The sequence below is a fragment of the Cystobacter fuscus DSM 2262 genome (genome assembly GCF_000335475.2).
Classification (GTDB): domain Bacteria; phylum Myxococcota; class Myxococcia; order Myxococcales; family Myxococcaceae; genus Cystobacter; species Cystobacter fuscus.
Genome location: NZ_ANAH02000007.1, coordinates 170,972 through 284,887, shown reverse-complemented (window position 1 = coordinate 284,887; position 113,916 = coordinate 170,972). Strand labels below are relative to the sequence as shown.

Here is a 113,916-nt window from a genome sequence, read left to right as displayed (position 1 = left end):
AGCAGCTTCCACCGGTCACACGGGCCGAGTCGGAGCGCCGCGCCCGTGGCGTCTCGCAGCCACATGCGCTCCTCGTTCTCCAGCACGGGGACGACGCCGCCCAGCATCGCCGCCATGCGCTCCTGGAAGGGTTGCCGGGCCAGCTCCTCGGCGAAGCGCCGCTGGAGCGCGTCGAGCGAGAGCGAGGGCAGGGCGCCCGTCCAGGGCCGGAGATCTCCCCGTCGTTCCAGGACCTTCGCCCGCTGGGGCGCCGCGCTCGGCCAGTACACGAGTTCCGCGTCGAAGGCGGTGCCCGGAATGAGCTTCTCGGAGAACTGCCCGGAGGCCCCGACCGCGAACTGGAGGACGCGGGCCGTCCGGCCCTGGGTGGTGCCGAGCAGCCACGTGCGTTGCTCGCGCACGTGCGCCGAGTCGTCCAGCTCCTGGCTGACGACGGCCCAGGTGTCCTGGAGTCGCTCGCCGCGGGCGAGCACGTCCTCGTCGCGCAGCGGGGCACCTACCCGCGCCTGGACATCCGCCGCGAGGGGCTCGGGAAGCTGCTCCAGCTTGCGCCAGGCCTCGACGACGAGGGCGATCCGCCCGAGCCGCTCCACGAGGCGCCGGGGCTCGGGACGCCCCTCCAGCTCTCCCGCGAGCAGACGCAGTTGCGCCGCGAGGCCCGGGCTCTCCGCGTCCACCAGCCGCGCCGCCTGTTCATGCACGGGCGCCGCCGTGTCGAGCCGGGCCAGTCCCCCGCGCACGAGATCCTCCATCCACAGCCCCAGGGCCTCCAGGCCCCGGGCCATGCGCTCCTGGCGCTCGGAGGCGCGCTTCGCCCGTGCCTTCGTGTCCACGGGGGCGGCGCCTTCCGCCGCGGGCGCCGCCTTCTTCGTCGCCTTGCGCTCGGCGGCCGCGGAGCGTTTGGCGAGCCACTCCTCCACCCAGGGGGGCGTCGCGGCCTGGGGCAGGCGTTCCGCGGCGAGCAGCAGCAGCAACCCGATGCAGTGCTTGCAGGGAATCTTGCGGCTGGGGCACGTGCACGACGGGGTGAGATCCGACAGATCGATGCGCACCTGGTACAGCGCGCTGCCCTGGCACTCGCCCCAGGCGGCGCGCTCGCCGTGGCCCAGGAGCTTCCACTCCCGCTCCCGCGCGAGCTTCTGGCCAGAGGCGGCCACGGAGGAGTCGGGCGCGAGCGCGAGGGCCTGTTCGGAGGTGAGGGGCGGAGCCATGGTCGTTGGAGTCGGAGAGCATAGCGGCTCGGGCCGGGCGAAGTGGAGCCGTCAATTTTTTGGACGCGCTTCGGGTGCTACAGGATCGATCAGACAAAAACAGGCTGGGAATTAGACGTAGCCGATTGTTGCGGCACATTGCCCTCCGTTCACCGACCCCCCTGACGGAGGCGAGATGTCCGCCGAAGCCGCAGCTCCTGTCCTGAAGCTTGTTCAGCCCACCCTGCGCGAGAGCCTCTACGCCAAGAGCGATGCGTACCGGCTCTACCAGGGGGACAGCCTCGCGTTGCTCGAGCAGTTCGAGCCGGGCACCTTCGACATGGTGTTCGCGGACCCGCCCTACTTCCTGTCCAACGGCGGCTTCACCTGCAAGAACGGCAAGCGCGCCGCGGTGAACAAGGGCGGCTGGGACGTGTCGCGCGGGGTGGAGGAGGACCACGCCTTCACCACCGCGTGGCTCAAGGCCTGCCAGCGCGTGCTCAAGCCCACGGGCAGCATCTGGGTGAGCGGCACCCAGCACGTCATCTTCTCGGTGGGCTTCGCGATGCAGAAGCTCGGCTACAAGCTGCTCAACACCGTCACCTGGTACAAGCCCAACGCGAGCCCCAACCTCGCCTGCCGCTACTTCACCCACTCCTCCGAGCTGCTCATCTGGGCGTCGCCCAAGCCGGCCGCCAAGCTCCAGCACACCTTCAACTATTCGAAGATGAAGGCGGACAACGGCGGCAAGCAGATGCGCGACGTGTGGGCGCTGCCGCGCTCGGGCGAGGAGGAGTTGAACGCCGACGAGTCCGGCCGCGTGTGGACGATGACGGCGCCGCGCAAGGAGGAGAAGGCGCACGGCAGCCACCCCACGCAGAAGCCGGTGTCGCTGCTCGAGCGCGTCATCGAGGCGAGCACCCCCGAGGACGCGCTGGTGTTGGATCCCTTCAACGGCAGTGGCACCACGGGCGTGGCGGCGCTCAAGCTGGGCCGGCGCTACGTGGGCATCGACATGGACGAGAAGTACCTGTCGCTGTCCAAGAAGCGCCTGACCGAGGCCGAGCGCGCCACGCGCTGAGCCCTCACTTCGTGACGAGCGGGAGGGACTCTCCCTCCGGCGCGTGCTTCATCGCCACCGAGTTCATGCAGTAGCGCAGCCCCGTGGGCGGAGGGCCATCCGGGAAGACGTGTCCCAGGTGCCCATCACACCGGCCGCATCTCACCTCGGTGCGCACCATCCCGTAGGACACGTCGCGATACTCCGTCACCGCGTCGGGCTTGAGCGGTTGGGTGAAGGAGGGCCAGCCCGTCCCGGACTCGAACTTCTCGCCCGACTGGAACAGCGGGTTGCCACAACCGGCGCAGACATACGTGCCGGGATCCTTCGTGCCCAGGAAACAGCCGCTTCCCGGCCGCTCGGTGCCGTGCTGGCGCAGCACCTGGTACTCCTGGGGGGTCAGGCGCTTCTTCCACTCCTCGTCGCTCAGGCTCAGTTTGTCACTCATGCGGGAATCCTGCTGTCCGGCCCTCCCGGGAGCAAGCCCATCGCATGCCCCCGGGCGTGGGTTCTCCCGGGCGGCCCCGTGTTCTGTTGGCTCCTCTCCAGGCGGCTGGAGGCGCCCCGGGGCTCTACCCCTCCAGGACCTTCTGGATTTGAGGCAGGGCGTAGGGCTTGGGCAGGACCACCACCCCCTGCAGGCGCGCGTCCGCGCCGGTGAGCACCGAACTGCCGTGTCCCGAGGCGATGACGATCTTCATCCCGAGCTGGAGCCGGATGACTTCCCGGGCCAGCTCCACGCCCGACCTGCCCGGCAGTGACACATCGGTGAACAGCACGTCGAAGCGCTGGCGCTTGAGCACGCGGCTGGCCTCTTCCGCGCTGCCCACCGCCACCACCTCGTGCCCCAGCAGGCCCATCAGCTCGAGCGCCGACGTGCGGATGTCCTCGTCGTCCTCCACCAGCAGCACCCGCAGGGCCGCGGGCTCCTCCGGACGCGGTGGGGGTTCGGGCGCCCGGGGCTTCTCGGGGGCGGGTGGGGGCGGGCGGGGCGTCTCCTGTCGTGGCGGGCGCTGGTTGAGCAGTTGCCGGAGCTTGCGCGCCAGATCCTCCCGGCGGTGCGGCTTGCTCAACAGGTGGACGCCCGGGTCGAGCCGCCCTCCGTGCACGATGGCGTTCTCCGTGTAGCCCGAGGTGAAGAGCACCTCGATGTTCGGCTGCAGGGCCTTGGCCTGCCGGGCCAGGTCGGTGCTCCGCACCGGACCAGGCATCACCACGTCGGTGAACAGCAGATCCACCGGGAGGCCACTCTGGATGATGGCCAGTGCGCCCTGGCCATCCGCGGCCTTGAGCACGCGGTAGCCCAGGTCCGTGAGGATCTCCACCACCGTGGCGCGCACCTCGGCGTCGTCCTCGACGACGAGGATGGTCTCGGTGCCTCCCTCCACGGGCCCCTCGGGGAGTTCCTCGAGTGGCATCTCGGCCTGGAAGGCGCGGGGCAGGTAGATCTTCAGCGTCGTGCCATGGCCCACCTCGCTGTAGATCTTCACGTGGCCGCCGCTCTGCTTGACGAAGCCGTACACCATGCTCAGGCCCAGCCCCGTGCCGCGGCCCTCGGGCTTGGTGGTGAAGAACGGCTCGAAGGCGCGCTCGATGACCTCGGGGGGCATGCCGCCTCCAGTGTCGGAGACGGCCAGCAGCACGTACGGTCCGGGCTTCACGTCCGGGTGCATCCGCGCGTAGCGCTCGTCGAGCCGGGCGTTGCTCACCTCGATGGTCAGCTTGCCCGACTTCTCCATGGCGTCCCGGGCGTTGATGGCCAGGTTGAGCAGGACGTTCTCGAGCTGGTTGGGATCGACGGCCGTGTTCCACAGCCCTCCCGAGATGATGGTCTCCACCTCCACGTCCTCTCCCAGGGCGCGGCGCAGCAGATCATCCATGCCGCGCACCAGCCGGCCCAGGTGGAGCACCACGGGGGTGAGCGGTTGCCGACGGGCGAAGGCGAGCAGTTGCGAGGCGAGCCGAGCCCCCCGTTCCACCGAGTGGATGGCGGTGCGCACGCGGCGCATCCCCCGCTCGTTGCCCACCAGGTCGCGCTGCAGCAATTGGAGGTTGCCCCCGATGACCTGCAGCAGGTTGTTGAAGTCATGGGCCACGCCACCGGTGAGCTTGCCCACCGCCTCCATCTTCTGGGACTGGCGCAGCTGCTCCTCTGTCTGCCGTTGGTCCGTGATGTCTCGCGCGGTGGAGTAGGTGATCCCCTCTTGCGCCATGGGGACCGCCTTCCAGGACAACAGCCGGTAGGTGCCGTCCTTGTGCCGAAGGCGGTTCTCGAAGCGCATGACGGGCTGGCCCTCGGACAGGTTGCGCCGTTCCGCCTGGGTCTTCTCCAGATCCTCGGGGTGCTCCAACCAGGCGGACGTCTTGCCCAACAGCTCCTCCGGCGTCCAGCCCATGAGGGTGGTCCACGCCGGGTTGACGCGCAGGAACCTGCCCTCGGCGTCGGACACCACCAGCAGATCCTGCGACACGGTCCAGACCCGGTCGCGCTCGCGCGTGCGCTCCTCGACGCGCTGCTCCAGCGTCTCGTTGGCCCGCCGCAGTTGCGCCACGGCCCGCACGCGCTCGCTCGCCGTCCGGACGCGATCGGCCACGTCCCGCAGGAAGTCGATGTCGTCCTGGCTCCACTGGCGCACCTGATCGTCGTGAAGGTAGAGGAGCGCGACGAGGCGGCCCTGCTCCAGCAAGGGCACGTTGAGCAGTGCCCGGATGCCGAGCACCCGCAGGTTGTCGGCGCCAGAACTCGTTCGCTCGTCCTGCTCGATGTCGGGGATGGCGACGGTTTCGCCCCGTTTGAGCGTCTCGATGTAGACGCCATAGTCGGCGAAGCGGTGCAGGCCTGTGACGCTGAGGGTGTCGGGACGGGAGACCCAGTCCCGCTCGATCTCCACATACTGCTGCGAGGCGTCGATCGTGCCGTACCCCGCGCGCAGGATGTCCAGCAGCCGCCCGACCCGCTCCATGGCGGTGCCCGCGATATCGGCTGTGTCGGTCAGGTCGCGCAGCCTGTCGCCGATCTCGATGACGGCCGCCTGGCGCAGCTCCGCCTGTTTGCGCTCGTCGATGTCCATCAGCAGGCCGGGAAAGCGCAGCGGCTGGCCGTCGGCGCCGAGCTCGCAGTGGCCGTTGGCTTCAATCCAGAAGTAGGGCCCCCCCTGGGTGCGGCGGACCCGGTACTCGCAGCGGTAGGGCCCACCCGTGCGCAGCGTGAGGATCGTCTGCTCCGCGACGCGGGCGCGATCCTCGGGGTGGACGAACGTCCCGTACTCCTCGATCGGCAACCCCCGCGCGGCCTGCTCCGGCGCGAGCTCGAAGGTGCGCGCGAACCGCTCGTCACCCGTGAGCAGACCGGCCGGGATGTTCCACACCCACGTGCCGAGCACCGAGCCCGCGTTGAGCGCGAGCTGGAGCCGCTCGTTGGTTTCACGCAACCTGTCCTCGGCGGCCCGGCGCTCCGTCACGTCCTGCACCACACCGAGCAGCCGCAGGGGATGGCCCTTCTCGTCCCGGATCATCTCGCTGCGCCGGGCAATCCACCGCACCTGTCCCGAGCGGGCGTGACGGATCCGGTACTCGGCCTGGGCGCTCACGCGGCCGTGAGTGCGGAACTCCACCGTCGAGGCGTGGTGGAGATCCTCGGGGAGGAGGGTCGCCTCGATGGCCGTGGCGGGGGGATGCTCCATCGGCTCGATGCCATACAGACGGCAGAACTCCGGCGTCACGGTCAACACGCCGGTGGCCAGCTCCACCGTGAACACGCCAATGCCCCCGATTTCCTGCGCGAAGCGCAGATGCCGCTCCCGCTCCCGCAGGCGCTCCTCGGCCTCGCGGCGGGCGGTGATGTCCTGGGTGACGCAGATGGCGAACTTCGGGCGGCCCCGCTCATCCCGGGCGAGCGTGACGTGGTTGTTGACCCACACCACGGAGCCGTCGGGCCGCACGTTGCGCTTGTCCACGGTGTAGGGCTCGCCCGTCTCCAACAGCTTCCGCCACTGGGCGGCATGCGCGTCGCGATCGTCCGGATGCGTCAGGATTTGTTGGGAGTGGCCAATCACGTCCTCGAGCGCACGCCCGACGATGTCGCAGAAGCGCTGGTTGGCCATGACCAGCGTGCCGTCGAGGGCCCGCTGGGTGATGCCCACGCTCGCCTGGTTGACGAGCATGTTCAGCCGCTCCCGATCGTCGTCGCGCCGTGCCTCGCCCGTCTCCGGGGAGCCCTCCTGGTGGGGGATTCCAGGGGCCGTGGGGGCTTCGTCTTCGAGCTTCAACGAGGGATCCTGACCAGGGGTAGGCTGACTCAGAGTCATAGGGACGGGTGGACTCGCGCGGGGGCGCTTCGCAGACGACAGTTGATGCTGGGATCGGCCGCGTCACGCAACGACAAGCCCCTTTCGCGCTCCTCCCCGACCTGGCGTCCGGGCTCGGAGCGGATGCCACATGGCTCGCCCAGGGAGGGGGACCATAGCACGGATTAACGTGCGCTCCCCGCCAGTTCCTCCGCTCACCACCGGACACTCACAGGGGGATCGAGCCACGTCCCTGGTTGGCGGCCTGCTCGCGGGTGCGCACCATGGACCCTACCCGTTGGTGGGGTGGCGAGGGGGTCGGTGATGGTGCGCAAGGGATGGAAGCTCGCGGGAGCATTGACGGCGTTGCTGTTGAGCACGGGCGTGGCCCAGGCGCGGGAACTCGCGGGGGTGCGGGTGCCCGAAGAAGTCACGCTGCAGGGCAAGCAGCTGTCGCTGGCCCACGTGGAATTGCAGCAGATGTTCTTCTTCAAGGTCTACGTCTGGTCGCTCTACTTCGAGCAGCCGCCGCGGGCGAAGGCCGAGGCCATCTCCTCCAACTGCATCAAGCGCCTGCAACTGCGCTTCCTGCGCCATGTCACCCGGGAGCAGCTCGTGGATGCCTTCCGCGATGGCCTGGCCCGGAATGCCGCGCTGCGCCACTCACCCCTGAGTGACGACCTGGATCGGCTGCTCGGCTCGCTGCGGGACGTGCCCAAGGGTGGCGAGCTCACGCTCACCTATGTTCCGGGAGGCGGACTGCAAGTAGAGGGCGAGGCCACCCACGGTGTCTACATCGGGGGCAAGCCGTTCGCGGACGCGCTCTTCGTGTCCTGGCTGGAGAACCACCCCATCTTCGCGAACTGAGGCAGGGCGCGCTCGCACCGCTCAGTTCCCCGAGCACCGGTGGGCCCAGGAAGTTCATCCAGTGGATGCCATTGATGCGAGTGCCCAGGTTCCAGGACAGGTGCCCGACCTCGGTCCTATCCATTCCAGGAGAGCCCCTCGTGTCCGGGAGAAAGGTGCCCAGTTCCAAGGCCAACTCATGCACACGGCCTGGGCCGTGCTCTTCCATGAACTCCGTCCCATGGCTAATGGACGCTCGGTGAAGCGTCATTCTCAAGAGTGGTCTCCACGAGTTCCTTGCTCTGCCCCTCCCGCGCACGCACGGTCCGGGGCAGGCACAGACGGAAGGTGCTGCCCAGGCCCGGCTCGCTCTCCAGTTCCAGCGTCCCGCCCTGTGCCACCGCGGCACGGAACGCGATGCTCAAGCCGAGCCCGACGCCACCGGGTTGTCCGGGCATCACGGGTCGGAAAAGCTCCCGTTGGCGCTCGGGGCTGATGCCGGGGCCGGAGTCCTCCACCTTGAACACCACCTTGTCTTCTTGCTCCTCCAGCGTGACGCGCACGAAGCCCTTTTGGGTGTACTTGATGGCGTTCTGGATGAGGTTGCCAAGAGCGTCCACCAACAGGTCCTGGTCCACCTGCATGCGCGCGGACCGGTTGGCGGAGATGTCGAGCCGCAAGCCCTTTTGGCTGGCATCGTACTCGTAATCCGCGACGAGCTGTTCGATGACCTGCGCCGGGGCGAGGACCTCCGGGTGGACAGGCAGCTCGTCGGGTTTGAAGCGCTCCAGGCGGAGGATGCCGTCGACGAGCCGGTTCAGTCGGCCCACCGTGCGGCGTAGTCGCTCCACGGCCTGGGGGTCCGGCTCGCCCTGTGCACACTTCAACTGCTGGACATAAAGGCTCAGCGTGGAGACAGGCGTGCGCAACTGGTGCGCGATGCCCGCCACGTACTCCGAGCGCTCTCGGGTCACCCGCTCCGCCTGGTACCTCGAGAACCGGCGCGCCGACTCGGCGGCGAGTTCGAAGATGGCGATGGAGAAGAACGAGTATTCCAGGACGGACACCTGCTCGCCTCGCTCGTCAAGCCAGCTGCGGACCGCCTCGATGACGTAGGCGTACTCACGCACCACCTCCTCGATGGGCACCGCATCGCGCACGCGCTGCTCGGGGTCCAACCGTCGGTGCTGCTCCCACAACTTCCGGGGAGACACAGCGGCTCCTCCCTCGCGCAGCCTCTCGCCGATGGCCCGGAGTTGGAGGGGCAGGTGGTCTTTGATGGCGGCCTCCGTCATTTCCGGGAACGCGGGCCGCTCCTGCTGCCACCGCTCGTACCATCGTTGCACGAGTTCGTCGGTATGGTCGCAGAGCTGCTCTCCGAGTGAGGCCATTCCTCACCTTCCTCCAGTGGTGCCAGTTTCCAGAGGAAGATGGCCATTTCGACCGCGATTGCCCACGCCGCCCCGGTGCCCTATCGAATGGGGAGCAGCCGAGCGAGCCGCAACGCCTGTTGGCGACGCTCCACGCGCGGCAGCGACCCGCCTCCCTCGGTGAAGTGCACGTAGCCGCGCGCCGTGTAGCCGACTGCGGCGGGTTGCTTGTCATTCCATTGGCTTGGAATGCGGAGCAGGTGGCGCGGTTGTGGTGATTCCTCCGGGCGTCCCGTGAGCGCCCCCGTACGGCGCAAGCCCGCTAGGTGTCGCCCCAGGTGAGGCCGGTGCCCAGGGTGAAGGAGATGCCGTTCGCCCAGGGTCCCAGGGACGAAGAGAAGAGCCGGTATTGGGCTTCCGCGCTGAGCGACAGCCGCGTGCCCAACTGGGTGTGCAGCCGTAGGCCCACGGGTAGCTCCGGACGGGGCGCGCCGCCGAGGAAGGACAGGCCCCCGCCCACCATGGCGCGCAGGTCGAACCCCTTCGCATAGCCCAGCCGCGCCGCCCACAGCGGCGGAGAGAGCACGGACAGCGACCAGCAGCTTCCCCCGCTCGACAGGAGGGGAGCGCTCAATGTCTGGGCATAACTGGCCGATAGGGCCATCGCCCACGGCAGGGGAAGCAGTGCCCGCGCGCCGGCCACCGGCGTGGCCCCTCGTGGGGACGCGAGGGCTCCGCCCATCACCTCCAGGGCGAGCGCGGGCGAGGGGGCCCACTGGGCGCGCATGACCTGCTGACGCTCCCGGGCCAGGGTGGTGAGCCGCTCCGTCGCCCACACCAGGAAGGCGCGCGAGTAGGCCATGGCCGCCTCCGCCCGCCCGTTCACGAAGTCCTCGTACACCGCGGGGTCCACCTTCCACGCGCGCCCGTTCCAGCGCACCCGTGCCGCCCCGAAGGCGTTGCCCACCTCGCCATAACCGCCGAACACACCGGGGTCCGCATGGACGGGCTCGGCCCAGAACGCGCTCCAGGGGATGTTGCCGTCCACCACCGGCAGCGCGCCCGTGCGCACCAGATTCAGCGTCTCCTCGGCCAGGGCGAGCTGCGCCTCGTCGCCGGACATCGGCGGGATGTCGATCCGGGGCCCATGGGCCAGGGTCTCCGGCGCGATTGACCGCTGCTCGAAGCGATCCGCCAGCCCGTGCATCACCGGCACCACGTGTGGCGGCGACGCCATGTCCTGGATGTGATGCACCAGGTGCCCCACGCGGCCGAACGCCTGCGTCAGGTCGCCGTGGCTCGCGGCCTCCTCGGCCTCCTGCCACAGCGCCCGCACCCGCGACGAGGAGTCCTTGCGAAAGGCCATGTCGAGCGTCTGGCCCGGGTGGAAGAAGTGGTTCCACCCGGTCCACTTGACGTGCAGGTTCAGGTCCTCGTCCCGGCTGCCCGCCACCACGATGGCGCGGTGCGCCGCGAGCTCGGGCAGACCGTCCGACGCGACCGCCGCGTCGATGGAGGCGCGCGTCAGTGCCTCGTGGTTCGGCACCGAGAAGGCGTTGGCGAGCGAGGGAAGCAGGACCGTGGCCAACAGGAGCGGGAGGAGTCGGGGCGCGTGCATGGGGAAGCGCCATGCTACCGCGACGGGCCCGTTCTATTTCAGGGGGGTGGCGGGAGGCGGGCGCCTGCCCGGTCACCCGGTGATGACTTCCACGTGACAGGTCCGCCCCAGGGTCCGTTCTCCAATGGGCACACCCGGATGAGGACTCCGTGAAGCGCTCGCCTCCTCTCCTGCCCATGCCTATCCGGGCGGGGGACTCCCAGGAGAACGCACTTGAACAAGAAGACCCCGGACGCAGTGAGCATCGACGCGCGCAGCAAGGACGAGGCTCTGGCCAAGGATCGCTCGAATCCCACGGGCCATCGGATGACGTCGGACCAGGGGGTTCCCATCGAGAACACCGACAACTCGCTGCGCGTGGGCGCGCGCGGCCCCACCCTGCTCGAGGACTTCCACTTCCGCGAGAAGATCATGCGCTTCGACCACGAGCGCATCCCCGAGCGCGTCGTGCATGCCCGGGGCTCGGGTGCGCACGGCTACTTCCAGCCCTATGAGTCGCTGGCCGATCTCACCAAGGCGAAGCTCTTCCAGGATCCGTCGAAGAAGACGCCCGTCTTCGTGCGCTTCTCCACCGTGGCGGGCTCACGCGGCTCCATGGACACGGCGCGGGACGTGCGGGGCTTCGCCGTGAAGTTCTACACGGAGGAGGGCAACTGGGACCTGGTGGGCAACAACATCCCCGTCTTCTTCATCCAGGATGCCATCAAGTTCCCGGACATCATCCACGCGGCCAAGCCGGAGCCGCACCACGAGATGCCCCAGGCGGCCTCCGCGCATGACTCCTTCTGGGACTTCATCTCGCTCATGCCGGAGAGCGCCCACATGCTCATGTGGGTCATGTCCGATCGCGCCCTGCCGCGCAGCTACCGCATGATGGAAGGCTTTGGCGTCCATACCTTCCGGCTGATCAACGACAAGGGCGTGTCGCGCTTCGTGAAGTTCCACTGGAAGCCGAAGCTCGGCGTGCACTCGCTCGTGTGGGACGAGTGCCAGAAGCTCGGGGGCAAGGACCCCGACTACCACCGCCGCGATCTCTGGGAGAACATCGAGAAGGGCAACTTCCCCGAGTATGAGCTGGGATTGCAGATCATCGAGGAGAAGGACGTCGCGAAGCTCGGCATCGAGATCCTCGACTCGACGAAGATCATCCCCGAGGAGCTCATCCCGGTGCGCCGCGTCGGCAAGCTCGTGCTCGATCGCAACCCGACGAACTTCTTCGCCGAGACCGAGCAGGTCGCCTTCTGCACCGCCAACGTCGTGCCGGGCATCGACTTCACGGATGATCCGCTGCTGCAGGGGCGCAATTTCTCCTACCTCGACACGCAGCTGTCCCGGCTGGGTGGGCCCAACTTCGTCGAGATCCCCATCAACCGTCCGCTCGCGCCGGTGCACAACAACCAGCAGGATGGTTTCAAGCGGCACACCATCCCCGAGGGCCGCGCCAACTACTTCCCCAACTCGCTCGGGGGCGGCTGCCCGTTCATGAGCTCCGCGGCCGAGGGCGGCTACCGGCACTTCCCGGAGAAGGTGGACGGGGAGAAGCTGCGCGCGCGCGGCGAGTCGTTCCAGGATCACTTCACCCAGGCGGGCATGTTCTTCCGCAGCATGTCCAGGCCCGAGCAGGAGCACATCATCGCGGCCATCCTGTTCGAGCTGGGCAAGGTGGAGCGCAAGGAGGTGCGCGCGCGCGTGGTGGAGCAGATCCTCGCGAAGATCGACGAGGAGCTCGTGACGCAGGTGGCCGAGGGCCTGGGCCTGCCCGTGCCCAAGCCCGCCGTGGAGAAGGGGAAGATCGACAAGTCCCCGGCGCTGAGCATCGAGTACCTGAAGAAGGACGCGAAGAAGGACGCCATCCCCACGCGGCTCGTCGGCGTGCTGGTGGCGGACGGCTTCGACGCGGAGGACCTGTCGGCCACGCGCGCGGCCATCGAGAAGGCGGGGGGCCAGATGGTGGTCATCGCCAAGCGCCTGGGCACGGTGAAGGGCTCGGATGGCCAGCCGGTGATGGTGGACAAGAGCTCGCTCACCACGGCCTCGGTCGAGTACGACGCCGTCTTCGTGCCCGGTGGCGCCGCGAGCGTGGCGGTGCTCAAGAAGGACGCGGACGCGATGCAGTTCATCCAGGAGGCCTACCGGCACTGCAAGGCGATCGGCGTCACCCGCGAGGCCAGTGAGCTGTTGGACGCGGGTGGCATCTCCTCCTCCGCGCCGGGCATCGTCGCGGACGCCAAGGGGGCCAAGCACCACCACTTCACCGCGAAGTTCATCGAGTCCATCGCCGAGCACCGGCACTGGATGCGCTTGGACCGCAACAGCGTCCCGGCCTGAGCCGGGGCCCTCCGCGTCCTGGACTGGTCTTCCGAGCATGACGGCGCTGGGGTCCACGTCCAGGGCGAGCACCACCACACCAGCCGTGCGCCGAGCAGAGGAAACTCCGGGGTTCTGCTACCCTGCTGACCCCGGAGGTTGACCACATGACCGGACTCCTGCGATCCCTTGCTGGTGTCTCCCTTGGAGGGGCAGCGTGAAGACCACGCTGGAGGACGTGGTCCAGCCGGGGGCGGTGGTGGGCGGCTACCGCATCGAGAAGAAGCTGGGCGCGGGAGGCTTCGGTAGGGTGTATCTCGCATGGCGCGACGGTGGCCCGTGCGCGCTCAAGTTCATCCACCTGGAGAGCGTTGGGGAGTGGGGTTGGCGGGAGTTGTACATCATGCTCCGCCACGAGTTCCCCAACGTGGTGCGGCTGCTGAGCCACTTCAAATGGCCGGAGGAGAAGCCGGAGTACCTGGTGCTCGTCATGGAGTACGTGCCAGGGGTGACGCTGTACCAGTGGGTCCGGGACAACAATCCGTGTGCCCGCGAGGTGGTGGAGAAACTGCTGCCGCTCACCCGTGCTCTCCAGGAGGTCCACGCGAAGGAGGTCCTGCACCGGGACTTGAAGGGCGACAACGTGCTGGTGCGCGAGTTGGACGGGGCGCCGGTGCTGGTGGACTTCGGTGCTGGCACCATGCCCGGCGTACCTCGCGTCACCCGTGGTTCGCTGGCCCCGGCCAATCTCCGTTATCGCAGCCCTGAGTCCGTGGCCTTCTTCCTGCGCGAGGATCGCAAGCAGGGGGAGCGATACGACTACGCGGTGACGGACGAGCTGTACGCCCTGGGCATCATCCTCTACGTGCTCACCACCGACGTGTACCCCTTCGACGGCCCGGACGACGAGCTACTGGGGGAGATCATCGCGGACGTCCCCACGCCTCCGAACGTGCGGAACTCTCGTGTGCCCTCGAACCTCAGCGATCTGTGCCTGCGCCTGTTGGCCAAGGAGCCACACGCCCGTGTCCAGAACGCCGAGGCGCTGTACGAGTCGCTGAAGAAGCTGCTGGAGGAGGCGAAGGTGGATCCCCGTTGGGAGACGCCCCTGTGCTACGGCTGGACGGCGGACGGACGCACCACGGAGGACGCGCCGGAGTTGGTGGGCAAGAACCCCCAAGCGTGGCTGCGCAGATGGATTCGGCAGAAGCCCAAGCGGGGCAATCCGTCCCCTCCGCCACCCGCCAGCCCCACCGCGCAACCCGCACCGTCCACCGCGCAGACAGTCTCCACGCTTCACGCTCGGATGAGACGGCTCGCTCCGGTCCTCGTGGCCGTGGTCGTGGTGGGCCTCGCCATGGGAGCGGGTCACGTTCTCGATCAGCTCCGGCAGCCACTTCTCGCACTGACTCCGCCAGCAGTGCCAGACCAGCGGGTGTGGACGCTTCTCGAATCTCGGACGCCGACGCCTCTCGTCTCCGCGGAATCCACCCTCGGAGGACTGGCGCCATGGGCCCCGCACGTTCACGAAGTGGCGCCGCCCTGGAAGCCGCCTGAAGCTGACGCAGGCGCAGCGCCCCCGAGGGTGGACACCCCTGCGCTCGTCACCAATGTGGCGCTCAGCAAGGGAACGACCGGCATGAGGAAGAAGGCCCCCGGCTCACAGGCGGACAAGAAGAAGAAGGGATGCGGCCCCACCGGCAACAACGTGCTTCTCGCCGTGGCCGCCGCCGCCAACATGGCCTGTCCCGGTGCCCAGGTTCGCAAAGAGCCTGCCTCCCAGGAGTGCCCGGCCGGTGCCATCGAGACCATGAGAAGCAAGCTCGACCTTGACGTCGGCGACCACCAAGGAACTGCCGCGATTCCAAGATGGATATCGGGCAACAACAAGCCCATTCCCGTACGGGAAGGCCCCATCACGATGACGTTGGGCGGTGGATGGGGAAAGCTGCCGAGCGAAACAGTCTTCTCCGGCCAGCTCTTCATCGGAGAGAAGCGCGTCTATGGCCGCATCACCCAGGCCGTAACTCCCTCTGGCGACACATTCACCGTGTGCATGGAGCTGTGGGACTTCGGAGAGTCCGGCCTGGAGATCGAGTCCGACAGTGAGCAGACCATCAAGGTCCGTCCTCGCGTAGAGCTCAGGACGGTGAGCCACTTCAAGTAGAGCCCTCCCGGAGAATTGCCTGGCCCCCCGGAAGTCCGGGACGGATCGCGCACGACCGGGCAGGACGGTGTGGTAGAGCCCACGCCTCCGGTCTCGTCGCTTCCTCGTGGAGGTTCCGCTCCGTGCTCGTTTTTTCCTCGGCCTCCTTTCTCGGACTGGCCCTGCTCGCGGCCCCCGTGAGCGCGGAGCAGAGTCCATTGCCCGTGTGCGAGTCGGGCACGCGCTACATCGAGTTGGACGCGACCTTGCCCAGCACGCCGCCGGAGTTGTGCATCCGGCCAGAGTTATCCCTCAACCTGTTCTTCGACGCGAAGCTGGCGCGCGTGGTGGTGGAGAGACAGGAACGGTTCCGCCGGGTGAAGGTGGCGGACGACACCCTGACGCTCGTGGCTTCGGAAGCGCTGCACGACGGAGAGCGCGTACCGGTGACGGTCTATTTTCAGGATGACGCGGTCCCCGCGAGCGCCACGTTCGTCCTGGTGCTCCACCCGACCCAGGCGGAGCGGCAGGTGGAAGTGTCGCGCCATGAGCGCACCATGGCCTCGCTCCGACAGGGCGAGCAGCAAGCGCGAGCCGAGGCCCAGCAGTGCCGGGAGGAAAAGGCGCGTCTCCAGGCCGAGTGCAGCGGACCGGTGGGGCTGACGGGCCTCATCGCCAACGGCTGGCTCGAGGAGAAGAACGTTGTCTTCCGAAAACTCTCGGCTGTGGCTGAACGCCCGGGGAATGCCCTTGAAGCGTCGCGCGTCCGCAGCTACCGGACCGTTGGACTCCAAAGGCGAGGCCGAGTGGCCGTAAAGGTGGAGCTGTTCAATCCGCCGGGGAGGCCATCCTGGACGCCTGCTGGGGCGGCCCTGCTGGGCTCCAAGCAAGAGGAGTTGTCAGGGCTGACGGTGTGGCCGCTGAAGCCCATCCCGCCTGGGAAGGCCCAGGTGGTCACCGTGGAGATGAACGCGGCAGCGGATGAGGCACAAGGCGCCTTCACGCTCAAGCTGTGGGCGAAAGAAGCCGGAGTTGGGGACGTGAACCTCGACGGCGTGACGTTCCCCTGATGTGGCACGAAGGGGAGTCCAACCCGTCTACTCCATCACGTTGACCCCCGAGGCTAACCTATCTGGTCGGCCATGACTTCCCTCCCTATCGGGCGTCATGTTACCTTTAAGGACCTCTCAACAGGACCAAGGACCTGAAAGGTTCTCTGGATCGCTCAGGAGCATGGCGCATGACCTCACCGACCACCCACGCCCCGCCCCTCCTCTCCAGGGAGCCCGGTGGGCATCTCTTCGATGGAGCGGAGTACCGGTACACGTTCGTGGCCCCCTTGCTGGACGATGAAGAATCCAACCCCGTGGCCATCGCACGGCGCACGCCCCTGGTGCGCGGCGGCAAGGCGGATCTCGTCCTGCTCAAGCAGGTGGTGTTGCCGCCCGAGGGCCAACGCCGCCAGCGCGCCGCAGAGGAACTGCGCCTGGCCACTCGGCTGCACCATCCGAACATCGCCCGGGTGTTCGACGTGGAGGAGTACCGGAACGAGCCCTACGTGGTGATGGAGTACACCCAGGGCCTCTTCCTGGAGACGGCGCTGGAGACGGCGCAGCTGCTGGGGCGCGAGCTGTCGCTGGCCTTCTGCGCGTACACGGCCGCCGAGGTGGCCGATGCGCTCCAAGCCGCCTGGACATGCGAGGACGAGGACGGCGGTCCCCTGCACATCGTCCACCGTGCGGTCTGCCCCATGAACATCCGGCTGGACTTCCAGGGAGGCGTGAAGCTCACCGACTGGGGTCTGGCCCACGCGCGCCTGCTGGGACGGCTGAAGACGGGCTCCAAGGTGCTGCGCGCGGTGCTCGACTATGCCGCGCCGGAGGTGATGAGCCGCCAGCCGCTCGATGGGCGCGCGGACCTGTACTCGCTGGGCATGGTGCTACTGGAAATGGTGTCGGGCCAGTACCCGCTCGACCCCTCGGACGTGAACCTGCCCCCGGTGGAGTCCACGGACGTGCTCCTGTACAACGCCCGGATGCGTGCCGAGCGCACGGCGTGGGCGAGTGCCGGAGAGCTGGCGGCGCGCATCCGGCGCTTCGGGCCCGAGGACGTGGAGCGAGTGCTGGGACGAGTGCCCGCGTCGCTCAAGCGCATCTTGCACAAGGCCCTGCACGCCCTGCCCCAGGATCGCTACCCGAGCGCGGGAGCGATGCGCGACGAACTGCGCGCCTGGCTCCGGGCCCAGGACAAGAGCTTTGGCCCCGAGCAGGCCGCGCGGGAACTCGGCCAGCTGATGCGGGACAAGCCGCTACCCGAGGACACGGGGGCGTTCCCGGCCGAGAAGGGCGTGTTGCTCACACCCGAGGAGCAGGCCACGGTGGGACGGAGGAACGCGCGAAGGGAGAAGCGGTGAAGAAGCACGGCGCGCGGACGAAGAAGACGCTGACCGTCCATCTGGGCGAGACCTTGAGAGCGGCGAGAGCCCAAACCGCCTGGACGCAGGCAGATGTGGCCGAGCGAGTGGGCGTGGCCACGGAGGTGTACGGACGGATGGAGCGAGGCCAGTTGCCGCCCAGCGTGCCGAACCTGCGCAAGCTGTGCGCGGTGTTGAGGATGGACGCCGGTGAGGCGTTGGGCCTCGACTCCACGGGGACGGCGGCCTGGCTGAAGGAGTCCGCTCCCGAGGCCGCGGAGTCACCGCGAATGCGCCGGCTGATGCGCACCCTGCGCCAGATGGACGACAAGAAGCTGGCGGCCATGAGCGTGATGGCGCGTACCCTGGTGTCGGCCGGGGACGAGTAGACGCTCGGGTCAAAAGAGCCCCCGGAGTACGGGCGTTCACTTGGAGAAGTGGGAGTGGGCTGTCTCCAGCAATTTGCGAGCGAGCGCCAATCGTTCTGGGGGCCAACCGCGTAGGATGTGGATGATGCGACTCAACTCCGGGTGCTCGACCGGCTCGGATGAGCGCTTGGCGGCCGACCCCTTCTCCTCCCGAGGAGCCAGGGACAGAAGCAGGTCCGAAGAGAGTCCCAGGACCGTGCAGATACGGCGTAGGGAGGGCACGCTGGGCGTCATCTTCCCGCGCTCGATCCGACCATAAACGGCGGGCTTGAGGCGAACCTGCTTGGCCACCTCGGCCTGCGTGAGTCCCAACCGCAAGCGGGCAGCCCGGGCCGCCTCCCCCAGGTGGCGTTGCATCTTCTCGTCCATGGACTGCGTCTACTCCAAGACGAGGTAGGCTGCGACAGCATCCTGTGTTGGACTCCGATCCTGCCGACATCTACGAACGGAGGTTAAGTCATGAAGGACCTGAATAAGATCGATACTTGGGATGGACTGCTGGCTCTGGTGATTAAAGGACTTACCGAAGGCCCACATCTCGACTTCAAACGGGATGCCTACTGGGATCAGCGCAAACCTCCAGACAAGAGGGATAGGGACAAAGAGGAGCTTCGACGCGATGCGACATCTTTTGCAAATAACGGCGGAGGCATTCTCTTTATCGGCGTCGATGAGGACTCACAGCAGGGCCGAGCGGTTAGCGTTCTAGGCATTGAGGAAGCGGTAAAGAACGAGTACAAGTTCACCTCCTCCTGCGGGTGGATCCTCTATGTACGCTTGGCTACTTCTTCTGGCTGCCCTCTGCTCGACGACGGCTCACGCCCAAGCTGTGGCGCCCATGCCAGACGCGCCGCCAGTGTTTCCCGCACCCGCCTACACTCCGGCCGGAGCTGGCGCCCCCGTGGTGGGCCAGCCGGGGAAGCAGGGGGCGACGACGCCTTTCCCACGCTCGCCCAACACCCGTGTGCTCCCCCCCACCGCCGAGCTGGGCCTATGGGCCGCGGACGAACTGCGCGCAGCCAAGCGGCCGACCCAGGCCCCGCCGGACGTGGACGAGCTGCTCCTGTCCCAGCCAAGCCCGGGGGCGCCCGAGCTAACCAGTTGCCGCGAGCGCGTCCGACGTGCCACGCGGGACTCGGGCCTGGAGGAGTCGCGGCGAAACCTCCCCCGCACCCCCCGGGAGTGCCTGACGGCGCGGCTGCTCCTTCACTGCCTCCACCGGGAGCGGTACGAGTTTGATTCCAGTCTCAGTCAAACGCCCCGGACGGCGGTTGTGACGCGGCTCGTCGAGCGGCTCAATCACGAGGCGATAACGGTGGCACTCTGGCAAGAAAAACTGTGCGAGGGCTTCCAAAGCCTGCCGGGCATCGAGAGTCTCCATGCGGTCATCGTCGCCTGGCTTGAGCGGCAGTTTCCCCGCCCGGTGGCGCGCTAATGACTGCGTCAGAAAAGACGGCGGCTGCCTTTGGCCTCTCTAATGTCACCCTCAGGATCGAGAAGGTCCGAGAGGAAGCGGGTCAGGACGTCGAAAAGCTAGCGGCACTCTCCGCCGAACTTGAGCGCGCGTTGCGCGAGGAATTCCCGGACGAGCCGCTCATAGCCCATTACGCGAAGACAATCCTAGCGAACTTCTGTCTGCTAGCCCGTAACGGCCTCTTCCCCGAGATTTTCCGCGAGGAGCTTTAGCCCAACTCAGCCCTTCGGCGTCCAGCCCCGGGAGCGCGCGAGGAGTTGAAGAAACAAGCACGCGAGCAACAGCCACCCGCAGTATCCAAGCCTTCACGGCGAGTACGCTCTCGTTCAAAGTAAATCGGGCGGTTGGATTTCAAGCCGCATGGAGCCGCCCGGCAACTGCTATCTAGGGGCTTCCTTGCAGTCGCCAATGTGTGTGTAAAAAATGCCAATGGCCCCCCCGATGGGAAGGCAGGACTCGGACGGACAGAAACGGACGTACCATCTGCCCCGCTCCAGAGGGAAGCCGACCCCTGCGAGCGCCCCGCCGAGCCGGGCGGTGGGGTTTCCCATCCCGGCGGAGGATGCGCGCTAGAAGCGCCGGCCGTCGACCGGCTGGGGCTTGAGGGCGGCGAGGTCCACGTCCTCCAGGCACCGCACGTTGATGGCGTACATCCTCTTGCCGTCCGGCGTGGTCCCCGTGGCGAACGACTCCACGCCGCACTCCGGGCAGAACATGTGGTGGATGACCTTCTTGTTGAACTGGTAGTCGGTGAGCGCCTTCTCCTCGCCTTTCTGGAGGACGAACTGCTCGGGGGGCACGAAGGTGAGCAGCAGGCCCCGCTTCTGGCAGATGCTGCAGTTGCAGGAGATGACGTTGTCCAGGTTCGCGCTCACCTCGTACGCGACCTTCCCGCAGTGACAGCCGCCCGTGTACTTCTTCAATCCCGACATGTGGAACTCTCCAGACGTGACGTGGGCCCGTGCCCCCCGCGTGGCGCGAGGAGCATGCCCGGCGCGCACGATGGCACACCTCATCGGGCGGGTGGCGTCGGCATGAAGGGGCTCAGGCCCGGCGCAGGGTGATGACGGCCAGCTCCGCCGGAGCGCCCAGCCGCACCGGTGGCCCGGTGGTGCCCGCGCCGCGGTTCACGTACAGCCACGAGCGGCCCTGTCGGTAGAGCCCCGCCGTCCACCGGCTGATGAACCGGGCCAGTGACAGGTCGCGCACGCCCGGTACCGCGAGCTGCCCGCCGTGGGTGTGGCCCGACAAGGTCAGCTCGATCTGGCGGGCCTGGGCCTGGGGAAACAGGTTGGGGTCATGCGCGAGCAGCACCGTGGGGACTCCGTCCGGCCGCGCCGCGAGGGCCCTCCGCAAGTCATGGCGCGAGGTCCAGGTGTCGTCCACCCCCGCGACGTACAGGCTCGCGTTGCCCCGTTTCACCACCACGCCGCGGTTGCGCAGCACGGTCAGGCCCTGCCGCTCCAGGGCCTGGACGAAGTGCTCCCCGTCCGTGAAGTAGTCGTGGTTGCCCATGCAGGCGAACACTCCATCCCGGGCCCGCAGCCCGCCGAGCGCCCGGGAGACCGCCTCGACGTGCGAGGAGCCCTGGGTGATGAGGTCCCCCGTGACGGACATCAGGTCGACGTCGAGGGCATTGAGGCGGGCGACCCAGGTGGCCACGCGGCTCTCGGGGACATAGGGGCCGCAGTGCACGTCGGAGATCTGCCCGATGCGGTAGCCGTCCAGCTCGGGGGCGAGCCCCTCCACGCGCACCTCGAGCCGCCGCAGTCGGGGCCGGCCGAGCACCGAGTGCGCCCCCACGGCGAGCGCGAAGACGCCACACCCGCCCCAGACCCAGGCGCGGGGCAGGCCCGCATGGATGGCCAGCGTGGCGGGAAGCAGGAGCACGCTGAACACCAGGCAGGCTGTCCACCAGCCCAGCGTCAGGTAGGCCATGCGCGCGGGGCTCGTGGACTGCCAGGGCGTCCGCAGGTGGCGCAGATAGGGGAGGGACACCAGCACCGCCACCAGCGCCGGTAGGGGCGAGTGGGTGAGCGCGCAGGCCCAGATCACCGTGGGCAGCTGGATCAGGGCGACGAAGAGGATCGTGAGGACCTGGAGTCGTCCCAGGGCAGGGGCGTGGCTGGACATGAGCCCCCCGTTTTTAACGCACGCGCGCGAGGTCCGCTGGAACTCAGGCGTTGGCGTGCCGCGTGCCCTCCACCCCGTGCAGCGGCAGGCTGAAGCAGAACGTGGTGCCCTCGCCGGGGGTGCTCTCCAGCCAGATGCGGCCACCATGCGCCTCGATGATGCGTGAGCTCAGGTGCAGCCCCAGTCCGGCCATGCCCGCGTAGCCTGGCGCCCCGGAGGGCAGGGGCTCGTAGAGCGGCTCGAAGACATGGGGCTGGCGCTCGAGGGGAATGCCGGGGCCATGGTCGTGGACCGACACCACGGCCTCGTTGCCCGCGCATCCCAGCCGGACCTCGATGGGACGGGCGGGCGGGGAGTAGCGCAGGGCGTTCTCCAGCAGGTGCGCCAGCACCTCGCCCATGCGCTGTCGGTCCGCCTCGATGATGGGCGTCTCCTCGGCGACGAGGTGGATGGGGTGATCCGTGCTGCGCGACAGGCTGGCGACATGCTCGGCCAGCAAGGCGCGCAGATCCACGCGGTCCCGCTCCAGCTTCGTCAGGCCCGGTGCCATCCGCAGGGCCGTGAACAGGTGCTCCACGAGCCGTCCCAGCCGCCGGGCCCCCCGGGAGATGGCGGCGAGTCCCTTGCGCTGGCGCTCGGAGCCCGGCTCCTTCCAGGTGAGGATGTCCGCCCACGTCTGGAGCGTGGTCACCGGCGTCTTCAGCTCGTGGGCCGCCGCCGACATGAACTCCTCGCGCAGCCGCAGGGCCTCGCGCACCTCCTGGAACAGCCGGGCCTTCTCGATGGCCACGGCGACGAGCTGGCCCACGGTGGTGTGGAACTCGCGCTCGCTCGCGGACAGCTCCAGCGGCTCCCGGGAGAAGCACGCCAGGACGCCCACCAATCGCCCGCGCGAGTGCAGGGGGATGAGCACCACGCTGGCGAAGCCTTCCCGCTTCGCCAGCGCGTGGCCCGGGAAGGACACGTCCGCGCTCCCCTGGGCGTCGATGAGCTGGATCGCCTCGTCCTGGACGGCCCCGGGGGACAGCTCGCACAGGGGCAGCTCCGCCATGTCCGCGTGGCTCGCCGACGAGAAGCCATGGGCGGCCACCCAGGTGAAGCGCGAGGGATCCGGGTGCGCCAGCCACAGCCCGACGGCATCCGCGCCGAGCGCCTGGCGGCACTGCTCGCTGGCCACGGAGGAGATGCGCTCGAGTTCCACCTCGCGCACCAGGGCCTGCCCGACGCGGGCCAGGGCCTGCTCTCGCGCCAGGAGCCGCGCCCGCTCCTCCTCGATCTTCTTGCGCTCGGTGATGTCGTGGAGGACGACCTCCCCGAGGATGATCCGCCCGGTGGCGTCGCGCACCGGCGCCCCGTTGACGCTCACGAGGTACTCCTCGCCCGTGAGCGAGCGCATGCGCAGCTCCAGGTCCGAGAAGGTCTCCCCCCGCAGTGCGCGCATCAGGGGCAGCTCCTCCAGCGCCAGGGGGTGGCCATCGGGATGGCGGATCCACGAGCGCTGGAGGTGAGCGCTCAGGAGCACCTCCAACTGGGAGTGATCCGTGACGCCCAGCAGCCGCAGCCCGGCGGGATTGGCGTCGAACAACCGCCCGTCCGGACTGGCCAGGAGGATGGCATCCGGCACGCTGGCGATGATGGCGGCGAGTTGTCGGGCATGATCCTCGGCCTCGGCGCGCAGGGCGTCCACTTCGCGCTGCCGCTGGGCGATGTGGGTGGCCATCTGGTTGAAGGCCTCGCCGAGCTCCTCCATCTCGTCGCCCGTCTGGATGTGGGCGCGCCGGGCCATGTCCCCCTGGCCCAGGGCGTGGGCGAGCGACTGGAGCTGACGCACCGGCCGCGTCTGGCGGCGCGACAGCACCACGGCCAGCATGCCGCTGAACAGCGTGATGCCGAGGATGGCGCCCAGCTTCAGGTACAGCCGCTGGGTGAGCGGGGCCATCGCGAGCTCGCGCGAGGCCATCACCCCCACGGCCCAGCCGTAGCGGGGCGTGGGCACGAAGGCTCCCAGGATGTTCTCCTGGGTGAGCGGGTCCGTGGCCTGGGTGATTCGCATGGCGCGGCCCTCGAGCGCTCCGAGCAGCGGGGGGAACGAGGCGAAGGCCAGGCCTCGCGCGAAGGGCAGGGTGGGGGAGTGGGTGTGGAAGGCCAGCCGGCCGGCGGGGTCCACCAGGAGGATCTCCTGCTGGGAGTGGTGCCGGGCGGAGAGATAGCGTTGGGCCAGCAGGTGGGTCTCCATCACCACGCTGACCATGCCCATGGGTTGTCCCTGGTCGTCGCGCAGCGGCACGGCGACGAGCAGCGCCGTGCGCATGGGTCGCCGCAGCTCGAGCACCTCCGAGACGACGGGCGTGTTGGTGGCCATCACCTTCTGGAAGTAGGGCCGGTCTCCAATCCAGAGCCGGGGCTCGGCGGGCATCTCCGGATCCCCCCAGCCGCGGTTGTGGCCCTGGGCGTCGTAGACCCCGACCGAGCTGAAGCGGTTGTGGTGCCCGGTGAGCTTCAGCAGGTGCGCGTCCAGCAGCTCGGGGTTGAGCGTGTGCACGAGGGGATCATTGGCCAGCGCCCAGCCCAGATCGATCGCCGCCTCGAAGGACTCGGTGACCTGCACGGCGACGGCATGGGCCGTGAGGCGCTGGGCGTCCAGGAGCGTCTTGCGCGTCATCCGCGCGTCCTCGACGAGATCCACGCTCAGCAGCACCATCACCGGCAGCAGCACCGCGGCGGAGGCGAGCAACAGCTTGCGCTGGAAGGTCAGGCGCCACGGAGCACCGGGGACGGTTCGCACCCCTTCACAACCCCATGTGTTCCCTCCCCTCGTCCCTGGCCTTTCCGGGGTGCTTCCAGGGCAGGCGGGCCGCCGGGCGCGGACCCAGTGAAACAAGAGAATCCGGGGCTCTTTTCCGGGTCAAAAAAGTCGTCTTCCGAGGGGAAAACCCATGAGTGTTCATTCGTGAACAGCCTCATTCATTTAAGTTTTCCTCGGTTTTCCAATAAGACACCTTGTGCCTGCCCTGGCAGCCAAGATGAAGCCGGGCCCGACATGTACGAGGAGTTCCAATGATCTCGAGGCTGTGGAAGTCGCTGGGAATGCGCGGGTTGCTGACGGTGGGGATGGGGGGCGTGGTGCTGGGCGCTGGGGCCTGTGGTGGCGCCGCGCAGGTGCCGGCCGACCTGATCACCGAGACCCAGACGCGTCCGCTGGCGGCGGCGCCCATCGGGCAGACGATCTGGCTCAAGGCGTGCACCACCCAGCAGTACGTGTCGGCGGACAAGAACCTCAGCGCGGACGCGCCCCTGGTGGCCAACCGCGCCGCCGCGGCCGGCTGGGAGCAGTTCCAGGTGGGTGACGCGGGCAATGGCTACATCACGCTGCGCGTGGCGGAGACGGGCCAGTACGTGTCGGCGGACACGAACCTGGGCGGGCGGCTCGTGGCCAACCGCGCGAGCGCGAGCGACTGGGAGCACTTCCAGTGGGTGGACTACGGCAACGGCACCATTGGCTTGAAGGCCCGGAGCAACGGCCAGTTCGTGTCCTCCGACGGAAACCAGGCCGGGGCGCCCCTGTTCGCCAACCGCGCGGCCTCGGGCGGGTGCTGGGAGGCCTTCTCGTGGGCGTCCGTGGGCGGTGGAGGTGGCAACCCGGGCGGCGGCTGGGTGCAGGTCTGGAACGACGAGTTCGACGGCACCAGCATCAACACGTCCAACTGGGCCTATGTCACCAACATCCACGTGAACAACGAGCAGCAGCAGTACACGACCTCGTCGGAGAACGTGCAGGTCAGCAACGGCACCCTCAAGCTCATCGCCCGCTACCAGCCGACCAACGGCTACCCGTACACCTCGGGCCGCCTGGAGAGCGCGGGCAAGCGCGAGTTCGCGCACGGCCGCATCGAGGCGCGCATCAAGCTGCCGGTGGGCCCGGGCCTCTGGCCGGCGTTCTGGCTGCTCGGCAATGACATCAATACGGTGGGCTGGCCCGCGTGCGGCGAGCTCGACATCCTGGAGAACGTTGGCTACAGCGACTGGACGTCGGGCGCGCTGCATGGTCCGGGCTACTCGGGCAACACGCCCATCAACAGCCGCTTCTACCCGAACTCCTCCGTCAGCAACTGGCACGTGTACCGCACCGAGTACTCTCCCACGGACATCAAGTGGTACATCGACGACGTGCTGGTGAAGACCACGCCGAAGTCGGAGGTCACCCGGTACGGCAACTGGGTGTACGACAAGCCGTACTACATCATCCTCAACCTGGCGGTGGGCGGCAGCTATCCGCAGGGCGTCAACGGCGCCACCTACCCGTACCCCGGCGTGCCGCAGTCCACGGCGGACCTCATCCGCAACACGCCCCAGACGATGGAAGTCGACTGGGTGCGCGCCTACCAGTGGCGGTAGCGGTTTGGAGCGTGTCTGACGCTCCTTTCCTCTCCTGAAGCGTCCTCCCTTGCCGGTCCTCCTGCTCGTGCGCATGTGCTGCACGGGCAGTGAAGGAACCGGCAAGTGTGTTTTGGAGGGGTCGGATGAGGACGCGGATCGGCCTGGTGGTGGGCGCGGGGTTGTTCCTGGCGTGTGGGGTGAAGTTGCCCGGTGCGGACCTCCCGGCGCTCCCGGGTGGGCTGAAGCCGCCCCCTCGGCCGAGCCAGCCGTCGACGCCCCCGCCGGGAGACGCCCCCAAGGACCCGCCCGAGCTGCCCACGGACCCTCCCTCCGGATCGCCTCCGGATTCGGGCGGTGGCGACACGCGCGGGAAGTGGCTGCGTGCCTCCTTCTACGCGGGGGTGTCCCCCGAGGGGCTCGCGGTCGGTGACTTCAACGGGGATGGCGCGCCAGACGTGGCCATCAACGCGGGCGGCCGCAACTACAGCAGTCAATATGTGTCCCGGACTGGGGAGTTCCTGCTGCTGCGCAACGACGGAACGGGGCGCCTCGCGCTGGCCGAGGAACCGTTCCGCCTGACGAGCTCCGGGCGCATCGTGGCGGGTGATGCCGATGGGGATGGCCACCTGGACGCGCTCGTGGGCACCCGCTACGGCCTCCGGCTCCTGCTCGGCAAGGGGGACGGCGCTTTCGTGGATCATCCGTTCCCGTGGAGGACCACCGACGGTGTCGTCTCGAGCCTGGGCCTGTGGCCCTCTTCCTCTGGTCCGTCCGTCCTCTGGTCCCTGGGCAACTACTCCGATCGGGCCACCCCCGGAGGGACGGCGGGCTTCTATCTGCTGGGCCCCTCGGCGACGGGCACCTGGAGTTCCAGCGCCCTGAAGCTGACGCTGAACGACACCGACTACCCAGTGGTGTACGGGCTCGACACGGGACGGGCGGCGGCCATCGCGGACTTCGACGAGGATGGCCTCCCGGATGTGGCCTTCAACGACGCCCAGGGCCATGGGTGGCGCTCGCATGTCCTGCTGGGCACCGCCTCGGGCCATGTCCAGCCGTCGGGTGAGCTGCCCACGTCGCGGTTCTTCCGCCACGTGTACGCCGCGGACTTCAATCGGGACGGGCATGTGGATCTGCTCGGTGCCGGGGACTCCTTCCTGGAGCTGTTCCTGGGCAACGGGCATGGGGGCTTCTCCGAGGGGCACGTCCAGGAGCTCTCCACCGGGGCGGAGGATGCCGCCGTGGTGGACTTCGACGGAGATGGCGCCCAGGACGTGGTGGCCCTGCACGGCTCGACGTCGCAGGTGTCGCTGTTCCGGGGCAAGGGCGACGGAACGCTCGTGCCTCACGGCCGCCTGACGGTGGGCCGACGTCCGAGCGCCGCCGCCGTGGCGGACCTGGACCACGATGGCGAGGTGGAACTGCTGGTGGCCGAGGCGGATGACAACACGGTGTCCGTGTACACGGTGCCTCCCGTGCCCGGGTCCCCGCCGGCTGTCGCCACCACGTGTCCCCTGGACCTTCTCGCTACTCCCATCGAGGAGCGCGTGCATCCGGTGGTTCATCTCCAGGTGGGACAGGCGACCTCGCCCGCCATGGCGGTGGGGGATTTCGACGGAGATGGCCGGAGGGATCTCGCGCTCGTGCAAGGGAGCGTCCGGCTGGTGTTGAACCAGGGCAATGGCGTGTTCACCACCCGGGAGGTGCCTGACCTCTCCGACGCGACCAGCCTGGCCGCGGGTGACTTCGACGGAGATGGACGCGTGGACCTCGCCGTCACCTCGAGCGGGTCAGCGGTGTTCGTCTTGTGGAACGATCCGGAGGGACACTTCGAGGCGCGTCAGACCCTGGGGCGCTCCGATGCGCACGGCGTGCGGGCCGGGGACTTCAACGCGGATGGGCGCGTGGATCTGGTGGCGTCCTTCTCCGGGTGTGTGGGGAAGGTGAGCCGGTTCACCAACCTGGGCTCGCGCACGTTCCGCGAGGACGAGTTGAGGGACTACAACCCCGAGCCGGATGACCGGTGCCCGGGCTCGAGCGCGGCGCTGGCGGGGGACTTCAATGGAGACGGCACGCTGGACCTGGTCCACACCACGCTGGGCATCAACCTCAACCCCACCGCGAAGGACGGCACCCCGCTGCCGGGCCATGGGTTCGATTCGGCCCAATTCTGGAATGAAGCCTGGAGCGTGGACGCGGATGGGGATGGCCGGCTGGACGTGGTGAACCGTGTGCGCCCCTCGGTGGCGGAGCTGCGGTTCTATCCGGGAGATGGGCACGGCACGCTTCGCGCCCCGTTCACCTGCGCGCTGCCTCCGCTGGGCCGGCTGTTCGCCTGGGAGGACGTGAATGGCGATGGCCGCGTCGATGTCATCGCCGAAACACAAGACGGCCAGGGGCTCTGGTTGGCGCTGGGCCAAGGCCAGGGCAAGTGGAGCACGTGGAGCTACCCGCTGGATGGCGCGGTGACGTGGGCGCGCGCGGTGGACCTGTTGGGGGATGACCGCCCCGAGCTCGTCGTGCTGATGAGCTCGGGGGAGCTGCGGGTGTTTTCGATGTCGTGACTCAGGTGCGCTGGAGGATGGACTCGACCGCCGCCCGGGCGATGGGGTGATAGCGCTCGGCGTAGTCCTGGAAGAGCTGCCGCGCGCGCACCTTGCCCTCGGGGCTCTTCACCAGCGCGCCATAGAGGGGCTTGAGGTACTTCATCCGGCCCACCTCGCCGAGGAAGGTCGCGGCGCGCTCCCAGGCGGGCTCCCAGCCCGAGCGCAGCGCCACCGTGAGCCACGCCACCAGCACCTCCGCGTTGCCGCTCCGGGTGAGGTGGAAGCGCTCGTCCAACTCGCGCAGCGTCTTGCGCGGCGCCTGCGCGGGCAGCCGTTCGATGTAGAGCTGCCACTCGGGCGGGGTCCAGTCCTTCACGTCCTCGGTGGAGGGCACCTGGCCCGTGAAGCGCGCCAGGGCCGCGAGCCGCTCGGAGTGGGCCGTGGGCGCGCCCGGAGGGATGCCCGGCCGGCTCAGGTAGGCCTCCGCGTCCACCTTCGCCAGCGCGCCCGGCAGGCGCCGCTCCACGAAGGCGGTGAACTCCTCGGTGGTGAGCGCCTGGAAGCGGTGCTCCTGGAGGTAGTCGCGCAGGAAGCCGTCGAAGGCGTCGCGGCCCACCGCGTCCTCGATGGCGCGCAGGAAGAGGTAGCCCTTCTCGTACGGCACGAGCGAGAAGGCCTCGTCCGGATCCACGCCCGTCAGGTGGGTGCGCAGGCACGTGAGCTGAGGGTGCTCCTTGAAGTGCTGGAGCGTCTCCTCCAGCGCGCCCCGGCCCAGGGTGGCGTGCAGCGCCGCCACGTCCTTGCCGTAGAGCGCCTCCACGATGCGCCGCTCGGCGAAGACGGTGAAGCCCTCGTTGAGCCAGAAGTGCTCGGCGGACGCGTTGGTGACGAGGTTGCCCGTCCAGGAATGCGCCAGCTCGTGCGCCACCACCGACACCAGGCTCTTGTCCCCGGCGAGCAGGGTGGGGGTGAGGAACGTCAGGCGCGGGTTCTCCATGCCGCCGTAGGGGAACGAGGGCGGCATCGTCAGCAGATCGAACCGCTCCCAGTCATACGGGCCGAAGAGCGCCTCGGCCGCGCGCAGCATGGCGTCCACGTCCGCGAACTCGGCCGCGGCGCGCTCGAGCACCTCGGGCTCGGCCCACACGCGCGAGCGCGGCCCCAGCTCCTTGGACGCGAGCCGCCCCACCGCGAACGCCAGCAGGTAGGGGGGAATGGGCTGGGGCATCTCGTAGCGCTCCACCGCCTCCTCGCCCTTTTCCTCGCGCCCGACGAAGCCCGCGGCCATGACCGCCCGCAGCTCGCGCGGCACGGTGAGCTCCGCCTCGTAGCGGATGCGCAGCCGCGGCGTGTCCTGCATCGGCACCACCGAGCGCGCGTGGATGGCCTGGCACTGGCTGAAGAGGTACGGCGCCTGGCCTCCCGCCGTCTGGGCGGGCGTGAGCCACTGCAGGGCGCTCGCTCCGGGCGAGGTGCGGTAGCGCACCGTCAGCTGCTTCACACCCGGACGCAGCTCCACGCGCAGGCGGCTGCCCAGGATGGGTTCGGCAGGTGACACGAGAAACGACAGGGGTCGGCCCTCTCCATCCACCACCGACTCCACCTCCAGCTCCCGGGTGTCCAGGTCCAACGGCCCCGCGGAGGCCTCCTTCAACGTGAGGGTCGCCTCGGCGTGCAGCCGCCGGGTCTGGAAGTCCACGCGCGCCTTCCAGGAGAGGCGCTCGGTCTCGGGTTGGGTGTCATCACTGTACGAGTGCGGATCGCGTCGGGCCATGGCAGCGCACCTTACCCTCCATGCCTTCACGGGGGAGCCTCAACAGGCGATTGACTTTTGAATCAACCGGCGCGATGTCTCCCGCCATTCCTTTTTCCTATCGGGAGCCTCATTCGATGACGATGCGGATCCGCAAAGTGGCAGTGCTGGGCGCGGGCGTGATGGGCAGTGGCATCGCCGCGCACCTGGCCAACTCGGGTGTTCGCGCTCTCCTCCTGGACATCGTGCCGCCCAAGGCGGCGCCCGGCGAGGACACGGCCTCCAAGGCGTTTCGCAACAAGTTCACGCTGGGCGCCCTGGCCAACCTGCGCAAGCAGAAGCCGAGCCCCATCACCAGCGAGCAGGCGATTGGGGCGCTGGAGATCGGCAACCTCGAGGACGACATCGGCCGCATCGCCGAGTGTGACTGGGTCATCGAGGTGGTGAAGGAGGAGCTGTCCGTCAAGCAGGCCCTGTTCGCCAAGGTGGAGCAGTACGCGCGCAAGGACGCCATCATCAGCTCCAACACCTCGGGCCTGTCCATCAAGGGCATGCTGGAGGGCCGCGGCCCCGAGTTCCGCAAGCGCTTCCTCGTCACGCACTTCTTCAACCCCGTGCGCTACATGAAGCTGTTGGAGCTCGTCGCGGGTCCGGAGACGTCGCCCGAGGTGATGAAGACGATCCACCAGTTCGGCGAGGAGGTGCTCGGCAAGGGCGTGGTGTACGGCAAGGACACCACCAACTTCATCGCCAACCGCATCGGCACCTACGGGATGATGCGGGTGCTCGCGGACATGCAGAAGGCGGAGCTGTCCATCGAGGAGGTGGACAAGATCTTCGGTCCCGCCATGGGCCGCCCCAAGTCGGCCGTGTTCCGCACCGCGGACATCGTGGGCCTGGACACCTTCAGCCACGTGGCCAAGAACTGCTACGACACGCTCGCCCACGATGAAGAGCGCGAGGTGTTCGCCGCCCCCGACTTCCTCAAGAAGATGGTGGAGAAGGGGATGCTGGGCGACAAGACCGGCGGCGGCTTCTACAAGAAGGACAAGTCCTCGGGCGGCAAGGACATCCTCGCGTTGGATCTGAAGACGTTCGAGTACCGGCCCCAGGGCAAGGTGCGCTACGAGTCGCTGGGCGCCGCCAAGGACGTGGAGGACGTGCGCGAGCGCGTGGCCACGGTGATGCGCGGCCAGGACAAGGCGGCGAAGTTCGCCGAGCGCGTCACGCTGGACACGCTCGCCTACGCGAGCCGCCGCATTCCGGAGATCGCCGACGACGTGGTCAACGTGGACGGCGCCATGCGCTGGGGCTTCGGCTGGGACCTGGGGCCCTTCGAGACCTGGGATGCCTTCGGCGTGAAGCAGGGCGTGGAGCGCATGAAGGAGCTGGGCCTCAAGCCCGCCGCGTGGGTGGAGGAGATGCTGGCCAAGGGCCGCACGTCCTTCTACGGCGTGGAGAACGGCAAGGACACCTACTGGGACATCCCCAGCAAGTCCGTGAAGACCGTGGCGCAGAACGCGCGCACCCTGCGCGTGGAGTACCTCAAGCGCGGCAACAAGAAGATCTCCGGCAACGACAGCGCCAGCCTGTGGGACATGGGCGATGGCGTGACGCTGCTCGAGTTCCACTCGAAGATGAACTCCATCGACGACGGCATCATCGAGATGATGAACACCGCGCTCGATGAGACGGAGAAGAACTTCCGCGGCCTGGTGGTGGGCAACGACGGCGGCAACTTCTCCGCCGGCGCCAACATCTTCTCCATGCTGTGGGCGGCCAAGGCCGGCGAGTTCGAGACGCTGCGCAAGATGGCGGGCGCGCTGCAGTCGGCCAACCAGCGCATGCGCTACAGCCCGGTGCCCGTGGTGACCGCGCCCTTCAACCTGACGCTCGGCGGCGGCGCCGAGGTGGCCCTGGGCGGCAACGCCATCCAGGCCTCGAGCGAGCTGTACATGGGCCTCGTCGAGGTGGGCGTGGGCCTCATCCCCGGTGGCGGCGGCACCATGATGTTCCTGCGCAACGTGATGGGCGCGTACGCGGGGGACAAGGACTTCGATCCCTTCCCCTTCATCAAGAAGGTGTTCCTCACCATCGGCACCGCCAAGGTGGGCACCAGCGCCGAGGAAGCGCGCGAGATGGGCTTCCTGACCGCGGCGGATGGCATCAGCGCCAACCGGGACTTCCTGCTGTCGGACGCCAAGCAGCGGGTGATTGGCATGGCCAACGCGGGCTTCCGCGCGCCGCGCCCCACGCGCTTCCGCCTGCCCGGGCCCAGCGGCTACGCCACCATCGACATGATGCTCTACGACATGGAGATCAACGGTCAGGTGTCCGCGCACGATCGGAAGATCGCCCAGAAGCTCGCCCGGGTGATCACCGGCGGAGACACCAGCCCCTCGGTCCTCCTGTCCGAGGAGCGGGTGCTGGAGCTGGAACTCGAGGCGTTCCTGAGCCTCGCGGGCGAGTCGAAGACGCAGGACCGGCTGCAGTACATGCTCGAGAAGGGCAAGCCGCTGCGCAACTGAGCCAGCGGCGTTACGGGAAGTCCCACGTCATCCAGTTTTCAAGCATTCAAGGCCCGGGGTTCGCTCCCCGGGCGAGGAGACAGACAGATGCCCGGTCGAGTCGTGATTGCCAGCGCGGTGCGTACCCCGTTCACCCGCGCGAGCAAGGGAGAGTTCAAGGATACCCGGCCCGATACGCTCGCGGCCCTCGCCATCAAGGAGGCCGTGGCGCGCGTGCCTTCCCTCAAGCCCGAGCAGGTCGAGGACGTCATCCTCGGCTGTGCCATGCCCGAGGCGGAGCAGGGGATGAACGTGGCGCGCAACGCCTCGCTCCTGGCGGGGCTGCCGGACACCGTGCCGGGGATGACCATCAACCGCTTCTGCTCGTCGGGCGTGCAGTCCATCGCCCAGGCGGCGCAGGCCATCCAGGCGGGGTCCATCCAGGTCGCCGTGGCCGGTGGCACCGAGTCCATGAGCATGGTGCCCATGGGCGGCAACAAGGTGAGCGCCAACCCGGAGATCATGGAGAAGTTCCCCGAGGTCTACACCTCCATGGGCGCCACCGCGGAGAACATCGCCTCGCGCTACAGCGTGTCGCGCGAGGACGCGGACAAGTTCGCCTACGAGAGCCAGCGCAAGGCGGCCACCGCGCGCGAGCAGGGCAAGTTCAAGGACGAGATCTTCCCCGTCACGACCACCGTGTACGACGAGGAGGGCCAGGCCAAGCAGGTGACGGTGTCCGTGGACACCATCCTGCGCCCGGAGACCACGCTGGAGGGGCTCGCCAAGCTGCGCCCCGCCTTCAACCAGAAGGGCGTGGTGACGGCCGGTAACGCCTCGCCGCTGACGGACGGCGCCGCCGCCGCGGTGGTGATGAGCGAGGAGAAGGCGAAGGAGCTGGGCGTCAAGCCGCTGGGCTACTTCGTGGACTTCCAGGTGGCAGGCGTGCCGCCGGAGATCATGGGCGTGGGCCCGGTGCCGGCGGTGAAGAAGCTCCTGGCGAAGAACAACCTCAAGATCGAGGACATCGACGTCTTCGAGCTCAACGAGGCCTTCGCGGCGCAGGCGCTGCACTGCCTGCGCGAGCTGGGCGTGCCCCTGGAGAAGGCCAACCCGAACGGCGGCGCCATCGCCCTGGGCCACCCGCTGGGTGTGTCCGGTGCGCGTATGGTCGCCACCATCCTGAGCGAGCTCAAGCGCCGTAATGGCCGCTACGGCGTGGTGACGATGTGCATCGGTGGCGGCATGGGCGCCGCCGCCCTCATCGAGCGCGCGAAGTAGTCTCCCGCATCCAGACGTCCTGTTGCTCCGCGGCCCTTCCTGGCATTCCAGGAGGGGCCGTGGTGTTTCGAGCGCCCGTCAACTTCACTTCGTCGTTCCTCAAAGAACACCTGCCATCGATCTTGGAGCGGTAGGCTGGGCCGGATGAACGGCCTGCGTTATTGGGGAGACGCTCTTGCCGTGCTCTACGTCCTGCTGGGCGCTTGCGTCACCACGCCTGTCCCTGCGCAGCGGGAGGGCTTGGCGCCCACGCCTATGGTCTCGTGGGAAGAGGCCCGAGGAGACCCGGCGTGTGTCATTCCCTCCTGCGACGAGGCGGGCTGTACTCTCTGGCGCTGTCAGACGCTGGAGGAAGAAGACTCCGCGCCCGTGGTGTTGGCACGAGGCACGGTGGGCCTTCGTCCGCCCCCGATGGCTCATCCCGGTCGCTGGTGGGGACGTACTCTGGCCGCGCCCACGGGCGTGGAACCCGTCTTCGAGATTCCCTGGCACCACTGGAACACCCGCGGCCAATTCGCGCGCAAGGCGCGTCCCCTTTCCTGCATCCCGCCTCCAGAGCCCCTCGAGAAACACCACATCTTCCCTCAGCAACCAGAGTTGGTGAACTGGTTCAAGCTCAAGCAAATCGACATCCACGCCTACACCATTCCCCTCCCCAGAAGCTTCCACGCGGGACTTCACAGTGGTGGTCCACAAGGAGGACAGTGGAATCAGGCCTGGAGGGAATTCCGAAAGGAAAATATAGGAGCAACCCAGGAGGAGATCTGGCAGTTCGCGTTCACTCTCATGTCGAGATTCGGTGTGAATGCTCAGTTCGTGCCCTATTACTGCCGTTGACGAAGGCGGCCGGAGCATCCGGAAGTGCGTTACTTCATCATCGAGGAAGACAAGGCGGCAGGCTACACGGGCTCCATCGACGGCACTCACAAGTGGGGACTCCCAGGTGTCTTTCGTTGCCCCACCTGCCAGTCTACCTGGGGCGATAACTCCAGAGCATATCCCTCGGTGGACCTCACTCCAGTGGCTTCGCTCGCCGATTTCGAGGAGGTGCGCGCCGAGCCCATCGAGGAATATGAACGCTTGTGTGCGCTGGTCCGTCCCCTGCTCCCTCCAGACGCTCTGCCGGAACCAGGAATGTCGTTAGGACCCCTCGTGGGGCGAGCAACGGGGCGCTTTGGAGCGCTTTCATCTCCTTGGCCATGGTGGCTGTTGCTTCAACGCGAGGCCCTCGAAAAGCTCCAGGCCGAGGGAGTTCGAGGGCTCAAGGGTTGTCCTCATCAACTCCACTTCCGCCAGCGCCAGCCCCCCGAGTTGCTCGAACTGGAGTTTCTCGACGCGGGCCGTCTGCATCCAGACTGCCTGCCACCCGACCGCAAGCCGCCTTGCGCTCGCTGTGGTCGTGAAAGGCGGACCTTGCCCAAGAGCCGGTTGCTGGACGCCTCCACGATTCCCGTTCACCTCGACCTGTTCAGGTTGGTGGACTTCTCCACCGTCATTGTCTGTACCGAGCGCTTCGTCGACGCCTGCCAGCGACTGCGCCTGGATGGCGTCGCCTTCCAGGCTCTCCCGGTACGATGAGTTCTCGCTCCTGCATTGCCCACCTGCGGTACATGCCTCGACATTCCAGGAGGGGCCGTGGTGTTTTCCGGCTCATGAACCTCCGCGTCTTCGTCCCTTTGGCCGCGCTGTTCCTCATGGGTCTCGCCCCGACTCCTCCGAAGGAGGACGCCGCTCCCCGGAAGCCCCGGGCGCGCGCGCTGGGCATCACCTTCGGTGGCCAGGCGGGCCCGCTCGATGCGATCACCGACGTGCCCGGGGTGGAGGTGGGCCAGACGACGCTCATCTCCGGCGAGGGCAAGCGCACGGTGGGCCAGGGCCCGGTGCGCACGGGCGTCACCGCCGTGCTGCCCCGGGGCCGCGCCCGGCTGGCCGAGTCCGTGTTCGCCGCCACCTACGCCCTCAATGGCAATGGCGAGATGACGGGCACGCATTGGGTGAACGAGTCGGGCCTGCTCACCGGCCCCGTCATGCTGACCAACACCAACAGCGTGGGGGTGGTGCGCGACGCGGTGGTGTCGTGGGGCGTCCAGCATGGCGCGGCGTGGGAGCTGGCCCTGCCGGTGGTGGCGGAGACCTATGACGGCCTCCTCAACGACATCGATGGGTTCCACGTGAAGGCGGAGCATGCCGTGCGTGCCATCGACGGGGCGCGTGGGGGACCGGTGGCCGAGGGGAACGTGGGCGGCGGCACGGGGATGATCTGCCACGGCTTCAAGGGAGGGATTGGAACGGCCTCGCGCCGGCTGCCCGCGTCGCTCGGGGGCTACACGCTCGGCGTGCTGGTGCAGTGCAACTACGGCAGCCGCTCCCTCTTCTCGGTGGAGGGGGTTCCGGTGGGCCAGGAGATCAAGGATCTCTTGCCCTGCCACACGGGGAACGAGGCGCCTTCCTCCGCGTTCACCAAGGACTTGAAGCCCTGCGCCCAGCGAGCGGAAGTCGCCCCCCGCTCCGTGTCCGAGGGCCTGGGCTCCATCATCGTGGTGGTGGCCACGGACGCCCCGTTGCTGCCGCACCAGTTGGGCCGCATCGCCCGTCGCGTGCCGCTCGCCATCGGGAAGATGGGGGGCCTGGGCGAGGACTCCTCGGGTGACATCTTCCTGGCCTTCTCCACCCAGCCGACGAAGCCGCCCGCCGGGAGCCGGGTGGCGCAGGTGGGCTTCCTGGACAACGAGCACCTCAACCCGCTCTTCGAGGCGACGGTGCAGGCCACCCAGGAGGCCATCCTCAATGCCTTGCTCGCTGCGGAGACCCAGACGGGCGCCGATGGCGTCCGAGTCTTCGCGCTGCCACATGACCGGCTCACCCAGGCCCTGCGCAAGTACGGACGGCTGCCGCCCGCGCGTTGAGGCGTGTTCTCCAAGGGTGATAGGTACAGCGGATGCTCGGCCTGCTACGACGACTCGGATTGGCGGTGATGGCGGCGAACCCTGACGCCGGGACGATGGCTCTACCCGAACCGCTTCAATCCGTGGCCTCCTGCTCGCTGCCCTTCCGTCTCGGTGAAGCCGAAAGGCAGACGGCGAAGTTCGTGGAGGTGGGCGGGGAGCGGGCCGTCCGCGTCCAGGAGGCGAGTGAGTCCTGGGGCACGACCGGGCTCGTGGCGAGCAGGGAGTGGCTCGTCATTCCTGGAACGTGCCGGCACATGGCGCTCTCCCTGTTATGTGGCGCGGGTTCGCCGGAGTGCTCGGCGCGAATCCTCCATCGCCCAGAGCAGCCGCCCACGGACACGGAGCGCGTGACACTCCGCTCCTGGTTGGGGGGTGACCCGCTCGACGCTCGGCGTCCCGAGCACCAGTCCGCCAGTGTTGGGCGGTTGGAACAACTCCCTCCGCCCTCGGAGGATACGGCCACCTCCATCACCGCGAGGGCCGTGACGCAGCCGCCCCCCAATTGGCTGCCGGGGCCCCCCGTATCACAGACACGGTCGTGGTCCGAGTCGGACACCCTCGAGGAGCCGTACGCCCTCGACGAGGGCCCGAGGGGATTCGTGGTCTCCGGCCGTGTCTACTCGCTGCACCGGGGTGACTGTTGTGTCCGCCCGAAGGAGGTCCGGACCTGGGGAAGCGCGCGGCTCCACGTCTTTTCCACGGGAGGCAAGTGGACCGTGCAGCGCACGTACGTCGTGCTCGAGCAGCCGAAGCGCGGCCGCTCCCAATGGCTCTTCACCGCGGGGCCTGGATTGCGTGTGTTGGGCGTGCACCAGGGCCGAGCGTGGCTGGAAGAGCCCGTGTTCATGGACCCGGGCTTCTCCCTGGTGGCCATCGAGCTGGACACCGGCGCGGTGTGGCATCTGGCCCTGGATGCCTCGCCCACGTTCGAGCCCGATGAGTACCGGGCGGATCGGGTGACACCGCAGGGCCTGCTGCTCAAGAGTGTCGAGGGCGGGCGGCGCGAGCCGAAACTCGTTTCCTGGGCTCCTTTGGAGCGGGCCCTCCGCGAGGCGAAGCCACCCACACGGTGACAGGATTTCCTTCGGTCATCGCTGGGTGGGTTGTCCGCTGATCCCGAGCCCTCTTTGTGTCTGATGCATCTGTCTCCTGGCGGATGCGCCTGCTTCTCCCCCTCGCTCTTCGAGCTGACGATGCAGGCCACGCATGATGCCATTCTCAAGGCGTTGCTCGCTGCGGAGACCCAGACAGGCGGCGCAGATCTTGTGCCGATTGAGTCTACGCTGTTTGAACCAAGCTGAGAGTTGATCGCATTCAGAGTTGGTTCTATTTCCTCTATCTAGGATCGCGTGAATAGCAGCGTGAGGGGCTAGTCTTTTCAACAACTCAATCTTCTTGGTGAGTCGTTGAGATTTACCCCAAAATCTGGAAACAGGCCCCACGCGAGGTGGCGCTGCGCTCATTGTAGACCAGCCCGTCCCCGCTCGTGCGGGGGGCGAGGAGCCCGTCACCAACCGCCGTAGGGGACGGTGATGGCCTCCATGAAGTGACCCGAGGGATCCTGGAAGTAGACCCCTCGGCCCCCGTCGTGGGTGTTGATCTCCCCGGGGTGCTGGCCGTGCGGGTCGGCCCAGTGCTGGATTCCGCGCTCGCGGATCTTGGAGATCAGCGCGTCGAACACGTCGTCCGAGACGAGGAATGCATAGTGCTGGCCGGGGATGTCGACGCCGGATTCGATGTAGTCGAGCGACACCCCGTCATCCAGCTTGACCGCCTGGAAGGGCCCGAAGGGTTGCGGCTCGGGCAGCCCGAGGAGCTCGGCGAGGAATCGCGCGGAGCGCACCTTGTCCTTCGCGGCGATGATCGTGTGGTTGAAACGGACGGTCATGGAGGGCTCCTTGTCGGCGCGCACCTCCATGCTACCCCGTCATGCCGAGCGGGGCGGCTCGGCGCCATACGCTGTCTTCCACTGAGCAAGCAGCGCGGAAGTGTCGTGCTCCCATGGATGGAAGCCGGGCCGGTAGTAGCTCAGGTACGGACCCAGCAGCCCGAGCATCCCTCCGGGTCGGATGAACAGGAATCGCGCGAGATCGAACCACTCGCGCACGGAGAAGAGGATGCCCTCCGCGTGCATCAGCCGGACCTGGTGCCCGAAGACGCGGCCCCAGAACGACAGCGTCGTCAGCAGCATGACGAAACACCGCGCCCGCCAGGTGCCTCCGATGGCGGTGTAGACGTCGAACGCCACGGCCTTGTGCTCGTTCTCCTCGGCGGCATGCCAGCGCCACAGCTCGGCCATCTTCGGGTGGGCCCCCTCCATCATCCGCGGATCCTTCAAGACGAGGCTCGCCAGCAGCGCCGTGAAGTGCTCCAACGCACAGGTGGCCGCGAGCTGTCTGCCGCGAGGGACGTGCGTGGAGACGTACCGCAGGTGCCGTTCCACCCGTTGCTCCATGGCCGCCACGGGGTAACCGTGGCGGGCGAGCATCTTGTTGTACCGGACGTGCTCCCGGCTGTGGTGGCCCTCCTGCTCGCAGAAGGCATCCACCTCTCGTTGGAGCCGTTCATCCTCCACCCGGTGGCGGTACGCCTTCACACTCGCCATGAAGAAGCGCTCGCCCGCGGGGAAGAACACCGACAGGTTGTCGAAGAAGAGCGTGACCGCCCGCCGTCCGCCGTGCCAGTACTTCGGCACGTCCGAGAGGTCGAAGCGAAAGTCACGCACCTCCGGGGGATCCCTTCTTGGCGCCAGGGTCGTCATCCGAGCCCCTCCCTTTCCATGCTTGGAGCCGCGGTAGGTTGGATGCGGAACTCCGTGAGCGTGGATTCTACCGCCCGGCCGCATCCACTTCCCGAGCACCCTCCGTCGCTGGCGCGTTCACCCAGGGTGGGGCCCTGTCAGGGTCTCCCGTCCCTGAACACGCCCGCGAGTGCTCGAGGGCGTGAGGTGTCGGTGACGTGGAGGCGCCGCCTGGCTCAGCGGCGCGGGCTCGTGGCGGTACTCTGTTGCGCGTTCCACTGGGCCGTCGATGCTGCCTCCTCCTCCTCGGTGACGAGCGCGCCTCCCACCGCGGCCGACACCGCGCCCGTCGAGACCTTCGTGTCCGAGTCCTTCGGCTCGCACACGCATCCGGCGGAGTTCCTGATGACGACCACCCCGGTCAACTTCATGCCCAGCTCTTCGCAGTTCGTGGCGCACTCCGTGGCGCGCTCCTTCGGTACCTTGCTGTAGGCCGCCGGCGTCGTTGTCAGACAACCCGTGGACAGCAGACAGCACAGCATCGCAAGCGTATGACGCATCGTGAGCCCCCCTGGTGACTGGTGGATGCTCTCGCTTCTGCTCGGGCGTGGACGCCCTGTCAATGCCCTTGCCTCTTGTGTCCGCTGCTCGTCAGGAGGGAGGTCCTGCGGACAGCATCATCTTCCTCCACCGCCGCCGCGCGCCCGCCACCAGCAGGCGCTGGTAGAGCGTGGGCAGCAGGCGCTGCAGCAGGTCGATGACCACGGCGTCCGAGCCGATGAGCTGGCGCCGCCGGTTCTTGAGGATGGCGGAGAGGATGTCGGACGCGGCGCGCTCGGGCGTGGTGGAGAAGAGCTTCTCGAAGTCCGCGGAGGAGTCCGGCCCCACCCAGCCCATCCGGGGGATGCTCCGGGCGCTCCGGGCGATGTTCGTCTTGATGCCGCCCGGGTGCACGCACGTGACGCCGATGGGGAGTCCCTCGACTTCCAGTTCCTGGCGCAGCGCCTCGGTGAAGCCCTTCACGGCGAACTTCGCGGCGTTGTAGGCCGCCTGGGTCGGCACGGCGATGAGCCCGAAGACGCTCGAGACGTTGACGATGTGGCCCTCTCCCGCCGCCTTGAGGTGCGGCAGGAAGGCCTTGGTGCCGTGCACCACGCCCCAGAAGTTGATGTTCATGAGCCACTCGAAGTCCTCGTACCGGGTGTCCTCGATGGTGGCGCCCAGGGCGACCCCGGCGTTGTTGATGACGAGGTGGACCGCGCCCAGCTCCCGCGCCACCTCGTCGGCCCAGGCGTGCACCGCCTCGCGATTCGCGACGTCCACCCGCGCCGTGTGCACCCGCGCGCCGTGGACCCGGCACTTCTCCGCCGTCTGCTCGAGCCCCTGCTCGTTCACGTCGGAGATGGCCACATGGCAGCCGTTGCGCGCGAGCAGCTCGGCCGTCGCGCGGCCGATTCCCGAACCCGCGCCCGTGATGGCCGCGACCCTTCCCTTCACCGACTTCATGGGTTGACTCCGCTCTGGTGGGTGTTGCCGCCTGCCTACCACCGGACGTGCAGCGAGGAGAACCCGCGGAAGGCCAGGCTGTGGTGCTTGATGGGCGTGTGCTCCTCGTCCAGGCGCAGGCCGGGCAGCCGTTGGAGCAGCAGCTCGAGGGCGATCTCCAGCTCGCGGCGGGCCAGGCCGGACCCGATGCACTGGTGCGGACCGAACCCGAAGCCCACGTGCCGCGTCTGCGTCATGTCCCGGGTGATGTCGAACCGATCCGGCTCGGAGAACACCTCGGGGTCGCGGTTGGCGGCGCCCAGGGCGAACATCACGTGCGAGCCCTTGCGGATCGTCTGCCCGCGCAGCTCGAAGTCCTCCACGGCGACGCGGCCGATGAAGGGCACCGCCGGGTTGAAGCGGATGCTCTCCTCGATGGTGGAGCCGAGCAGGCCGGCGTTGTCCCGCAGCGCCTTCAACTGATCGGGGGAGGTCAGCAGCGCATGGACGCAGTTGCTGAACTGGTCCGTGGTGGTGGTGTGCCCGGCGAACAGCAGCAGCAGCGCGTTGGAGACCACCTCCTCCGTCGTCAGCTTGCCCTCCTCCTCGGCGCTCACCATCTGGCTGATGACGTCCGGCCCGGGCGCGCTCCGGCGCTCCTCGACGATCCGCGTCAGATAGCCACTGAACGCCATCATCGCCCGGTTGACCTCTTTGCCGAGCACGCCCATGTCCGCGTCCGGCGCGGGGCTCGAGAAGTCGGCGATGGGCTTGGACCAGGCCCGGAAACGCTCGCGATCCTCCACCGGGATGCCGAGCAGCTCGGCGATGACGAGCGGGGGCAGCTCGTAGGAGATCTCCTTCACCAGATCCATCTGGCCACGCGCCTGGACGCGCTCGAGCAGCTGCTCCATCGTGTGGCGGATGGCGGGCCGCCATTTGTCGAGCGACTGGGCCGTGAAGCCCGGGTTCATGTTGCGGCGCAGCCGGATGTGCTCGGCGCCATCCTTCATGAACACCTGATTGCGGATGATCTTCATGAAGTCCTGGATGCTGGCCGGGCCGAGGCTCTGCACCTGGTGCTCGAAGAACGCCGTCCGGTTGGCGCTCAGGCGCGGGTCGCGGAAGCTGGCCACCACGTCCTCGTGGCGGGACACGAGCCAGGTATTGATGGGTTCCGCCCAGTACACGGGCGCCTGGCGCTGGAGCTCCCGGTAGAACGGAATCGGGTCCGCGAGGTTCTGGGGACTGACGGGGTTGAGATCGAACGGCACGGAGGGAGGCGTCATGCGCCCCATGTTACCGCATACGCCGCTCGGAGCTGGATTCCAGATGGTCTGGAAGCCTTCAGTGGACATGCAACTCCTCTCGTGCGGACAGCCGAGCAATCAATGGAAGACGGGTCCCATGGGGATTCCACGTCTCGTCAATATCGCGTGACGCCCCGTGCGGCTCCGCGCCATAGTCCCGCGCAGGAGGAATGGATGAATCTCGCGCGCTGTTTGGGGTTGACGCTCGTACTCGGCATGGCTGGATGTGAGCCTTTCGATCCCTGGTACGACTTCCCCGCGAATGACAACCGGTTGCAGTACGTCGGACGCGTGGATCGCACCAATCCGGAGGCGCCGATCTATGCGCACCCGGGGACCACCATCCGCTTTCGCTGTGATTGCACCGGCGTGGACGTGTCTTTCGAGGACAAGGGCAAGGGCGGCGACGAGCACACCAACTTCGTCAACATCCTCGTGGATGGCGAGCAGGCCGCCAAGGTCGAACTGCGGCCCGAGGGCGGGATGCTCCGGGGCGCACGGGCCCTGCCTGCTGGCGAACACGTCATCGAGATCGTCAAGCGGACCGAGTCCTATGCCGGCAACATCCGCTTCCTGGGGCTCAGCCTCCAGGGCAGCCTGTTGGATCCACCCCCCTGGCCCTTGCGGCGCATGGAGTTCATCGGCGACTCCATCACCTGCGGCTATGGCAACGAGGTGCGCATCTACGCCCCCACCTACACCGAGCCGAACACCGGCTACCACTCGAAGAACGAAGACATCTCCAAGGCCTATGGCTCACTGCTGGGCCGCAAGTACAACGCCGATGTGATCACCACCTGCATCTCGGGCATGGGCGTCTACCGCAACCTGAATGGCGCGACGGGAGACAAGGCCTTTCCCAACCTCTACCGGCGCATCTTCCCCGGCCAGGACAAGCCGCTCTGGGACACCGAGCTCTTCGAGCCCGAGGTCATCGTCATCAACCTGGGCAACAATGACTTCAACGTGCGCGATGAGAGCAACACGCCGAGCGCCCCGCCCGCCCAGCCCTTCCAGGACGCCTACAAGGCCTTCGTCCAGCAGCTGCGTGGGTACTACCCCGATGCGAAGATCGTCTGCACCCTCGGCCCGCTGATGAACGACAACTATCCCAAGGGCCGCAAGCACTGGACGCTCATCCAGAAGTACGTCTCCGACATGGTGGATGTCCTCCAGGAGGAGGGAGACTCGAATGTCTACTACTTCGCCTATACCCCCGTCCTGACCGACCCCTACGGCGAGGACTGGCACCCCACGGCCGAGGTCCATGCGGCGATGGCCAAGGAACTGGGCGCCTTTCTCGACGCGAACGTGTTCTGACGTCCGGCGGGAGGGCCCCGGGCGGCTCGGCCGCCGTGCGCGCGCCCGCGGAGATGATTGGGAAGCCGAGCATCGCGGGGGGGGAGGGGGTCCCTGGTCAGCGGCGGGCAAGCCATGTATGAAGCGCGCCCCGGGCGCGAGGAGGGTGCGGCGCCCGAGAGGAAGCCATGAAGGCCGCGGAGGTCATCGTCTTCGAGGGAGCCGATCCCCGGGAGTTCACACGCGTGGATGCCATCGCCCGGGAACGCGCCCTGGAGGGCCTCTCCGACTACCCCGGCTTCAAGAGCATGACCCTCTTCGAGGACTCCTCGCTCGGAACGCTCCACCTCATCTTGACGTTCGCGACGGAGTACGACCGCCTGGAGACGAACTCGGCGATCGAGCAGATCTCGCGTGTCGTGGCTCTCGCCCTGGGCGCCAGGACGGTGCGCCGCTTCGGGTGCCCCGTGTTCAAGGCCCGGAAGTGATGAGCACCAACGGATCGCGAACCCTCCCCAGGAGCCACACATGAGCGAGCCGGAGCCGGGAACGCTGGGTGAGCGTTGGCGCCGTGCGCTCGAGACGCTCTTCCGGGAGCGCGAGCCGGCGCTGCCCGCCTTCCTCTCCCTCTACGACGAGCACATCCAGTTCCAGGATCCGCTCCAGCATGTCTCCGGCCTGGCCGCCTACGCCGAGCTCAACCGGCGCTTCCTGGCCCGTGCCCGCCGGGTGGAGATCTCCGTGGAGGAGCTGGCCAAGCAGGAGGGCCGCCTCTTCGCGTCCTGGCGGATGCGCTTCGCGCCGCGCCTCGGGCCGGAGCTCACCCTGGAGGGGGTCAGCCACCTGAGGGGGCGCGAGGGGCGACCGGGTACAACTCGCTCACCGCGGGTTGTACGCGTCACCCTCTCTGTCTGCTGTTACCCCCTGCTTGCCCACTCGCAAACCTCATCTGGAGCAGGCCGGTTCACGCGCCTCAAGCACATGAAGTGCGGGAGAGCCGGTTACGTGGCTCTCCCGCAGTACTACATGAAGCCGCCGCCACAAAACCAATCGCTCGCTGCCCACGCATCATACGCCGCCGTCCGCCACCCGTTTCGGCGACTGTGGCGACAGCTCGCGGCGCGCTCCTGCAGATGCGACCGGACGGCATCGGTCCCAGTGGCAGCATGAATGTCGCCCAAGTAATGATGAATGTTGAACAGTTCCTCGGCGGCCTCGGTCGCGTATAGTCTAGCTAGCCCCAGCGTCTTGAAATGGGTGCGGACGCGCCGCTGGAGAACGACATCCCAGGTATTAGGAGCATCGACGTAGAATCGCAGTGCCGCAGGGCGCGTCTTAATTACTTCCGCGTAAAGCCAGCGCTCTTGGTCAATGTCATCAAAGTAGGGATGGAGCGGCACGTCTGTAGCCGCACGCGGGGCGATATCCAGCTTTGCCTTATTGCAGTCCGCGCAGGACGGCACGAGGTTGAGCGGCGCGACAGCCAATGCCGGATAGTGTGCCTTCGGTAGATGATGATCGAGCGTCGTAACGAGGCGCTGGGCGCACAGTGGGCACCGGCCTTGGGCCGGTGCCGAGATCAGCTTGTCGTAGATATCTCGTCCGGGTGCGCCCTTCTTCGCCATTCGCTGAGTATAAACCGCCTCCATTTCATCCTTGGTGATGACACCACCAACCAACGCCTCGCGGGCAATCTTATGAAGTTCCTGTCGCCCCGCAGCGACGTCGAACGCGAGCGAAGCATCCCCCTCCAGCGGGTAATTGAACGGGACGAAACGGGATGGGGGATGACGAACCCAAGGGGAATCAAGGCGATAGCGGGTAACAGCGCGTCCTGTTTGGGGTTTTCTATCGCCCTGCCCACGGGTTCGAATCCCATCGGGGACACACTGCCGCGCCTCAAGGGGTGGAGCGCCCGCCGATTTCCGGGAATCGCTCGTAGGCCCGCCTGAGTGCGTCCAGGTGGGCGGGGTTGTCCAGGTCGAGCGGCGCCTCGGTGAGCCGGACAACCCACCCGCCCGTCGCGGTACGCCGTGAGCGCGCGAGCATCTCCGCATCGCGGGCCGGGTCCGGGAAGCCGATGGCGTTTGCGGCCGCAGCCGACCAGTAGTTCAGCCACCCGAGGAAGTGCGGAATCTCAGGCGCGGGGATGTCCCATGGGAGTTTGAGCGAGGGCAGCCCTTCAGGCGGGACATGCGGAGCATCCCCCGGGTGGCGAAACTGCTGCGCCACTGTCTCGGCCACCCCATCCGGATCCATGTGTCCCCAGATCGCGTGAGCGCCCTCCGCTACGGCTTCCAGCGCATCCGCTGCCGCCGCAATACCTGCTTCGTCGTGTGGCAGCCTGGCGTGGACTTCAAAGTGTGGCGTCATGTCCGCGGCAAGGCCTCTCGCGTTCTCCCATCCGGTAAGCGTCACGACGCGATTCTCGTCGTCATTGCAGAGGAACGGAAACCCGTTGTCTGTCCTGTCTGTCGCGACCCACTCATCACGGTGAGGCAATGCAATGAGGTCGTCCCTTTCAGAAGTCGTCCACCCCAGCCGCAAGCCGGGAACCGCGCGCTCCATTCCATGGACGATGGCAAGAGGGCGCCCATCGTCGCCCACAAGCGCAGGTGCGTAGACGGTAAGGTGTAAGGATTTTTGCGTGGCTGCCATCTCAGCACCAATCCATGACGACAACTTTGAGGGTACGGTCTAGTTTGAACAACACGGCTTTGTGCGCGGCGCTTTTGACGCCAACGATGAAGTTATACCCACACTGTCTGGCGAGCCTGTCCTCGCGTTGTAATTCCGGCAACTTCACTCTAGCAAGAAAGTCCTGGGACCGAGACGAGTGCTTGTCGAAGTCATCCGTTTTGACGTCCCACAGCGTGAGCGTGGCCAGTTGCAGCGCGTCGAAGTTCTTCCCATTCACGAACACATCCCAACCGGAGAAGCTGTTGTTCGGCATCAGGTCGGCGCATTTGTTGTGCGGGTCATTCCCGCCCAAGTGCTTCACCGGAACGGGCTTGCATCTCGGGTCGTCTTCCTCCACGAGGACGGACGCGGGCTGCTTCTGCGGCGAGGGCGCTCGGGCCGCTGCTTTCGCCGGACGAGGCTGGGCCTCAAGTTCCACCATGAGTTGCCGCGAGGATTCCGAGACGTCCTGCAGCCGTGCCTCGAACTCCCGTTGAGCGTCGACCCAGGGCGGGCGACGGTCGATCTCCGGCCCGGTGGTGCTGGAGGGGTAGAGCAGGACGAGGACCGCAAGCAACGGGCCCACTCGGGGAGTGCTTCAGCCAACGTCCCGGCGCGTCCGGCCTGGGCGAGGCCCTCGGCTCCCCTCGCCACCTCGGCGGCTTGCCCGCTCGTCCTCGCGACGCGGGAGAAGTGCTCGAAGGCTCGTTCCGCTGCGGTGAGCTTGCGGTCCAACTGTTCCCACTGATGCGGCTCGATGTCTTTGCGTGCCCGAGACAGCAGTGCCCTGGCCTTGTCCAGGTCCGCCTTTCCAATCCACGACCGTTCCGGTGTCGGCTCCATCGGCGCGGAAACGAGCCGGATGCGCGGACCCGAAGTGGGAGTCGACGCGAAGGCGTGGGGCCGCGGCATCGACCGCGGGGTGGGCGCGCTAGCGCAGGCGGTGAGCAGCAACAGAAGCGCGCTCCAAGTGCGCAAGCACATCGTCATGTCCGTTCATCAAGCGAGGGGACAGGCTCAAGTCGGGCCCGTTGGGGAGTATGCCAGCACGCCCCGACAGCGAGGCCGTCTTTCTCTCCAACCCCTGGGTGCCGCTGGACAACAACTTGGTGGAGTGGCAACCGCGCGACAGGGGCCGCGAGAATCACTACGGCTCCAAGTCGCTGCGCGGCACCGAGGTAGCAGCCCTCTTCTACTCGCTCATTGAGACGGCCCGCCTGCGCGGTGACGACCCGGTACGCTACCTGCTGCGCGCCGCGCTCGCCGCCATCGAGACTCCCGGCACCGTCACGCTCCCGGCGAGCTCCGACTGACGTCTCCGCGCATTGCTTCGATGCCCAGCGGGCTCATCCGCGTCCCGTCCAGAGGGGGCGCGGCGAGCTGTTACCCAGGACGGTGCGCCGCTTCGGGTGCCCCGTGTTCAAGGCCCGGAAGTGAGGAGTCCCAACGGAGCGCGAACCCTCCCCAGGAGCCACACATGAGCCAGCCGGAGCCGGGAACCGCGCTCTACCGGGCGGTGCTTACCCGGGTGACGTGAGCGGCGGGGGCGAGCCGGCTCACAGGGGATGGATGTCCCGAGGGCACCCACGCTGGAGCTGTTCGCCCGCGGGCCCGGCCAGGTAGCGCATGAGCAGGTCCACGATGGTGCCCCGCCGGTTCGTGTCCACCACGTAGTAGCGCGCCTCGGAAGGAGGCGTCCCGGGGAAGATGATGGGGTAGGCGGAGGCGGGCCGGTCCGGCGCGTGGGTGACGTCCCGGACTCCCATGCGCGCCTCGAAGTCCGCCCAGTTGCCGCCCTCGGGCAGCAGGGGGAAGCCCTCGTGGCCCCTGCCGCCCGGCAGCGCGGTGGTCGTCATCCGCAGGTGGCCGGGCCGCACGCTGCCCAGCAGTGCGTGGAGCACCGGGTGGGCGAAGATGCTGGGCCGCTGCAGCACCAGCGCCTGCTCCTGCAAGGCGATGAGCAGGTTGCCCTCGTGGACGAGGTGCCGGCGGCAGGACTCGAGCACCCACTGGCGGTCACGTGGGAGTCGCGGCGCGCGCGCCAGCAGGCCCAGCAGGTGCGCCTCGCGGTAGAGCGTGAAGCCCGCCTGGAGGTAGCCCTGGGGATCCTCCAGCGCTCCGGAGGTGATGACTTCCTGGAGCGCCACCCGTCCGTCACTCCCCGCGGACTCGGCTCGCAGGAAGACGTCGAAGGCGAAGCCCACCCGGTGGTACATCTCGGTGTTGCCCTCCACCAGCCCGTGGCGCATCGCCCAGGCCATCTGTCGCCGCTCGGACAGCAGGCTCGCCAGCCGGTGGGTCTCGGCCAGCGGCGACGTTCTCGTGCGGTCGCCCTCCAGCAGCCCCAGCACGACGCTGGTGAGCGCGGGCAGCAGGCCGTCCTGGTGCGCGAGCGTGAGCAGCGAGCGGCTCAGGCGCAACCGCCGCGCGTACGTCCCCGCGCCGAGCCCCAGGTGGCCGAGGCTCAGCATCGTCTCGAGGAGGCGGATCCACGAGCCCGCCTCGCGGGCGGCGTACTTGGCGAAGGTCACCCAGGTCGACAGCTGGGGAGCGCCGAGGTAGCGCGCCATGTGGAGGTCGAGGGCCTGATAGGTGGTGACGGTGTGGGCATTGGCCTGGACCCCGCACAGGCCGCCGCGCTCCGGTGTCCACTGGCGGGCCCGCCGCAGTTCCACGATCGGGACGCCGGGGTAGCTGAAGCGCTCGTGGGACGGGCCGGGGCGGGCGCGCGCCACCTCGTGTGGCACCTCGCCCAGGCCGAGCCTCAGCAACTCGGGGAGCACCGAGAGGGGGCGGTGGACCGCGTGAGGAGAAGGGAAGTCGTCGACGACGCCCGGCCCCGCTTCCCATGCAAGGGAGGCGTGCCGGGCGCCGGGGGGAGAGCCGGGGCGTGTGTTCAAGCGAGGAGTACCTTCTCGGGGATGCCGCGTCCGCCCCTATAACGTCAAGGACCTCCTCCTGGCCAGGGGCACGTCCTCGAAGCAACCCGTCAGGAGTGCATGGCGGATTAGGGGTTGCCCACCGCTACCGGGCGGCGGCGGCGACCGAAACCTCCTGGCCTGGCGTCGAAGTGGCCCGGCACCCTCGCTCCGCGGTCCGGGCATCGGCCCTCCGCCGTGAGCCGGTATTGCGCGACTTGGAGATGTCCCAGTTCTGGCAGAAGCGGCACGCCAGGTTGCACCCCGCCGTCCCGAAGGACAGCACGCTGCTGCCCGGATGGAAGTGTGCCAGCGGCTTCTTCTCGATGGGGTCCACGCAGAACCCCGACGAGCGCCCGTGCGTCGTCAGCACCATCCTGTCGCCCGTGCGCTGGCGCACGAAGCACATGCCCCGCTGGCCCTCGTGCAGCTTGCAGTCGCGCGGACACAGGTCGCACTGGATGCGCCCGTCCTCCAGCGCATGCCACCAGCGCGCGGGATGTTCGCTCTCTTGCATGTCTCCCTCCCCGTGGGGCGGGGGCCTCCCGCCGGTCCACAGAGAGGAAACACGGGGTGGAGCGGGCACCCGTCCCGCCTTGCTCCACTCCCCCGGGGCCGGGTCGTCTGGCGGCCAGGGCTGCTCCTCCGGCTGCTCCGGCCCTCGGGCTCCGAGCAGGCCTACGGCTGCACCGGAGTCTGCTCCCAGGGGCGGGTGCGCAGCATGTCCTCGATGAAGGCCAGGTGCCGCTGCTCGTCCGCGTAGTTGCGCTCGATGATGGCGCGGGCCTCGGGGCTCCACTCCTCGTTCAGTGCGTTGCGGTAGGTGCGGTTGGTGAGGTTCTCGTTGCCCCGCATCGCCTGCAGCGCCGCCTCGGTACCCATCATCGACGTCACCGCCGTGAAGCCCTTGAGGATGAAGCCCTTCGCGTCCGGCTTCTGCCTCGGCGTGCCGCCCAGCGTCTTCACCACCTGCGACAGGTCCCGGATGTGCCGCTCATGGTCCTGCTGGAACTCTCGCAGGTTCATCCGCAGGGACTCCACGTCGATGCGGTTGATTGCCGCCTGGTAGGCCCCCACCGCGTCGATATCCAGCGCGATGAGGTCATTGAGCCGCTCGAGCATCCTGTTCAGGTCCATCGCCGCCATGCCGTCCTCCTCCTGACTCCGCGCGGGGAATTCCGCGCCGCCGAAAGATGGGGCGGAGGGCGGGGGGTCTCAAGTGGCCCTGGAGGACACTCCTCTGCGTCCCGGATGAGGCTTTTCCGGCGAGGGGGCGGGCCAGGCGTTGTCACTGGCCATTACCTGCAACTGGATGAGCGGCCCCGCGATCGTCGAGAGCGACATGCGCATCAACAAGGCCGACCACAATTGGACGGTGCATGCCAATTGGGCGCTACGCGTGCTGCGCGCCGGTGAGTTCGAGCGCCAGCTGGCGCAATTTCTGGCTGTTGAAGGGCTTCCTCAGCTCCAGCAGCAGATCCGACTCGCCGAACTCGCGGCGGATGTCCTCCCAGGTGTAGTCGCAGTAGGCCGAGCAGAGCACCACCCGCAGCGAGGGCGCCACCTGGCGCAGGTGCCGCAGCGTCTCCACACCGTTCCAACCCGGCGGCATGCGGTAGTCCAGGAAGACCAGCTCATAGGGGTGGCCAGAACTCTGGGCCTCCTTCACCTTGGCCAGTCCTTCCTGTCCTTGGAAGGCCGAGTCCACCTCGAACTCCGCCGCGGCGGTGCGTTTGCTGGAGGAAGGCATGCCGAAGAGGGCGTCTTCCAGCAGATCCAGCTCACCGCTGTCCGACTTGTGCTCCGGGCACAGGATGCGTACGACATCCTTGTGGATGGCGGATGAGTCGTCGATGACCAGGATACGTTTCTGGGGGTCCGTCATGGGTTGGGTGTCTCCTCGATGGGTTGGTAGGGAAGCTCCAGCGTGAACGTGGCGCCACGCCCGGGCCCGTCGCTGTGGGCCTTCAGGGTGCCGCCCAGCTCCTGCGCCGCCACCGCGCAGGAGTGCAAGCCGAAACCGTGCCCCTCCTCGCGGGTGGTGAAGCCGTATTGGAAGATGCGCGTCATCATTTCCTGGGCGATGCCCATGCCATTGTCGCGAACCTCGATGGTCACGCGGTCGGTGACGGGGACGTCCAGCTTCACGGTCAGCAGGCGCTGCTCCGCGGGGATATCGTCCATGGCGTACTTCGCGTTGCTGATGAGGTTGACCAGGATCATCAGCACCTTGTGCTTGTCTGTCATCACCGGTGGCAGATAGGTCAGCTGCCGCACTTCCTTCACCTGGTGCCGGCTGAGCGCGGCCGTGTTGATGCGCATCGCGTCGTCCACCAGGGTCGCGAGGGAGACGGGCTCGTGGAGCCGGGGCGTCCGGGCGTGGTTCTGCTGCACCTTGACGATGTCTCCGATGTGCTCCGTGTACCGGCACACATCCTCGAGCAGACCGATGATCTTCTGACGCTCGTCCAGCAGGTTGCCGCCCAGCTTGTGCAGGAAGGGCAGCACGTTGCGTCCGCGCTCATCCAGCCGGATGAAGGTGTTGAGCTCCTCCTGGTGCTTCTCGAGCAGGGCGGCCATCTTGCCCACGTGCTCCAGCCGCAGCTCGCGCACGCTGTCCAGCGCGAGCTGCGAGGAGGTGTAGACGCTGTTGAGGACATTGCCCACGTTGTGCAGCACGTTGGTGGCGATCTCCGCCATGCCCGCCTGCCGGGCCGTCTGCACCAGTTGCCCGTGGACCGTCTTCAGCTCCCGGGTCCGCTCCTCCACCCGCTGCTCCAGCCCATCGTTGGCCCGTCGCAGCTGCTCCTCCCGCTGCTGCACCTTGTCGGACATGGTCCGGAAGGCATTCGCCAACTGCCCCAGCTCGTCACGCCGTGAGGCGTTCAGCTCCACGTGGAAGTCACCGGACGCCACGTGATCGGCCGCCTGGGTGAGCGCCAGCAGGGGCCGGGCAATCTGCCGCTGGAGCACCCAGTACATGATGACCAACTCCAGCAGCAGCGACATCAGACCGAACAGCAGGACATAGCGCGCCGAGCGCAAGGCCGCCGCGGACACCACGTGCGAGGGGAGCACCGTGACGAAGTTCCACTCCGGCCCCTCGAGCCGGGCCACGGCCAGGTACTCGTCATGCTCCGGGAGCTCCAGGAGGCTTTCGCCGGGTGAGCGGCCGCGCACCTTCTCGAAGAGCTGCCGCAGATGGGTCCGCTGCTGCTCGGAGCCCAGCTTCGGGGGCGCCTCCCCCGGCCTCGGCGTGTTGCCCAGGATGTTGTAGCCGACGTTGGCCCCCTCGAGGTCCAGCGAGGGATGGGCGATGAGCTGGCCGTCATCGCGTACGAGCAGGTTGTAGGCGCTGTCCAGGTGATCCTCGATGGAGCGATCCATCAACTCATCCAGCAGGACGTCATGGGCGAGCGAGGCGACATGGCGGCCCTCCATGTCCAGCGGGGTGGTGACCGTGACCATCCACTGTTGGGTGACGGGGTACTGGAAGATGCCGCTCCAGACCGTGCCGCGGCTCGGGTTCTTCTCGGGCGTGCTGATGGTGTAGTACTCGTACTCGAGCGTCGGATCGTCCGCCGGCATGTCGTGGGCCCAGTTGGGAACCGAGGGCCAGTAGGTGAGGAGCGGCCCCTCCACCAGGGTGACGTAGGTGCTGTTGAAACGTGTCGAGAAGGCGGGCCCGTACTGCATGAGGACGTCGTGGGCGGCCAGGATGCGGCGGCGCAGCTCCGTGTCGAGCTTCACGCCTGGGGGGATGAAGACACCCACCATCTTCGTCGCGTCGAAGCCCTCCGCGTGGGAGCGGAGCGAGCCGTCCGGCTGCTGGGTGAACAGGCTGTCGAAGCGGGGGTTGGGGTCTTGCTGGCTCCAGGCCCGGATGCGCTCCGTCAGCGCCCTCTTGAGGAGGGCATGGTTGTCTTCCGCCAGGACGAAGATGGCCTGCTCTCGTTGACTGCGCTCCACCACGTGCCGTTCCAACTGATGACGTGCGTCCTCACGCAGCGTGTGGAACATGTGCACGTAGCTGACCAGCGTGGTCAGGAAGATGATGACGCCGATGCGCACGCCCATGTGAATGAGCGTGGATCGCGCCAGGGAGGCAGGTGGCCGGGAGTTCTGTTCTGACATTCGAGGAACGGCTCAACCCCTAGCCAGACCGGGATGTTTCCCGCGTCCTCCTGCTCTCTTCCCAAGGGAGAAGCCGTGAACAGGGTTTGTCCGGTGTCTGTCTCGGCCACGCGGCCACTGGCGATGCGGAAGTGGCGATCGCGTCCTTCCTGCTTCAGGCGCGCGGCGGGAAAGGCGGGATTCGGATCGGTCGACATGGGGAAACTATCGCCAGGGCGTCATTTCGATGAGCGCCGAAGCATCGCGCATGGGGCCCGCGCTATGTCTCCCCCATGTCCATCTCGTACCCTTCAGGCCTGCGCGAGCTGCTGGAAGAGCTCGAAACCTTCGGAGAGCGCAACGACGCGACCACCACGGAGCGCGCGTCGAGGATGCTCAACATCACGCCGGAGACGGGCGTGTTCCTCTCGGTCCTCGTGCGCTCGATGTCCGCCCGGAACATCCTGGAGATCGGGACCTCCAACGGCTACTCCACGGTGTGGCTCGCGTCGGCGGCCGCCGCGGTGGGTGGCCGGGTCACGACGCTCGACGTGGATGCCCGGAAGACGCAGCTCGCGATCCACAACCTGCGCCGGGCGGGCCTCGAGCACGTGGTGGAGCCGCTCACCGGGGACGCGGGCGTCCATCTGGCCCGCGGAGCCGCCGGGAGCTGGGACTTCATCTTCCTCGACGCGGACCGCAAGCCCTACGCCACGTGGTGGCCCGACCTGTGGCGCGGACTGCGGCCCAACGGTCTGCTCGTGGTGGACAACGCCGTCAGTCACGCGGCGGAGATGGAGCCGCTGGTGGAGCGGATCCGCCAGGAGCCGGGCGCGACGCAAGTCCTGGTCCCCGTGGGCAAGGGCGAGCTCATGGTCCTCAAGGCCACCATGCGTGAGCCAGGCGGCACTTCGCCTGGATGACGTCCGTTGGGGTCATTGTTCCTCGGTCATGGGACGTGCCACGCTTCTCGGATGGCCGACACTCCGAAGCCAGACACGACCTTTGTCGAGGTCCACATCGACCGGCGACGACTGCTCACCTGGATGGTGGCCGCGCCCACGCTGGTGATCGCGGCGCGGCTGGGGCCCGAGGCCGCCGCGGCCCAGACCGCCGCCGCCACCTTCGATCTCTTCCTCGCCCTGCATCCGGATGGCCGCATCGCGCTCACGATGCCCCGCACCGAGACCGGCCAGGGCATCTCCACCGGCATGGCCATGCTCGTGGCCGAGGAGCTCGACGCGAACCTCTCCAGCGTGGACGTGCGCTCGGCGGACGCGGACCCCCGTTGGCTCGTGCAGCTCACGGGCCTGTCCACCACGATGCGCTACCTCGCCGACCCCGCGCGCGCCGCCGCCGCGTGCGCCCGCGCCCGGCTCATCACCGCCGCCGCCCACCGCTGGCACCTGCCCGCCTCGAGTCTCACCACCGCCCAGGGCGAGGTGCTCGCTCCCGATGGGCGCCGGGCGGGCTATGGGACGCTCGCCCACGAGGCCGCCCGGATACTCATCCCCGAGGTCTCGCCCCGGCCCAAGTCTCCGAGCGCGTATACCCTCGTCGGCCAGCCCACGGGGCGGGCCGATGCGCGCGCGCTCGTCACCGGCGCCGCGCGCTTCACGCTCGACCTGCCCCACCCCGAGGCCGTCTGTACCGTGGTGGCCCGGCCTCCCACACTCCGGGGGACGGTGCGGTCCTTTGACGCCTCGGCCGCGCTCGCCCTGCCCGGCGTCGTGGGCGTGGTGCCGCTCCCCCATGGCGTGGCGGTCGCCGCGGGCAACTTCGCCCAGGCCCTGGCGGCGCGCGACGCCCTGAACATCTCCTGGCAACCGGGTCCCGCCGCGGGCCTGTCCGACGCGAACATCCGGGCCACGCTCGAGGCCCGACTCGGTCCCCGGCCCCTGCCGCCCCTGTTCACCACGCGCACGCTCGAAGCCCGCTTCGACTTCCCCTACCTCGCGCACGCGCCCCTGGAGACCCAGGACTGCGTCGCCCGCGTCGTGGGCGACAGCGCCGAGGTATGGCTCGGCGCGCAGGATCCCCAGTTCACCCAGCGCGAGGTCGCCACGGCGCTCGGCTGGGCCCTGACGCCCGGGCGCGTCCAGGTCCACCCCCAGCGCGCGGGCGGCGCCTTCGGCCGGCGGTTCTTCTCCGAGCCCGCTATCGAGGCCGCGCTCGTGTCGCGGGCGCTCGGCCGGACGGTGCGGCTGATGTGGACGCGCAACGACGACATGCGCCAGGGCCGCTACCGCCCCGCCAGCCATCACCGGCTCCTCGCCTGGGTGGGCCCCGGCGGCGGCGTGCTCGGCTACAACCACCAGGCCGTCATCCCCACCCTGGATTTCTCGCATGGCTTCGGGGACCTGGCCACGTCCCTGGGCAGCGAACTGTCTCCCGAGCTCGCCAGCGAGGCCTTCTTCCTGCTCACCCAGCAGGTGTCCTACCGCCTGGGCCTGGTGAGCCAGCAGCTGCTCCAGGTCTCGCTGCCCATCCCCACGGCCTCGTTCCGCTCCGTCTACAGCAGCCAGGTCGTGGTGGCCAACGAGGTCTTCCTGGACGAGGTGGCGCGCGAGCTCGGTGTGGACGCCGTGCAGTGGCGGCGCTCGCGGCTCACCTCGAGCCGGCTCCTGGCGGTGCTGGACACGGTGGCGCGCGAGGGCCAGTGGGGCCGTGCGCTGCCCCCCGGGGTGGCGCAGGGCGTGGCCGTGCACGAGGAGTGGAACAGCGCCGTGGCCCACCTCGTCGAGGTGGACACCCGTGGGCCCACGCCCCGCGTGACGCGCGTCACCGTGGCCGCCGATGTCGGCCTGCCCATCAATCCCCGGAGCGTCGAGGCCCAATTGCAGGGCGCCACCGTGGACGCCTTCTCCACGACGCTGAGCGCGGGGCTGCACCTGGACGCGGGCGCGGTGCGCGAGGGCAGCTATGCCGACTACAAGTGGCTGCGCATGAGGGACACGCCCGCGGACATCCGCGTCCACCTCGTGCGCTCGGATGACCGCGTGGGCGGAGTGGGCGAGCTGGGCTACCCCACCGCCGCCGCCGCCCTGTCCAACGCCCTCGCTCGGGCCACGGGCGTCATGCCCACCCGCTTTCCCATTCTCGATTCCGGAGCCTGAGCCCATGGCCCTGCACCACTTCCTCCTCAATGGCCAGACGGTGTCCCTGGAAGCCCCGGAGGACATGCCCCTCTTGTGGGTGCTGCGCGACGTGTTCGGTGTCACCGGGCCCAAGTACGGCTGCGGCGTGGGCGTGTGTGGGGCCTGCACCAGCCACCTGAACGGGCACGCCTTCCGCCCCTGCATCCAGCCCGTGGGCGGCGTCCACGGCCAGCGGGTGACCACCATCGAAGGGCTCGGCGGCGGCGAGGCGCCGCACCCCGTGCAGCAGGCGTGGATCGATGAGGACGTCGCCCAGTGTGGCTTCTGTCAGCCGGGGCAGATCATGGCCGCGGTGGCGCTGCTCCAGAGTCACCCTCAGCCCACGGACGCGGACATCGACGCGGCCATGAGCGACAACGTGTGCCGGTGCGGCACCTATGTCCGCATCCGCTCGGCCATCAAACGCGCGGCCTTGCTGTTACGCGCCTCGCCTCGGCCCTGACGTAGCCGAAGAAGGGGCGATGGCTGTCGACTCCAACGGGCGGGCCGCTTTATCTTGATTTTCTGGTAAGGCTTGTATTCCTGGTGTTTTCCGGGGTACAAGGCGGTTGTCTGGGATGTCTTCCCCCCCAACCCCATATGAATATGTACCCGACCCCAACGACCGTCTGTCCGCGTGCGCGCTCGCTCCGCGAGCGCTTCTCCTGGAGCGCGTTGCACCTGTCCTCGAACCTTGTCGTCCTCGGCCTCATGGCCACCGCTACCCCGGCGGCCCATGCCGCCGAATACTACGTCTCCCCCAATGGCTCGGATTCGAACCCTGGCACGGAGTCCTTCCCCTGGCGTCAGATCAGTCGTGCGAACGCGGCGGTGGTCGCCGGCGACACGGTGAAGGTCGCGCCCGGCGACTATGACGGCGGGTTCACAACGAGCATCAACGGCAAAGCCACGGCGCGCATCACCTATGTTTCCACCACCCGATGGGGGGCCAGGATCAACGTCGATCCCAATCCCATAAGCCAGAAAAAGGACCATGGGTGGAAGAATACCGGTGAGTATGTGACGATCGACGGCTTCGAGATCGATGGCACGGCCGAAAACACCTGGCGTTTCGGCATCTACTCCAGTGGCAATCACAGCTTGATCACGCGCAACCACGTGCACCACATCGCCGATGAATACCCGGAATGCTCCAACGCCGGAGGCGCGGGCATCGAAGGCGACAACTGGTACATACCGGGAGACGTCGTCGACAACATCGACATCACGGACAACCTCATCCATCACATCGGGCCATTCGCGAAGGCCCCCTGCAACTACTATCAAGGCATCTATCTCATTGCCGGCGGGAAGATCAAGAACAACATCGTCTACAAGGTTGTGTCCTGGGGCATGTCGAGCTGGCACGACGCTGGCAATAATGACATCGCGAACAATGTCGTCACCGACTGCGGCTCCGGCGGGATCGCCCTGGGCGCTGGCGGCTCCGGCTCGACGTCCACCTCCGGCGATTACTTCAACGTCTCGAACAACATCGTCTACAAGAACTCGAACTACGGCATCGTCGAGGGGAGCGGATCGATCCTCGGCACTCACAACACGTATACGAACAACCTGGTTCGTGACAGCGGCACCAACTGGCGGTTGCTCAAGCAGGAGTCGATCGATAGCCAGACGAAGGGAAACAACATCTCCGCCGAGCCGCTGTTCATGGGCTACATCGCTGGCGGCGGGGGAGACTACCACCTCCAGAGCGGCTCGCTCGCGCGCAACGCCGGTTCCGCCACCTATGCTCCCCCGGCGGACTTCGACGGGGTTGCCCGCCCGCAGGAAACCGCGATTGATATTGGCGCCTATGAGTTTCATGCCGCCAGTGCCTCCGGGCCCACGCTCGGGTGGAAGTTCGACGAAGGCCGTGGCAGTTCCATCAGCGACTCCAGCGGCAATGCCAATACCGGCACACTCCAGGGCGACTCCTCGTGGGTGGCCGGCCGCCTCGGCTACGCGGTAAACCTCGGGAGCACCGGGAAGGTGGTCCTGAACACGTCCACCCCCGTCGATGTCACCACCGGAGACTTCTCGCTCAGTGGCTGGGTGTACCTCAATGCCTTGCCGTCCGCCTGGTCCTCCATCATCAACAAGGGCGGCTCCGGCTCCGCCGGCTATGGTCTGGAGGTGGACTCGGCCAACCGGCTCACGGCGAGTCTGCAGGGCGCGAGCGGCACCAATCAGCATGTGATTGGCCTCACCGTGCTCGCGCCAGGCCAATGGTATCATGCCGCCGCGGTGTTCAAGCGCAACGACAAGATCTACCTCTATCTCAACGGTGAGCTCCAAACCTCGGCCACCTACGCGCCCGGCAATACCAGCAGCCTGTCCAACACCAAGGCCTTCACCCTCGGGACCTATTCCAACGCGAACACCTGGCATTTGCCGGGTCGAGTGGACGCGGTGAGAATGTACCACCGCGCGCTCACCGCCGCCGAGGTGAGCGCTCTCTACTCCAACGGGAATTGACACCCCTGCGTCGGGGGCAGCTCGGACTGGCCAAACTCGCCAGAGACGGTGTCAAAGGACTCGAAACGAGGGACTCGAGCGAGAACGGAGGACTTGGAGTTGGCCCACGGGGTGCATCTGGCCCGGCGGAGTGCACGCGGGGGCAGGGGTGGGCTGGCCGTTGAGGATGTTCCAGTAGGAGGGGCTCTATTTCGTCACGTCCAGGTGCTTCCAAGGAAGGTTGTTGCTGCGTCCCAGCGCGGAGGTGAACGAGGTGGTGGGAGGCGTGCTGGCGCGAGCCGTCCAGCAGAGCGCGGACACCGTCCGGCTGCACGCCTTCACCTTTGTTTCCAACCACTTCCACCTGCTGGTGTGGGCGCGGGGAGCCGCGCTCGCCTCCTTCATGCAGTACCTGCGCTCCAACCTGTCCAAGAAGGTGGGCAGGCTGGTGGACTGGAGTGGCGGCTTCTGGGAGAGGCGGTACTCGGCGGAGCCGGTGCTGGACGACACGGCGCTGGTGGGCCGGCTGCGCTACGTGCTGGCCCACGGGGTGAAGGAGGGGCTGGTGGAGAGGAGCGCCGAGTGGCCGGGCCTGACGTGTCTGCCGCAGTTGCTGGGGTCCGCGCGGCGGCTGTTCCGGTGGTTCAACTGGACGAAGCGCTGAGGCAAACGGGGAAGCGAGGAGTTGGCAGTGGGGGAGGGGCGCTTCGCCGAGCAATGGGCCGAGCTGGTGGAGTTGGAACTGGCGCCCCTGCCGTGCTGGAAAGGACTGGGGGAGGAGGAGAGGCAGTGTGCGGTGCGGGCACTGGTGGAGGAAGTAGAAGCCGAGGCTCGCGCACGAGACGAGCCCGTGCTCGGGGCGAGAGCCGTGAGGGCCGAGCACCCGCATACCCGCCCAGAGCGCCTCAAGCGCAGCCCGCGGCCTCTGGGGCATGCCTCCACGCGACAGGCGCTGCGGGAGTTGAGTGATCAGTACCAGACCTTCGTCGCGGCGTTCCGAGAGGCAGCGGCTTGCTGGGGGCGCGGGGATTTCTCAGCGCCCTTTCCACCTTTCTCCTTCCCGCCGCAGGTTGTGCCAGATCGCGTCGCTCAAATTCTTTGACACCGATACTGGGCTCCCTGGTGAAGGCCCAGCGCCACCTCGACCGCGCTGGCAAGCTCAAGTAGGGCGGGGACGCAGAGGCGGGCTGCGCGCCCGCCAATGCTCGGCGGGACGAGGGGAGGGGCACGGTCCGTCCACTCGAGCGGCAGCCGCATGTACCGCCCGGGTGGGTGCTCTACGTCCACGTAGCGTCGGCCATCCTGGCTGCGGATGAACCGAGCGACCGGCAGTGCCACTCCCTTGAGGGGATGGATCGGCAGTGTGACGGTCACACGCTCAGATAAAGGTGGCGGACCCGTGACAGTGTCTTGGTGCCGTCCTGACGGCCCCCAACGCAGTGCGCGCCATTCTGCATCACCTGGCACTGCCCACGTGGCCTGCTCAGCTGGCCCCGGCGCTGGGGCCACCGCAGCGGGCGTGGTGTTGAGCCCCATGCCGTCGCGCTGCCCCACAAGCCCACTCCCCTGCTACCTCCTTCCAGCAGGAGGGGCCGCTTGGGCCGGCGTGTGCCTCCAGGTGGCTGCACGCTCTGCGCACCGGTCTGGCGATCAGCCCGGGGGCTCCCGTCAACGGCCCTCGGCCCCTCTGCACCAGCCCTCCCCCCCTCAACACGGCCTCTATCCTGCCTATACGCAGGCCGGACGGTACGAGGCTGGCGGCCCAGGCCCTGGAGCGGGCGCCGCTCCCCGAGGCGCATGCGCTGTACCGGGAGGCCGAGGCGCGGCTGCGGGTGTCGCTGGCGGACTAGGTGCTGGCGCTCGACGGGCGGCTCGTCTTCGAGCCCCTGCCCCGCCCGGGCTCACGGCGGATGATTTGTATTTGTATTCGAAGCTGCGTGGCAGCCGGAGCGTGCGCGAGGTGTTGCGCAACACGGCCATGGGCGAGTTGGCGGCGTACCGGGCCCTGCGGCGGCTGATGGACGCGCGGATCGTCCGCCTGCGGCCCGCGGACGAGGCGGCACGGCCGCGCGGAGACGCGAAGACGAATCTGTATGGGATTCCAGTGGTGGCGCGCTGAGGCGGTAACCTACCGCTCTGGCGCTCCTCGGCCCGGTCGTCCAAGACAGTCGAGACTCTCGCGAAATACAGTCGTTCCGCGAGCGCCCCTCCTGGCGCAATCTCCAAGGACGAATCCACCTGATGTCTTTTTATTCCCCCGCTTCGCGGTCGGTCCCTGCCCTTGTCCTGACTTGCCTGCTGGCCGGTCTGCTTTCATCGAGCCCAGCGCAGGCCCAAAGTGTGTCCCAGTTGGTCATTCTGGGGGTGGATGTGGATTACGCGGGCACGACGCTCTACATCAATGGGGAGAACTTCACCAACGGGGCCGGCCCGGTCGTCAAACTGGCCGGAGTTCCGGCTCGCGTCCTATCCTCGAAGGACACCGAACTCGCGGTCTCCCTGCCGACGACGTTCCTGGGCGCCGTGGGCTCCTATGTCCTGACCGTGTCCACGGGGACTCTGCCGGTCCAGAACGATGTGCTCGCGGTGACCCTGGGAGCGTCAGGCCCCCGAGGACCGATCGGCCCCCAGGGAGCACAGGGGCCCAAGGGAGACACGGGCGTCGCGGGTCCGCAAGGGCCCAAGGGCGAACAGGGCCTCACCGGGGCTACGGGCGCCACGGGCCCTCAGGGCCTCAAAGGAGACACGGGCGTCGCGGGTCCGCAGGGGCTCAGGGGTGACCGGGGTCTCACCGGGGCCACGGGCGCCGCGGGTCCGCAGGGCCTCAAGGGTGACACGGGTTCCCAAGGGCCCGCTGGGTCTCCGGGCCAATCAGGGATTATTACCGCCATCTACACGGCTCAGCAGACCGGCGATGTCAATGTGACCGGACTGCAGTGGACCTCGGTCCCTGGCACGACCGTCAACTTCGTCCTCCCGAAGAGGTCAACGGTTGATCTCGATGCCAACGGTTCTGTTACTGGGCTTCCTGGAAACCAGGGCAATTTCTCCCACTGCGGCTTTCGATTTCTCGTGGATAACATCTCCTATGGAGAACCTTCCTGGGGAGATGTGGTTGTGGGATGTGGAGTGGGGGGCAAAACCGCAGGCTGGTGGTGCCCGTGGACCATTCGCCGGACGCTTCAGTTGGAAGCCGGAAATCATGCCGTCACTGTTCAACAAACGGGTTGGGCTGGAACGACCAACGGCTGTTCGAGTACCGCTGTTGATTACTCGGCTGCTCGTTTCCGTGCCGTCATTCGCTGAGTTGTATTGAGTTCTGGTGGTGGCGCGCGGAGCAGAGCCCCGGCTTGACTGTGGTCAGTCGAGGAAGCGACGCCACCACCGCCTGGCCTCGGCTTCGGTGAGTAGGAGCTTCGTGGACGAAGTCACGGAGGGAGTGGTCTTCGGCCCTCCCCAAGATGCGCGAGTGGATCGCTCAGGCGTCCCTGACTATGTCCAGCGATTTCGTGGACACTCCACTAGCGGAAGGCATCGACGACGTAGGCCGCTGCGGTGGAGCCGTCGAGGATGGCCATTCCGGGCTTCGACTCGGGCCGCTTCCGCATTTGGTCTCGACTGAGCCGAGCCACCGCGCAGATGGGGAACTTCTCGCTGTCTGGCGGGTGGGCCTCGTAGTACCGGATCACGACTTGGGCGCCGCTCGTCCAGACCTGTCCGTACAAGCGAGTCGTCGATTCGAGCGTGCCAAAATCTTCCTTCAGGACGCTCTCGATCGGCCCGTCGTAGAGCGTGACCTGCCTCGCGTCGAGCTGGTTTGCGTCGAGGTCCACCCAGGCGGCATCCCCGACGCGCAGCTTCAGTGCTCGCATCATCCGTTTGGCTTCCTCGGGGCATTCCTGTGGACCTGGAGTGCCGTCCGGGCGCAGCACCACGCCGCCGGGTGTGGTGCAGCCGGAAGCCGTAGCGAGCAGGACGATGGATCTGAGCAGCAGGGCCTTGGTCGTGGGCATGAACAGCACTTCTACTGCCGAATCAGCGTGTGATCCATCGCAACGGCCACCTGTAGTAGACCGTCCCCACGGAAGAGCTGGAGGGCCAGATCGGCGAGTTGCCCGTGGTCTGTCTGGAAGGCGCTTTTGTCCACAACGACCGCGATCTTCCCCGACTGACCGGGTGCGATTTCGTTCCGGTCCATACGAAGCGCAAAGGGCCGTGCCGTGTAGCTGGTGAGGTCGCGGGTCAGGTATGCGCCGTCGAGCCTCCAGGGCTCGCCGTAGTAGGTGTTCTTCAGGTGAATCACGACCGCCGCCTTCCCGGGGCCCTCGAAGACCTCGACCCTCGTGTCCATATCCTCGTTTTTCGAGCGCCAGAATCTCACGCGGCGAAACGGTGTCTTCTTCACCTGTCCGTTCGCGAGGAGGATCGCGTAGGCATGATCGACGGAGTTCTCTTCCTTCTTGAACCGCTCGTTCTCCTCGCGCAGATCGCGTTCGCGGTTGAGGGAATCATAGAGGGACGAGAGGACCGCGTTGTAGCTGTCGTGGTCCTTGAACACGTTGACCTGATAGTCGATCCATCCCCAGTCCTCCCGGCTCTTGGGCTTCACAAGGAACGTGAATTCCGTTCCGTCAACGAGTGTCACGATCAGGGGCAGCGCCTCGCCGTCGTCGAGGTCACGCAGCGGCTCTAGAACCACCTTCTTGCCGCCTACGAGTGGAGTCTCGAAACGCCCCTCCCATGCCAAGAACTTCGTCTTCGCTGGGTTGACCTCGTTCTCGAGGCGGAGAGTCGTCACCACCTGTCCGGAAACGTAGATGGACGGCGCCTCTTGGTCTGGATGGGCCGGCACCTTGAGGGTCCGAATCGTGAGCTTTTCTTCCATGTCCCTGGCCAGTGCCGAGGAAGCCATCAGGACGAGAAGCAGGCCACACCTGAGAAGTGGGAAAGTGCGCATGGTGAGGCCAACTTAACAAGGCGGGTCCGGAGCATCCAGTCCTCGCGCGCCCCGCCTGTGGATTGCCGGTCATCGTCCCCAGGAACCCGTCGGAGCCGACGCGGCAAGCCCCGAATATAAGGAACTCGCCCTCCGACGGCCGCCCGGCACGGGGATGGCCAAAGATGGAAAGGGAGGGGACAATCTGGACAGCCCAGTCATCTTACTCAAGCACGGCCATGGCGGGCCGTGCCGGCCTCAAGGGGTGGATCGCCCGCCGATCTCCGGGAAGCGCTCGTAGGCTCGTTTGAGCGCGTCCAGGTGGGCGGGGTTGTCCAGGTCGAGCGGCATATCGGTGAGCCGGACGACCCAACCGCCGGTCGCCGTGCGCCGCGCCCGCGAGAGCAGGTCCGCATCGCGCGCCGGGTCCGGGAACCCGATGGCGCTTGCGGCAGCGGCCGACCAGTAGTTCAGCCACCCGAGGAAATGCGGAATCTCTGGCGCGCGGTTGTACCGTGGGCGCAGGAGCCGGGGCAATCCGTGGGGTGTCGCATGTGGCTCGTCTTCCGGATCACGAAACTGTTGCGACACGATCTCATTATAGCCCCACGGCGATGCATGCCCCCAGACCGCGCGAGCACCCTCTCCTATAGCATCCAGCACATCCACTGCCGCCGCGATGCCGACTGCGTCCAGTGGCAGCGTCGCATTGACGTCAAAGCGCGGCGGGCTTCCTACGGCAAGGCCACTAGGGTTTTCCCACCCGGTAAGCGTCACGGGCCGACTTTCATCATCGTTGCAAAGGAATGGAAATCCACCGTCTGTCCTGTCTGCTGCAATTCACTCGTCGCGGTGAGTCAGTGCAATGAAACCTCCCTTTTCAGAACGCGTCCACGCCAGCCGCAATCCGGGAAGCGCACACTCCATTCCATGGACAATGGTGAGCGGTCGCTTGTCGTCGCCCACGAGAGCAGGCGCGTAGATGTTGAGGTTGAGGGATTCTTGTGCGGCTGTCATTCCAGCACCAATCCATGACAACGATTGTGAGCCGTCCGGAGATTCCATGAGGGCACGAAGGGGATGAGTGCGACCCTCGCGTCCTTCAGCGGTGTTCCGTCGGCTCCCCGCACGAGTCCCGTGAGCGGAGTGCCCGTCGAGGAGGTGGGAAGGGGACGGGGCGGAGGTCGGGCCGAGGTGCAACCCAGCCCGCAGACGAGCAGCAGGATCCACGAGGCGGTGCGCATGGGGGGACCTTTCAGATGAAGGGTCTCGTGCCGGGGGGGAGGATGTCACCGTCTCCGGCGGGGGATGGTGGGCGCCGCATGGGACGTGGAGCGTGGGCGCGCGTGCTGACGGATGTCTCGGGGCGCGCTTCGCGTCCGACTGGCCCGCGATTTGCCCTGGGGCGGTTCGCCGCGCGTCCTGACTCGTGAAGGATTCTGGAGAACCCGCGCGGCCGGAGGAGCAGCGAACATGAACCGCGTTGGTTCGAGCCGTAACGATGATGTGCTCGTGCTCGGGATGAATCCACATACCGGGACCGAAGCCGAAGCCATTCACCGCGCCAATCCCAGGGCGCGGGTGACCACCCTCCAGGACACCGTCCGGAACGATCAGGTCGTGACCTCGAGCGCGCGGGGGGGCGAGCGGGTCCACGATCTGAAGGGGGAGGCGGGCATCCAGTCCTTCGTGGCCACCCTGGAACTGTCCTGGGCCCAGTCCCAGCGGGTGGCGGCGGCCCTCGCGGGCGCGGGGGAGGACGCCCGGGACGAGCTCGCGCAACTGGCTCAGGTGTGGGCCCGGGCGGAGAAGGGCGGAGTCATTCCCTCGCGTCTCGTGCTCTCGGGACACAGCGGGGGTTCGAGCCTGTGGGGCGAGGAGCGGGGCTTCAAGAATGGCGTGCTGTCGCGCGACAACATCGCCCAGCTCGCGGCGGCCCTGCCTCGCGCGGCGGCCGGTATCGAGGACTTGTGTGTCGCGGCCTGTTACAACGGAGGGCAGACCTCGGTGGAGGCGTGGCGCGCCATCTTCCCCCAGGTGCGCACGGTGTGGGCCTATCACGGCAGCGCTCCCGGGGCCGCTTCCGGCTCCACGGCCCACCTGGCTCGTTGGGAGAAGGCCACGCGGGGCGAGGTGAACGCGCTCCAGGCGGATGCGGCCCGGGGTCTGCGCAAGGGCGAGAACCTCGCGGTGTGGTCGCGTCGTGACGGCTATCAGACCGCCACCGTGAGCGCGAACCTCGACGAGCTGCGGACGCGCTACGCCTCGGGCCAGCGTGTTTTCGAGCGCTCCTTCTCGGGCGCGGAGGCGGTTCGGGATGCCCAGCGCGGCCCGTTGCGCGAGCACTACAACACCCTCCAGGCCTTGCTGGGACGGCCCGAGGTGTCCGCCTCGGAGCGCGCGCGCCTGGAGCGGGCGAGGGATCAGACGCTGCGGGTCCTCTTCTACGGCAACGTCGCCGAGCAGTTCCAACGGACCCATCGGACGAGCCTTCAGCGAGGCTTCGCGGCGCTGGGCTGGAGCGCCCCGGATTTCTCCCGGCTGGGCCGGGGCGAGGCGTTGTCCGTCATCGAGTCCTTCGAGGCCGAGCTGTCCCGCCGTCAACCGCCGCCCCTGGAGGCGCGGCGACTGCTGCCCCTGTTGACCGAGGGCTTGCGAGACCTGCGTCGCGAGCGCGTTCCGGAGAACTGGCTATGAGCCTGTCCGCCCTGGTGTTGGGGGGGTGGCTGGTGGGCACCCTTCCTCCCGGCGCCTCAGCGGAGGCGGCGCGAGGGGAGGGGCCCGTTGCACCCGAGGTGCTCGCCCGCTGTCACGCGGACATGGAGCGGGTCCTCGGGGAGGCGGCGCGGTTTGGTTCCGTCCAGCGGCGGGCGCAGGCACTGCTGGCGGGGTTGTCCACCGCGTGCGGGGAGGTGCTCCCCGAGCGTCTTCGGGAGGGCGCGGGAGTGGCCGCTTCGGCGCGTCGGGCCGAGCGCTCCCGCCGCCTGCTCGAGGCGGCGCGGGGGTTCGTCCCCGAGGCGTGTCTGGCCTCGGAGCCGGAGCGGGCACGCGAGGTGGAGGCTCGTTGTCCACCGCCCGAGGACACCCTCTTCGTCCGTCCCCTGCCGGACTCCCTCGAGGCGGGCAGCTACGCGTTCGCGCTCGCCGTGAGGGCGCGGCTGCGAGAGCGGGGCGCGTACGATGCGAGAGCACAACGCTGGGTCGCGGAGTTCCTCCTGCGCAGTGCCCTGGATGGAGAGGCGCAGGCCCATCGAGGAGCGCGGCGCTCCGACTGAGGAGAGGACGACACGCCTCGCCTCAAGGGGGGACGGGCCCGGTTGCCGGCCCGTCCCCTTCGCCCTTCTCGCGCAGCCGCAGGATGATCCACAGCGACAGCAGGCCAAACACCGTGACGACGCCCTCGGCGGCCACGTTGCCCGCGGCTCGCGCCACCAGGACGGAGCTCAGGTTGAACAGGGTATGGAGGCCCAGGGCCAGCCAGTACCAGCGGCGTTGGTCGCGGAGGAAGCGCTGGAGGACCAGCACGCTCATCGCGATGTGAAACGCCAGGGCCCACACCCGCTCGTAGGCGCCCAGCAGGGGCTCCCACCAGCGCAGCGCGGCCACCTGGGCCTTCGCGGCACGGACCTGCTCGAGCTGCTCCGCGGGCAGTGGAAGGGTGGAGAGATCCATCCGTGAGAGCACCACCACGTTGATGAGCCCGATGATGGCCATCCCTCCCACCAGGAGGGTCGCCTCCAGCCCGCCATGGCCGATGCCGAACCCCACCGCGTCGCGCCAGCGCCGGAAGTCCTTGAGCGGGTATTTGAAGGCGATGAGCCGCGCCGTCTCCTCGAACAGCCCGGCGGTCAGGGACAGGACGACGAACCAGAGGGAGAGCAAGGTCTGGGAGTTCTTCAGCTCCTCGCGCAGGAGGTACTGAATCACCTGCACCGCGGGCACGCGTGTCAGCAGTTGTGACAGGGCGAAGGCCAGCGCTCCCACGCCGACCGTCTTCCAGGCGAAGCCCAGCCAGCGCCGTGCCCACAGCGCGACGAGCAGCGGCATCGCCAGATCGAAGGCGATGACCAGGCAGAAACTCACGATGAGCCGTACGTCGAGTCCCGACATCGTTTCACTCGAGGGCAGGGGGCCGGAGTCCAGGGCCACGTCGTGCGCGCCATCTTCTCATGCCAGACGTGAGCGCGCTTCGCTCTCTGTCCTTCAGGCGCCCTGGCGCCCGGGGAGTCCTCGGGTAGTGTGCCCTTTGAAGGAGGAGGTCACGATGATGCGGCGTCTGGTCGAGCACGCGAGGGAGGCGGTCCGGTTCGCTCCGGTGAAGCCGGCGGTGATGGCCGGGATCCGGGCGGCGATCGCGACCATCTTCCCCGTGATGGTCACCACGGCCCTGCGGCTGACCGATGGGGTGTGGCCGAGCCTGGGCGGGTTCAACGTCTCCTTCGCGGACAAGGGGGGCTCCTACCGTGCCCGCGCCACGAGCATGGCGTCCGGTTTGATCGTCGGCGCGCTCGCGGCCTTCCTGGGCGCCCTGGCCGGGGAGCACCCGGTGCTGTCCATCGGGATGGCGCTGCTGTGGGTGACGGCCTGCTCGTTCGCGGGGGTCTACGGCGCGGCGGCGAACATCGTGGGCAACACCGCGGCGAGCGCCTTCGTCGTCTCCCTGGCGTTTCCATCCTCGGGAGTGGGAGAGGCCCTGGAGCGCGGGGGACTGCTGGCCATGGGCGGCCTGTCGGCGATGTTCCTCTCGCTCGTGCTCTGGCCCATCCGTCCCTACCGGCCGTCCCGGCTCGCCGTCGCCCAGTGCTTCCGGGATCTGGCGGAGTACGTGGGCGAGGTGACCCGGGTGTTCACCGCGGAGGAGGACGGCCCGCTCTGGCAGGGGCTCATCCAACGGCACCATGGGCGGATTCGCGAGACGTTGGAGGTGGCGGGAAGCACGCTCGCCGCCACGCGCCGGGGCCGCGGCGAGAGTCAGCGCGGCGAGCAGCTCCTGGTGCTGTTGCAGATCGCCGACACGATGTTCGGCACGGTCATCGCCCTGAGCGACGTGATGGAGAGCCTGCCGCGCGAGCGCCGGGCCGAGCCCGCGTGGCGGTGGGTGGAGCGGTCGGCCACTGGCTTCCGTGAGTCGCTCCTGGCGCTCGCGCGGGGCGTGGAGACGGAAGGTGGGGCCAATCCCCTGCCTCCGCTGGAGTGGGGGCTTGAGCCCCCGGGGAGCCCCCGGCCCACTGCGGGAACCGAGGAGCGGGCGAAGTACCTGTACGCGCTGCGGCTGCTCGCCCAACTGCGCGACTTCATGGGCGCGGCGACGCGGACGGAGACGCGCCTGACGGATCCGAACGCGCTGCCCCGGACGGAGCCCCTTCCCTGGACGCAGCGGGTGCTCGGTCCGGTGCGCGACAACCTCTCGCTGGACTCCATGGTGCTGCGCCACGCGCTCCGGGTGGGGTTGACCACCACGGTCGCCGTCGGCGTGTCGCTCGCGTTCATTCCGAGCCACGGCTACTGGGTGACGATCACCGTGCTCACCATCATGCAGCCGTACACGGGCGCGACGTTCCTCCGGGGGCTGCAGCGGGTGGGCGGCACGGTGGTGGGCGGCATCCTCGCCGCGGCGGTTGCCTCCAGCATCCAACAACACCCCCAGGCGCTCCTGCCGCTGCTGTTCGTCACCGTGGCGATCAGCATCGCCGTCATCCCGCTCAACTACGGGCTCTATACCGCCTTCCTCACGCTCACCTTCGTGCTGCTGGCGGAGATGGGGACGGGTGATTGGGGGCTGGCCCGGGTGCGCATCCTCAACACGCTCATCGGAGGCGCGCTGGCGCTGGCGGGCACCTGGTTGTTGTGGGAGCGCTCCGAGCACCTGCTGCTTCCCGAGCAGATCGCCGCCGCGCTCCGGGCCAACCGCGAGCACTTCCTCCAGGTGTTCGCCAACCGGCGCGAGCCGTCGAGGGATCCCCAGGCGGGCTTCTCCGAGGCGCGGCGCAAGATGGGCCTGGCGACGCTCAACGCCGAGGCCTCCTTCCAGCGGCTGCTCTCCGAGCCACGCCGGCGCACCGAGCCGCTCGAGCCGTTGATGACCCTGCTCGCCTACCTGCGGCGGTTCGCGGCGTCGGTGGTGTCCCTGTCGGTGACCCCGCGGGAGGCGTTTCCCGACGGACGCCGGGCCCACCTGGAGCGCTTCGCGGACACCGTGAGCGGGGTGTTGGATGATCTCGCCGACGCGGTGGTGCGGGGCCGCCCGCCCTCGCCGCTGCCGGATCTGGAGGGGTGGTTGAGGGAGGCGCCGCTCGCGGCGGAGCACGCGGAGGCCGGAGCCGAGGACGAGTCGCTGCTGCGCATCCAACTGGAGCGGGTGACGCGGCGGCTCATCGTCCTGCACGGGGCCGTGTCGCGCCGGGGGACGCGCTCGCCCCTGGAGCGCACGTCGGGCGCCGTGGCGACGATCCGGTGACGGCGGGAGCGGCTCGGGGGCTCAGGGCGCGGCGTTCAGCGAGGCGCCTTCGGCTCCGGCGGTCTTGATGAAGAGGAGCGCGTTGGTGCCCATGTTCTGGACCTTCAGGGACAGGTTCAGCTCCTGTTGTCCCCGGCGGAAGACGAGGGGTTCTTCCTCCTTGTAGCCGGCGGCGAGCAGCCGCTCGCGGTACCAGGTCTCCACCTGCTCGGTCCGGGCCGCCGCCCAGAAGGAGAGGGTGCGCGCGCCCTCGAAGTTGCCTTGGAGGACGTGCTTCGCCCCGGGGTAGGTGGGCACGAGCGAGGGGGTGGAGGGCGCCGTCTTCTGGTCCATCTTCGCCTCGCCGAGCACGACGGTGGTGAGGCCCTCGGGCGAGGGGTTGAGGATGACGGTGTAGGCGGTGAGCGTGCGCGTATCCAGCGCGGTGAGGTGGGGCTGGCGCGCCAGCCGCCGCGTCTTGCGGGGGATGTAGAAGCCCGCCGCGTCGGAGGCTTTGGCGAAGGACTGCAACAGCGTCTCGACGGGTTCGCGCGAGGTGTAGACCTGGAGGCGGATGGGGATGTTGCCCACGCTCATCTCTCCGGGGACATCCAGCGTGGACACGAGCCCCGGCACCCTCCAGTGGAAGGGCGCGGGGGGCGAAGGGGGCGGGGGCGACGCGGCCAGCCACCCCGCGGCGAGCACCCCCAGCAGACCGCTCAGCATCCGGGGATGCCCAGGTAGCACGTGTTGGAGTCACGCCGCTCCGGGTCGGGTTCGTGCTCGACGCCGCCCGTGTTGTAGGGCCGATCCTTCATGTCCAGGGCCTCGCCCTCGGGCGTCTTGTTCTCGATGTACCCGTCCTCCTCGCCGCGGTAGCTCATGAAGAAGCCGTCCTCGTCGATGGGGCTGAAGCCCGCGAACTCCTCGGCGAACTCCGAGCCGGCCTTGCCGGTGGAGCCCAGGTTGCGATCGAACACGCTCATCGCCGCGTAGTAGAAGGCCCGGTTCTCCCCGCAGGGCTGGTCGGGGTTCTCGGGCTGGAGGGGGCAGTGCTCGCTGACCTCGCGGTCGGCGAAGGCCCAGTCCCCGAGCAGGATGCCGTAGCGGCCCTTGCACTCGCCGTCCTTGGCGCGGCCCACGCCGCACACCTTCATGGTGAAGCGCGTGGCCAGCGGGGTGTCGAAGAAGCCGCCGTTCTGCTGTTCCAGGAAGTGCCTGGGCAGCGAGGGCAGCGTGTCGAGCCGGGCCTCGGCGCGGCACGAGATGCCGCCCATGTTCTGGTAGACGTCCGTGAGCACGCTGTCCGTGTCGTTGCCCGTCTGTGCGCCGGGCGGAGGCTGCGCGAAGTCGCCGTCGACGGCCTCCATGAGGGCCGGGCGCCTGCCACGCACCAGGTCGAACTCCACCTCGTCCTGGCGCTCGCAGCGCACGAGCATGTCCTGGATGCGGGTGAAGACCTGGGTGACGGCGGTGTCGCCGTTGCCCGGGGTGGAGCTGCGCCCGTCGAAGTCGTGGTAGCGCCCGTTGGCGTTGGCCTCCACCGAGGTGGGGATGGCGGGGAAGGTGGAGAAGTCGCCCATGTTGGTCTTGGTGCCGTGCATCCGGTGGACGCGCAGGGCGGTGCTGTCCCAGAGCGGGGAGACGGCCGCCTCATGCACCTTGATGGGCAGATAGCCCACCTCGGCGAAGTGGATGCCGAGCATGACCACGGAGATGAAGAGCAGCAGGGCCAGGGCCAGTTCCACGATGGATTGGCCCCGGGGGGCCTTGCGCGCGGTCCGCTTCATCAGTGCGCTCCCTTGAAGCCGGCCTTGATGAGGGCGTTGTAGGCCTGGGCGGCGGGGCCCCCCACCGTGCGCTCGACGTCGGCGTTGCCCGACGCGTCGACATCCGCGGAGGCGAGGGTGGCGCGCCAGAAGGGGTTCCACAGGTTGGGGGGTTCGTTCCAGCGCCCGCGCCGGTGGTAGTAGGCCAGCCCCGTGGCGAGCGAGTACTGCACGCTGATGTCGGTTCCGCTGGCCAGGGTCAGGCCGCGGTTGTCGAACGAGCTGGTGCGCGCGGGGGAGAACTGGAAGTTGAAGCGCAAGAGCCAGGGATCGGGCGGCACGCCCGCCGCGTCGCGGACCTTGTAGTCGCGCTGGACGAGCGAGAAGAGCTTGGGCTGGGCCCAGAGGTTCTTGTCGTTGACGTCGCCGGTGTTGAAGGCCATGCCGCCGACGAAGACGTTCGGGCAGTACTCGGGTCTGTCACAGGGCAGGAGCGTGTGCCGGTACTGCTTGTCCATGCCGGGGTCCTCGCCGACCACGGCTCCGGCGCCCCAGGTGTGGTTGTCACTGGTGTCGTTCTGGTCGGTGGCGCGCACCATGGCCCGGGCCCGCACGGGCACGCCCGCGCAGCCGGCGTAGCTGGCCGTCACGGTGGCGTGGTCCTCGGCGATGAGGAAGTCGGTGGTGCCGGGACTGCCCGTGCTTCCTCCGTGGCCGTTGGCGTCCCCCGGAGGGGTATCGCCCCAGTAGGTGCTGCCCCCGCCCTCTCCGTCGGGCGTGACGGTGATCTCCAACTGCCCCATGGGGCCATCGGCGGTGGCGGTGGGCGGGGGAACCGCCCGGCGGGTGATGAACTCGTAGCCGCGGCTGGCCATGGCCATGTCGCGGAACCAGCCATAGCCCGTGGTGGCCCAGGTCAGCTCGTCCAGGGACACCTGCGTGGCGCCCCCCTGGAGTTCTCCCTCGAAGCGGGTGCCCTCGCTGGCCAGCTTCGACAGCTGGGTGGCGAAGGACTTCGGCCCTCCGTCGACGGACTCCTGCAGCTGCTTGTACAGCTTGCCCTCGAGGCCCGACAGGTGCCAGGCCATCATCTGGATGTTGAGCGCCTGCACGCCCGCGGCCGCGTCCAGCTCGTCCCACTTCTCCTGGATCTCCTCGTTCTCTTCTTCCAGGGCCTCGATCACCTCGGGCGGGGGAGCGCAGCCGGCGATGCTCGCGCGCGCGGCGACGAGGCTGGCGCGCACCATGCTGGTCCAGCTCACCAGGCTCTCCGTCGCGGTGAGGGCCACGAGCTGGCCCGTCTGCGCGCGGTTCATCAGGGCGATGCTGTTGAAGGTGCGCGCGGTGGCCACCGCGCTGCTGTAGGCGGCGAGGTCCGCGATGCTCTGCGCCTCCATCTTCTCGCGCACGCGCAGGGAGAAGGAGAGCGTGACGCAGACCATGAGGGTGAGCAGCAGCATCGTCAGGCTCATCAACACGAGAGCCTGTCCACGGGGGCGCCTCGGGTGGGGGGACCGGGTCTTCACAACCCCTCCGGGGTCGGATTGCAGTTCTGCCGGGCGAAGTTCCTGCGACGCGGGGGCGTCATCATGCGCATGGCGTAGTTGGCTTGGAGTGGGAAGACGTATTGATGGCGGCTGGCGCGATCGAGCAGCTCCTGCCCGATGAGGCCGTTGAGCCGGAAGGCCGTCTGACTGCCCCACTGTGCCCGTTGGGGGGACATGAGCGGGTTGTCGGCGGTGTAGTCGCGCAGCCCCAGGTGGGCCAGGAACATGCGGCCGAGCACCCAGTTGGCGAAGGGGATGCGCATCGGGTACCAGAAGATGAGCCGGGCCTCCAGGCGCGTCACGTCCGCCACGCTGGTGTAGCGCGCCGGATCATCGAAGGACTCCTCCTCGTTGGCGCGGATCTCCCCGAGCACGGGCCGCTCGCGCACGATCCACACGATGGCGCCGGTGTGTCCCGAGTCATGGCCGACCGTGTACTCGTTGTCCCGATGGTTGCGAAACGCCGCGCCCAGCGCCGCGGGCGAGTCCGTCCGGGCGAAGGTGGGCAGCAGCGCCGCGATGGCCGCGTGGGTCATCGCCTCGCAGTTGGCGTGCTTCACGCTGCCGGTACGCACGGCGCGAAACGCCGCGTACTCCGTCATCGTGCGCGCCTGGAGCAACAGGAAGAATTGGATCGTCGCCAGGATCAGGAAGATCGATAACGGGAGCGTAAGCGCCGCTTCCACCGCCGCCTGTCCGGACTCGCCGTCCACAGGGCGATTGTTCTTCCTCGACATGGGCGCCTACTTTCAACCATTTCCGATCCTGAATCCACCGGGTATCGTGCCGTCCACGCTTTCCTCGTTTAAAAGGAATGGAGAGAGGGCGACGATGTAGGCAGGCGTGGTTCCGCGATCAGGAGAGGCTTTCACCCGGAGTGGAACGGAGCGGGGCGGAGGGTGCGTCCTCCACGGGAACGCCGGCCATCTTCAGGACGCGCAGGGCGTTGGTGGTGTCCACGACGCCGGGGCGCAGCTGGTAGTCGAACACCATCTTCCCGTCCTCCAGGTGATCGCGGAAGTGCATGTTGACCACCCGGCCGGCGTACTCCTCGGCGAGGCTGGCCAGGGACAGGTCGTGCGTGGTGACGCCGCCGCTGGCGCCGGTGGCGAGCAGCAGGCGCAGCACCTCGCGCGAGGCGATCTGCCGCTCGCGGGTATTGGTGCCGAGCAGGATTTCATCCAGGAGGAAGAGCGCCTGGCCCCGGGCGGCGCTCGCCGCGTCCAGCACGGCCTTGATGCGCTGCACCTCGGCGTAGAAGTAGGACACGCCCCGCTCCAGGGAGTCCTTCACCCGCATGCTGGTGAGCACCTGGACGGGCGAGACGGAGAAGGCGCGCGCGCAGACGGGGGCGCCGGCCAGGGCGAGCACCGTGTTGAGCCCCAGGGCGCGCAGCAGCGTCGTCTTGCCCGACATGTTGGAGCCGGTGAGCAGCAGCGCGCACCCGGGCCCCGGCAGCTCCACGTCATTGAGCACGGGGGCGTCCAGCAGCGCGTGGCCCATGCCCTCCGCCTTCACCCGGGGACCCGTCTCCTCGAGCGTGGGCCAGATGAAGCGCGGCCGATCATACGCCAGCCCCGCGAGGCACGAGAGCGCCTCCAGCTCCGCCAGGGCCTCGAACCAGCCGCGTACCTGGGCGCCATGGCGCTGCTTCCACCGCTCCAGGGCGAACATGGCGTGCACGTCCCACAGGGTGAACAGGTGCACCAGCGGGTGGAACTGGTGCCGTTTGAGCTCCGCGAAGGAGTAGAGGAAGCTGAAGCGCTTGAGGTGCGCCGACACGGGCTCGCGCGCCTCGCGCTGCATGCCGCCCTGGATGCGGCGCAGCTCCGGGTGCTCGAAGCGCTCGCGTTCCACGCGCTCGAAGACGGGGGCATAGCGCACGAAGCCCCGCTCGCCCGCGCTCATGCGCTCCTCCATGGCCTGCAGCCGCCCCCGGGTCAGCATCACCACGCCCAGCTGGGCGAACAGCCCGAGCCACCACGCCCAGCCGGGGAGCAGCTCGAGCTGTCCCAGCACGAAGAGCGTCAGGGTGATGGGGGGCAGCAGGAGCGCCACGGGCCGGGCCCATTGAATCTCCGTGAGCATGGGGCCGCTCTCCGCCCAGGTGATGAACAGCGCCGGGTCCGCCTTCTCCCGGGCCACGGTGCGCGCCTCCACGCACACCTCCTGACGGAAGCCCAACCGGGGGATGAGCTCGCGCGCCGCCTCCTGCCGGGTGCGCACCTCGGACGCCGTCGCCGGCGCGGACAGCCACGCCGCCAGCCGCTCCTCGCCCGCGCGTGTCGCCGTCTCGTTCATGAGCTGGAAGACGCTGCCCTGGCCGAAGACGTCCAGGTCCGCCGCGTACAGGTGCGAGCCCGACAGGAAGCGCTCCCCGCGCTCGGGGAAGTCGTGCCAGCCGCGCGTCAGCCGGGCGAGACCGCGGGCGTTGAGTTGAACGAATTGTCGCTGCCGCGCCTCGCGCAGGAACACCTGGTGGTGCAACACCGCCAGGACGACATAGCCGAGCAGGGCCACCCCCACGGCCCACCACCCCGTCCGGGGCAGCCGGCCGAACATGACGGCCACCGCCACCGCGGCGCCGGCGGTGAAGACGACGGCGCGCAGGTTGGCGTAGCGGGCACTGACCGTGTCCAGCCGCCGCAGCTCCGCCTCGGCGGCGGTGCGGCGCTCGGTGTACGTGCGATCAGGGAGGGCGGAGTCGGAGAGAGCGGGAGTCGTCACGGGCCCGCGCATGCTGGGTCTCCCGGACGGAGGGAGCAAGCCCGGAGACACGCGGCGCGCGCGAAAAAGAAGAACCCCGGCGCCCACCCCGTGTGCGACGGGGGGCGGCCGGGGTCCTGGGGCTTCCCGGAGGGGAAGCGCCGGGACTACTTCTCCTTGGAGGCCAGCTTGCGCAGCGCCTTCTGGTCGCGGATGCAGAGGATGCGGCCCACGTTGCCGAGCACGCCATCGCGCTTCATCTCGTTGATGAGCGTGGAGACGAAGGAGCGCGAGGCGCCCACCAGGTCCGCCAGGTCCTGCTGGGTGATGCCGCGCAGGTCCGTCTCGCCGCCGTGCGGGCAGCGCTCGCCGTGGGCCTCGGCCAGGGTGAGCAGGGTGTCGGCCAGACGGGCCGGCACTTCCTTGAAGGTCAGTCCCAGCACGCGCTTGCGCAGCGAGCGCACGCGCTCGGCGTAGGCGCGCACCACGTCCACCGCCAGGGCCGGCCGCGCCTCGAGCTGCGCGCGGAAGTCACGTCCCTCGATGCTCCACACCTCGGCCTCGCCCGACGCGATCGCCATCTCCTCGACCGGCGTGCCCTCCGGACGGAACAGCTCGCCGAACAAGTCCCCCGCGCGCAGGATGCTCACCACCGAGCGCGAGCTGTTCTTGCCCAGCCGCATCAGGCGCACGCGCCCGCTCTTGAGCAGGTACACGCGGTCCGTCGTGTCGCCGGGGCGGTAGATGACGGAGTTGTGGGGGAAGGACTCAACCTTGAAGTAGCCCTTGAAGTCGATCGCCTCCTGACCGGGCACCAGCTTGTTGGCGGTGACGAGCATGCCGGAGCTCGTGGTCTGGATGGGGGCGACGACGTTGGAACCGATGGGACCGAGGGGGCGATTGAAACCGTGCATGGCGGGCACTCCTGCAGGCGGTTGAGGGTTTGGAAGAGGGGTTGCTGTGCTGCGAACGGAACAGTCCCTTTCCAAGCTTTGTGCCAACCCCAACGTTCTTTCCAAATCCTGAAAAAGCCTGCGATGACGCCTACTTAGCGATGCGCCGCGCCGTGACGTGGTTTCGAATGTCCGAAAGCTGAAACAGAACGTTCAAACAGTCTGATCAATTTGAACGTTTCGTTCAATCCGGCGGGGGTGGTGTTGGAGGTCCGACAGTGTCCACCCGCGAGCCTTTGCCCCTACGGCTGATGATCTTGTCGGACACCGTACTTCTGGAGCTTGCGCTCGAGCGTGGGGCGACTGATGCCGAGGATCTGGCACGTCTTGCCCTTGTGGCCCTTGGTGACGTTGAGGGTGAGCTCGATGAGCATCCGCTCCGCCTCTTCCAGGGTGGGGATGAGGTTGGGGTCGGCGATGGGGGATGCGAGGAAGTTGGGCAGGCCGTTGGCGGTGGAGGGGCCCGGGCCGTGGCCGTGCTCGGAGGGGGTGGGCTCGAGGGCGGGGAGGCTCTCGGCGAGCAGCACCTCGCCCGGGGCGAGCACCACGGCGCGCGTGAGCACGTTCTCCAACTCGCGCACGTTGCCGCGCCAGGGCAGGCGCGTGAGGTGCTCGAGCACCTCCGGGGGCACGCGGGTGACGCGCTTGTGCACCTTCTCGTTGATGCGCTCGAGCAGGTGGTGCACCAGCGGGGGGATGTCCTCGCGCCGCTCGCGCAGCGGGGGGAGCTGCAGGGTGATGACCTTGAGGCGCTGGTAGAGGTCCTCGCGGAAGCGCCCCGCGGCCACCTCGTCCGCCAGGTGGCGGTGGGTGGCGGCGATGACGCGGGCGCGCAGCTTGATCCGCTTGACGCCGCCCACGCGCTCGAACTCGCGCTCCTGGAGCACGCGCAGGAGCTTGGCCTGGAGCATCAGCGACATGTCGCCGATTTCATCCAGGAAGATGGTGCCATCCTCGGCGATCTCGAACTTGCCGGGCTTCACGGAGCTGGCGCCCGTGAAGGCGCCCTTCTCGTGGCCGAACAGCTCGCTCTCCAGGAGCGTGTCCACGATGGCCGAGCAGTTGATGCCGATGAAGGGCTTCACCTCGTCATAGGAGTAGTTGTGGATGACGCGGGCGATGAGCTCCTTGCCGGTGCCGCTCTCGCCGTGGATGAGCACGGTGGCGTGGCTGCCGGCCACCTTGCCAATCTCCTTGACGAGCTGCTGCATGAGGGGGCTCGTCCCCACGATGTCGCCCAGGCGCGCCGCGGCGCTCTCCACGTTCACCGTGGCGGCGCGGCGCGACAGCTGCCGGTACTCCAGGGCGCGCGCCACCACGATGTCCAGGGCCGCCAGGTCCGGGAAGGGCTTGTGGATGTAGTCGAAGGCGCCGGCCTTCATCGCCCGGATGGTGGTCTCCATGTCATGGAAGGCCGTCACGAGGATGATGCGCGCGTCGCCGCACAGGTCCTTCATCTCCTCGATGATGTCCAGGCCCGTGCGGTCCGGCAGCTTCATGTCGAGGATGACGACGCTCGGCTGGGCCTCCTCCGCCATCCGCAGGCCCTCGGCGGCGCGTGTGGCCGTCACCACCTGGTAGCGAGGCGCCCCGTCGTGCTCGATGTCCTCGAAGTGCATCTTCAAGGATTCGAGCAGCGACAGGTCGTCGTCGACGATGAGAAGCGTCTCCATGGCCCTCAGACCGTAAAGGTAAGGGTGAAGACCGTGCCCCCATGGGGTCCAGCCTCGGCGGACACATCGCCCCCCTGGTGCACCATCACACGGCGCAGGGCCGCGAGCGACAAGCCCGCACCTCGTGCCAGACTGCTCTCGAAGGGGACGAAAAGCGAGCCGCGCTCCTCCTCGGAGAGCGTGCCGGCCGTGTCCTCCAGCACCACGCGCACCCGCCCCGGTGGGCCCGGGTGGATGGTCACCGGCACCTGGGTGCCCGACGCCTGGCCCATGGCCACGTTGAGCAGCACCTGGGCGAGCACGGGCCGCAGCCTTCCGGGCTCCATCCGCACGCGCGGCACCTCCGCGCTCTCCGTCACGCGCACTTCCACCTGGCGCTCGGCCAGCTCCGGCGCCACCACGGCCGCGGCTTCCTCCAAGAGGGTGCGCGCGGCATGCGGCTCCAGGGTGGGGGTGCTGTCCCGGGCGTACTCGGACAAGAGCCACAGCATGCGCTCCAGGGTGCGCACCTCCCGGTTGGCGATGGTCAGCCGGCGTTGATCCCGCTCGGACAGGCCCGTGTTGCGCGCCAGCGTCTGCACCGCCATCTTCACGGAACTCAAGGGGTTGCGCAGCTCGTGGCTGAGCTGCGAGGCGAGTCCGGAGAGCTGCACCGGCGGGGCGTCCTGCAAGAGGGCCCGCAAGTCCAACACCACCGCGCTGGCCTCACCCGCTTCCAGCCCGAGCGCCAGCCGCAACGGCACCGGATCCTGGGCGCCGAACGTGCCCGGCAGGAATTCCACCGCCCGGCGGTCCTCGCGCGCCAGGGCGTCGAGTGCCCGGACCTTCTCGGCGGTGGTTCCCAGCACCACCTCGAGGGGGCGATCCACCATCTCCGAGGCGGGGCGGCGCAGCACGCTCTCGCAGTCCCCTCCGGCGCGGGTCACGCGCAGACTCGGAGACCAGGACAACTGGACGGCTTGCAGCAGCTGGACGGTCATGGGCAGGCACGAACCATTGACGAGCCGCCATGGCGGGGGGATCCTTTCATGGCGCCGCGGTTTCCCTTTAGAATTCAATACATTGGAGCGCCACCCATTGGGAAGGCGCTTGAGCGGGCCCGGGGGTGTCCACCCCTCGACAGAGCAGCGGGGGAGGGACCAGGGAGGGGGAGGAGCCCCGGAAATTCCAGGGAAGTGCGATCATCCTCCCGATGACGGATGGAGCAGCGAAGGGGAGCAAGGTAGCTTGCGCATCGTTGGTGAGGGGCACCCCCCCCAGTCGTTACTCCCCGGAGGCATCACATGACCACCCAGAAGAGCCAGAAGAAGCTGCTGCGCAAGCGCCGCGGCCAGGGAATGACCGAGTACATCATCATCGTCGCCCTCATCGCCATCGCGGCGATCGGCGTCATCACCCTCTTCGGCAACAACATCCGCAAGCTCTTCGGCGCGTCGGCCGAGGCCCTGGCGGGTAACGAGGACGTGAAGAACACCGGGCAGACGGCCAACCAGCAGCTCCAGCGCAAGAACCTGAAGAACTTCGGTTCGAACAGCGCGGACTGATCCCGTCATCAGCTGACGGCTTCGAGGGCGGTTCTCTCCATCTAAGGAGAGGCCGCCCTTCGCGTTTTGCGGGGCCAGAGCACGAGCACCCACGCGCCCAGGGCCAGCCCCGAGAGGAGCGCGCCCCAACGGAAGCTCCCCGGACGGTAGTCGAAGCGCACCGTGTGGACGCCGGCGGGCACCGGCACCGCCCGCAGGAGGGCATCGGCCCGTCGCAGGGGCACCGGGGCCCCATCCCGCGTGGCCTCCCACCCCGGGTAGAACCAGTCACCGAGCACCAGGTAGCCCGGGCCACACGCCTCCAGCGCCACCTCCACCCACGCCCGTCCTTCCCGGGTGATGCGTGCCGTCGAGCCCTGGCAGCCCGGGCCCACCAGGGGCTCCCCCTCGGCGAGCAGCGCCTCCCGCCGCAGCGGCTGGGCGGGGTCCACGAAGGCCGCCAGGGCCTCCTCGTCCGAGGCCACGCGCGCGGCATGGACCAGGAAGGCCCTCGGCAGGGCGGTGCCGGAGCGGTAGAGGGTGGGCAGTCCGGGAAGGGCCAGGACGGGTTCCAGGTCCGGGAAGGGCGGCGGACCCCGGCGCACGTAGTAGTCCACGCCCAGCAGATCGAACGCCGCCCGCGCGCCCGCGCCCGACAGGGACTCCACGTGCTGGGGCTCCGGAGCCCCATAGCCCTCGAGGACGCGCAAGCGCTCCTCCACGAAGCGGTTGGGCACCAGGGCATCCCGGCTGAGCGCGATGTAGGAGCCCCCTTCCTCCCGCCGCGGCACGGTGCGGGGGCTCGCGGCGCGCGACACGTCGGTGAGCTCGTCTCCGGACAGCTCCACGCTCACCCGACCCGAGTACCCGGTGGGTAGGGCGGCGGCGAGGCGGGACGCCCGGCTCAGGGCTTCCAGGGGCGCGCTGCCCGTGCCCCCTTGCAACAGGTGGAAGGCTCCCACTTCCACCAGGGCGAGCCCGGCGAGCAGCCCGCGCACCCGGTGGGCCCGGCGGGGACCGGCGGCGGGAAGGCACAGCGCGAGGGCACCCGCGCCCAGGGCCAGCACCACCCAGGGCAGTCCGGCTTCCACGCCGGGGCGGAAGGGCGGAAGCCGGGCCAGGGGCGGCCCGAGCAGCAGCGCCGCGAAGAGGGCGGCCACCACCCCGGCCACGCCTGGCAACGAGCGGTGCCCCCCTCGCGCCCGGCGGGCGAGGGTGTCCAGTCCGAACGCGGCGAGCACCGCGAGGCAGAACGCCGCCCCGACGAAGTACTTCACCGGGTAGCGGAAGAGGTGGAAGGGCGGCAGTTGGAGCAGGAGCGCGGCGGGGGGCAGGTGGGCTCCGAGCGAGAGCGCCGTGAGGCCCAGGGCGCCGAGCCCGAAGGGCAGCCTCCGTCCCGAGCGCCCCAGGCCCGCGAGCGCCAGGGCACACACGAGGGTGCCCAGGAAGAGCAGGAGGATGAAGAACTGATCGCCGCCCTCCCAGTAGCGCGAGCGCGGATGCTCGGCGAAGGGCCAGACCACCGACAGCAACTGGGGCCAGGACAGGGACCACTCGAGGCCATTCATCCCGCCGGAGCTCCGGGTGGAGTGCCGGGCGAACTCCAGCGCGGGCAGGGCCACGAGGGCGCCGAGCGCGAACCCCCAGGCGAGTCCACCTGCCGTGGCCCCGAGCGCGCGGCCCGTGCGCCGGGTGGAGAGCGCCACGAGGAGGGCGAGCGGGGCCTGCCACAGCCAGGTCTCGGGTGAGCCCGCGAGGAAGGACAGGCCGGCGAAGAGCGCCACCCGGGCGGCGCTCCGGGGCGAGGGGGCGCGCGCGGCCTGGCGCGAGGCGAGCAGCAGGAAGCCCGTCCACGCGGCGGCGCTGGCCACGTTCTGCTGGGTGGCGAGCTCCGTGAAGGGCGCCGAGAGCGCGAAGGCGGCCGCGCCCACCATCGCCGCGGGGCGCGAGGTGCCCAGGTGCCGCGCGAGCCGCCAGGTGCCCGCCGCGGCGAGCCCCACGTGCAGCAGGTGTTGCAGGGTGAAGCCGAGCACCGGACCCGCGAGCAGCACCGTGAAGAGCCGGGGGGGATAGAAGACCTGGGAGTACAGGGTGGCGGCGAAGGGCTGGCCGAGCCTCGGGTAGGGCGTCCACAGGGGAAGCTCTCCCGCGCGCAGCGCCTCCAGGAGGAAGGCCGAGTCCGGAAAGAAGATCCGGAAGGCATCCCGTCCGGCGAGCACCTGTCCGCGCAAGAGGGCGCGGTACACGAGCGCCATGCCCAGCAGCAACCCCACCCAGGGCAGCAGCCGCCGTGCCGCCTTCCCGCGCCAGCTCATGACGCGGACGAGGCGACGGACGGAGCGGTGGACGGGGAGGGCGCCGTGGGCATGAAGACGCGGAACGTGGTGCCCTTGCCGACCTCGCTCGACACCTCGATGCGCCCGCCCATCGACGTGACGATGCCATGGCAGATGGACAGCCCCAGCCCCGTGCCCACGCCCACGGGCTTGGTGGTGAAGAAGGGCTTGAACAGGCGCTGCAGGTTCTCGGGGGGAATGCCCACCCCCGTGTCCTGCACCGCGATCTCCACCCACCCGTCCGTCGCCTGGCCGGTGGTGAGCCGGACGCACTGCCCCTTGGCGTCCCCCTCCGGGATGGCCTGGGCGGCGTTGACGAGCAGGTTGAGGAAGAGCTGTCCGAGCCGGGACTCGTTGCCGAGCACGGGAGGAATCTGCCCGTACTCCTTCACCAACTGGGCGCGGTGGCGCAGCTCGCCCCGGGCCAGGCTCGCGCACGAGTCGAGCACCGCGTGGATGTCCACCGGCCCCTGCCGCTCGTCCTCCCGGCGCGAGAAGCTGCGCAGGTCGCGCACGATGTTGCGCATGCGCTCGCCACCCTCGAGCGACTCCTGCAGCGCCTGGAGGATCTCCCGGGCCTGCTCGTCCGACATCGGCTGGCCCTCGCCGAGCCGCTCGTTCAGCTCGTCCAGCGCGAAGCGCAGGTTGCTCAGCACGTAGGACAAGGGGTTGTTGAGCTCGTGGGCCACGCCCGCGGCGAGCGTGCCGAGCGACACCATGCGATCCGTGGAGCGCAACTTCTCCTGCACCTGCCGGCGCTCGGTGACGTCGCGGGCGATGGACACCCAGGCCGGCTCACCCTCGAAGGGGATGGAGAAGGTCACCACCTCGCCGAGCACCGCATGGCCCTGGCGGTGCCGCAGGTGCATCTCGCGCATGGCCTCCGTCAGGGGCGCCTGGGTGAGCGGATCCAGCTCTCCGGGCATGAGCAACTCGCGCACCTCGATGCCCCGCAGCGTGTCCTCCCGCTCGTGGCCCAGCAGGGCCGCGGCCGCCGGGTTGGCGAAGAGCACGCGTCGGGCCCGGTGCACGAAGATGGCGTCCGGCGCGCGCTCGATGAGGGTGCGGAAGCTCGTCTCCGAGCGCCGCAGGGCCTCTTGATCCTGGCTGATGCGCTCGGCCATCTCGTCGAACGCCTGGCCAAGCCGTCCCACCTCGTCCATGCCCCGGAGCCCCGAGCGCACGTGCAGCTCCCCCGCGGCGAGCCGGCGGGCGGCGCTCTCCAGGCGCTGCACCCGCCGCCCCAACACGAAGTGGAAGAACACGCCCATCAACCCGGCCACCGCCGCCTGCATCAGGCTCGAGCGCAGCGCGTAGCGCTCGGCCCGGTAGCGCTGCTCGGCCTTGAGCAGCGACAGATCCTGCTGGAGATAGATGAGGCCCATCCGGCGGGGCGTGTCGCCCGGCCCGAGCACCAGGGGATAGGCGCCCTCCACCCGGTGGCCATCCGCGCTCACCCACACCGCGCCCTCGCGGCGTGCCTGGACGGCGTCGCGCCGGGCGGTGACCTCCGCGCTCGTCCAGTCCGGCCAGAGGCCGCGCACCGGCCGGCCTACCCAGGAGGACTGGAGGGCGGCCAAAATCACGCCGTGCTCATCGACGAGGAACGCCGCGCTCAGCAGGGAGTTGGCCCCGAGTGTGGAGACGACCTGTCGGGTCGCGTCGAGCTGCCCGGTGCCCAGGAGGTACTCGAGCGTGCCGCGCAGGGAGATCATCTGCAGGGTCATCTCCTCGCGGGATTTGTCCTCCACCTGCTTCTCGCGCTGCCGCAAGTTGCGATGCAGGGTCGTGACACCGAAGGCACAGGCATAGGCGAGCAGCAGGAGGGGGACGAGCACACGGAGCGACAGGAGCCGGTGCCATGGCTGGAGTCTCGGCGCATTCATGAAGGATCTTCCACGAGGATACCAATCCGGCGGGAGTCCGCCTGGGAGATCCGCGCCTTGGGGCCCGCCCGGTCCGCTCCGCAATGAACATTCCGGACCGTACGGGAGTGGGGCTAAGGTCGCCGCGAGGAGGGGACCGATGGACATACTTCAAGATCTGGGCGGTGGATTCCTGCTGGGCGCGTTGGCCTGGTTCGTGGTGCGCTGCATCCTCACGGGCTTCTTCACCGTGGATCAGAGCGAGCGCGCGGTGAAGGTGCGCTTGGGCCGGGCGGTGCGGCTGGCGGGAGAGCCCACGACGCGCGAGGGGCCGGTCAGCGAGGGGCTGGCGCGCACCGACGAGGAGCGCTACGTCTACCCCCAGCTGGAGGTCATCCAGCCCGGTGGGCCGTACTTCAAGTGGCCCTGGGAGAAGGTGATCAAGGTCTCGGTGTCCACGCAGACGCTCAGCATGGCGTACGATCCGGAGTCCCCGGACGCCAACGAGGGCGGCACGGTGCTCGACGCGGTGACCAAGGATCAGCTCAACACCGGGCTCACCGGCCAGCTGCGCTACCGCATCTCCGAGCAGAACCTCTATGCGTACCTGTTCGCGGTGAAGAACCCCATCGCGCACGCCATGGGCTACTTCATCTCCATCCTGCGCGAGCGCATCGCCAGCTTCGAGGCGCCGCCCCCGCCCGCCCAGGAGGGCACGCTGGAGGCCGTGGAGGCCTCGGTCGTCTCCGGGGTCTCCATCAATGATCTGCGCAAGAACCTGCGCGACCTCAACGAGCACATGGACCGGGAGTGCCGGGGCAGTCTGTCGCGCTACGGCCTCGTCCTGGATGCCTCGCTCATCACCGGCATCGATCCGCCCGCGGAGGTGGAGTCGGCGCTCGCGGCGATCAACACCGCGCACAACCACGTCTCCTCCGACATCAGCCTCGCGCAGGCGGCGGCGGACCAGAAGATCGTCCAGTCGCGCCGGGCCGTGGAGATCGAGACCCTCAAGGCCCATGCGGAGGTGGAGCCCCTCAACGCCCTGGCCGAGCAGCTCACCGTGCTCAAGAGCAGCGGGCCGGGCGCGCTCCAGGCCTACCTGCGCAACACCCGCCTCGGCCTCTTCTCCAAGGCGAGCCAGGTGGTGCTGGGGGTGAAGCCATGAGCCTGCTCATCGGACTCATCGCCGGTTTCATCGCCATGGGCGTGGGCGTGCCCGTGGTGCTGGGCCTGTGCCGGATGTTCGGCCTCTACGCCATCGTGGAGGAGCGCACCTGCCGCGTCTACGTGTTCCTCGGCAAGGTGCTGGGGGTGCTGGACGAGCCCGGCCTGCACTTCCTGTGGGCCCGGCTCGGGTGGAAGGCGCTGCTGGTCAACTGGTTCGGGCGCTGCCATGTGATCGATCTGCGGCTGGATCAGCAGTACCTGCGCAGCCAGGCCGTCAACTCCGAGGAGGGCGCGCCCATGGGGATCGGCATCTGGTACGAGATGTACATCTCGGATCCCCTCAAGTACCTCTTCGAGAACGCGGATCCGCGCGGCTCGCTGGCGGCCAACGTGAGCAACGCCGCGGTGCGCTGCCTGTCCAACATGAAGCTGGCGGACATGCTGGAGAACCGCCACGGGATGAGCCGCACGGTGCGCGCCGAGGTGTCGCCCATGTCGCACGCCTACGGCTACCAGCTCGGCTCGGTCTACATCCGCAAGGTGCACTTCCGCGACGGGGGGATGATCCGGCAGATCGAGGAGAAGGTGGTCAACCGGCTGCGGCAGGTGACCTCCGCCATCCGCCAGGACGGCGCCAACCAGGTGAGCATCCTCACCAGCTCCGCGGACCGCCAGGCCGCCATCGCCTTCGCCAAGGCGGCTGCCCTGCGCCCTCAAATCGTGGGCGAGGCCCTGCGCCGCATCTCCCAGGATCCCGAGGTGGCCACGGCCATGTTCGAGATCCTCGAGGTGCAGCGGCTCCAGGACGGCACGGCGAAGGTGACGCTCGTGCCCGAGTCGCAGAAGAACGATCTGCTCACGCAGATGCTGGCGGCCTCCCCGGTCCCCACCCGGTGAGGCGTGAGGCATGAGGGGGGACGCTCCGCCGCCGACCTGACGTATCGGGTCGGCCACCCTACGGCGGACGTCCTACCGCCTTCCCCAGGACCGTCCTCCGAGGTAGGACGGGGCATCTGACTGGAGAAGACATGTCCACGACCGTGACCATCACGATGCAGGAGCGCCGGTACTTCGAGCGCATCCACCAGGTTGTCGAGCAGGTTCCACGAGGGCAGGTGTCCACCTACGGGGACATCGCGCTCATCGTGGGGGGCGGGTGTGATGCCCGCGTTGTCGGGCTGGCCATGGGGGACCTGGGGCCGCGCTCCGCCCAGGTGCCCTGGCAGCGCATCATCAACCGCTCGGGAGGCATTTCCACCCTGGAGGCGGTGGGCCAGCGCGAGCGGCTGAGGGCCGAGGGGGTGGAGTTCGACGAGAAGGGACGGGTGGTGCTCGAGCGCTTCCGCTGGGCCGGGCCCACCCCGGAATGGGCCGCCCAGCACGGCTTCACCCCCCTGCCCGCGCGCTCCCCGTCCAAGGACGACGAGGAGGACAAGTCCCAACTGCGGTTGTTCTAAATGCCGACCGGGCGGGAGGGGTCCGCGCATATACTCCCGCCCCCATGGAAGGCCGTCTGGTCCTCAAGAATTGCTCCATCTTTCGCGCGGACGGCCGGGGCCGTGCCGGCATGGCCGTCGTCATCGAGGGAGGTCTCATCCGCCAGGTTGGCTCCGATGAGGAGATTCCCGTGCTGCCCGGAGACTGGGAGGTGGCGTGCCGGGGTCGGCTGGTGATGCCGGGCCTGGTGGATTGCCACTCCCACCTGGTGGGGGACCTGGTCATGCCGCCCTCCAGCGAGCTGCTCCTGCATCCGCCCCACATCCGCATGGAGCACGAGCGTCTGCTGTCCTCGTTCCTCACCCCCGCGGACGTGGAGGTGCTCTCCCGCCACGCCATGGCGCGGGCGCTGCGCTCGGGCGTCACCCTGGCGGTGGATCACCTGTCCTGTCCGAGGGACGTGCTGGGCGGGCTGGAGGCCATGGCCCGCTCGGCGGAGCAGCTCGGCATGCGGCTGGTGGCGAGCCACTGCACCCACGCGCTCGATGGAGACGCCCAGGCGGTGGCCCAGGCACGCGCCAACGCGGAGTTCGTGCGCAACCAGGGCTCGCACCCCCTGGTGCGCGGCGCGCTCGGCTTCCACGCCTCGTGGACGAGTGGGGACGCGCTGCTCGGGGAACTGCGCCGCTCGCGCGAGGTCTCGGGCTCGCCCATCATCTTCCACCTCTCCGAGGGAGACCACGACCTGGCCATTACCTGGGCCAAGCACAGCCAGCGCGTGGTGCCCCGGTTGGAGTCCTTCGGGCTGCTCGGGCCGTTGTCGGTGGCCGCGTACGCGCGCTCGGTGGACGACGCCGAGTCCATCCGCCTGGCCGAGTCCGGCACCTGCGTGGCGCTCGGCCCCGGGGCGTCCCTGCTCGTGGAGCCCGGTGGGCGCTCGCTGGAGACGCTGTATGGCCGCCAGAACCTGCTGGGGCTGGGCAGCGCCGGCCACGGCAACCTCTGGGACGCGTTGTTCGTCGCGCTGGGCACCTCCCTGAGTGCCGCGCGCGGCTCGCGCCTGGTGGATCCGGACGGGGTGCTGGTGCAGCTCTTCTCGGATGGCCCCGCGGAGTTGTGCTCGCGCCTGTTCGGCATGCCCTCCGGCACGGTGGAGGAGGGGCGGCTGGCGGACCTGGTGGTGTTCGACTGCGTGCCGGCGCTGGATCCGGACAGCGGACAGACGCCGCACATGATCGGCCAGCTGCTGCGCTCCCGGGTGGCGTGGACGGTGGTGGATGGCCGGGTCACCGTGCGCGAGGGACAGGTGCTCGGCGTGGACGAGGTGGCCCTGGCGCACGACGCCTCCGTCATCCTGTCGCGGCTGTGGGCCCAGGCCCGGCTGCCGGAGCCCGCGCCTCCGCCCCTACCGGCGCGCCGGACATGAGCCCTCGGGCCGCTTCCCGGGTGGAGCTGTTGCGCCAGGCCCACGAGCGGCGGGCTGCGCTGAGGGAGCAGCCGGGCACCACCGCCTACCGGCTCGTCCACGGCGCGGCGGATGGGGTGCCCGACGTGACGGTGGATGTCTTCGAGTCGCTCCACGTGGTGAGCCTCTACCGGGACTTCACCCCGGCCGAGGAGGAGGCGTTGCTCGGGGACGTGGACGCCGCGTGGGCTCCGCCGTGCGTCTACCTCAAGCGCCGGCCCCGCGAGGCGCGCCACCTGGCGAACGTGGCCCGGGAGCAGCTCGCGCCCGAGCAGGCCGTGCGGGGGGCCTCGGTGGAGTCGGTGGTGGCGTGGGAGAACGGGTGCCGCTTCCTCATCCGCCCGGGGCAGGGCTTGTCGGTGGGGCTCTACCTGGACATGCGTGACACCCGGGCGTGGGTGGCCCGGGAGGCGCGCGGGCGCACCGTGCTCAACCTCTTCTCCTATACGTGTGCCTTTGGCGTGACGGCGACGGCGGGAGGGGCGAAGCGGGTGCTCAACATCGACGCGAGCCGGCGGGTGTTGGAGTGGGGGGAGGAGAACGCGCGCCTCAATGGCCAGCCGGTGGACCGGTACGACTACGTGGCGGGGGATGTTTTCGAGTGGTTGGAGCGCCTGGCGCGCAAGGGCGAGGCGTTCGATCTGGTGGTGGTGGATCCGCCCTCCTTCGCCACCACGCGCACCAGCCGTTTCTCCGCCGCGAAGGACTACGCCTCGCTGGCCACCCTGGCCGCGCGGGTGGTGGCCCCGGGCGGACGGTTGGTGGCGTGCTGCAACCTCGCCACGCTGGCGCCCCGCCGCTTCGAGACGATGGTGGCCGAGGGGGTGGCCCGGGCGGGCCGGCGCGCGGGGGGAGGGGTGAGCCTGGGCCCCTCGCCGGTGGACTTCCCGGCCTCCGTGGAGCACCCGGCGGCGCTCAAGGTGCGGGTGCTCGAGCTGGCGTGAGGCCGGGGGGCGGGGGTCCTCCGCAACTCCGTTGTCCGCGCGGACCCGGGAGGCGCTATCGTGCCGCTTCCGATGGCTCCCGTCGCGCCGCGCACCCTCGTGCCCTTTGGGCAGTACCAACTCCTCGAGCGCATCGCCGTGGGTGGAATGGCGGAGCTGTTCCTGGCCCACCAGTCCGGCCCGGACGGCTTCGACAAGCCCGTGGTCATCAAGCGCATCCGCTCGGAGCTGTCCAAGCAGCCGGCCTTCGTGCGCATGTTCCTCAATGAGGCCCGGCTCGCCGCCCAGCTCAACCACCCCAACATCGTGCAGATCCACGACCTGGGGAAGGTGGAGGACAGCTACTTCATCGCCATGGAGTACCTCTTCGGCCGCGACACCCGCAAGGTGGTGCCCATGGCCGAGTCGCTCGGCATCTCCTTTCCCATGGTGTACGCGCTGAAGATCGCCTCGTCCGTGTGCGAGGGCCTGCACTACGCGCACCAGAAGGTGGACCTGTACGGCTCGCCGCTCAACATCGTCCACCGGGACGTGACGCCGGAGAACATCTTCGTGTGCTTCGACGGTACGGTGAAGGTGCTCGACTTCGGCATCGCCAAGGCGACCAACCGCGCCGAGCAGACGACGCGCGCGGGGGAGCTGCGCGGCAAGCTCAGCTACCTGAGCCCCGAGCAGTGCCTGGGCAAGCCCGTGGACCACCGCAGCGACTTGTTCTCCCTGGGAGCGGTGCTCTACGAATGGCTCACCGGCTTCCAGCTCTTCTCCGGCGAGTCGGAGGTGGCGGTGATGCGCGGCATCGTCGAGGGCAAGGTGTACGCCCCCTCGTACTTCCGCGCGGACATCCCCGAGCCCGTGGAAGCCATCCTCATGAAGGCGTTGGAGCGCGACCGGGACAAGCGCTACCCGTCGGCCTGGCACTTCCAGCAGGACCTGGACCGCTTCCTCAACGCGTACGACTTCACGCCCACGCATCTGCACCTGTCCAACTTCCTCAAGCAGCTCTTCCTGCGCGAGCTGGAGGAGGAGCAGGAGCGGCTGCGCTCGGTGCCCCGCCCCACCCAGGAACAGCTCGCGGCCTCGGACTCGCCCTCCGGGAGCGAGCACGTGCTTTCCGTGCCCGTCTCCGCCGCGCAGTTGGAGCAGTTGGAGGCGATGGCCCGCCGCAACAACGTCCCCGTGACGCGCATGGTGGGCGAGCTCCTCTCCGCCTGGCTCAAGTACCGCTGACATGCCCCGCCTGAAGCTGACGGTCGAATACGACGGCACGAACTACGTGGGGTGGCAGCTCCAACCCAATGGTGTCTCCATCCAGGCGCGGCTGATGGACGCGGTGGAGAAGCTGCTCGGCGAGCGCGTGCCGGTGGAGGCCGCGGGCCGGACGGACGCGGGCGTGCATGCCACCGGGCAGGTGGTGTGCTTCACCACCGAGCGCGTGCTGCCGCTCAAGGCCTACTGGATGGGGCTCAACGGCCTGCTGCCCGAGGACATCGCCATCGTCCGGGCCGAGGAGGTCGCCGCCGAATTCGATCCCCGCCGCTGGTCGCTCGGCAAGCGCTACCGCTACCGGGTGAGCAACGCGCCCTCGCGCTCGCCGCTGCTGCGCGCCACGCACTGGGAGGTGTTCGCGCCCTTGGACGTGGAGGCGCTGCGGCGCGGCGCGGCCCATCTGGTGGGGCGGCATGACTTCTCCTCCTTCCGGGCCTCGGACTGTCAGGCCGCCCACGCCATGCGCGAGGTGCGCCGGGTGGACATCCAGGGGGAGAGCCGCGGGGTGCTGTCCTTCACCGTCGAGGGCACGGCCTTCCTCAAGCACATGGTGCGCAACCTCGTGGGCTCCCTGGTCGAGGTGGGCAAGGGCCGCCGCTCTCCGGACTGGGTGGCCGAGGTGCTCGCCGCCCGGAATCGCAAGCGCGCGGGACCCACCGCACCGGCCCACGGGCTCGTCCTGGAGGAGGTCTTCTACGGGGAGGGCCCGCCCCCTCGTTCCCCCGGCGGCACGGCGGACGGGGGTGATGAGGAGTGAACGACTCGGAATGCCTGCCCGGTCAGGCTTGCGCTAGGCTCGCTTCCCCGTGAGCTCCTCGAAGGCCATTCTCGAACCGTTGCGCGTTCGCATCCGCCGTTTCCAGTTCACCGTGGGGCTGGGGTTTCTCGGCTTGATCCTCGGCTCCATCGTGAGCGTGGCCCTCTCCCAGCGCCTCCTCGGCCGGGTCCAGGCGTTGCCCTTCGGCTACGTGCGCTTCGCCATCGGCCTGGGCGTGCAGAACCTGTGGGTGCTCGTCGTGCTGCCCGTGCTGTGCTACGGCGCCGCGCGCATCCTCGAATTGCGCCCCCTGTCCACCGCGCTCGGGGCCGCGCTCACCGGGGAGCTCTTCCTGGTCGCGCTTCAGTTCGTGCAGGAAGGCCTCGACGGGTGGGTGGAGCGCGGGTGGGTCATCCTCTCGATGGAGGCGGCCGTGTTCGCCCTGGGCGTCTGGCTCACGCATCGCGCCATCCAGCGGGGCCGGCACGACGCGGCCCTGCAGGCGGAGCGGGCCCAGCAGCGCGCCGCCGGCCGTAAGGACGAGTACGCGGAGTTCCTTCGCGAGGCCGAGCGCGCCGGGGAGAAGAGCGCGCAGCGCGACGCCCAGAAGAAAGAGGAGCCCGGCGGCGCGCCCGAGACGCCTCCCTCCGCGCCGGAGCAGCCCGCCCCGCCGCCCGAGGGGCCCTCGCCGGAGCCCATCGAGCCCACCACCGGGGAGCCCTCGAAGACTCCCGTGGTGTGAGGGGAGCCCGCGCTCAGCCCTGGAGCACGCGCTTGACGCCGCGGCGCAGCAGCAGGTCGGGCAGGGAGAAGCGGTGATCTCCCCGGAGCCGCAGCCGCTCTCCCTCCACGGTTCCGGAACACGCGAGGCCCCGCTGGAAGGCCTGCAACCAGACCTGGAGCTCCGCCGCGGGCAGGCCCAGTCCCTCCACCACGGTGAAGTCCTCGCCGCCCTTGCCGCTCTCCCGGCGCACCGTCACGCGCTCGGGCCCCTGGTCGGGTGGGGTGGTGGGGAAGTCCTCCGGACGCAGCTCGGGCTTCGTGGAGGGCAGGGCGTCGCGCAGACCCCCGAGCCTGGCGAAGGGCTGGTGGAACCCCTTGGACTTGTCGTCGTTGCTGGCCATGGCCCTCACTCCTCCTTCGCCCGGGGCATGTGCCGCCCCACGAGCCGGGAAAGCAGGGCCTGGAACGCGTCGGGACTGATGTCCAGCTGCTCGACGACATGTCCGTAGAGCTGTGCGGTGGGCACGGCGCGCCCGGGGCGCTCCTGCTCGAGCCGGTGCAGGGTGTGCAGGATGATGCGCTCGGCCCGGGTGAGGCCGTCGCGCACGTCGGGGAGATGATCGAAGGGGTGGCCGGACATGGGGGACTGGGCAGGCAGCCTATTCCAACGCTCGGGATGCCCGCCCGCCCTCCAGGCCGGATTGACAGCGCCTCCGCTCAAACGGATATTGCGCCCGTCCGCTTCTGCGGACATGATTCCGTTATCGGAGACACTCCCTCATGAATCAGGCCGCCGAAGTCATCAACCTCGAAGAGTTCCGGAAGCGGCGCGAGCCCAGGGCCTCGTCGGCCCGGACTCACATGCCCATGCACCGCTGGACGCCGGTGTGGGTGTGGGTCATGGTCTGGCCGACGTGAAATCGGTTCGAGAAAACACCCCTCCCTCGTCGGAGGAAGCCGAAGTCGCTCCGGCCAAGGGCCGGAAGCGGGAGTCGACTGCCAAGAAGGTGGCGCCGCCCGTGGCCGATGCCCCCACCTCCGAGGAGGAGTGGGCCTACGAGGTCGCGCACGCGGAGGCGTCCACCGATCTGGCGCCCATCGTCGGACGCAACCTGCGCCGGCTGCGCACCCAGCGGGGCCTGTCCCTGGAGCGGCTCGCCAAGGCCTCGGGCGTGAGCCGGGCGATGCTGGGGCAGATCGAGCTGGGACAGAGCGCGCCCACCATCAACGTCATCTGGAAGATCGCCCGGGCGTTGGGCATCCCGTTCTCGGCGCTGATCAGCACGACGGCCCAGACGGGCACCCGCCTGATGCGCTCCCAGCAGTCCAAGCGGCTGTCCTCCCATGACGGGAAGTTCGTGTCGCGGGCGCTCTTTCCGTTCGACGAGCCCCGGCGCGTGGAGTTCTACGAGCTGCGGCTGGCCGCGCAAGCGACGGAGGCGGCGGACGCCCACCCACCGGGCACCATGGAGAACCTGGTGGTGACGTCGGGCACGGTGGAGATCGACCGGGGCGAGGAGCGCCACGTGCTGACCGCGGGAGACGCCATCCTGTTCGAGGCGGACGTGGCGCATGTCTACCGGAACACCGGCAACGTGGACGCGGTGATGTACCTGGTGATGACGTACGCGGAAACGGTCGGCTGAGCGGGCCTCCCGCGGCCCCGAAAACACCGAGAGCCGGCGCGGCCCCGTGGGGCGGCACGCCGGCTCTCGTGCTTCGTGCCTGGTGGGGCGCGGACTACTTGGCGCTGCCCATCATCCCCATCATCATCGGCATGCCGTTGCACATCATCATCATCGGCATCCCCATGGCCATCATGGAGTTCATCGCCTCGCAGCACTCCTTCATCATGTCCATCTGCGACGCGTCCATGGGCATCATCCGGCACATCATGCCGTCCTTGCCCATCTCCATCGTCATCCGGCACATCATCGGCATGCGCATCATCATGGGCATCATCATGGGCATGCCGCCCATCATCGGGTTCATGCCCATCATCGGGTTCATGCCCATCATCGGGTTCATGCCCATCATCGGCATCTGACTCATGCCCATCATGGGCATCATCCCGCCCATCATCGGCATCTGGTTCATGCCGCCCATCATCGGCATGGGCATGGGCATCATGCCGCCCATCATCGGCATCTGGTTCATGCCGCCCATCATCGGGTTCATTCCAGACTGCATGGGCATGGGCATCTGAGAAGCAGGCATCATGGTGCGTCCTCGCTTGCTGGGACTGCGTGTATGACTTCGGCCCAGCAACGGTAGAGAGAGACGCCCGTCGCGACAATCCACCCGATTCTTTTCCTCCAGTGAAACGGAGGGGCCGCTTCTTGCGGCGGATGACGTGTGGGATTCAGTACGGCGAACTGGGAACTCCGTGGACTCCAGCTCGCCCTGGGGGGAGGGGGCACATCGCCCGGCGCCTGGCCGCTAGCGGCACCGGGGCTGCTCGGTGGCTCCGGTGCTGGAGGCGATGAGTCGCAGGAACTCGTCGGGCGCGGGCTCCGAGCCGTGCTCCCAGAGCGTGGCTTCCGCCCAGCACTGCACCCAGTCGGTGTTCCAGTTGGCGGGCAGGGCATTGCACGCGGAGCGGCGCGCGGCGCCTCGCACCCGGGCATCGTGCTGCACCGCCGCGAACACGTGTGGAGCGAGCCGCTCGAGGAAGGCGTTCGCGAAGGCGTGGGGGGGCGGCACGTCGAGCGGATCCGCCGAGATGCCGGCGGGACTGAAGCCCACGTGCTCCGCGTCCGAGAAGCGCAACTCCCCGGCATCCCGCACCGGCGGCGAGCCCCCCGGGGTGTTCGCGTGCAGGGTGAACTGGTAGGGCGAGCGCCAGTCGTGCGTCAGCACGGAGTAGGTGAAGGTGTCGTGGACGTCCTCGGTCACGGTCTCGGGGAGGCCGTCCAGCGCCCGGCCCGCCTCCTCCCGCTCCGCCACCTTCTGCTTGCGCTCCTCGTCGAGCCGGCGGGCCTCGTCACAGGCGGGGGTGCTCGCGGGGGGCGAGTCCGGGCAGCCCACGCACGTCGCATCGTGCGCCGGCGGGTTCTTCTTGCACTCCTTGTCCTTCTCCTCGAAGGCCCGCTCGGCCCTGCGCAGATCGCGCTCGGCGTCTCCGAGCCGATCGCGGGCCCGCTCGAACCTGGGGTTGGGCACCTGCCGCGTGCCGCTCACGTATCTCACGTGGTTCACGTCCTCGGAGATGTTCTCCACCACGCGCTGGACGACCGCGTCCACCTGGAGGACGAGCGGCGAGGGCTGGCCGGACACCGTTCCGTTCTCGGCGCACCGGCTCCCCCGGGGCAGGCCCGAGGACAAGCTCATGCACGGGGAGGACAGGGTCTGGGCGATGGGACGGTAGATGGGGCCGTCGAGCCGGGTCTCCACGGGGATGCTGCTCTGGGCGAAGAAGTCCTGCTGCGCGCGCTGGAACTCGGCGCCCGTGGTGTCCGAGGGGGCCAGGCACTGCGCCGTCGTCCACAGCGCGGCGGCGGCGCCTTGCGTTCCCCGGGAGCGCGCGGTGGTCGCGAGCGCCGTGAAGCGCGCGGAGAGCTGGCTGGCGCGCGCGGCGAGGAGATCCTGATAGGCGACCACCGGAAGCTGGTGTCCCCGGGACTGGAGGCACGCGAAGCCCGCGACGGCCGAGCCCACCGAGCCATCCTCCTTCCACTGGCTGGCGCAGCGCTCCGTGTGCAGCTGGCTCGCCTTGTCGAGCATCGCGTTGACCTCGACGTGTTCGGGCAGCAGATCCCGCGCGTCGAGCAGCGGCGGCAGGCAGCGATCCAGTTCGCCCGCGTCACACCCCGGCCGGGCGGTGGTGATGGCCTGATCCGTGGCCTTCACGGAGAAGAGGGGGACGCGGCCGCAGGCCTCCTCGTCATCGGGCGCGGCGCGGCAGGCGTCGCGGTAGGAGCGCGCCGCGGTCAGGAAGTCGCCGCGGATCGCCGCTTCCCGGGCGCGGTTGAAGGCCTCCCGATAAGCGCTGTTACAGCCTGCCAGTAGGAGGAGGGTGAAGATCGAGACGAGTCGGAGCGGAGACGAGGCGGTGTTCATGGCGGAAAAGGAGGCGGGCGAGCGGGAATGGCGCTCCGGACGAGGACCCCGCCCCTCTATTCAGCCCCATCCACCGTCAACTTCCAAACCCCCCTCCTGTCCACTGAAGTCCATTGGCTCCGCCCGGAGGGCTGGAAGTATTGACGCGATGCGGCGTGAGTCTCAAGTTGTTAGGAAAGGAGCAGGAGGTCCGCCATGGGTTCCCATCGTCGTTTCCATCCTGGGTTTCGAGAGCGGGTGATGCTCGAGGATGGGACGTGGGCGGAGGTGCGCATGGTGCGGCGCGAGGACGCGCAACTCCTGCGGGAGGGGTTCGGGCGGCTGTCTGCGCGGGCCCGCTACCAGCGCTTCATGTCCGCCAAGCCCCGGCTGACGGACGAGGAGCTGCGCTACCTCACCGAGGTGGATGGGGAGAGCCATGTCGCGCTGGGCGTGGTGACGTGGGATGACCTGGGTCGGGAAGTGGGGCTGGGCGTGGCCCGCTTCTTCCGGCTGGCGGACATGCCCGAGGTCGCCGAGGCCGCCATCACCGTGGTGGACGATGCCCAGGGCAAGGGAATCGGCCGCCTGCTGATGGACAGCCTGGTCCAGGCCGCGCGCGAGCGGGGCGTGGATCGCTTCGAATTCCGCGTGCTCCCGGGCAACCAGCCCATGAACCGGCTCATCCAGGCGCTCGCCCCGAGTGAGCCCCGGCACGAGGGCGAGGCGCTGTGCTTCAGCGTGCCGTTGCACACGTCCGCGCTCGAGGAGAGCGATCTGATCCGCCCCCTGCTGTCGCTCGCGGCCCAGGGGGCGCTGACACTCGTGGGCCCCACGTGTCGCGCCCGGCTCCTGCCGTACACGCCGCTCGCGCGGCCGGAAGTCCACGCCCCCTGAGGGAGGGGCTCAGGGAGGGGAGGGAGCCGCCGCCACTTCCTGGTAGCGGAACGAGGGCCGCGCGGGAGTGCCCGCGGCGTCGTAGTACGCGAGCATCCGCAGCTTGAAGAACCGCCCGCGGCTGCTGCGCACCACGTAGAGCAGCTCGTCGCGCGGCTGGAGGCGGTGCTTGACGAGATCGTAGACGTACCAGCCGCCCTGCGCGCCGTTGAACACCGTCTCGGAGGCGTCCTGCTGGTAGCCCTCGGCGGGCGCCTGCGTGAGCGCGTCCCAGCCCTGTCCCTGGAGCACCGCCACGCGCACCGAGCCCGCCGGGTTGCCGCCGCCTCCGTTCATCGTGATGGTGAAGCGCTGGAAGGCCAGGTCCCACTCGTTGCTCTCCAGGGCCTCGTCGGTCTTCATCTCCCGGCCCTCGTCGATGTCGAAGTAGACCTGGGCGGACTTGTTCGTCGCGTCGATGAGGGCGACGTGGCTGCCGTCCTCTTGGGGTGTCACCTCGACGAGCGGCCCGGTGTTGAGCTGGCCATCGAAGGGGTAGTCCTCGCGCAGGTCCGGCGCGCACGCCGCCAGCAGCAGCCCCATCATCGGCCCCAGCCAGGGCCGCGCTCCGTGAAGTCGCGTCAGTATTCCCATTGCACACCCCCGAGCACGCCGCGTGGCGGGCGCGGGTTGAACTGCTGATCGCCCGCGTTGAACAGGTTGTAACCGTTGACGAAGAATTCGAATCCCGCCTTGAAGTGGTACGTCACCTGGGCCTCGAGATCGAAGTAGGCGGGCACGCCCACGCGCGTCTCCTCCCCGGCGCCGATCACGTTGGCGAAGCCTCCGCCCACGCCCAGGTAGTAGGGCCGCGCGCTCACCCACGAGCCGCGCACCACGGCCTCGAGGTTGAGCGGTCGGTAGCGCGTGGACAGCTGCGCGTTGACGCGGTGCCGCGAGCGGCCTTCCAGCGGCCGGTTCCGGGTGCGGTCCCTCGCGTCCAGGAACATGTACGCCAGGTCCAGGTACGTCGAGCGCACGGGCAGCCGGAAGCGGCCGTTGAGCTCGATGCCCTGGGTATAGGCGCGCGCCACGTTCTCGTAGTTGAAGGTGACGGGGTTGTCGGGGTTCGGCTCGCCCGTGGCGGTGACGTTGATGAGGTTGCGCAGCTGGGTGTGGAAGCCGCTCGCGGAGAAGAGCCACCCGTCGATCGGCGGCCGCCAGTCCACGCCGACATTCACGCCCACGGAGCGCTCGGCCGTGAGCTCGGGGTTGCCCGAGACCACGTAGCCGATGCCCGTGTTGGAGAAGCGCAGGTAGAGTTCCTGGAACGAGGGTGGGCGGAAGCCGAGTCCCGCCGAGGCGCGCACGGTGAGGGCCGGGCTCGGATCCAGCTTGAGCGCGAGCCGGGGTGAAGGCGCTCCGCCGAACTGCGAGTCCAGATCGAAGCGGAAGCCGGGGGCGATCTTCAGCTTCGGCCCCGTGCCGGCCGCGCCCAGGGTCACGTCCCACTCGTCCTGGAGGAAGGCGGCGCCCCGGAGGCGCTGCACGGGACTCTGGTCGAGCCGCGCCGAGGTGAGCCTTTCCCCGAGCAGCTCCACACCCCCGGTGAGGGCATGGGCGCCAAGGCGATGGTCGGCCTGGACGAGGCCCTCGTAGAGCCGGGTGAGGTTCTGCGAGTAGTCATCGAGCCCGCGCGAGCCGCGCTGATCCTGCAGGAGTTGCTCGCGGAACACGCCGAAGTGTCCCCGGGCGAGCAGGGAGGGTCCGCCGGAGAACCGGTGCTGGGCGCCCAGGGACAGGTCGAACTGCTCCTGGCGCTGCCGCCGGTCGAGCACGGCCCCCGAGGGGTTGAGGTCCACGGCGTTCTCGTCGCGCCGGTTGTAGCCGCTGCGCAGCCACACCCGGGACTGGTCATCCGGCGCGTAGGCGAGCGCCACGTCCCCATCGAAGCGCTTCAACCCGGCGCCGCTCGTCGCCGCGTCCTGGGGCTCCCAGTCATAGGGATTGCGCGTGCGGTAGCCTCCGCCCACGCGCACCTCGAAGGGTCCCTGCTTCGTGCCCGCGTGGGCGCGGACATCTCCCTCCAGCAGCGTGCCGAACAGGCCCCGGGCGCTGGCCTCCAGGGGGCGCTGGACGCGGCGGGTGATGAGGTTCACCACGCCGCCCATGGCATCCGCGCCGTAGAGCGCCGCGGCCGGCCCCTTGACGATCTCCACCCGCTCCAGATCGCGCAGGCTGAAGCGTCCCAGGTCGAGCGTGGTGCCCACCCGACCGCTCACGCGCTCGCCATCCACGAGGATGAGCACGTATTCAGGATCCAACCCTTGCAGGCGCAGCCCCACGCCCCGGAAGGTGTAGACGAGCTCCACGCCCGGGTGCTGCTGGAGGAGCTGTCCCAGGTCCCTCGCCCCGGTGGCCTCCATCTGCTGACGGGTGATGACCTCGGTGGCCACCACCGCGTCCTCCAGCTTGCGCTCGGCGCGCGAGGCCGTGACGACCGTCTGCTGGCTCCGATCGGGCTCCTCGGGCCCGGACGCCTCGGGCGCGGGCAGGGGGGACTGGGACGTGAGGACCGCGGCCACCAGGGAGAAGATCACGAAGACAACTCTCTGCCTGGGATGTCACCCACCGTCAATGAAACCCAGTTGCCGCGTGAGGGTGCAGGGCTTAAACCGGGCCCACCTATGACCGACACGTCTCCAGGTTTCGATCCGACGAAGTTCCAGGAATTGGTGGCCAAGGTCCGACAAGAGCAGCAGAGCGCCGGACCGTCCACGCCCGCGGTGGAACTCCGCCCGCTGGATCCCTCCGACATCGAGGCGGTGCCCGCGCCCGGCACGCCGCTGTTCGAGGAATGTCTCCGCCTGGGCTCGGAGTCCCTGCGGCGGGGTGAGGTCGCCATGGTCATCCTCGTGGGTGGCGCGGGGACCCGCTTCGGTGGGGCGGTCAAGGCCCTGGCCCCGCTCATCGACGAGCGCACCTTCCTGGACGTGCGGCTGGAGGACGTGCGTCAGGTCGCCCAGCGCCATGGCGCCCCGGTGCCCGTGGTGCTGATGACCTCGCCGCTGACCCACGAGGGCATCGAGGCGTTCGTGCGCGCCCGGGGTCTGGGCCGGGACGTCCTGCTGTTCCAGCAGCGGATGCTGCCGCGGCTGACGCCCAACTGGGAGCTGTTCCGCGACAAGGCGGGTGAGCTGTCCCTGGCCCCGTCCGGACACGGGGACTTCTTCCGGGCCCTGCGCGAGAGCGGCACGGCGGCGGAGCTGCACCGGCGCGGCGTGCGCCACGTGTTCTTCTCCAACATCGACAACGTGGGCGCGACGCTGGATCCCATCATCGTCGGGCTGCACCTCAAGCTCGGCCGGGAGATGACGGCGGAGGTGACGCCGCGCGCGAACCAGAACGGCGCGCTCGACACGGGCGCGGCCCCGGTGCGCATCGGCAATCACCCCCAGCTCATCGAGCACATCGATCCCAAGCAGCACCGGCTCATCAACACCAACAACATCGCCTTCGCGCTGGACGCGTTGCTCAACAAGAACATCGACCTGCCCTACCGCGTGGCGCGCAAGAAGGTGGAGGGCCAGGAGGTGCTGCAGCTCGAGCAGGTCACGGGCGAGGCCAGCACCGTCGTGGGCCCCGACAACCGCCCGCTGCTCTCCGTGGCCTTCATCGAGGTGCCGCGTGACAACCCCGTCACCTCGCGCTTCGAGCCCGTGAAGGCGCCCGAGGATCTCTCCTACGTCGTTCCCCGGCTGCGCGAGCGGCTCCAGGCGGCCTCCACCCGGGTGACCGCGGGCGCGTCGGAGACGCCGCGCTTCGATCCTTCCGAGCTGGAGACCAAGCTGTCGCGCGTGCGCGCGGTGCTGGAGAAGCACGGCCTGGGCGCGGTGCGGTTGCGCGGCGTGGACTGGTTCGCCTGGGCGACCTGCGGGGGCTCCAACGTCGTCCTGCTGTCGAGCGACGTGGGCGTGGCCGAGGTGCTCATCACCCGGGACGGGGCGTGGGTGCTGACGGACGCCATCGAGGCGGCCCGCCTGGAGGAGGAAGAGGTGCCCCCGGGCCTCACGGTGTGGTCCGGTCCGTGGCAGGACAAGGGCCAGCGCGAGACGTTCGTCGCGGCGCGCGCGGGCAAGGCCCCGGTGGCGTCCGATCGCCCCACGCAGGGCGAAGTGCCGCTGCCCCAGGAGCTGCTCCATACCCGCTGGTCGCTGCTCCCCCAGGAGCTGGCGCGCTACCGGGTGCTCGGGCGTGACGCGGCGGAGGCGGTGACGGACGTGCTGCTCGCGGCCAGGCCGGAGTGGACGGGCTGGCAGCTCGCGGGCGCGGGCGCCGAGGCCCTGTGGGCTCGGGGCATCCACCCCACGCTGACCCTGGTGGGCGAGGAGCGCCGCCTGCCCCTGCACCGCCACGCCACGGCGAGCCGGGAGAAGCTGGGCGGACGCGCCATGCTCGTCTTCTGTGGCCGCCGCCACGGGCTCTTCGCCAACCTCACCCGCTTCGTCTACTTCCGCAAGCCCACCCCCACCGAGCGCCACCTCATCGCGGACGTCGCCCAGGTCGAGGCCGCGGTCTTCAAGGTCTCGCGTCCGGGCGCCACGCTCGGCGAGGGCTACGACGCACTCGTGAAGGCGTACGCGGCGCTGGATCGCAAGGGTGCCGAGGCCTTCCACCACCAGGGCGGCTCGTGCGGCTACCTGTCGCGGGACGAGGTCGCCCGGCCGGGCTCTCGGACCGTGCTCCAGCCCCACAACGCCCTGGCGTGGAACCCGTCGCTGCCCGGCGCGAAGATCGAGGACACCATCGTCACCAGCGAGGGCGGGGTGGAGATCCTCACGGTGGACCCGCGCTGGCCCACCGTGAGCATCGACGGCCGCCCCCGGCCGGACATCCTGGTGCGTTAGGCCCCGGAGGGCTGGGGCAGGAGGATCGTCGGGCGCTGGCCGGAACGGGCCGCGTAGCGCTCGGCGATCCGCCGGGCCACGGCGGTGCCGGTGCCGTCACGGGCCAGCATCACCACCGAGCCGCCGAAGCCACCGCCCGTGAGGCGCGCGCCGTACACGTCCGCGTCCTCCCGGGCCAGGTCCACGAGCAGATCGATCTCCGGCACGGACACCTCGTAGTCCAGGCGCTGGGAGTCGTGCGAGGCGTAGAAGAGCCGGCCCAGGCCGGGGAGATCTCCCTTGCGCAGCGCCTCCACGGTGGCGAGCACGCGGGCGTTCTCCGTCACGACGTGCCGCACGCGCCGGCCCAGCGGCTCGGACAGGGCCAGGGCCCGGGGGAGATCCGCCTCGGTCAGATCCCTCAACTGGCTCACACCGAGCTGCTTCGCGGCGCGCTCGCACTCCGCGCGGCGCACGCGGTAGTCACCCGCCGAGTGGTTGTGCGCGACGCCCGAGTTGATGATGACGGGATCCACGCCGGGCGGGAGGGGAACGCGCTCGAAGCGCATGGTGTGCGTGTCGAGGAAGAGCGCGACGTTCAGGCCCGCGATGCTGGCGGCCATGGGATCCATCACGCCCACCGGCGCGCCCACGAAGTCCACCTCCACGCGCTGGCCGAGCAGGGCGATCTGCACGTCATCCAGCTTCAGCGCGAACGCCTCGCGCAGCGCGCGCAGCAGGCACACGTCCAGCGACGCGCTGGAGGACAACCCGCTGCCGAGTGGCACCTCGGAGGTGATGCGCAGCTCGACGCCCGACAGGGGGAAGCCCGAGCGTTGGAGCACGTGGGTGACGCCCTGGACGTAGTCGAGCCAGCCCTTGCCCGTGGACTCCTGGCCGAGCTCGAACTCGAGGATCTCCCCCGAGGCGCTCTTGTTGGTACTGAAGGCGCGAACACGCCGGTCCCCCCGTCGACGCAGCTCCACGTGCGTCTGCTGGGGGATGGCCATCGGCAGCACGAAGCCACCGTTGTAGTCGGTGTGCTCGCCGATGAGATTCACCCGGCCGGGGGCCTGTGCGACGACCTCCGGCGGATGACCGAACAATTCCTGGAAGGTAGGGCTCACGCCCCCTTTCATCGATTATTCGGGGGTGATGCGCAACGAATCAAAACGGGCGGAGGCGCCAGGCAGCCCGCCAGCGGTGAGTCCCACGCGCACGCCCCGGTCCCACGGAGGCAGGAGGATGGGGCCGTCCTTGCGGTAGCTGATGCCGCCATCCTGCGTTCCGCCCACGTCCACCCAGGTGCCCTCCTCGCCCCGCACCGAGAACTGGAACAGGTGCCCGGCCTTCGCCTTCATCCGCAGGGTGAGCTTGCCGTCGGCCGCGGCGGGCGCGTCGACGGAGGTGACCGCCACCTGCTGGCTCTCATAGCGCCGCCAGACCTCGACCTTCTGGCCGTTGAGCACGACGCCAATCCAGTTGTCCCAATCTCCCACCGCCGCGAGTCCGGCCTGGACTCCGTCGGTGACGCTGGTGACATCCACGACGGCCTCGGCCGCGTAGGCGCCGGTCGTGGTGGCGCGGGCGAGGATGGCGCCCACGGGCCTGTCCGCCCGATCCGTGGTGGGCACGCCCAGGGTCAACAGCCCGTTGGCGAGGCTCGGGATGGGAGGGAAGGCATTCGGCCACTGCCAGCCGAGGGTGAGCGACTGGGAGGTGAACTCATCGGAGAAGGGGGCTAACTGGGTGAGCACCTTGCCGCCCGGACCCCGGCGCGAGTTGATCGTGGGCCAGCCATCCTCGCCCCATTGGATGACGTCCAGCATGCCCTGGCGGCCGACGTAGACCGTGTCCGTGGTGCGGTAGGCGTGGTACAGCAGATAATCGCGGCCCTGAGCGTCCGTCACCACGCTGCCGTGGCCCGGGCACTTGAAGGACTCGTTGTTCTTCATGATGGGGTTGAGCGGGTTCTTCTCCCAGCCCTCGAGCAGCTTGCGCGAGCGGGCCACGCCCACCGCGTAATTGCACTCGCGGCCACAGCAGCCGGCGCCGGCGTAGAACAGATAGAACCAGCCATTGCGCTTGATGAGGTGCGGCCCCTCGATGAGCTGGCCCTCCCAGGGGGTGTCGTTGAGGAGGATCTGCGTCTTGTCTCCCACGAGCTTGGGCTCGTTTCCGCTCACGTCCAGCCGCTGCGCCCAGAGGGGAGTGGGCAGGCCCCGGCTGTTGCCGTCCAGCTTCCAGACGAGGAAGAGCTCATCGTTCTCGTCGCGGATGAGCGCGCCGTCGATGGAGCCCAGCTCCTCGCAGACGAGCGGACCATGGTCGGTGTACGGCCCCTGGGGCTGGGCGGAGGTGGCCACGGCGACACACAGCGGGCCGCCCTTCTTCTTCGCCGTGTAGAAGACGTAGTAGCGGCCCTTGTCGACCGCCAGCTCGGGCGCCCAGTAATTGGCCTCGGACCAGGAGGGCTGCTGCGTGAAGATGGAGCCCACCTGCTCCCAATTCAGCAGATCCTTCGAGTGCAGCAGCGGGTACTGGGGCGCCCACTCCGAGGACGTCGCCGAGGCCCAGTAGTCCTCGCCCACCTTGATGACGGACGGGTCGGCGAAGTCACCCGAGAGCACCGGGTTGGTCACCGCGAGCGGCGGCAGGGGCGGGGGAGGCGGCTCCACAGGGGGCTGGGGCTCCACCGGCGGCGGCTTGGGAGTATCCTGCGTGCAGCCTGTCACCGCGAGCGTCAGGGACACGGACAAGGAAAGCAGGGCCGCGGAAAACGAGACACCGCGTGAACGCATCAAAGAGGATCCTCGGCGAAAAGGGGCGGCAGGCTACGGTGTGCGGATCTCCCGGTCAATCCAGCAGGACGTCAGGATTGGCGGACACGTGTCACTCACTGCATGTCTGGGTTCGCGCTGGACATGTATTTCAGCCGACATCTGGTTTTGACGCAATGCATTGTCATCGCGTCTGGTGCGGCGGATGGAGGGCGGACGAGAGGGCGGCTCGCTGTCCTTGACACCCTCCACCCGCCTGTATCTGATGCGCGGCCTCTTGCACGGTGCCCGGGACCGGGCGGCCTGAGAGCCACCAGCCGTCAAATCATCACGCGAAGGGAGCAGGGTTCATGCGGAGAGGTTTGTCCTCGTCTCGGAATTGGAGCCGGATGGGAGCCCTGCTCCCGGTACTCGCATTGCTGACCCTCACGGCCTGTCCGAGCGAGCCGACACCTCCGACGCCCCCGGAGCCTCCGGGTTCCGAGCCCCCGCCGCCTCCGGCACCCACGCCCGTGAGCCGCGTCTTCACCAATCCCCTGCGGGCCTCCGTTCCGGGCGGAGGCTTCGTGGAGACCTGTGCCGACCCGACTCTCATCCGCGGCCAGGGCAGCGATACGTCTTGGTACATGCTGTGTACCTCGGATCCCCTGAACGAGCAGGACCGGGACAGCTCGGGCCGCTACAAACACCACCTGTTGCCCATCCTCAAGTCCCAGGACCTGGTCACCTGGGCCTACGTGGGGGATGCCCTGACCAAGATCCCGGATTGGGCCAGGCCCGGCGCCGGCATCTGGGCCCCCGAGATCGCCTGGTTCAACGACAAGTTCTATCTGTATTTCACCGTCACCGACACCCCGGAGGGCGGCAGCGCCATCGGTGTCGCGACGAGCGACAGCCCGGCCGGGCCCTGGATGATCTCGAACAAGCCCGTCGTGGAGCCGCACGAGAACGTCTGCTGCGGCAACTCCAGGCGGCACGTGTACGACCCCGAGGTCCTCGTCACGCAGGGGGGGAAGCGGTACATCTATTACGGCAGCTATTACGGGGGCATCTCGGTGCGCGAACTCTCGGAGGATGGGCTCACCTCCGACAAGTACACCCAGGTGGAGGTCGCCACCCCCAACCGCTACGAGGCGCCCAACGTCATCCAGCATGGGGAGTATTACTATCTCCTGGCCTCCGCCGCGGAGTGCTGCCGGGGCGCGCTCACCGGCTACAGCGTCTTCGCCGGACGCTCCAAGCAGCCCTATGGCCCCTTCGTGGATCGTGAAGGCGTGCGCCTCACCTACAACCGCGTGGGCGGCACGCCCGTGCTGGGCGCCAATGGCAACCGCTGGGTGGGAGTGGGGCACAACAGCGTCTTCACCGACACGGGCGGCCAGGATTGGATCGTCTATCACGGCATCGACCGCCACAGCCCCTACGTGTCGAGCACCCCCGGCGGGGGGGATCTCCTCAACAAGCGTCCGGTGCTCATGGACGCGCTGGACTGGGTGGATGGTTGGCCGGTGGCGCGTGGAGGCCAGGGGCCCTCGGACTCCGAGCAGCCCGCTCCCGCCGCCCAGGCCAACGAGAAGAGCCGCTACGCGCCCGTCTTCGCGAAGCAGGATCTGCCGGGCGCCGAGCTGACCGCCTTGTCGGACGAGTTCAATGGCTCCTCGTTGGACCCGAAGTGGTCCTGGACGCGTCCTCCCGTGATGAGTGACTACGGCGTGGAGGCGGGCCAGTTCCGCTTCAACACCCGGAACAAGGACATCTACCAGGGCGACAACGCCGCCGCGGTGCTCTGGCAACCCGCTCCCACGGGGAACTTCCTCGTGGAGACGAAGATGGCGCTGAACGTTCCGCCGGTGAGCTGCTGCCACAACTTCGTCCAGGCGGGTCTGCTCATCCAGAAGGATGATGACAACTACGTGCGGCTGACCCACGTCTCGTACTACGAGACCCGGCAGATCGCCTTCTCCAAGGAGGTGTCGCTGGAGCAGGTGCCGGTGGGGGCGCCGCTCTTTGGTGATACCTATGGAGGCCCCGCCGACGAGACCGTCTGGATGCGCATCGCCCGGCGGGTCCAGGGCAGCGAGGAACTCTACACCGCGTATTCGAGCCGGGATGGCACGACCTGGACCCGGACCGCGACGTGGACCCACGCGCTGGGCGCGGCGCCCCGGCTGGGCCTGTTGTCGATTGGTGGAGAAGGCTTCGTCGCCACCTTCGATTACGTGCGGGTTTATGAGCTGAAGGAGTAGAACGGACGCCGCTGTCCGGGCAACACCGTCGCTTGTGGTGCACCGAGTGGAGCTTCGTTGATTTCAGCGGCGGACCGGTTTCGCCGCTCACCTGGAGGGACGCATGAGATGGATGATCGTGGCGGCGATGGTCGCCCTGGTGGGTTGTAAGCAGCAGGCCGCGGAGAACAAGGCGCCGACGACGGGCGCGGAGGGCGCGGGCGCCCCGGTGGTCAAGAAGCTGACCGTGGGCTTCTCCCAGGTGGGTGCCGAGAGCGCCTGGCGCACGGCGGAGACCAATTCGATCCGCGGCGAGGCGGAGAAGCGGGGCGTGGAGCTCAAGTTCGCGGACGCCCAGGGCAAGCAGGCCCAGCAGATCCAGGCCCTCACGTCCTTCATCGCGCAGAAGGTGGACGCCATCGTGCTCGCCCCGGTGGTGGAGACGGGCTGGGACGTGGTGCTGACGCGCGCCAAGGAGGCCAACATTCCGGTCATCCTCGTGGACCGCGGCATCAAGACGAGCGACGAGAGCCTCTACACCACGCTCATCGCCAGTGACTTCGTGGAGGAGGGGCGCATGGCGGCCGAGTGGCTCGCCAAGAAGACCAACGGCAAGGCCAACGTCTACGAGCTGCAGGGCACCACGGGCGCCGCCCCGGCCATTGATCGCAAGAAGGGCTTCGAGGAGGTCCTCGCGAAGTACCCGGACATGAAGATCATCAAGAGCCAGAGCGCCGACTTCACCCGCGCCAAGGGCAAGGAGGTCATGGAGGCCTTCATCAAGTCCGACCGCGAGCAGATCCAGGCCGTCTACGCCCACAACGACGACATGGCCCTGGGCGCCATCCAGGCCCTGGACGAGGCGGGCATGAACCCGGGCAAGGACGTCACCGTCATCTCGGTGGACGGGGTGAAGGGCGCCTTCGAGGCGATGGTCGCCGGCAAGCTCAACGCCACGGTCGAGTGCAACCCGCTGCTCGGGCCCCTCGTCTTCGACACCATCACCAAGGTCCGGGCGGGAGAGAAGGTCGAGAAGTTCATCAAGAGCCACGACCAGCTCTTCGAGCAGACCACCGCGGCACAGGTCATCGGCTCGCGTGAGTACTGAGCCCATCCTCATCGCTCGCGGAGTCCAGAAACGTTTTCCCGGGGTCCACGCGCTGGCGGGCGTGGACCTCGAAGTTCGTGCGGGCGAAGTCCACTCCTTGATGGGCCAGAATGGCGCCGGCAAGTCCACGCTCATCAAGATCCTCACCGGCGTCTATGCGCGAGATGGAGGCTCCCTCACCTTCGAGGGACGTGACTTCCATCCCACCTCGCCAGGTGATGCCCAGAAGAAGGGCATCAGCACCATCTACCAGGAACTCAGCCTCATCCCGACCCTCACGGTGGCGGAGAACCTGTTCCTCGGCCGCGCCCCCCGGCGCTGGTTCGGCATCGACTGGCGGGCCATGCGCCGTCAGGCCGAGGAGATCCTCGCCACCTTCGATCTGCACGTCGACGTCACCCAGCCGCTGGGCACGTTGTCGGCCGCCGTGCAGCAGCTCGTGGCGATCGCCCGCGCCGTGCAGACGCGCGCCCGGGTGCTCATCATGGACGAGCCGACCTCGAGTCTCGACAGCCACGAGACGGAGGTGCTGCTCGACACCATCGTGAAGCTGAAGCAGCGGGGACTCGGCATCATCTTCGTCACCCACTTCCTGGATCAGGTCTACCGGGTGAGCGATCGTATCACCGTGCTGCGCAACGGCGCGCACGTGGGCACGTACGAGGCCAGCCAGCTCTCGCGTCTGGATCTGGTCTCGCACATGCTGGGCAAGGTGCCCGAGGAAGTGGAGCCCGCGCTGCACGAGCATGGGCCGGCCCAGCGGCCGGTGGTCGTCGAGGCCCGGGCACTGGAGCGCCGGGGCGTGCCCGCGTTCGATCTGACGTTGCACGAGGGCGAGGTGGTGGGCTTCGCGGGGTTGTTGGGCTCGGGCCGCACGGAGGCCGCGCGTCTGTTGTTCGGCGCCGACCATGCCCGGAGCGGAACACTCAATGGTGAGCCGTCCAAGGGTCCCCGCCACGCGATTGACCAGGGGATGGCCTTCCTGCCCGAGGATCGCAAGGCGGAGGGTATCTTCCCGGAGTTGTCGGTGCGCGAGAACATCGCGCTGGTCGTCCAGCGCAAGCTGGGCTTCACCTTGTCGTACGCGCGTCAGATGCAGCTCGCCCAGGAGTTCGTGACGAAGCTGGGCATCAAGACGCCCTCGGTGGAGCAACCCATCCGCCTGCTCAGCGGCGGCAATCAGCAGAAGGTCATCCTCGCCCGGTGGCTCGCGTACGAGCCGCGCCTGCTCATCCTCGACGAGCCGACGCGCGGCATCGACGTGGGGGCCAAGGGGGAGATCGAGAAGCTCATCCAGCAACTGTCCCAGAAAGGACTCGCGGTGCTCTTCATCTCGGCGGCGCTGGAGGAAGTGCTCCGGCTGTCTCATCGCATCGCCGTGTTCCGGGATCGCAAGAAGGTGGGGGAGCTGTCGCGCACGACGCTGCCAGAGGTCATGAAGATGATCGCCAGCGAGGACACCGATGCGCGCTAGGAATTTCTGGCCCTGGGTGGCGCTCGCGGCGCTGCTCGTCTTCAACCTGCTGTTCACCCCGGGCTTCGCGCGGCTGGAGCTGCGCGACGGCCGGCTGTTCGGCACGCTCGTGGACATCTTCCAGAACGGTGCCCCCGTCATGCTCCTGTCCGTGGGGATGACGCTGGTCATCGCCCTGGGAGGAATCGATCTGTCGGTCGGCTCGGTGATGGCGCTGTCGGGCGCGGTCGCGGCGCTGCTGATGACGGAGCAGGGGCAGTCGGTGCCCGTGGCGGTGCTGGCCGCCCTGGCCCTGGCGATGGGGGTGGGCGCTTTCAACGGGGCGCTCGTCGCCTATGGCGGCATCCAGCCCATCATCGTGACGTTGGTGATGCTGGTGATGGGGCGAGGGCTCGCGCAGGCGCTCACGCATGATCAGAAGATCCGCTTCGAGGTGCCGGCCTTCGAGTTCATCGGTAACGGGACGGTGCTGGGCCTGCCGTTTCCCATCTTCCTCGTGGCGGCGCTGGCGCTGCTCGTGGGGCTGATGCTGACCAAGACCGCGGCGGGGCTCTACCTCGAGGCGATGGGGAGCAACCCGCGCGCCGCGCGGTTGTGTGGCCTGCGGGTGCATGTCATCCGGCTGGTGGCGCACATGACGTGTTCCTTGTGCGCGGGGCTCGCCGGGCTCATCGCCGCGGCGGACATCAAGGAGGCGGACGTGGCCAACGCCGGGCTCTACCTGGAGTTGGATGCCATCCTCGCCGTCGTGCTGGGCGGCACGAGCCTGACGGGAGGGCGGGCCAACCTCGTGGGCTCGCTCATCGGGGCCACCTTCATCCAGACGCTCACCACCATGCTCCAGATGCGCGGGGTCATCACCGAGCACACGCTCATCATCAAGGCCGCGGTGGCGCTGTCCGTGTGCTTCATGCAGACGCCCGCCTTCGAGCGGCTGGCGCGTCGCTTCCGGTCCGCGGAGGCCGCATGAACTTCGTGCGCAAACACATCACCGTGCTGGCGGGCTTGTTCGTCTACGTGCTGCTCTACGCGGTGGCGGCGCTCCGCTACGAGGGCTTCTTCTCGCTGCCGGTCTTCATCAACTTCCTGTCCAACAACGCGGTGCTGGGCATCGTGGCGGTGGGCATGACGTTCGTCATCCTCTCGGGTGGAATCGATCTGTCCGTGGGGGCGGTGATGTCCTTTTCCAGCGTGGTCATCGGCGTGCTGGTCATGGACCTGCACTGGAACGTGTACGCGGCCATCGCGGCGTCGGTCGTGTGTGGCACCGCGTTGGGCGCGGTGATGGGGGCCATCATCCACGCGACGGGCATCAAACCGTTCATCGTCACGCTCGCGGGGATGTTCTTCGTCCGGGGTCTCGCCTTCCTCATCCACCTGGAGTCCATCTCCATCTCGGATCCACGCCACACGGCCATCGCCCTGGCCAGCGTGGGAGCGCTGCCGGTGACGGCGGTGCTGTTCCTGGGCTTCGTGTTGGTGGGGTGGTACGTGGCGGTGCTGACGCCCTTCGGCCGTGAGGTCTACGCGCTCGGGGGAGGGGAGGAGGCCGCGCTGCTCATGGGCCTGCCGGTGCGGCGCACGAAGATCGCGGTCTACGCCGTCAGTGGCTTCTGCGCGTCGTTCGCCGGGGCGGCGCTCACCTTCTACCTGTCGAGCGGCAGCCACCTGGAAGGCGTGGGCATGGAGCTCGACGCCATCGCCACGGTGGTGATTGGCGGCACGCTGCTGGCGGGCGGGGTGGGCTCGGTGTTCGGCACGCTCATCGGCGTGTTGATGCTGGGCCTCATCCTCACGTCCATCACCACGTACGAGGGCATGATGAGCTCGGGGATGACCCGCGTGGCCATTGGCGGCCTGCTGCTGGCGTTCGTGCTCTTGCAGAAGGTGCTGACGCGGCGGGCGGGCGTGGGCCGCGCCACCTGAGCAAAGCAGAAGGCCCGTCCTTCCAGTGGCGCCTCGCGGAGCCGGGAAGAGACGGGCCTTGGGGGAGCCTCCCACGGTCAGGTGCCGTGGGAGCCTTTCCCGGGGAAGACTAGAACCACCACTCCACGCGCGTGCCCAGGTAGTGGCCGACCTTGACCGGACGGCCGTTGTCGGACACGACCTGCTGGTAGGGCGAGACGAGGCCGATCGCCGCGGCATCGTTGTAGAAGGCGGCCGTGTAGAAGAGGCGGAAGTGGGGGCGGGCCCACATGGTGCGGCCGCCGAGCGGAACGAAGGTGGGCGCGATGGTCAGCTTCAGGGCCGTGGCCAGCTCGCCGTTGGCGATACCGACCTGCTTGACGCCCTGGTAGTGGGCCTCGCCGATGAGGTGGAGGTGGTCGGTGAAGTAGTACTCGCCGCGGGCGCCCACGCCGAAGTCCATGGCGTTGCCCACGATGGTGCCGGGCGCGCCCTCGGCGTCGGTCCGGTTCCGCAGACCCTGGCCCCAGTGCAGGATGGCGTAGGCGTTGAGGCTGAAGGCATTGCCGAAGTTGTAGAGGAAGTGATCCACGGCCTGGATGCCCGCGGAGTCGTCATAGACACCCTCGGTGTTGGCCTGGCCAAACGAGTAGTACGTCTGGGCACCGCCACGCGCGCCGCTGGCGGCGCGGCTGCCATAGCGGATGGACATGTCATTGAAGGAGCCGTTGCCCAGGTCGAAGTGCGCCTTGGCGCCCAGCACCCAGCCCATGTCGGCGTTGAGGCCGACCACCTCGCCATCCGACTGTCGCGTCACCTTGGCGGCCGGCAGCAGGTGCAGTTCCGCCAGGCCATGGAAGGAGTGACCGGCCTCTAGCTTGTGCACGTACTGCGCGACGAACACGGTGCGCTGGCGCCGGATGTCTCCCGCATCCAGGCGGCCGTTGCCGTTCACGTCGAAGTTGTACTGGCCGCCGGGGCCGACCGCGGTCTGCATGATGATGGCCAGATCCAACGGGCCGTACATCACGCCACCGCCCTGTCCCGCCAGGTTGTTGAAGTAGAAGATATCCGCGATGTGCACGTCCGTGCCGCGGTAGAACCGGGCGCCGCCCCACACCCGCAGGTTGGGCAGCAGGATGTTGCCCGCCTCCACGTAGGCCTGGAAGAGCGCGATGACGAGCGGGTCGCCGTTGTTGCTGATCGCGCCGGCGAACAGGCCGTTCTGGGTGTACATGGACGGGGTGATGACGAAGTCCACGTACGGCGCGCTCGTGTCCGTGCTCGGCGCGAGCAGGTGCAGCTTGATCGCGGGCTCGAGATAGTCGCCTTCCTCGAGACGGCCGCCGATGGCGCTGCCCGTCACGTTCATGCGCTGTCCCTGGATGTAGCGGCCCGAGCTGGGATCCCAGGCGACGCCCATGCGGCCGTACATGGAGATCTCGAGACGGTCGTACAGGAGGCTCGCGTTCGCCGGTGTGGAACCCGCCGCCAGGGCGATGACGCACAGCATCAGGCAGACGCGCCAGAGGCGGGACAGGGTAGGGGTGGAGTCAAGTGTCATGAAGTCAATCTCACAAGGGGTCCGCAGGGCAGCTCATACTCTGCTGCACATACTCTGACACCGAAGTTGTTGGGTTTGTCGAGAAAATTAGGGATGCTGCTACGCGTCGTTCTTCCCACCGGAGGCAGGCGTCGAATGCGAGACAGGCGGAGAGCGCCCACGAGGGCCGCCGCTCCAGTTTTCCTGTTGGAAAGTACCGGCCTGGGCAGGGACTCGAAGGCTGAAACGTGTAAGCAAGACCATTGGTGCGAGGGAGTGATTCGGCTCGTCCCGCCAACGGCAGTCCGCGGGTCCGGCGCTCATGACTGTCTACGGGTGAGATGGTGGGGGCGCGGACCATTGGCTTTGGCTGGATTGGTTTGAAGTCCTATGGTCCGTGGCGGTGAAGGGCGGCCGCGGTGGGAACGACATGGATGAATTCTTGACTTGTAACGCATTGATGAACCACGAGGGGACGCGTTGAGTATGGCGGACAGCGGCACAAAGGCAGCAACCCATCCATCCTCCGAGGGCTCCGCGCCGAGCCCGGGCTCGATGTTGGCCCGGCAGCGCGTGCGGGCGGCGTGGCTGTTCCTGTTGCCCACGCTCGTCGTGTTGGCGGGAGTTGCGGGGTGGCCTCTCTTTCGGACCTTCTGGTTCGCCTTCACCAACGCGAACCTCGGCAGCAGCGAGCCGCCCGAGTTCGTCGGCCTGGAGAACTTCGTCGTGGTGATGGAGGATCCGGACTGGTGGC

At 68.5% G+C, this 113,916-nt stretch carries 97 protein-coding genes and 4 pseudogenes (2 of these 101 only partly in view); 53 read left to right on the top strand and 48 right to left on the bottom strand.

Features of this window, described 5'->3' with window-relative positions:
• Positions 1 to 1,211 carry the 5' portion of an SWIM zinc finger family protein gene (locus D187_RS13470; RefSeq protein WP_002621238.1) on the bottom strand. Its footprint begins 115 nt before the window's first position, so only the first 1,211 of its 1,326 coding nucleotides appear in the window; it begins with the start codon at positions 1,209 to 1,211; its stop codon lies off the left edge, out of view.
• A gap of 175 nt (positions 1,212 to 1,386) precedes the next feature.
• Between D187_RS13470 and D187_RS13465 the strand changes: the two genes are divergently transcribed.
• Entirely contained in the window at positions 1,387 to 2,271 is an 885-nt protein-coding gene (locus D187_RS13465; RefSeq protein WP_002621234.1) for a DNA-methyltransferase, read from the top strand.
• A 4-nt stretch (positions 2,272 to 2,275) separates the two neighbouring features.
• Here D187_RS13465 and msrB read toward each other — a convergent pair whose 3' ends face one another.
• The 3 genes and pseudogenes from msrB to D187_RS58715 all read right to left on the bottom strand — a co-directional run.
• Positions 2,276 to 2,698, bottom strand: a complete 423-nt coding sequence (gene msrB, locus D187_RS13460; RefSeq protein ID WP_002621232.1) for a peptide-methionine (R)-S-oxide reductase MsrB — start codon at positions 2,696 to 2,698, stop codon at positions 2,276 to 2,278.
• 124 nt (positions 2,699 to 2,822) lie between these two features.
• Positions 2,823 to 6,062 (bottom strand): PAS domain-containing protein, encoded by a 3,240-nt coding sequence (locus D187_RS13455; RefSeq protein WP_281171779.1) that lies wholly within the window; start codon positions 6,060 to 6,062, stop codon positions 2,823 to 2,825.
• Between the two features lie 9 nt (positions 6,063 to 6,071).
• Positions 6,072 to 6,557, bottom strand: a pseudogene (locus D187_RS58715) (PAS domain-containing protein); the annotation flags it as partial.
• A gap of 303 nt (positions 6,558 to 6,860) precedes the next feature.
• Between D187_RS58715 and D187_RS13450 the strand changes: the two are divergent.
• The gene (locus D187_RS13450; protein ID WP_002621226.1) at positions 6,861 to 7,403 is read left to right on the top strand and encodes a chalcone isomerase family protein; all 543 of its coding nucleotides are present in this window, start codon (positions 6,861 to 6,863) and stop codon (positions 7,401 to 7,403) included.
• Positions 7,404 to 7,422: 19 nt separating this feature from the next.
• Here D187_RS13450 and D187_RS59710 read toward each other — a convergent pair.
• From D187_RS59710 to D187_RS13440, 3 genes and pseudogenes are all read right to left on the bottom strand, one after another.
• A pseudogene (locus tag D187_RS59710) lies at positions 7,423 to 7,527 on the bottom strand (type VI immunity family protein); the annotation flags it as partial.
• A gap of 100 nt (positions 7,528 to 7,627) precedes the next feature.
• Positions 7,628 to 8,773 (bottom strand): sensor histidine kinase, encoded by a 1,146-nt coding sequence (locus tag D187_RS13445; RefSeq protein WP_002621225.1) that lies wholly within the window; start codon positions 8,771 to 8,773, stop codon positions 7,628 to 7,630.
• 301 nt (positions 8,774 to 9,074) lie between these two features.
• Positions 9,075 to 10,370: a phospholipase C/P1 nuclease family protein gene (locus D187_RS13440; RefSeq protein ID WP_020918013.1), complete on the bottom strand. Its 1,296-nt coding sequence runs from the start codon at positions 10,368 to 10,370 to the stop codon at positions 9,075 to 9,077.
• A 213-nt stretch (positions 10,371 to 10,583) separates the two neighbouring features.
• On the opposite strand from D187_RS13440, the gene D187_RS13435 reads away from it, so the two are divergent.
• From D187_RS13435 to D187_RS13415, 5 genes are all read left to right on the top strand, one after another.
• Entirely contained in the window at positions 10,584 to 12,698 is a 2,115-nt protein-coding gene (locus D187_RS13435; RefSeq protein WP_002621220.1) for a catalase, read from the top strand.
• A gap of 196 nt (positions 12,699 to 12,894) precedes the next feature.
• On the top strand, positions 12,895 to 14,844 hold the full coding sequence (locus D187_RS13430) for a serine/threonine protein kinase (protein WP_002621219.1): 1,950 nt from the start codon (positions 12,895 to 12,897) through the stop codon (positions 14,842 to 14,844).
• 122 nt (positions 14,845 to 14,966) lie between these two features.
• On the top strand, positions 14,967 to 15,893 hold the full coding sequence (locus D187_RS13425) for a DUF2381 family protein (RefSeq protein ID WP_002621218.1): 927 nt from the start codon (positions 14,967 to 14,969) through the stop codon (positions 15,891 to 15,893).
• Between the two features lie 170 nt (positions 15,894 to 16,063).
• Complete coding sequence (locus tag D187_RS13420; protein WP_002621217.1) at positions 16,064 to 17,236, top strand: serine/threonine-protein kinase; 1,173 nt, start codon at positions 16,064 to 16,066, stop codon at positions 17,234 to 17,236.
• On the top strand, positions 17,233 to 17,625 hold the full coding sequence (locus D187_RS13415) for a helix-turn-helix domain-containing protein (protein WP_002621216.1): 393 nt from the start codon (positions 17,233 to 17,235) through the stop codon (positions 17,623 to 17,625). Before D187_RS13420 ends, D187_RS13415 begins: the two co-directional genes overlap by 4 nt.
• A gap of 36 nt (positions 17,626 to 17,661) precedes the next feature.
• Here the strand turns inward: D187_RS13415 and D187_RS13410 are convergent, their stop codons facing one another.
• Complete coding sequence (locus D187_RS13410) at positions 17,662 to 18,033, bottom strand: helix-turn-helix transcriptional regulator (protein ID WP_002621215.1); 372 nt, start codon at positions 18,031 to 18,033, stop codon at positions 17,662 to 17,664.
• 90 nt (positions 18,034 to 18,123) lie between these two features.
• On the opposite strand from D187_RS13410, the gene D187_RS59200 reads away from it, so the two are divergent.
• Genes D187_RS59200 through D187_RS13400 form a run of 3 tightly spaced genes read left to right on the top strand, consistent with a single transcriptional unit; the run spans position 18,124 to position 19,350 of the window.
• Positions 18,124 to 18,903 (top strand): AlbA family DNA-binding domain-containing protein, encoded by a 780-nt coding sequence (locus D187_RS59200; protein WP_076606156.1) that lies wholly within the window; start codon positions 18,124 to 18,126, stop codon positions 18,901 to 18,903.
• Between the two features lie 34 nt (positions 18,904 to 18,937).
• The gene (locus tag D187_RS55070; RefSeq protein ID WP_002621214.1) at positions 18,938 to 19,099 is read left to right on the top strand and encodes a hypothetical protein; all 162 of its coding nucleotides are present in this window, start codon (positions 18,938 to 18,940) and stop codon (positions 19,097 to 19,099) included.
• Positions 19,099 to 19,350: a hypothetical protein gene (locus D187_RS13400; protein WP_043429629.1), complete on the top strand. Its 252-nt coding sequence runs from the start codon at positions 19,099 to 19,101 to the stop codon at positions 19,348 to 19,350. Before D187_RS55070 ends, D187_RS13400 begins: the two co-directional genes overlap by 1 nt.
• A 357-nt stretch (positions 19,351 to 19,707) precedes the next feature.
• Here D187_RS13400 and D187_RS13395 read toward each other — a convergent pair whose 3' ends face one another.
• The 3 genes from D187_RS13395 to D187_RS13385 all read right to left on the bottom strand — a co-directional run bounded on the left by D187_RS13395 (position 19,708) and on the right by D187_RS13385 (position 24,056).
• Positions 19,708 to 20,070, bottom strand: coding sequence for a GFA family protein (locus D187_RS13395; RefSeq protein WP_002621213.1), 363 nt, complete (start codon positions 20,068 to 20,070; stop codon positions 19,708 to 19,710).
• A 112-nt stretch (positions 20,071 to 20,182) separates the two neighbouring features.
• Positions 20,183 to 21,271: a metallophosphoesterase gene (locus D187_RS13390; protein WP_002621212.1), complete on the bottom strand. Its 1,089-nt coding sequence runs from the start codon at positions 21,269 to 21,271 to the stop codon at positions 20,183 to 20,185.
• A gap of 43 nt (positions 21,272 to 21,314) precedes the next feature.
• Complete coding sequence (locus D187_RS13385; RefSeq protein ID WP_002621211.1) at positions 21,315 to 24,056, bottom strand: ATP-binding protein; 2,742 nt, start codon at positions 24,054 to 24,056, stop codon at positions 21,315 to 21,317.
• Between the two features lie 272 nt (positions 24,057 to 24,328).
• On the opposite strand from D187_RS13385, the gene D187_RS13380 reads away from it, so the two are divergent.
• Together D187_RS13380 and D187_RS13375 are read left to right on the top strand one after the other, a co-directional pair.
• Positions 24,329 to 25,666, top strand: coding sequence for a family 16 glycosylhydrolase (locus tag D187_RS13380; protein WP_002621209.1), 1,338 nt, complete (start codon positions 24,329 to 24,331; stop codon positions 25,664 to 25,666).
• 125 nt (positions 25,667 to 25,791) lie between these two features.
• Complete coding sequence (locus tag D187_RS13375; RefSeq protein ID WP_002621208.1) at positions 25,792 to 28,212, top strand: FG-GAP repeat domain-containing protein; 2,421 nt, start codon at positions 25,792 to 25,794, stop codon at positions 28,210 to 28,212.
• Between the two features lies 1 nt (position 28,213).
• Here D187_RS13375 and D187_RS13370 read toward each other — a convergent pair whose 3' ends face one another.
• The gene (locus D187_RS13370) at positions 28,214 to 29,968 is read right to left on the bottom strand and encodes a M1 family metallopeptidase (RefSeq protein WP_002621207.1); all 1,755 of its coding nucleotides are present in this window, start codon (positions 29,966 to 29,968) and stop codon (positions 28,214 to 28,216) included.
• Between the two features lie 116 nt (positions 29,969 to 30,084).
• Here D187_RS13370 and D187_RS13365 point away from each other — a divergent pair, with 116 nt between their 5' ends.
• The 6 genes from D187_RS13365 (at position 30,085) to D187_RS13345 (ending at position 37,756) form a co-directional block, all read left to right on the top strand.
• Entirely contained in the window at positions 30,085 to 32,475 is a 2,391-nt protein-coding gene (locus tag D187_RS13365) for a 3-hydroxyacyl-CoA dehydrogenase/enoyl-CoA hydratase family protein (RefSeq protein ID WP_020918011.1), read from the top strand.
• A gap of 87 nt (positions 32,476 to 32,562) precedes the next feature.
• Positions 32,563 to 33,735 (top strand): thiolase family protein, encoded by a 1,173-nt coding sequence (locus D187_RS13360; protein ID WP_002621205.1) that lies wholly within the window; start codon positions 32,563 to 32,565, stop codon positions 33,733 to 33,735.
• Positions 33,736 to 33,879: 144 nt separating this feature from the next.
• On the top strand, positions 33,880 to 34,572 hold the full coding sequence (gene sitA6, locus D187_RS52250) for a SitA6 family polymorphic toxin lipoprotein (protein ID WP_076606155.1): 693 nt from the start codon (positions 33,880 to 33,882) through the stop codon (positions 34,570 to 34,572).
• A gap of 24 nt (positions 34,573 to 34,596) precedes the next feature.
• Positions 34,597 to 35,313, top strand: a complete 717-nt coding sequence (gene sitI6 / locus D187_RS13355) for a SitI6 family double-CXXCG motif immunity protein (RefSeq protein WP_043429628.1) — start codon at positions 34,597 to 34,599, stop codon at positions 35,311 to 35,313.
• Between the two features lie 74 nt (positions 35,314 to 35,387).
• A complete protein-coding gene (locus D187_RS13350; protein ID WP_002621202.1) occupies positions 35,388 to 36,641 on the top strand; it encodes a DmpA family aminopeptidase in 1,254 nt (417 codons plus the stop codon).
• Between the two features lie 68 nt (positions 36,642 to 36,709).
• Positions 36,710 to 37,756, top strand: coding sequence for a hypothetical protein (locus D187_RS13345; protein WP_155893336.1), 1,047 nt, complete (start codon positions 36,710 to 36,712; stop codon positions 37,754 to 37,756).
• A gap of 434 nt (positions 37,757 to 38,190) precedes the next feature.
• On the opposite strand, the gene D187_RS13340 is transcribed toward D187_RS13345, so the two are convergent.
• From D187_RS13340 to D187_RS13320, 5 genes are all read right to left on the bottom strand, one after another.
• On the bottom strand, positions 38,191 to 38,571 hold the full coding sequence (locus D187_RS13340) for a VOC family protein (RefSeq protein WP_043429814.1): 381 nt from the start codon (positions 38,569 to 38,571) through the stop codon (positions 38,191 to 38,193).
• 39 nt (positions 38,572 to 38,610) lie between these two features.
• A complete protein-coding gene (locus tag D187_RS13335) occupies positions 38,611 to 39,444 on the bottom strand; it encodes a metal-dependent hydrolase (RefSeq protein ID WP_002621199.1) in 834 nt (277 codons plus the stop codon).
• Positions 39,445 to 39,659: 215 nt separating this feature from the next.
• Positions 39,660 to 39,983, bottom strand: coding sequence for a hypothetical protein (locus D187_RS53815; RefSeq protein ID WP_211241506.1), 324 nt, complete (start codon positions 39,981 to 39,983; stop codon positions 39,660 to 39,662).
• A gap of 91 nt (positions 39,984 to 40,074) precedes the next feature.
• The gene (locus D187_RS13325) at positions 40,075 to 40,929 is read right to left on the bottom strand and encodes an SDR family NAD(P)-dependent oxidoreductase (RefSeq protein WP_002621196.1); all 855 of its coding nucleotides are present in this window, start codon (positions 40,927 to 40,929) and stop codon (positions 40,075 to 40,077) included.
• A 35-nt stretch (positions 40,930 to 40,964) separates the two neighbouring features.
• Positions 40,965 to 42,266 carry a cytochrome P450 gene (locus D187_RS13320; RefSeq protein ID WP_020918008.1) on the bottom strand — a complete coding sequence of 434 codons (1,302 nt, stop codon included), beginning with the start codon at positions 42,264 to 42,266 and terminating at the stop codon, positions 40,965 to 40,967.
• 126 nt (positions 42,267 to 42,392) lie between these two features.
• Between D187_RS13320 and D187_RS13315 the strand changes: the two genes are divergently transcribed.
• The 3 genes and pseudogenes from D187_RS13315 to D187_RS59195 all read left to right on the top strand — a co-directional run.
• On the top strand, positions 42,393 to 43,538 hold the full coding sequence (locus tag D187_RS13315) for an SGNH/GDSL hydrolase family protein (protein WP_002621194.1): 1,146 nt from the start codon (positions 42,393 to 42,395) through the stop codon (positions 43,536 to 43,538).
• A 167-nt stretch (positions 43,539 to 43,705) separates the two neighbouring features.
• Positions 43,706 to 44,005 (top strand): hypothetical protein, encoded by a 300-nt coding sequence (locus D187_RS13310; RefSeq protein ID WP_002621193.1) that lies wholly within the window; start codon positions 43,706 to 43,708, stop codon positions 44,003 to 44,005.
• Between the two features lie 40 nt (positions 44,006 to 44,045).
• Positions 44,046 to 44,369: pseudogene (locus D187_RS59195) on the top strand (nuclear transport factor 2 family protein); the annotation flags it as partial.
• 170 nt (positions 44,370 to 44,539) lie between these two features.
• On the opposite strand, the gene D187_RS57725 reads toward D187_RS59195, so the two are convergent.
• The 3 genes from D187_RS57725 to D187_RS57030 all read right to left on the bottom strand — a co-directional run bounded on the left by D187_RS57725 (position 44,540) and on the right by D187_RS57030 (position 46,782).
• On the bottom strand, positions 44,540 to 45,196 hold the full coding sequence (locus tag D187_RS57725) for an HNH endonuclease (protein WP_245591702.1): 657 nt from the start codon (positions 45,194 to 45,196) through the stop codon (positions 44,540 to 44,542).
• Between the two features lie 220 nt (positions 45,197 to 45,416).
• On the bottom strand, positions 45,417 to 46,175 hold the full coding sequence (locus D187_RS13300) for a DUF5953 family protein (RefSeq protein ID WP_043429623.1): 759 nt from the start codon (positions 46,173 to 46,175) through the stop codon (positions 45,417 to 45,419).
• 1 nt (position 46,176) lies between these two features.
• The gene (locus D187_RS57030; RefSeq protein ID WP_002621190.1) at positions 46,177 to 46,782 is read right to left on the bottom strand and encodes a DUF6310 domain-containing protein; all 606 of its coding nucleotides are present in this window, start codon (positions 46,780 to 46,782) and stop codon (positions 46,177 to 46,179) included.
• Positions 46,783 to 47,236: 454 nt separating this feature from the next.
• Between D187_RS57030 and D187_RS13290 the strand changes: the two genes are divergently transcribed.
• A complete protein-coding gene (locus D187_RS13290; protein ID WP_043429621.1) occupies positions 47,237 to 47,509 on the top strand; it encodes a hypothetical protein in 273 nt (90 codons plus the stop codon).
• Between the two features lie 243 nt (positions 47,510 to 47,752).
• Here D187_RS13290 and D187_RS13285 read toward each other — a convergent pair whose 3' ends face one another.
• The 5 genes from D187_RS13285 to D187_RS13265 form a co-directional block, all read right to left on the bottom strand.
• On the bottom strand, positions 47,753 to 49,096 hold the full coding sequence (locus D187_RS13285; protein WP_155893335.1) for a hypothetical protein: 1,344 nt from the start codon (positions 49,094 to 49,096) through the stop codon (positions 47,753 to 47,755).
• A gap of 124 nt (positions 49,097 to 49,220) precedes the next feature.
• Positions 49,221 to 49,631 carry a hypothetical protein gene (locus tag D187_RS13280; RefSeq protein WP_002621187.1) on the bottom strand — a complete coding sequence of 137 codons (411 nt, stop codon included), beginning with the start codon at positions 49,629 to 49,631 and terminating at the stop codon, positions 49,221 to 49,223.
• Between the two features lie 161 nt (positions 49,632 to 49,792).
• Positions 49,793 to 50,260: a ferritin-like domain-containing protein gene (locus tag D187_RS13275; RefSeq protein ID WP_002621186.1), complete on the bottom strand. Its 468-nt coding sequence runs from the start codon at positions 50,258 to 50,260 to the stop codon at positions 49,793 to 49,795.
• Positions 50,261 to 50,507: 247 nt separating this feature from the next.
• Positions 50,508 to 50,999 carry a response regulator gene (locus D187_RS13270; protein ID WP_002621184.1) on the bottom strand — a complete coding sequence of 164 codons (492 nt, stop codon included), beginning with the start codon at positions 50,997 to 50,999 and terminating at the stop codon, positions 50,508 to 50,510.
• Entirely contained in the window at positions 50,996 to 53,248 is a 2,253-nt protein-coding gene (locus tag D187_RS13265; RefSeq protein ID WP_002621183.1) for an ATP-binding protein, read from the bottom strand. Before D187_RS13265 ends, D187_RS13270 begins: the two co-directional genes overlap by 4 nt.
• 272 nt (positions 53,249 to 53,520) lie before the next feature.
• Between D187_RS13265 and D187_RS13260 the strand changes: the two genes are divergently transcribed.
• From D187_RS13260 to D187_RS57720, 5 genes are all read left to right on the top strand, one after another.
• Positions 53,521 to 54,150, top strand: a complete 630-nt coding sequence (locus tag D187_RS13260; protein ID WP_002621182.1) for an O-methyltransferase — start codon at positions 53,521 to 53,523, stop codon at positions 54,148 to 54,150.
• A 51-nt stretch (positions 54,151 to 54,201) separates the two neighbouring features.
• The gene (locus tag D187_RS13255; RefSeq protein ID WP_002621181.1) at positions 54,202 to 56,343 is read left to right on the top strand and encodes a xanthine dehydrogenase family protein molybdopterin-binding subunit; all 2,142 of its coding nucleotides are present in this window, start codon (positions 54,202 to 54,204) and stop codon (positions 56,341 to 56,343) included.
• Positions 56,344 to 56,347: 4 nt separating this feature from the next.
• Complete coding sequence (locus tag D187_RS13250) at positions 56,348 to 56,827, top strand: (2Fe-2S)-binding protein (RefSeq protein WP_002621180.1); 480 nt, start codon at positions 56,348 to 56,350, stop codon at positions 56,825 to 56,827.
• Positions 56,828 to 57,039: 212 nt separating this feature from the next.
• The gene (locus tag D187_RS49835; RefSeq protein WP_162159638.1) at positions 57,040 to 58,842 is read left to right on the top strand and encodes a LamG-like jellyroll fold domain-containing protein; all 1,803 of its coding nucleotides are present in this window, start codon (positions 57,040 to 57,042) and stop codon (positions 58,840 to 58,842) included.
• A 223-nt stretch (positions 58,843 to 59,065) separates the two neighbouring features.
• Entirely contained in the window at positions 59,066 to 59,485 is a 420-nt protein-coding gene (locus D187_RS57720; protein ID WP_002621178.1) for a transposase, read from the top strand.
• Positions 59,486 to 59,910: 425 nt separating this feature from the next.
• On the opposite strand, the gene D187_RS59705 is transcribed toward D187_RS57720, so the two are convergent.
• Positions 59,911 to 60,357 carry a DUF5372 family protein gene (locus D187_RS59705; RefSeq protein WP_497463185.1) on the bottom strand — a complete coding sequence of 149 codons (447 nt, stop codon included), beginning with the start codon at positions 60,355 to 60,357 and terminating at the stop codon, positions 59,911 to 59,913.
• Positions 60,358 to 60,742: 385 nt separating this feature from the next.
• On the opposite strand from D187_RS59705, the gene D187_RS57025 reads away from it, so the two are divergent.
• Positions 60,743 to 60,940, top strand: coding sequence for a hypothetical protein (locus tag D187_RS57025; RefSeq protein WP_002621177.1), 198 nt, complete (start codon positions 60,743 to 60,745; stop codon positions 60,938 to 60,940).
• A gap of 221 nt (positions 60,941 to 61,161) precedes the next feature.
• Positions 61,162 to 62,127: an IPT/TIG domain-containing protein gene (locus tag D187_RS58705; protein WP_076606153.1), complete on the top strand. Its 966-nt coding sequence runs from the start codon at positions 61,162 to 61,164 to the stop codon at positions 62,125 to 62,127.
• A 215-nt stretch (positions 62,128 to 62,342) separates the two neighbouring features.
• Here the strand turns inward: D187_RS58705 and D187_RS13220 are convergent, their stop codons facing one another.
• The 3 genes and pseudogenes from D187_RS13220 to D187_RS52225 form a co-directional block, all read right to left on the bottom strand.
• On the bottom strand, positions 62,343 to 62,834 hold the full coding sequence (locus tag D187_RS13220) for a hypothetical protein (protein WP_043429804.1): 492 nt from the start codon (positions 62,832 to 62,834) through the stop codon (positions 62,343 to 62,345).
• A gap of 11 nt (positions 62,835 to 62,845) precedes the next feature.
• Positions 62,846 to 63,733: a DUF2381 family protein gene (locus tag D187_RS13215; RefSeq protein WP_002621174.1), complete on the bottom strand. Its 888-nt coding sequence runs from the start codon at positions 63,731 to 63,733 to the stop codon at positions 62,846 to 62,848.
• 282 nt (positions 63,734 to 64,015) lie between these two features.
• A pseudogene (locus D187_RS52225) lies at positions 64,016 to 64,774 on the bottom strand (DUF5953 family protein).
• Between the two features lie 456 nt (positions 64,775 to 65,230).
• On the opposite strand from D187_RS52225, the gene D187_RS13205 reads away from it, so the two are divergent.
• Positions 65,231 to 66,454, top strand: a complete 1,224-nt coding sequence (locus D187_RS13205) for a hypothetical protein (RefSeq protein WP_043429616.1) — start codon at positions 65,231 to 65,233, stop codon at positions 66,452 to 66,454.
• Entirely contained in the window at positions 66,451 to 67,032 is a 582-nt protein-coding gene (locus tag D187_RS55065; protein ID WP_002621170.1) for a hypothetical protein, read from the top strand. Before D187_RS13205 ends, D187_RS55065 begins: the two co-directional genes overlap by 4 nt.
• A 22-nt stretch (positions 67,033 to 67,054) precedes the next feature.
• On the opposite strand, the gene D187_RS13195 is transcribed toward D187_RS55065, so the two are convergent.
• A complete protein-coding gene (locus D187_RS13195) occupies positions 67,055 to 67,867 on the bottom strand; it encodes a YhfC family intramembrane metalloprotease (protein ID WP_020918003.1) in 813 nt (270 codons plus the stop codon).
• A gap of 154 nt (positions 67,868 to 68,021) precedes the next feature.
• Here D187_RS13195 and D187_RS13190 point away from each other — a divergent pair, with 154 nt between their 5' ends.
• Positions 68,022 to 70,214: an FUSC family protein gene (locus tag D187_RS13190; RefSeq protein WP_002621167.1), complete on the top strand. Its 2,193-nt coding sequence runs from the start codon at positions 68,022 to 68,024 to the stop codon at positions 70,212 to 70,214.
• Between the two features lie 21 nt (positions 70,215 to 70,235).
• On the opposite strand, the gene D187_RS13185 is transcribed toward D187_RS13190, so the two are convergent.
• The 8 genes from D187_RS13185 to D187_RS13150 form a co-directional block, all read right to left on the bottom strand.
• Positions 70,236 to 70,919 carry a hypothetical protein gene (locus tag D187_RS13185; RefSeq protein ID WP_002621165.1) on the bottom strand — a complete coding sequence of 228 codons (684 nt, stop codon included), beginning with the start codon at positions 70,917 to 70,919 and terminating at the stop codon, positions 70,236 to 70,238.
• Complete coding sequence (locus tag D187_RS13180; RefSeq protein ID WP_002621163.1) at positions 70,913 to 71,983, bottom strand: TadE family protein; 1,071 nt, start codon at positions 71,981 to 71,983, stop codon at positions 70,913 to 70,915. The genes D187_RS13185 and D187_RS13180 overlap by 7 nt, the downstream gene beginning before the upstream one ends.
• Positions 71,983 to 73,440, bottom strand: coding sequence for a hypothetical protein (locus D187_RS13175; RefSeq protein ID WP_002621161.1), 1,458 nt, complete (start codon positions 73,438 to 73,440; stop codon positions 71,983 to 71,985). The genes D187_RS13180 and D187_RS13175 overlap by 1 nt, the downstream gene beginning before the upstream one ends.
• 44 nt (positions 73,441 to 73,484) lie before the next feature.
• Positions 73,485 to 74,246 carry a TadE/TadG family type IV pilus assembly protein gene (locus D187_RS13170; RefSeq protein ID WP_043429610.1) on the bottom strand — a complete coding sequence of 254 codons (762 nt, stop codon included), beginning with the start codon at positions 74,244 to 74,246 and terminating at the stop codon, positions 73,485 to 73,487.
• 118 nt (positions 74,247 to 74,364) lie between these two features.
• A complete protein-coding gene (locus tag D187_RS13165; RefSeq protein ID WP_002621159.1) occupies positions 74,365 to 76,248 on the bottom strand; it encodes a MutS-related protein in 1,884 nt (627 codons plus the stop codon).
• Between the two features lie 134 nt (positions 76,249 to 76,382).
• Positions 76,383 to 77,129, bottom strand: a complete 747-nt coding sequence (gene mrpC / locus D187_RS13160; RefSeq protein WP_002621158.1) for a Crp/Fnr family transcriptional regulator MrpC — start codon at positions 77,127 to 77,129, stop codon at positions 76,383 to 76,385.
• 281 nt (positions 77,130 to 77,410) lie between these two features.
• Positions 77,411 to 78,841, bottom strand: a complete 1,431-nt coding sequence (locus D187_RS13155; protein ID WP_002621157.1) for a sigma-54-dependent transcriptional regulator — start codon at positions 78,839 to 78,841, stop codon at positions 77,411 to 77,413.
• Positions 78,842 to 78,846: 5 nt separating this feature from the next.
• On the bottom strand, positions 78,847 to 79,821 hold the full coding sequence (locus D187_RS13150; protein ID WP_002621156.1) for a sensor histidine kinase: 975 nt from the start codon (positions 79,819 to 79,821) through the stop codon (positions 78,847 to 78,849).
• Between the two features lie 303 nt (positions 79,822 to 80,124).
• On the opposite strand from D187_RS13150, the gene D187_RS13145 reads away from it, so the two are divergent.
• Positions 80,125 to 80,385, top strand: a complete 261-nt coding sequence (locus D187_RS13145; RefSeq protein ID WP_002621155.1) for a hypothetical protein — start codon at positions 80,125 to 80,127, stop codon at positions 80,383 to 80,385.
• 41 nt (positions 80,386 to 80,426) lie between these two features.
• On the opposite strand, the gene D187_RS13140 is transcribed toward D187_RS13145, so the two are convergent.
• Together D187_RS13140 and D187_RS49825 are read right to left on the bottom strand one after the other, a co-directional pair.
• Positions 80,427 to 82,679: a hypothetical protein gene (locus D187_RS13140; RefSeq protein ID WP_002621154.1), complete on the bottom strand. Its 2,253-nt coding sequence runs from the start codon at positions 82,677 to 82,679 to the stop codon at positions 80,427 to 80,429.
• The gene (locus D187_RS49825) at positions 82,676 to 84,586 is read right to left on the bottom strand and encodes an ATP-binding protein (RefSeq protein WP_002621153.1); all 1,911 of its coding nucleotides are present in this window, start codon (positions 84,584 to 84,586) and stop codon (positions 82,676 to 82,678) included. The genes D187_RS13140 and D187_RS49825 overlap by 4 nt, the downstream gene beginning before the upstream one ends.
• A gap of 139 nt (positions 84,587 to 84,725) precedes the next feature.
• Between D187_RS49825 and D187_RS13130 the strand changes: the two genes are divergently transcribed.
• The 8 genes from D187_RS13130 (at position 84,726) to D187_RS13095 (ending at position 92,346) form a co-directional block, all read left to right on the top strand.
• The gene (locus D187_RS13130; protein ID WP_002621151.1) at positions 84,726 to 85,733 is read left to right on the top strand and encodes an SPFH domain-containing protein; all 1,008 of its coding nucleotides are present in this window, start codon (positions 84,726 to 84,728) and stop codon (positions 85,731 to 85,733) included.
• Positions 85,730 to 86,632, top strand: coding sequence for an SPFH domain-containing protein (locus D187_RS13125; RefSeq protein WP_002621150.1), 903 nt, complete (start codon positions 85,730 to 85,732; stop codon positions 86,630 to 86,632). Before D187_RS13130 ends, D187_RS13125 begins: the two co-directional genes overlap by 4 nt.
• Before the next feature lie 131 nt (positions 86,633 to 86,763).
• A complete protein-coding gene (locus D187_RS13120) occupies positions 86,764 to 87,192 on the top strand; it encodes an MGMT family protein (protein ID WP_002621149.1) in 429 nt (142 codons plus the stop codon).
• A gap of 44 nt (positions 87,193 to 87,236) precedes the next feature.
• Positions 87,237 to 88,598: an amidohydrolase family protein gene (locus D187_RS13115; protein ID WP_002621148.1), complete on the top strand. Its 1,362-nt coding sequence runs from the start codon at positions 87,237 to 87,239 to the stop codon at positions 88,596 to 88,598.
• A complete protein-coding gene (locus tag D187_RS13110; RefSeq protein ID WP_043429607.1) occupies positions 88,595 to 89,581 on the top strand; it encodes a class I SAM-dependent rRNA methyltransferase in 987 nt (328 codons plus the stop codon). Before D187_RS13115 ends, D187_RS13110 begins: the two co-directional genes overlap by 4 nt.
• Before the next feature lie 72 nt (positions 89,582 to 89,653).
• On the top strand, positions 89,654 to 90,808 hold the full coding sequence (locus D187_RS13105) for a serine/threonine protein kinase (protein WP_043429605.1): 1,155 nt from the start codon (positions 89,654 to 89,656) through the stop codon (positions 90,806 to 90,808).
• Position 90,809: 1 nt separating this feature from the next.
• Positions 90,810 to 91,604: a tRNA pseudouridine(38-40) synthase TruA gene (gene truA / locus D187_RS13100; protein ID WP_002621145.1), complete on the top strand. Its 795-nt coding sequence runs from the start codon at positions 90,810 to 90,812 to the stop codon at positions 91,602 to 91,604.
• A 49-nt stretch (positions 91,605 to 91,653) separates the two neighbouring features.
• Entirely contained in the window at positions 91,654 to 92,346 is a 693-nt protein-coding gene (locus D187_RS13095) for a hypothetical protein (protein WP_002621144.1), read from the top strand.
• A 13-nt stretch (positions 92,347 to 92,359) separates the two neighbouring features.
• Here the strand turns inward: D187_RS13095 and D187_RS13090 are convergent, their stop codons facing one another.
• Complete coding sequence (locus D187_RS13090; RefSeq protein WP_002621143.1) at positions 92,360 to 92,728, bottom strand: translation initiation factor; 369 nt, start codon at positions 92,726 to 92,728, stop codon at positions 92,360 to 92,362.
• 5 nt (positions 92,729 to 92,733) lie between these two features.
• On the bottom strand, positions 92,734 to 92,967 hold the full coding sequence (locus D187_RS13085; protein WP_002621142.1) for a hypothetical protein: 234 nt from the start codon (positions 92,965 to 92,967) through the stop codon (positions 92,734 to 92,736).
• Positions 92,968 to 93,107: 140 nt separating this feature from the next.
• On the opposite strand from D187_RS13085, the gene D187_RS57705 reads away from it, so the two are divergent.
• The 4 genes from D187_RS57705 (at position 93,108) to D187_RS55055 (ending at position 94,533) form a co-directional block, all read left to right on the top strand.
• Positions 93,108 to 93,245, top strand: a complete 138-nt coding sequence (locus D187_RS57705) for a hypothetical protein (RefSeq protein WP_002621141.1) — start codon at positions 93,108 to 93,110, stop codon at positions 93,243 to 93,245.
• 101 nt (positions 93,246 to 93,346) lie between these two features.
• Positions 93,347 to 93,973, top strand: coding sequence for a helix-turn-helix domain-containing protein (locus tag D187_RS13080; RefSeq protein ID WP_245591700.1), 627 nt, complete (start codon positions 93,347 to 93,349; stop codon positions 93,971 to 93,973).
• A 98-nt stretch (positions 93,974 to 94,071) separates the two neighbouring features.
• Complete coding sequence (locus D187_RS55060) at positions 94,072 to 94,374, top strand: hypothetical protein (protein WP_002621139.1); 303 nt, start codon at positions 94,072 to 94,074, stop codon at positions 94,372 to 94,374.
• A gap of 3 nt (positions 94,375 to 94,377) precedes the next feature.
• Positions 94,378 to 94,533, top strand: coding sequence for a hypothetical protein (locus D187_RS55055; RefSeq protein ID WP_002621138.1), 156 nt, complete (start codon positions 94,378 to 94,380; stop codon positions 94,531 to 94,533).
• 233 nt (positions 94,534 to 94,766) lie between these two features.
• On the opposite strand, the gene D187_RS13070 is transcribed toward D187_RS55055, so the two are convergent.
• Positions 94,767 to 96,386 (bottom strand): hypothetical protein, encoded by a 1,620-nt coding sequence (locus tag D187_RS13070; RefSeq protein WP_002621137.1) that lies wholly within the window; start codon positions 96,384 to 96,386, stop codon positions 94,767 to 94,769.
• A 195-nt stretch (positions 96,387 to 96,581) separates the two neighbouring features.
• Here D187_RS13070 and D187_RS49820 point away from each other — a divergent pair, with 195 nt between their 5' ends.
• A complete protein-coding gene (locus tag D187_RS49820; RefSeq protein ID WP_081713672.1) occupies positions 96,582 to 97,262 on the top strand; it encodes a GNAT family N-acetyltransferase in 681 nt (226 codons plus the stop codon).
• 9 nt (positions 97,263 to 97,271) lie between these two features.
• On the opposite strand, the gene D187_RS13060 is transcribed toward D187_RS49820, so the two are convergent.
• Together D187_RS13060 and D187_RS13055 are read right to left on the bottom strand one after the other, a co-directional pair.
• A complete protein-coding gene (locus D187_RS13060) occupies positions 97,272 to 97,895 on the bottom strand; it encodes an HmuY family protein (protein WP_002621135.1) in 624 nt (207 codons plus the stop codon).
• A complete protein-coding gene (locus tag D187_RS13055; protein WP_002621134.1) occupies positions 97,883 to 99,841 on the bottom strand; it encodes a TonB-dependent receptor plug domain-containing protein in 1,959 nt (652 codons plus the stop codon). The genes D187_RS13060 and D187_RS13055 overlap by 13 nt, the downstream gene beginning before the upstream one ends.
• 87 nt (positions 99,842 to 99,928) lie before the next feature.
• On the opposite strand from D187_RS13055, the gene D187_RS57700 reads away from it, so the two are divergent.
• A complete protein-coding gene (locus D187_RS57700) occupies positions 99,929 to 102,148 on the top strand; it encodes a UTP--glucose-1-phosphate uridylyltransferase (protein ID WP_002621133.1) in 2,220 nt (739 codons plus the stop codon).
• Here D187_RS57700 and galK read toward each other — a convergent pair.
• Both galK and D187_RS13035 read right to left on the bottom strand, forming a co-directional pair.
• On the bottom strand, positions 102,145 to 103,254 hold the full coding sequence (gene galK, locus D187_RS13040) for a galactokinase (RefSeq protein WP_002621132.1): 1,110 nt from the start codon (positions 103,252 to 103,254) through the stop codon (positions 102,145 to 102,147). The genes D187_RS57700 and galK overlap by 4 nt on opposite strands.
• A 15-nt stretch (positions 103,255 to 103,269) precedes the next feature.
• Complete coding sequence (locus tag D187_RS13035; protein ID WP_002621131.1) at positions 103,270 to 104,928, bottom strand: family 43 glycosylhydrolase; 1,659 nt, start codon at positions 104,926 to 104,928, stop codon at positions 103,270 to 103,272.
• A 368-nt stretch (positions 104,929 to 105,296) separates the two neighbouring features.
• Here D187_RS13035 and D187_RS13030 point away from each other — a divergent pair, with 368 nt between their 5' ends.
• The 5 genes from D187_RS13030 (at position 105,297) to D187_RS13010 (ending at position 111,640) form a co-directional block, all read left to right on the top strand.
• Positions 105,297 to 107,153: a glycoside hydrolase family 43 protein gene (locus D187_RS13030; RefSeq protein WP_002621130.1), complete on the top strand. Its 1,857-nt coding sequence runs from the start codon at positions 105,297 to 105,299 to the stop codon at positions 107,151 to 107,153.
• Between the two features lie 103 nt (positions 107,154 to 107,256).
• On the top strand, positions 107,257 to 108,240 hold the full coding sequence (locus D187_RS13025) for an ABC transporter substrate-binding protein (RefSeq protein ID WP_002621129.1): 984 nt from the start codon (positions 107,257 to 107,259) through the stop codon (positions 108,238 to 108,240).
• Positions 108,230 to 109,714, top strand: a complete 1,485-nt coding sequence (locus tag D187_RS13020; protein WP_002621128.1) for a sugar ABC transporter ATP-binding protein — start codon at positions 108,230 to 108,232, stop codon at positions 109,712 to 109,714. The genes D187_RS13025 and D187_RS13020 overlap by 11 nt, the downstream gene beginning before the upstream one ends.
• Entirely contained in the window at positions 109,704 to 110,684 is a 981-nt protein-coding gene (locus tag D187_RS13015) for an ABC transporter permease (RefSeq protein ID WP_043429600.1), read from the top strand. Before D187_RS13020 ends, D187_RS13015 begins: the two co-directional genes overlap by 11 nt.
• Positions 110,681 to 111,640, top strand: coding sequence for an ABC transporter permease subunit (locus D187_RS13010; RefSeq protein ID WP_002621126.1), 960 nt, complete (start codon positions 110,681 to 110,683; stop codon positions 111,638 to 111,640). The genes D187_RS13015 and D187_RS13010 overlap by 4 nt, the downstream gene beginning before the upstream one ends.
• A gap of 109 nt (positions 111,641 to 111,749) precedes the next feature.
• On the opposite strand, the gene D187_RS13005 is transcribed toward D187_RS13010, so the two are convergent.
• Positions 111,750 to 113,183 (bottom strand): carbohydrate porin, encoded by a 1,434-nt coding sequence (locus tag D187_RS13005; RefSeq protein ID WP_043429597.1) that lies wholly within the window; start codon positions 113,181 to 113,183, stop codon positions 111,750 to 111,752.
• 534 nt (positions 113,184 to 113,717) lie between these two features.
• On the opposite strand from D187_RS13005, the gene D187_RS13000 reads away from it, so the two are divergent.
• Positions 113,718 to 113,916, top strand: the start of a protein-coding gene (locus D187_RS13000) for a carbohydrate ABC transporter permease (protein WP_002621124.1). It continues 686 nt past the right edge of the window; only the first 199 of its 885 coding nucleotides appear in the window; it begins with the start codon at positions 113,718 to 113,720; its stop codon lies off the right edge, out of view.

Excerpts from the sequence above, each read along its gene's own strand:
- D187_RS13465 (WP_002621234.1), top strand. The coding sequence starts at position 1,387 with ATGTCCGCCGAAGCCGCAGCTCCTGTCCTGAAGCTTGTTCAGCCCACC.
- msrB (WP_002621232.1), bottom strand. The coding sequence starts at position 2,698 with ATGAGTGACAAACTGAGCCTGAGCGACGAGGAGTGGAAGAAGCGCCTG.
- D187_RS13450 (WP_002621226.1), top strand. The coding sequence starts at position 6,861 with ATGGTGCGCAAGGGATGGAAGCTCGCGGGAGCATTGACGGCGTTGCTG.
- D187_RS13445 (WP_002621225.1), bottom strand. The coding sequence starts at position 8,773 with ATGGCCTCACTCGGAGAGCAGCTCTGCGACCATACCGACGAACTCGTG.
- D187_RS13440 (WP_020918013.1), bottom strand. The coding sequence starts at position 10,370 with ATGCACGCGCCCCGACTCCTCCCGCTCCTGTTGGCCACGGTCCTGCTT.
- D187_RS13420 (WP_002621217.1), top strand. The coding sequence starts at position 16,064 with ATGACCTCACCGACCACCCACGCCCCGCCCCTCCTCTCCAGGGAGCCC.
- D187_RS13410 (WP_002621215.1), bottom strand. The coding sequence starts at position 18,033 with ATGGACGAGAAGATGCAACGCCACCTGGGGGAGGCGGCCCGGGCTGCC.
- D187_RS59200 (WP_076606156.1), top strand. The coding sequence starts at position 18,124 with ATGAAGGACCTGAATAAGATCGATACTTGGGATGGACTGCTGGCTCTG.
- D187_RS13400 (WP_043429629.1), top strand. The coding sequence starts at position 19,099 with ATGACTGCGTCAGAAAAGACGGCGGCTGCCTTTGGCCTCTCTAATGTC.
- D187_RS13395 (WP_002621213.1), bottom strand. The coding sequence starts at position 20,070 with ATGTCGGGATTGAAGAAGTACACGGGCGGCTGTCACTGCGGGAAGGTC.
- D187_RS13390 (WP_002621212.1), bottom strand. The coding sequence starts at position 21,271 with ATGTCCAGCCACGCCCCTGCCCTGGGACGACTCCAGGTCCTCACGATC.
- D187_RS13380 (WP_002621209.1), top strand. The coding sequence starts at position 24,329 with ATGATCTCGAGGCTGTGGAAGTCGCTGGGAATGCGCGGGTTGCTGACG.
- D187_RS13375 (WP_002621208.1), top strand. The coding sequence starts at position 25,792 with ATGAGGACGCGGATCGGCCTGGTGGTGGGCGCGGGGTTGTTCCTGGCG.
- D187_RS13370 (WP_002621207.1), bottom strand. The coding sequence starts at position 29,968 with ATGGCCCGACGCGATCCGCACTCGTACAGTGATGACACCCAACCCGAG.
- D187_RS13365 (WP_020918011.1), top strand. The coding sequence starts at position 30,085 with ATGACGATGCGGATCCGCAAAGTGGCAGTGCTGGGCGCGGGCGTGATG.
- D187_RS13360 (WP_002621205.1), top strand. The coding sequence starts at position 32,563 with ATGCCCGGTCGAGTCGTGATTGCCAGCGCGGTGCGTACCCCGTTCACC.
- sitA6 (WP_076606155.1), top strand. The coding sequence starts at position 33,880 with ATGAACGGCCTGCGTTATTGGGGAGACGCTCTTGCCGTGCTCTACGTC.
- D187_RS13350 (WP_002621202.1), top strand. The coding sequence starts at position 35,388 with ATGAACCTCCGCGTCTTCGTCCCTTTGGCCGCGCTGTTCCTCATGGGT.
- D187_RS13345 (WP_155893336.1), top strand. The coding sequence starts at position 36,710 with ATGGCGGCGAACCCTGACGCCGGGACGATGGCTCTACCCGAACCGCTT.
- D187_RS13340 (WP_043429814.1), bottom strand. The coding sequence starts at position 38,571 with ATGACCGTCCGTTTCAACCACACGATCATCGCCGCGAAGGACAAGGTG.
- D187_RS13335 (WP_002621199.1), bottom strand. The coding sequence starts at position 39,444 with ATGACGACCCTGGCGCCAAGAAGGGATCCCCCGGAGGTGCGTGACTTT.
- D187_RS53815 (WP_211241506.1), bottom strand. The coding sequence starts at position 39,983 with ATGCGTCATACGCTTGCGATGCTGTGCTGTCTGCTGTCCACGGGTTGT.
- D187_RS13325 (WP_002621196.1), bottom strand. The coding sequence starts at position 40,929 with ATGAAGTCGGTGAAGGGAAGGGTCGCGGCCATCACGGGCGCGGGTTCG.
- D187_RS13320 (WP_020918008.1), bottom strand. The coding sequence starts at position 42,266 with ATGTCCACTGAAGGCTTCCAGACCATCTGGAATCCAGCTCCGAGCGGC.
- D187_RS13315 (WP_002621194.1), top strand. The coding sequence starts at position 42,393 with ATGAATCTCGCGCGCTGTTTGGGGTTGACGCTCGTACTCGGCATGGCT.
- D187_RS13310 (WP_002621193.1), top strand. The coding sequence starts at position 43,706 with ATGAAGGCCGCGGAGGTCATCGTCTTCGAGGGAGCCGATCCCCGGGAG.
- D187_RS13300 (WP_043429623.1), bottom strand. The coding sequence starts at position 46,175 with ATGGCAGCCACGCAAAAATCCTTACACCTTACCGTCTACGCACCTGCG.
- D187_RS13290 (WP_043429621.1), top strand. The coding sequence starts at position 47,237 with ATGCCAGCACGCCCCGACAGCGAGGCCGTCTTTCTCTCCAACCCCTGG.
- D187_RS13280 (WP_002621187.1), bottom strand. The coding sequence starts at position 49,631 with ATGCAAGAGAGCGAACATCCCGCGCGCTGGTGGCATGCGCTGGAGGAC.
- D187_RS13275 (WP_002621186.1), bottom strand. The coding sequence starts at position 50,260 with ATGGCGGCGATGGACCTGAACAGGATGCTCGAGCGGCTCAATGACCTC.
- D187_RS13270 (WP_002621184.1), bottom strand. The coding sequence starts at position 50,999 with ATGACGGACCCCCAGAAACGTATCCTGGTCATCGACGACTCATCCGCC.
- D187_RS13265 (WP_002621183.1), bottom strand. The coding sequence starts at position 53,248 with ATGTCAGAACAGAACTCCCGGCCACCTGCCTCCCTGGCGCGATCCACG.
- D187_RS13260 (WP_002621182.1), top strand. The coding sequence starts at position 53,521 with ATGTCCATCTCGTACCCTTCAGGCCTGCGCGAGCTGCTGGAAGAGCTC.
- D187_RS13255 (WP_002621181.1), top strand. The coding sequence starts at position 54,202 with ATGGCCGACACTCCGAAGCCAGACACGACCTTTGTCGAGGTCCACATC.
- D187_RS13250 (WP_002621180.1), top strand. The coding sequence starts at position 56,348 with ATGGCCCTGCACCACTTCCTCCTCAATGGCCAGACGGTGTCCCTGGAA.
- D187_RS59705 (WP_497463185.1), bottom strand. The coding sequence starts at position 60,357 with ATGGGGCTCAACACCACGCCCGCTGCGGTGGCCCCAGCGCCGGGGCCA.
- D187_RS13220 (WP_043429804.1), bottom strand. The coding sequence starts at position 62,834 with ATGCCCACGACCAAGGCCCTGCTGCTCAGATCCATCGTCCTGCTCGCT.
- D187_RS13215 (WP_002621174.1), bottom strand. The coding sequence starts at position 63,733 with ATGGCTTCCTCGGCACTGGCCAGGGACATGGAAGAAAAGCTCACGATT.
- D187_RS13205 (WP_043429616.1), top strand. The coding sequence starts at position 65,231 with ATGAACCGCGTTGGTTCGAGCCGTAACGATGATGTGCTCGTGCTCGGG.
- D187_RS55065 (WP_002621170.1), top strand. The coding sequence starts at position 66,451 with ATGAGCCTGTCCGCCCTGGTGTTGGGGGGGTGGCTGGTGGGCACCCTT.
- D187_RS13195 (WP_020918003.1), bottom strand. The coding sequence starts at position 67,867 with ATGTCGGGACTCGACGTACGGCTCATCGTGAGTTTCTGCCTGGTCATC.
- D187_RS13190 (WP_002621167.1), top strand. The coding sequence starts at position 68,022 with ATGATGCGGCGTCTGGTCGAGCACGCGAGGGAGGCGGTCCGGTTCGCT.
- D187_RS13185 (WP_002621165.1), bottom strand. The coding sequence starts at position 70,919 with ATGCTGAGCGGTCTGCTGGGGGTGCTCGCCGCGGGGTGGCTGGCCGCG.
- D187_RS13180 (WP_002621163.1), bottom strand. The coding sequence starts at position 71,983 with ATGAAGCGGACCGCGCGCAAGGCCCCCCGGGGCCAATCCATCGTGGAA.
- D187_RS13170 (WP_043429610.1), bottom strand. The coding sequence starts at position 74,246 with ATGTCGAGGAAGAACAATCGCCCTGTGGACGGCGAGTCCGGACAGGCG.
- D187_RS13165 (WP_002621159.1), bottom strand. The coding sequence starts at position 76,248 with ATGCGCGGGCCCGTGACGACTCCCGCTCTCTCCGACTCCGCCCTCCCT.
- mrpC (WP_002621158.1), bottom strand. The coding sequence starts at position 77,129 with ATGCACGGTTTCAATCGCCCCCTCGGTCCCATCGGTTCCAACGTCGTC.
- D187_RS13155 (WP_002621157.1), bottom strand. The coding sequence starts at position 78,841 with ATGGAGACGCTTCTCATCGTCGACGACGACCTGTCGCTGCTCGAATCC.
- D187_RS13150 (WP_002621156.1), bottom strand. The coding sequence starts at position 79,821 with ATGACCGTCCAGCTGCTGCAAGCCGTCCAGTTGTCCTGGTCTCCGAGT.
- D187_RS13145 (WP_002621155.1), top strand. The coding sequence starts at position 80,125 with ATGACCACCCAGAAGAGCCAGAAGAAGCTGCTGCGCAAGCGCCGCGGC.
- D187_RS13140 (WP_002621154.1), bottom strand. The coding sequence starts at position 82,679 with ATGAGCTGGCGCGGGAAGGCGGCACGGCGGCTGCTGCCCTGGGTGGGG.
- D187_RS49825 (WP_002621153.1), bottom strand. The coding sequence starts at position 84,586 with ATGAATGCGCCGAGACTCCAGCCATGGCACCGGCTCCTGTCGCTCCGT.
- D187_RS13130 (WP_002621151.1), top strand. The coding sequence starts at position 84,726 with ATGGACATACTTCAAGATCTGGGCGGTGGATTCCTGCTGGGCGCGTTG.
- D187_RS13125 (WP_002621150.1), top strand. The coding sequence starts at position 85,730 with ATGAGCCTGCTCATCGGACTCATCGCCGGTTTCATCGCCATGGGCGTG.
- D187_RS13120 (WP_002621149.1), top strand. The coding sequence starts at position 86,764 with ATGTCCACGACCGTGACCATCACGATGCAGGAGCGCCGGTACTTCGAG.
- D187_RS13115 (WP_002621148.1), top strand. The coding sequence starts at position 87,237 with ATGGAAGGCCGTCTGGTCCTCAAGAATTGCTCCATCTTTCGCGCGGAC.
- D187_RS13110 (WP_043429607.1), top strand. The coding sequence starts at position 88,595 with ATGAGCCCTCGGGCCGCTTCCCGGGTGGAGCTGTTGCGCCAGGCCCAC.
- D187_RS13105 (WP_043429605.1), top strand. The coding sequence starts at position 89,654 with ATGGCTCCCGTCGCGCCGCGCACCCTCGTGCCCTTTGGGCAGTACCAA.
- truA (WP_002621145.1), top strand. The coding sequence starts at position 90,810 with ATGCCCCGCCTGAAGCTGACGGTCGAATACGACGGCACGAACTACGTG.
- D187_RS13090 (WP_002621143.1), bottom strand. The coding sequence starts at position 92,728 with ATGGCCAGCAACGACGACAAGTCCAAGGGGTTCCACCAGCCCTTCGCC.
- D187_RS13085 (WP_002621142.1), bottom strand. The coding sequence starts at position 92,967 with ATGTCCGGCCACCCCTTCGATCATCTCCCCGACGTGCGCGACGGCCTC.
- D187_RS57705 (WP_002621141.1), top strand. The coding sequence starts at position 93,108 with ATGAATCAGGCCGCCGAAGTCATCAACCTCGAAGAGTTCCGGAAGCGG.
- D187_RS55055 (WP_002621138.1), top strand. The coding sequence starts at position 94,378 with ATGCCCATCATGGGCATCATCCCGCCCATCATCGGCATCTGGTTCATG.
- D187_RS13070 (WP_002621137.1), bottom strand. The coding sequence starts at position 96,386 with ATGAACACCGCCTCGTCTCCGCTCCGACTCGTCTCGATCTTCACCCTC.
- D187_RS49820 (WP_081713672.1), top strand. The coding sequence starts at position 96,582 with ATGGGTTCCCATCGTCGTTTCCATCCTGGGTTTCGAGAGCGGGTGATG.
- D187_RS13060 (WP_002621135.1), bottom strand. The coding sequence starts at position 97,895 with ATGGGAATACTGACGCGACTTCACGGAGCGCGGCCCTGGCTGGGGCCG.
- D187_RS57700 (WP_002621133.1), top strand. The coding sequence starts at position 99,929 with ATGACCGACACGTCTCCAGGTTTCGATCCGACGAAGTTCCAGGAATTG.
- D187_RS13035 (WP_002621131.1), bottom strand. The coding sequence starts at position 104,928 with ATGCGTTCACGCGGTGTCTCGTTTTCCGCGGCCCTGCTTTCCTTGTCC.
- D187_RS13030 (WP_002621130.1), top strand. The coding sequence starts at position 105,297 with ATGGGAGCCCTGCTCCCGGTACTCGCATTGCTGACCCTCACGGCCTGT.
- D187_RS13025 (WP_002621129.1), top strand. The coding sequence starts at position 107,257 with ATGAGATGGATGATCGTGGCGGCGATGGTCGCCCTGGTGGGTTGTAAG.
- D187_RS13015 (WP_043429600.1), top strand. The coding sequence starts at position 109,704 with ATGCGCGCTAGGAATTTCTGGCCCTGGGTGGCGCTCGCGGCGCTGCTC.
- D187_RS13010 (WP_002621126.1), top strand. The coding sequence starts at position 110,681 with ATGAACTTCGTGCGCAAACACATCACCGTGCTGGCGGGCTTGTTCGTC.
- D187_RS13005 (WP_043429597.1), bottom strand. The coding sequence starts at position 113,183 with ATGACACTTGACTCCACCCCTACCCTGTCCCGCCTCTGGCGCGTCTGC.